The sequence below is a fragment of the Parabacteroides sp. B2-S-102 genome (genome assembly GCF_023656665.1).
Classification (GTDB): Bacteria; Bacteroidota; Bacteroidia; order Bacteroidales; family Tannerellaceae; genus Parabacteroides; species Parabacteroides distasonis.
The window spans coordinates 1-115,343 of sequence record NZ_JAMOKM010000012.1 but is presented as its reverse complement, the minus strand read 5'-3'; the positions used below and the strand labels follow the sequence as shown (position 1 = coordinate 115,343).

Genomic DNA, 115,343 nt, shown 5'->3' with positions numbered 1-115,343 from the left:
GGTGTCCCTGTAATGGCTTTTCGGCTGCCTTCCGTCCGAAGTACTTGCGGATGTCAAGCTCGCCGCCGTAGATACGCCAGTAGCGGTGACGGGTGTCGTTCTTCCACCAGGCGTACATCCAGTTCCCACTGATACTCCACCCCTGGCCGAGGTAGAACTCCAATCCCACGTTCGGAACGAGGGCCACGTCGTAGAGCAGGTTCGTCTTTACCGCCATGAAGAACGGTTTCTTTTCCGTTTCTTCCTTGTCCGCGTTGTCCTGCGGAATCGTATCGTCCTCCTTATTATAAAGTGTGGCTGTCGTATCGATCTCCTTCTCGGTGGTGTCCGCCGTGTCATCGGGGTTCATTACGTTGTCGGATGCCGGTTTCAATTCGGCCTGTGCCGGCTCGGGGTCCATCACCCGCTTGATTCGTTCCACCTCGCATACTACCAACGCTCCGCTGCGTAAGCTATCAAAGAGGTTCTCCTTCATGTATTGCCATGCGCGTCCGCCGGCAAGGTTCATTAGCTGACGTTTGCGACCGTCCACCACCTTGCCCTCGCGTACCACCCACTCGGGTGTGTCACGGATGATGGCGATTGCCTTGTCGCGCCAAGGGGCATCGGTACGTCCAAGCTTTTCAGCCAATTCGCTCCAGCCCTCTCCTTGCGGCTGGAGTGTGAAGATGCTGTCGGGCAGAGAGAGGTTGTCTTTTAAATAATCCCGCAAATTCTCGCCACGTTTCCGGGCGAGTTCCTTGTTGTACTTCGTGTTACCGTCGGGAGAGGCGGACGCCTGAATGAGGATACGCCTGAGCACTACAGCAGGGTCGGCTCCCAGAGAACGGATGCTGTCGCCCAGTGCCGCAAGGTGCCGGTCGTTGTCCATGTAGGGAAGCTCCAGCCGTGCGTTTGCCGTGCGGTAGTAGATCGTGGTGCGGAGGCTGTCCGACACGATACCCGCTTGCGCCTTTCCGGCGAGCAGTGCCGCCAGCAGCAGGGACGGAATGATTTTTTTTCTCATATCGTATTTTTTAATTTATTAATTCTCATGTGTCATCGCCCGGTATTTTTCGGCTGATTTATTATCTTATTGGTTTGCAGGGTTTTACCCCCCCACCGAAAATTCTTCCGTGGCGGCGTGGTCTTCGAGCGAAACGCTTGACAGCCGCGACCGAAGCTCGTCGAGCATATCCCGGAACACTCCGCAAACCCGACAGCTGTCTGTCTCGCACGAGCACTGGACGCAGGGGAGAACCGTGCGACAGCAGTCCATGCGGAAGTTGCCTTCCAACGCACGCACCACCTCCAACATCGTCACCTCCTCCGGTGCACGGCTGAGCATGAAGCCCGGTCTTGTTCCTCCGCATTGTGAGCGCAGGATGCCTGCCATCACCAACCGTCGCAACGCCGGCGAGAGGGCACGCACGTTCATGTGGTAACGCGCCGCTATCTCGGGGGCATTGAGCCAAACATTGTTGTGCCAGCCCCATACAAGGTAACGGCAGGCGATTAGCCCGTATCGTGTGGGGTTACTCAGCATGACCCGCCCCTTTCCTTCGTCATTTGTTTCATTTTATCGTCTCCTTATGTTTTCTTGCCTATTTGCCGTACATTTGCGAATAGTACGGCAAATACAACGGTTCACTGTATTTGGATGGGAAAAAGAAACAGGATTTGCTTTCCTGTCTATTTTTTTTCGCTTTTCCATACATCTTGGTGGCACTTTAATGAGCGTCCCTTTCTTAGCAAGAAAGAGACATTACGGGAAATAAACTTATATAATTCTGTGATACAGGCGGTTGAAAATGTGTTTCACATCGCATGGAAAGAATAGAGGGCGGAAAGGCAGGAAGAAATATCAGGTGAAACAGAGAAAAAAGCGGAAGAAAATTTGCTGCAAATGTATGAAATATATACCTTTGCAGCGAAAAATATTACGGTGTTCACGTGACACGAAACGAATGTCTCTTTCTTGCTAAGAAAGGGACATTTTTCGTTTTCGGGAGTTTGGGAAACATGGGGATGTGTGTTCCCGTTTTCCATCGGTTGCGATACAGGGGATTCGGATTTTCGATGGCAACCGGACGGGATGTCCCTTTCCTTTCTTTTATGTTTGGGCTTCCGTAGCATACGGTCGTACATGCCGTCCACAGCAGTATCAACCTTCCGGCTACTGATACGGGAAAGGTAGATCTGCGTGGTACGTATCGAGGTGTGCCCCATGCACTGGCTGATCAGTTCCACAGGCTGGCTGTCTTCCAACATCAATGTTGCCCACGTGTGGCGCAGCACGTAGGTTGTAAGAGGTACGGAGAGTCCCACTTTCCGCCCTATCATACGGGCTGTACGATTGATTCGCCGCAAAGCGGATTCTTCCGGCAGCTCCTTTCCGGGACATCCTTTCCTTGCCTCGTGCAGGAAAGGGAAAACGAAAGGCGAATCTTCCCGATGGTACCGTTTCATGATTTCTTCCAGTTCCGGCACTACCTCCACATCAATGGGCACGCCTGTCTTGCTGCGCAGGTAACGGATGTGCCGGTCCGTCACCATCCGGTGGGTCAACCCGTACACATCCTTGAATACCATTCCACGGGCGTAGAAGATGAACAATAACACATCCAACGCCTCACGCTGGTTCTCCGGCAGTGTCTGCCGCAAGCTGGGCGAGAGCAGACGCTGTACTTCTTCTTTCCGGAGCGCACGTTTGGCAGGAAAGCTGCCGCCGGTGTGATGTCCGCTGAAAGGTTTCCCGTCCGTGCCCTCGGAAGAAAGTGCCAGCGCATGGCCGTACACAGCCCGGAACGTGCGAAGATAAAAGTCTACGGTCTGAGGCTTGTCGCCATGGTGGCTTTCCAGCCATGTGGTGAATCTGTCCGTCCAACCTCTTGTGATGTCTTCTACCGTCAGATGTTCCCATCCATCACCCACAAATTCCTTTACCTTATTTATACTACTATGGTAGTTCTCTAATGTTTGCATGCTACGTTGTCCTTTCAACGCATCCAGTGTCCGCTCCAACAATGGAGAAAGCAACCTTTTCTTTTTCCTATCCATCATTATTCCTTGTTTTTAGTTTACTACTGTATTATAATGGTAAAGAAGGAAAAGGATTTTGGATAATTGGGATATTTAACATTTAACAGTATGGACATGCTGATAGCCGCATCCATGATTTTACACTCATGTGATGCAATTGGGAGGAGGCAAGTCATTTAAAGGAAATTAACGGTTTCCTATCAGGATAGTAAAATCACGATCCTGACAGCAAAAGAACAAACTAATATATTTATTTGAATAACCCGTAATGACAAATCAAGCGACTTCGGAGCTTAGGAAGCGGACGGTTTAGCGGCTTAATTGCCGTTAAACCGTCCGGTTTTCGTTTAACGAAAACACAACTTGCTGTCCGCAGGAGCGGACCACGTTTTGAATATCACGCTATATCCTGATAATGCTATAAAGCCTTTTGTCAGGGGCAAAACACATATGTTTTTTGCCAGTTTTTCCGTATTTTCGGTCTTTTGAAGACAAATACTTCATATCGGCTATATGGTTATTTGCGATAGTACTATAACCATATAGCCATATAAGAAAGAACCGGAGGTGAAATATCATTGATTGGCAGTATAATTCACCTATTTTTGGGAAATGTCTTCCCCATAGTCTTTAATTCGCTATATCACTATCGGCGTAGCTTCGCCTATCCCAATATCACGTCCTATGTGGCTCGCCATATCATGATATATTACAATCCGGCTAACCCGTTATACCGCTATCAGCATAACCCGGTCTATCCATATTCCGATATCATGTCCTATGCGACTCGTCATATCATGATATATCACTATTCGGTTAACCCGTTATACCGCTATCAGCATAGCCCCATCTATTCCTATTCCGATATCACGCCCTATGCGGCTTATCATATCATGATATACTCCTATCCGGCTGTTACGATATATTGTCGCCTTTTGTCATCCTGAACTTGCGGCTGATAAGATTCAGAAACCTCAAATAAGGACTTTTAGCCTAAGATAAAGTAAGCTAATAGCATGATAATAAGGCTCTTATAATTACGACTTCTCCTATAAAAGCATTACCTTAGTAGTGTAATAATAAAGGAGTTAACAAGTTATGAACGAGCAAATTAGAAGCATTTTAGCACAAGAGACAACGAAGACAAGCAAGATCCAGCAGCTATTTCTTCTGGGGGTTCCCCGTGCGGAAATCGCGAGGATGGTGACCAACGGCAATTACGGTTTTGTAGTGAACGCCCTGCGCCGGATGAGGGAACGTGAGGAGGGTCTGAATATCCATCCGGCGACAGCCGCACTGGATTACACTTTCAACCGCAAGTTTGGTATTGAGATCGAGGCTTACAACTGCTCCCGTGAACGGCTTGCACGCGAGCTCAGGGAGGCCGGTATCGAGGTTACGGTGGAAAGCTACAACCATACCACCCGTCCGCATTGGAAACTCGTGACGGACAGCAGTATAAGCGGTAACAACACCTTCGAGCTGGTCAGTCCGATCCTGGTCGGCGAAGCCGGCCTGCGGGAACTGGAGAAGATCTGCTGGGTGCTCGACCTGTGTGACGTGAAGGTGAACGAGAGCTGCGGGCTTCACGTACATATCGATGCCGCCGGTTTCAGCATGGAAACCTGGCGTAACCTGGCCTTGAGCTACAAGCACCTGGAACCGGTCATCGACAGGTTCATGCCGGCATCCCGCAGGGACAACTATTATTGCCGTGGATTGGGCCATGTCTCTGACGGGATGATACGTTCCGCCCGGACGGTGGACGAGCTGAAAGGAAGGATCGGCGACCGTTACCATAAGGTGAACCTCGAGGCCTACTCACGGCATAAGACGGTCGAGTTCCGCCAGCATTCGGGAACGACCAACTTCACAAAAATACGTAACTGGGTGCTGTTTCTCCACAAATTGGTTACCTTTGCCACAAGGGGACAGGTACCCGCAGCCACCGCACTTCAGGACATCCCCTTCCTTGACAGTGAACAGAAACTATATTATAAATTAAGAACGAAAAAACTATCGGCATGAACAAGCATATGTATATTTTGGCGGATGGCGGCAGGATTGTCGCCTCCGACCCTTCCGAGTTTGTACGTATCCTGCGTGAGGGCAGCTGGTTTGACAGCGAGTGCACCGACGAGGAGTACATGGTAAATTTCTCCGGGCGGTACAGGGAACTGCACGGGGTGACGGTGAGGACCGACACGCCAGAGCATTTCATGGACGACCTGAAAAAGTACGGTTACATCACGGGTTGAGAAGCCCGCTCCTTTATTATTGCGATCCCCGTCGGCCTTGAAGTGTGCCGGCGGGGATTTTTCTTTTTTCACGGTACCGGATGTCCGCCGTATCCTGTTTTCCCCAAGGGAGGCTGGCTCCACGACTCCCTTCGGGAAAGCCTTTTTTCTTTTCACCGCCCCTTCCGCCATGACAAAAACTGACTATCCATGACAATACATGACAGGGTATTTGAGGTCATTCCGCTTGTTATTTCCTTTGTGGCATGAAACGGCAGGAATCCCCTGCAAGTATAAACCATCAGAATAAAAAGACAATGGAAAAAGAACCTTTATTTATCGCATTCGCCAGCCAGAAAGGAGGAGTGGGCAAGACCGCCTTCACCGTACTCACGGCCGGTATCCTGCATTACCAGCGGGGATACAATGTAGCCGTGGTGGACTGCGATGCCCCCCAGCACAGCATCACCCAGATGAGAAGCCGTGACATGGAACGTATCGGGGAGAACGATTCCCTGAAAGTGGCCCTTTACCGCCAACATGAACAGCTCCGGAAACTTGCTTATCCGATTATAGAGAGCGATCCGGAAAATGCGGTGGCTGACTTCAACCGCTACCGGGAAGAACGTGGCATGGAGTTTGACATCGTGCTGTTCGACCTTCCCGGCACGCTCCGCAGTATAGGCGTAATTCAGACCGTGGCCTCCATGCACCACATTTTCATTCCTTTAAAGGCGGACAATATCGTGATGCAGAGTTCCTTACAGTTCGCCGCCGTAGTCGAAGAAGAACTGGTTGCCCGCCGGAATTGTGATTTGAGAGGAATCCACCTGTTTTGGAACATGATCGACAAACGTGAGCGCAAAGAAACCTATGAATCATGGAACAAGGTCATGCGGGCCTCGAAGCTGCACCTGCTGGAAACATGCATCCCGGACACCAAGCGTTATAACAAGGAGCTGAGTGCCCTGCAAGGGAGTGTCTTCCGTTCTACCTTGCTGCCGGCCGACAACCGCCAGATAAAAGGATCAGGGCTTGTAGAGCTTGTAGACGAGATATGCGGTATCACCGGGCTGGGCAAGTATTCACCCTCACCAGACGCATAGTATGGAAAGTTCCGGAAGAAAAAAGATCAATCCCCGGCAGATTGACGAGAAGGCTATCCTGGAGAAGGTGGCTGCCTTGGGTGCGCAAGGGATATACAGCTCCAGCTCGTCCAAAGCAATGCCGGTCCGTAAGGAAGATGACATCCCTCTTCCGGAAGCCGGGGGAATATCTGAGGAACAGGACATCGGGGAATATATCAATTCCCACCTGAATGATTTCTCTTCCCCCGGACGTAATCCCCTGCATATCGATAAGGAAGCATACAGGCTCCTTTCCGACCTGGTCTGGATCGTCCGTCGCAAGGACTTTACAATAGCGGGAGTTGCCAGCCGGATCATCATAGACCATTTCAAGGAAAAAGCCGGCCTGATTGAGAAGATAAAGGAATTCTATAAAAAGCAATTATATTAAAATAATGGATATGAAAATGAAAGAAAACATCAGATCCACAAGGGAAAAAACTGGAAATGCAAATGCGGTTTCCTGCACCGTAACAATGAAACCGGTCCGTAAAGAGCATCCCGAAGAGATGGCGGAAGAAAGTCTGACGCGGCTCATTGAATCCTACCGACGCGCTTCCTATCCGTCAGAGACCACTATCCTGGATATCGACGAGGTAGTTTATGAACGTATGACCGGGCTTGTGCAGGCAATCGGACGCGAGGATGTCACGACAGGCAGCTTTGTCAGCCGGGTGATATTCGAGCACCTGGAAAGACATGCCGACTTGATCCGGAAGATAGAGGAACAGGATCCGAAACGACAATAACAACGGTATGGAGTACGCATTCATTCTTCTGTTCCTGTATGCTTCCTACCTAAGCATAGAGAAGTATGTCCACACGGGCAGCATCCTTAAATGGAGGGGAAACCGGCGTTCTGCCTCCAGTTTCCCGATAAAGGAAAAACCGGCGGAAGCACAGGAAGAAGCGTCTAAGGAAGCTGTCATCGGCAGGAGCCGGTACCGGTTATGGCAATCCCCGCCTATGGACGAGGAATACGCGATGAGCGAAAAGCGGACGGATACGGACACGAAAGAGAAAATGGTACCTGTGCCCGAATTTCCCAATCCTTTCGGAAGACCGGAGGACGGGGAAGTGCCGGAACGCTACGAGATCACCGGTTATGTGGAACGCCCCGATCCGCATCGCGCCAGAGGCGTGACCTTTGACGACATGGACCTGCTCTCCAGGTTCATGACCACGGACCGCCTTTCAGAACAGGAACAATCCCATGCCCGCCAGACATTGGAACGGCTGGAGGGGACCAACGTGGAACGACTTCTGCAGACCGGCATCCTAGGCAGCGACGAGACATTGAAACGGTACATAAGACTGTACGTGGACAGTGGCAGGGAGCCGCCCCTGCTAGCGGGAAAGGACAGGGAAAGCATAATCAGGGATTTCGATATCATGGATTTCATACCCCGATAACCAATAATATAATGTATGGAGAAGTATCATGATTCAAGCTGATCCGCTTTGCGGACATTTTCCCAAGAAAACAAAAGCCGCCGGGCGGCACGGTCCAATTTTAAAGAAGGAGGTAACGATGACCGGATATTACGATTCGGGATGATCCGGCGGACATCCCGTCCTGAAGAGAGCAACACGAGTAGCAAACAATTAAAGAAGGAGGCAACGATGTACAGTTATCATGATTCCGGCTGATGCCGACAGTAAACATACGGTTACAAGAACGGTCCGCGGATATCCGGATCCGCAGCCCGTTAAAAGAAAAATTTGACATAATAGAATACAGGCATGAAAGAATATCATGACTCGGGATGATCCTTACGGACATCCCGTCCCGAAGAGAGAGCGATACGAGTAGCAAACAATTAAAGAAGGAGGTAACGATGTACGGTTATCATGATTCCAGCTGATGCCGGCAGTAAACATGCGGTTACAAGAACGGTCCGCGGGCATCCGGGTCCGCAGACCGTAAAAAAGGAAATCCGACATAATATATAGGTATGAAAGTGTATCATGACTCGGGATGATCCTTGCGAACATCCCGTCCCGAAGAGAGAGCGACACGAGTAGCAAACAATTAACACAAGGAGGTAACGATGTACGGTTATTATGATTCCGGTTGATGCCGGCAGTAAACATGTGGTTGCAAGGACAAGCCGCGGGCCGGATGCCCGCGGCCTGTCAAAAAAGAAAGTCTGACAAACATTTATTATAAATTGGTATAAGAACAATGAGACATTCAAGAACCCATTCATTTTTACGATTCTCCCCTATGGGCAAAGTGACGGACGTATTGGTATCCCTTATCGGGCGCATACCGGCCAGAACAGCCTTCCTGCTGGCATGACTGGCCACATGAGCAGCCCCCGCGTTCGCCGCCGGTGACGGGTCCGCCGGGCTGGTACAGGCCACGCAGATGGTGAACAGCTATTTTGACCCCGCCGTGAAACTGATTTATGCGGCCGGCGCGCTCTGCGGGCTGATCGGGGCCATCCGCGTGTATTCCAAGTTCTCGTCGGGCGATCCGGATACGGGCAAGACCGCCGGAAGCTGGTTCGGGGCCTGCGTGTTCCTGATCGTGGCGGCCACGGTGCTGAGGTCGTTCTTCCTGTAACCCCCATGCCATATGGAATACAAGCTGAACAAGGGCGTCGGGCAGGACGTGGAGTTCTGCGGCCTGAAGGCGCAGTACCTCTACCTCTTTGCCGGCGGCCTGCTCGCCGTCTTCCTCGTGTTCGTCATCCTCTACATGGCGGGCGTGAACCGCTGGTTCTGCATCGCTCTCTGCGTCGTATCGGCCACGGGAATCACCCTGGGCGTGTTCCGCCTGAACAGGAAATACGGCCCCCACGGGCTGATGAAGCTGGCGGCGGCAGGTTACCGTCCCTACTACATCATCAACAGAAAACGTATCACCTCACTTTTTAAACGAAGAAAATATGCGAAACATACTCAAAGCGTCCACCCTGGAAAGTAAGTTTCCCCTTCTCGCCGTCGAGGACGGGTGCATCCTCTCCAAGGACGCGGACGTGACCGTCGGCTTCAAGGTCCGCCTGCCGGAGATCTTCACCCTCACCTCCGACGATTACGAGGCCATGCACGGCGCATGAGGGAAGGCCATTAGGGTATTGCCCTGCCATACCATCGTCCACCGTCAGGACTGGTTCCTTGAGGAGGGCTACAGGGCACGCACCGACAGGGAGGAGCTGGGATTCCTTGACCGCAGCTTCGAGCTCCATTTCAACGAGCGGCCCTTCCTGAACCACTTCTCGTACCTGTTCATCACCCGTACCACGAAGGGGCGCATGCGGCAGCAGAGCAACTTCTCCGTCCTCTGCAGGGGGCATATCCTCCCCAGGGAGGTCCGCGACAAGGACGGCGTCCTCCGCTTCCTGGAAGCCGTGGAGCAGTTCGAGCGCATCATCCGCGACTCCGGGCTGGTCCGTCTGGAACGGCTCACGACGGAGGAGATCACCGGAAAGGGAAAGGAGGCCGGCCTGGTGGAGAAATACTTCTCCCTCTCGCAGGAGGACACCACCACGCTGGAGGACATCCGGCTCGGGGGCGCGGAAATGCGCGTCGGCGACAAACGGCTCTCGGTGCATACGCTTTCCGACGCGGATGACTTGCCCGCCGCGGTGCGGACGGACGGGCGGTTCGAGAAGTATTCCACCGACCGCAGCGACTGCCGCCTCTCCTTTGCCGCCCCCGTGGGGCTGATGCTGCCCCATAACCATATCTGCAACCTGTACGTGTTCATAGATGATCCGGCAGAGACCCTCCGGAATTTTGAGAAAGCGGCCAGGAATATGCGCTCCCTCTCGCGCTACAGCCGCGCCAACGAGATCAACCGGCAGTGGACGGAGGAGTACCTGAACGAGGCGCATTCCTTCGGGCTGGTCCCCGTGCGTTGCCATTGCAACGTCATGGCCTGGTCGGAGGACAGGGAGAGGCTGAGGAACATCCGGAACGACACCGGCTCGGCCCTGGCACAGATGGGCTGCAAGCCCCGGCACAATACCGTGGACGCGCCGACCCTTTACTGGGCGGGTATCCCCGGCGGGGAGGGCGATTTTCCCGCCGAGGAGTCTTTCCATACGTTCATCGAACAGGCGGCCTGCCTCTTCATCGGGGAGACGAACTACGCCTCCTCCCTCTCGCCCTTCGGCATCAAGATGGCGGACCGGCTCAGTGGCAGGCCCATCCATCTGGATATCTCGGACGAACCGATGAGACGGGGCATCACGACAAACCGCAACAAATTTATTCTGGGGCCTTCGGGCAGCGGCAAGTCCTTCTTTACCAACCATCTCGTGCGCAACTATTACGAGCAGGGTGCACACATCCTGCTGGTGGATACGGGAAACAGCTACAAGGGGCTGTGCCGGCTCATCCATGAGCGCACCCGCGGGGAGGACGGGATCTACATAACATATGAGGAGGACCGCCCGATCACCTTCAATCCCTTCTACAGCGAGGACCGGCAGTTTGACGTGGAAAAGAGGGAGAGCATCAAGACGCTGATCCTGACGCTTTGGAAGCGGGAGGACGAGGTGCCGAAACGCTCCGAGGAGGTCGCCCTCTCCGGCGCAGTGAACGCCTATATCCGCAGGATTACGGACAACCCGGAACTCCGGCCGGACTTCAACGGGTTCTACGAGTTTGTCCGTGACGACTACCGCCGGATGATGGAGAAAAAGAGGGTGCGCGAGAAGGACTTCGACATCGACGGGTTCCTGAACGTGCTGGAGCCGTTCTACAAGGGAGGGGACTATGACTTCCTCCTGAACTCGGACAAGGAGATCGACCTGACCCACAAGCGGTTCATCGTCTTCGAGCTGGACAACATATCATCGAACAAGGTGCTGCTTCCGGTGGTGACGCTCATCATCATGGAGACGTTCATTTCCAAGATGCGCCGCCTGAAAGGCATCCGGAAGATGATACTGATCGAAGAATGTTGGAAAGCCCTGATGTCGGCCAATATGAGTGCCTATGTCTTGTACCTTTTCAAGACGGTCAGGAAGTATTTCGGTGAGGCGGTGGTGGTGACGCAGGAGGTGGACGACATCATCTCGTCCCCGATCGTGAAGGAGGCCATCATCAACAACTCGGACTGTAAGATCCTGCTGGACCAGAGGAAGTACCTTAACAAGTTCGAACGGATACAGACCCTTTTGGGGCTGACCGACAAGGAATGCTCGCAGATCCTCTCCATCAACCGTGCCAACGACCCCTCACGCCGGTACAAGGAGGTATGAATAGGACTGGGAGGCGTGCAGTCGGCTGTCTATGCCACGGAGACCTCCACGGCCGAGTACCTTACCTACACGACGGAGGAGGGCGAGAAGCTGGAAGTGGAACGGATGGCGGCAAAGACCGGCAGCATGGAACAGGCCATACGGGTACTGGCCGCCGAAAAGAACAGCGGCAGGAGATAATCTTTGTAAAACATTTAAAAGAACGATTCAATGAGACGAAAAATTTTCAGCGCATTGTGCGCCTTTTTACTTACCGTACCGGCCATGCACGCGCAATGGGTGGTGACCGACCCGGGCAATCTGGCGCAGGGCATCGTGAACAGCGTCAACGAGATGGTGGAGACCTCCGAGACGGCGCAGAACGCCATGTCCACCTTCAAGGAGGCCTCGAAGATCTATGAGCAAAGCCGGAAATACTACGACATGCTCAAGAGCGTGAACTCGCTGGTGAGCGGGAGCCTGAAGGTCAAGGAGTCCGTGCTGATGCTCTCGGAAATCTCGGAGAGCTATGTGACGAACTACGGGAAGATGCTCACCGACGGGAACTACACGCAGCGGGAGCTGGAGGCCATCGCCTTCGGCTACAACAACATCATGAAGAAAAGCAGCGCGTCCGTGGCCGGGCTGAAGGACATCATCAACCCCACCGGCATGTCCATGACCGACAAGGAACGGCTGGACCTCATAGAAAGGGTGTACCGCGAGATGAGACATTACAGGACGCTGGTGAACTACTATACCCGAAAGAACCTGCGCGTCTCCTACCTGCGGGCCAGGGAGAAGGGCGAGACCGAGCAGGTCCTGAAACTTTACGGGGAGAACGAACGCTATTGGTAAACCTTTAAAAAGATACAGACTATATGGTATTACTATCCCTATCTTTCGACAGCCTGCACGGTATCCTGCGCCGGCTGTATGACGAGATGACCGAACTCTGCCAGCCGATGATGACGCTGGCCACGGCCATCGCCGCCCTGGGCGCGCTCTTCTACATAGCCTACCGCGTGTGGCAGTCCCTCTCGCGTGCCGAACCGGTGGACGTGTTCGGCATGCTGCGCCCCTTCTGCCTGGGCATCTGCATCCTGTTCTTCGACGTGATAGTACTGGGAAGCCTGAACGGTATCCTGAGCCCCGTCGTGCAGGGAACGGGTGCCATGCTCCACGACCAGACCTTCGACGTGAGGAAGTTCCAGGAGGAAAAGGACAGGCTGCTTTCCGAGATGCCCCTGAAGGTGGCCGTGACCGGGGAGTTCAACCCCACGGACGAGGAGCTGGAGAAGGAGATTGCCGACATGGGCTGGAACGGGGAGGACTACGCGGTGATGCAGCGGATGTCCCACACCTGTTACTCCTTCTCCCTGCAAAGCATCGTGCAGACCATCATGCGCAAGGTGATGGAGTTCCTTTTCCGCGCCGCCTCGCTGGTGGTGGACACGATCCGTACCTTCTTTCTCATCGTCCTCTCCGTGCTGGGGCCTATAGCCTTCGCGATCTCGGTCTTCGACGGTTTCCAGGGCACGCTCGTGCAGTGGCTGGCCCGTTATATCAGCGTATACCTCTGGCTGCCCATCTCCGACCTGCTCGGGGTGATGCTCGCCAAGATACAGACGCTGGTGCTGCAAAGCGAGATGGAAATGATACAGGATCCCCTGAGCGTCTTCTCCCCGGACGGATCGACGGCCATCTATCTGGTGTTCATGCTCATCGGGCTGGTGGGATACTTCTGTGTCCCTACCGTGGCGAACTGGGTGGTACAGGCCGGCGGCATGGGGGCGTACAACCGGAACATGAACAACACGGCAAGCAAGGCCGCCAACGTGGGCGGGGCCGTAGCCGGGGCATCCACGGGCAACGTGGCCGGAGTGCTGCTGAAGAAGTAAGGACGAACCGGGTAATAACATTCATTCATTTCAAGACATGGAATTCAAGAGCTTAAAAAACATCGAGTCCTCGTTCAGGCAGATCCGCCTGTTCAGCCTCGTGTTCCTTGCCGCCTGCACCCTCCTGACCGTTTTCTCCGTCTGGAAGTCCTACCGGTTCGCCGAGGAGCAGCGGGAGAAGATCTACGTGCTGGACGAGGGAAAGTCGCTCATCATGGCCCTCTCGCAGGACGCCGCGCGCAACCGCCCGGTGGAAGCGAGGGAGCACGTGCGCCGCCTGCACGAGCTGTTCTTCACGCTGGCCCCCGACAAGGCGGCCATCGAGTCGAATATAAACCGGGCGATGTACCTGGCCGACAAGAGCCTGTACGGGTATTACCGGGACTGGAACGAGAAAGGTTTCTACAACCGGCTCATCAGCGGGAACGTCAACCAGACGGTGGTGGTGGACAGCATGAGCTGCGATTTCGACAGCTATCCCTACCGCGTCACCACCTATGCCCGGCAGATGATCATCCGGGGGAGCAACATCACCGAACGCTCCCTGGTGACACGCTGCCGCCTGCAGAGCACGGTCCGCTCGGACAACAACCCGCAAGGGTTCCTTGCGGAGCATTTCGAGATTCTGGAAAACAGGGACCTGCGTACCGTGGAAAGGTAACGGTGTCCCGCAGTAATCAATCATTCAATAATATCTGGAAAATGGATATAAAATCAACGGCAAGGGAAAGGCTGAAGGCATATCTGGACGGCCTTTCCGAGAAACAGAGACGGGGCATCCTCGTGGCGATGCTGGCCTTCACCTGCATCGCATCGGGTATCGTCCTGCTGCGCGCCGCCGGCCGGCTGACACCGGCAAGGGAGCGCATGGAGCTTCCCTTCGGGGAAGGCAGCCTCACGGATACCCTGCGCAGGCTGCCCGATCCCCTGAAAGGACAAGTAACAAGTATTTACCGGACCATTAAACAACCCCAGCAGAATGGAAAACAGGAAGAGTAACATGGAAGAAGGACACGTGCCCGCCGGGGAAGCCCCGGAAGGCACACGGCCGGCGGAAGCCGGGGATATCCCCTCCAAAGGGACAAAACCGGAAAAGCGGCTTAGCGGGGAGGAAATCCTGCGCCGCAGGAAATACATCGTCATACCGGTCTTCGTGCTGGTATTCCTGGCTGTCCTCTACTGGATATTCGCCCCTTCCGGTGACAACGGGGAAACGGTGGCGGGCGGTTCCGGATTCAACGTGAACGTACCGGACCCGGCAGCGGTCCAACTGGAAGGGAATAAAACGGACGTTTATGAAAGACAGCAGGTCCGGCGTGAGAAAGACAGACGGATGCAGTCGCTCTCCGACCTTGCCGGAAGGTTGTTGGAAGGTAAGGGGCAAACGGACAGCGTCACCGCTCCAAACGGCAGCATACGGCAGTCGGCGGACACTTACGAGAAGATCACGGAGCAGCTGGAAAGTTTCTACGAGACACCGCAGGAAACGGCCGGCGGCCTGGAACAGAAGGTGGATGAGCTGAACCGCCGGCTGGAAGAGGCAGAAGCGGAAAACCGGCGAGCGGAATCCCGCGAGCGGATGATGGAACAGTCCTACCGGATGGCCGCCAGGTACCTGACCCCCAACCCGGAAGGCTCGCCCGGCGAGGCGAAGGAGGAAGAAAAGCCGGAGCCTGTCCCCGTCAGCCGGGCGGAGAGCGGAACGACCTCCGCCCTGGAGCAGCCGCTGACGGATTCCGCGTTTGTCGCCTCACTGGCCGTGGAGAGGAACTACGGTTTCAACACGGCGGTGGGCAGCAGCTACCGGATGGGGATGAACACCATCCCGGCCTGCATCTCCGAGAATCAGACCCTCGAGCAGGGAGGACGGGTGAAGCTGCGCCTGCTCGAGCCCCTGCAGGCCGGAAGTGTCACTGTGCCGGCCAACAGCCTGGTGACCGGTACGGCCGACATCCGGGGGGAACGTCTGGACATCCTGGTAAGCAGCATCGAATATGCCGGGAATATCATCCCGGTAGAACTGGCCACATATGACATTGACGGGCAGCGGGGCATCTTCGTGCCGGGATCGGAAAGCCGGACGGCCGCCAAGGAAGTATTGGGGGACGTGAGCCAGAGCATGGGAGGCAGCATCTCCTTCGCCGGTTCCGCCGGGCAGCAGGTGGCGATGGACCTCACGCGGGGTGTCCTGCAAGGCGGGACACGGTTCATCTCGCAGCGGGTCAAGGCGGTCAAGGTAAAGCTGAAGGCCGGGTACAAGGTGTTACTGGTCACAAAAAAGCAATAACAAGGTTTAACTGTAATTTTTAAGCAATCATTCAAGATGAGAACATTCATTCTTTTAATCATGGCTGCGCTGGCGGGGATGACCTGCCGGGCGCAGGAGCGCAAGCCGGAGGGCGGAGTCAGGATCCTGACCGCCGGCCAGCACATCACGCCCTACAGGATCGGCGTGCCCTTCAGCAAGACGGTTCATATCCTTTTCCCCTCGGAGGTCCGCTATGTCGACCTGGGCAGCACGGACATCATCGCGGGCAAGGCGGACGGCGTGGAGAACGTGGTGCGCGTAAAGGCGGCCGTCCGGGATTTCCCCGGCGAGACGAACTTCTCGGTCATCACGGGCGACGGATCGTTCTATTCGTTCCTCGTCTCCTACGAGGAGGAGCCGGAAGCGTTGAACATCAATATGGACAGCCGGTTTCCGACAGAATCCTCCACTGAGGGAAGCGCCGTCCGTGTGACCGAGCTCGGCGAGGAGGACCCTTCGGTCATCGCCAGCCTGATGTACACCGTACACCGTCTGGACCGCAGGGACGTGAAGCATATCGGTTGCCACCAGTTCGGGATGCAGGCCCTGCTCAAGGGCATCTATGTGCATAAGGACCTGCTGTTCCTCCACATCTCATTGGCCAACTCCTCGCATGTGCCCTTCGACATTGACTTCGTGCGCTTCAAGGTGGTGGACAAGAAAGTGGCCAAGCGAACGGCACAGCAGGAGACCTACATCGAGCCGGTGCGCGCGCTCAACGAGCTGAGGCGCATAGAGGGCAAGGGGAAAGGACGCATCGTCTATGCTTTCCACAAGGTGGTCATCCCCGATGACAAGCTCATCGAGGTGGAGATTTACGAAAAAGGCGGCGGACGCCACCAGCGGTTCCATATCGAGAACAGTGACCTGGTGGACGCCGGACTGGTGGACGAACTGATAAAGGAGTAATTCTATGAGGAAATATCTGTTTATAATAATGATGTGCGCCTTCCTGTCCTCTTTGGCGGGCAAGGTTTCCGCCCAACGCTACCTGCCCGGGCAGACGGGGCTTGAACTGAGGCTGGGCGGCGTGGATGACTTCGGAAGGAACGTAAGGCACCTGAGGGGGAATTTCCAAATCGGGATGGCCCTGAGCCGTTACAACCGCAACCGCTCGCGCTGGGTATTCGGGGCGGATTATGTGAAGAAGCATTACGCCTATAAGAAAATAGCGGTTCCCAAGGAGCAGTTCACCGCGGAGGCGGGCTGTCTCTTCCCGTTCCTCTCGGACAGGGGCAGGAACGTGTTCCTGTCCGCCGGCCTGTCCGCGCTGGCCGGTTATGAGAGGGTAAACCGGAACGGCAGGCTCCTTTATGACGGGGCGACCCTGCTGCACAAGGGTGCCTTCATCTACGGTTTCGCCCCGGCATTCGAGATGGAGGCGTACCTTACGGACCGCTGGGCTTTTCTTTTCAATGTCCGGCAGCGTGTCTTCTTCGGCTCGTCCGTAGGGCACTTCCATACGGTAGTGGCCGTCGGGCTGAAATATATCATCGATTAATCTTTTAAGAACTGGAAACAATGAAATTAGGAACATTCATCATGGGATGCGCGCTGGCCCTGCTGGCGTGCACCCTTGCCGGCTGCGACGACCGTCTGGAGGTGCGGCAGGCATACGACTTCTCGCTCTCTTCCTGGTACCTGCAGGAAGGCATCGCGCCCGACGAGACGGTGGAGATCCGTCTGACGCTTAACCGCGAGGGGGATTACCGCGAGGCCCGTTACCGCGTCGGATACATACAGCTGGAGGGTGACGGCGAGGTGTTCGCCGCGGACGGAACCAGACTGGTGAACCGCGAGCTGACGGACCTCTCCGGCATCGCGGGGCTGGACACGACGGACATCCTCCGTCAGGTATTCACCCTCTTTTACCGGAACACGGGTGGGGACAATCCCGGGATCCGCTTCGTGGCGGTGGACAACTTCGGCGTGGAACGGACACTGGACATCCCGTTCTCCATCGAGGATAAAGATATGACCGACATCGTTAAAAATAAGGAACCATATGTTGATTAGGAGAGTTTGGCAAATGCCCAACAGTCGTACATTCAGTATCAAGCCTATTCGGGAACTCATTCAAAAATACGCGAACGGCTATACCATAGATCCGTTTGCGGCCGGGAACAGGCTTGCGAACGTAACGAATGATATTGATCCCCAGTATGATACTGATTTTCATATGGATGCCACGGATTTCCTGAATTTATTTAAACCGGATAGTGTGGATACGGTTCTATATGATCCTCCTTATTCTCCACGGCAAGTTGCGGAATGTTATAAAGCGTTAGGGATCACGGTCAATATGCAAACCACCCAGGCTTCATACTGAAGCAGGCAGAAAGAGGCCATCGGCCGAATTGTAAAAAAAGGAGGCATTGTAATCACCTGCGGATGGAACTCTGGTGGAATAGGCAAGAAATACGGTTTTGAAATCATAGAGATTCTATTGGTCGCCCACGGCGGGTGGCATAATGATACGATCGTGACAGTGGAAAAAAAAGTATTATAGAATATGACGGAACAGGAAAAATACGGCATGGAGCAGCTTGCCGAGTATCTGGACATGCGGATACGGAACGAGGAAAAAAATATAAAGGAGAACCGGGATAAACTGGACCGGGATTATCTTTATCATTTTGCGTGGAACGGGGAGGAGCTGTTCAAGTCCCATTTCATGGTAAAGCAATACGGGGAACTCCGGCAGGTAATCAGGGTGGCGGAAGCTCCCGGGGAGGTGCATGGATATATACAGCATAAACGGGAGGAATGCCTGAAGGAGCTGGTCAGCGGGAGTATCCGCAGGCGTAGCACGGACGATATTTTCAATCTGGCACATACCTACCGGCTGGAATGTATGCAGGGACTGGTCAAGGATTATGCTGGCTTCGAACGGCTTCTGTCCATGAAGGCTCCCCAGAAGGAGATAAGAACGAAGAAGGCCCCTGAAAGAAAGAGGCCGGACGGATTAAAGATGTAACGTATATGAGGCAGGAAAACTGGAGCGTCCGCAAACTACGGAAATTGCTGGACAACAAGATCGCAGCCGTCGAGAATGTCATGCGCGAGGGGTTGGAGTCCGCCTCTACGGACTACTGCCGTTTCTTTGAGTGGAAAGCCGCGTACCTGTACAAGGGGGAGCTACTGCGCGGGCATTACCGCCTGTTACGTAATAAAGTCAGCAGGACGGATGACGTGGAGGATCTGAAGAGGTATTTCGGGGATATCGCCATGTACCACAGGGAAAGGCTGACGGGCGGAACGCCGGCGGGAAGCGGCACCCACCCGATGGCGGACACCTGCCGCGCGCTGTCGCTGGAATGCTCGCGGCAGGTGCTGAAAGATTGCATGGAGTTCTCGCGTATCCTTTCCCTCGGACAGCCGGAAGAGGACATGAAAAAGGAAAACAGACAACCCGTAAAACATAGGACGAACGGATTAAAACGATAAGGTATGGAAAGACAGAACCCAGGCATGGTCCGGTTTATGGACCGGCTGAATGAGAAAATGGAACTCCTGGACGAAAAGATCCAGAACAAGGCGGCAAAAGCCGGTGAGGATTACCTCTCCTTTTTCGAGTCACACGCGGAAGAGGCGTACAAGGAGTATTACCTGTACAAATGTTTCAGGGACTTGAGAAAGAAGGCAAGGGAATCGGGCAGTCCGGAAAAAGTGTTGGAGTATCTGAAAAAGAGGCAGAATGTCTGCCTGGACACGTTGCTCAGGCAGGACATCGCCGCCCGCAGTACAAGCCCGATGGCGAACATGGCGCACACGCTGCGGCTCGAATGCGTCCAGCAGCTCGTGGAGGATTACGGGCATTTCATCCGGATACTTGCCGACACGCTACGGCAGCAGGAGACGCGGCGGGATACCCGGACACTCAGGGAAAAGGAAAACCGGAGGGGGCCAAAACTATAGCCTTCCCGTTCCCGGATGAGTACGGGAATAAAGAAAAATAAAGTTAAGTTATGGATAATGAGAGTTGTATCATTATGAAAGGTCAGGATGGCCGCTTTACTTTGTAAAATAAAAACAATTGGACATGAGGATTGTGGAGCATAGCGTAAGACGTTGGGAGTCTTACCCGGAAGCAGACACGGAAACCTGCCTGTGGGAAGCCTGCGTGGAGCACGAAGGCGAATATTACGAGGTGCAAGTGGAAGCAAGGGAGGTCGGCGGTGACAAGATGTATTATATGGGGTATATCAGGAATACCCAATGTATAAAAGCGCATTTCAGTGACGGCTGGCTGGGCTTCGGCTTTTCCGATATACGTGGCACGTGCAAGTATATCCTGAAGTCAATGCGGAAAGTGATCCGGGGGGATTACAGCTCCATCAGGGGAGCGGGCCATTCGGTAGACATGCCTTGATAAATAAACCAGGTCCGGGACGGAGATTTCAAGGGCTGTTCTCCCAAATAACGGGGAACAGCCCTTTTTTTGTTGCCGCCAGCGGCGAAAGGTTAAAAGAGAGACAGGCTGCTGAAGAGGCAGTGGATGAACAGACGGCCCTTCTCGGTCCACACCGTATGCATGGCCGTACCGGTTTCCCCGCAGCGGCTCTGCCAGCTGTGCGTATGGGTCCGTGTGTATCCTTCCTTCTGATAACGTGCGGTAAGCAGCCAGGTTCCGCCAAGGCGGAACTGGATACCGAGAGCCTTCAGCCTCCGGTTCAGCTCCCTGCCGCTCATGCCCAACTCCTTGGCGATCTGCGTGACCGTGTAAGTGCTTGGAGAGTGGAGCACCTCGTCGAAATAACGTACTTTCGGGGCCTGCAGGCTCAATTTAAGGGCGTTCAGCGCGTTTTCCTTTTCCAGTCCGGATATGTACCGGTCACGCTCTCTCAGCTTGGCCTCCGCCAGTTGCAGGGTCCGCGAGAGCAGTTCCGCGTCCGTTTCCCCCTCTTTTTCCAGCAGGTAGCCGCCCTCCTTGAGCGTGCGGGGGACCAGCTCGTCGAAGATCCAGCTTTCGAACCTCTCGGCCGAGGGCAGGCGGCTACAGGCCATCAGGCGGTACAGGTTCCCCTCGTCGATGAACTTCACTTTCTGTCGGCCGCCTGCCGTCAGGAGGTCGTGGACGCATACCCCCTTCGGCCTGCAATGCCGGTTGACGGCATCCTTGGGATTGGCGTATCCCAATGCCGAGGCCACGTCCCTGGCGCAAAACCAGACCCTGCCTCCGGCTTCCACGGTCCGGACCTTGCCGAACTCGGGATGTTCTGTTATGACTAACGTGCGCATGTCGTTTACTGTTTATAGGTTGATTCTATCGCTTTGAATATCTCATGGATTACCTGGGGGACGATGGCGTTCCCGTATCCCTTGACGGACTGCTGCCGCCAGGAAGAAAAGGTAATACCGTCCAGCTCGTGGGGAACCCCATCATCTCGGCCACAAACAGGGGATTGAGTTGGAAACTCCTCCCAGTTTGGGCAAAGGAATCGGGAAGGCCGCCCTGCCGCGGGTTCTTCCCCTTCCTCCCAATGTGCTCCAAGGTCGGGAGCAGCCCGTGGAAGTCAAGGAAGTCCGTCAGGCCGTTGGGATTCTTCTCCCCGTCTTCCGTCTCGTGCATGGAGGTGCGCCCCTGACGTTTCCAACGTTCCACCCGTTGCCAGTGGTGTATCTCCGTTGCTGTCGGGGTGGGCAGCAGCATCTCGCGGATGATCTCCGGCAGGCCCTTCTGTTGGCTTCCGGGTCCCCTTACCTTGAAGTCCGAGGCTATCGGCGTGGGCAACAAACCAGACACGGTCCCTTCTGTGCGGGGCACCGACGGCACAAGCCGGAATAAGCAGCGGCTGGACGGTATATCCTTCACGCTCAAGATCACGGCAGATGGTCTCGACGACGTATTCCTCCCGCTTACGGTATACAGGCTGATCCTCTCCGAACAGAGAGGGCTGACATCCCACGTGAGCCGCCTTGCCGGGCTGTACCACCTGGAGGATGCCACCAACGTTCTCACCAACAATCCAACCGGGCCGGATCTCGTGAATGGCACGGAGCATGTGAGGCCAGAGGTAACGGCTGTCTTCCGCACCCTTTCGCCGGCCGGCAACGGAAAAGGGCTGGCATGGAAAACCTCCCGTGAGGATGTCGATCCGTCCCCTTCATCCCCGAAAATCCGTAGTTGTAATATCCGTATAACTTTTTGCATGGCTGAACCAGTAATTTAAAATTCGGTTACAAAACTCATCTATCTCACAGTGGAAGGCGTTGCGCCATCCCATTCATTCGGCGGCAAGATCTGCCGCACCAAACCCGCTGAAAAGCGAGGCGTGTACCAGCTGTCTCATATTTATTATCTGATTGAAGGTTCCGTTTCTTTTTTTTCTTTCTCCGCCACTTCCAGAATGAAGGCTTTCTCGTCTATCTTCCGGTAGACACCCCCCATCTCAAGCATGTTCTTGAGCCGGAGGATGTCGGTGATTTCATAGACTGTCATGCCGTTCCGGTGGACGAAGCGGATGTAGCCTTTCTGTCTTTGTCTTTCCACTTCCTCACGGCTTATCTGCAGCAGTTCGCAGATTTCTTCCAATGTGAAGGTCAGCTGCACTTCCTTCGTCGCGCAGGCATAGGCCAGGATACTCAGCATCTGCAGGCATTTGCGATGCGCCTTGACAAGAGACGCAAACTTGTTGCGCTCGATCATGATGACTTTACTTTGATTTTCCATCTTCTATGATTTTTTTACGGGTTTGTTATTTCTGATGTCCGGACTTTCGTCCCTGTATTCCTCACGGAGGAACCGGTATACATCGGAAGCCCAGAAGTATATCTTGCCGCTCAGCTTGAAATAAGGCAGCTTGCCCGAGTTACGCCAGCGGATGAGGGTCCGGTCACAGACTTTCAGCTGCAGGCGCATGTCACGGCTGTCCAGCATCTGTTTGCCATTAAAGCTGGTCATGGCATCCAGTGCCGTTTCCAGCCGGGTGATGAGCTCCCGCTGCTCGGAGAAGCTCTTCTGGATTAATGCTTTCAGCATTTCGATGTCTTCATTTCCTGCTTCCATCTTTTGTTCTTTTTCGTTCGTCATTTATCCTTCTTTCTGCCGCAAAGTTTGGGAAAAAGGAAATGTAAAAATAGGGCTGACGGATACCGCCAGCCCTATTTTTTATCTGTAATACACTTATTATCAATACCTATTTCTTTTATTTTTTTTGTTTGCCCGAATAAAATGCGGCAGGATTGGAAGTTGTCTTTAGATTTTAAAAAGTATCGATATGCCTTCGAATTTCCAATAAAAAAAGGACCAGCAAATAATGCCGGCCCTTAATTAAAAGTTTTCGATTGATTTGTTGCACCCGAAAATATTGACTATCTTTGTGATAGAGATATTTGAAATTATGCAGAGAAACGCAATATGCAGCAAGACTTTTGCTACTAATGTGTTACCTGTTACCTTTGAAATTAGCCCTTACTTTTTGATTTTCAAAAAGATAAAATCAATCACTTAGATTTCATCAAAGAATCCATGTAGAATGTAGAATGATATTCCCGGCATACAGAAGACATTTCCGTACAAGTAGGAACACTGTAATGATCATTGTCGCAATGAGTGATCAATACCGCATCCAAATGGGGAACATCTTTAGGGGCGATCGGCATATTTATTAACAAAGGCATATCAAATCCCTTCAACATTGGATCGACCATCAAACACGTACCACGGCTATTAATCAGAAAGCCAGCGTTCCCCAACCAGCGTATAACCGTATGCCCGGTTGACTCAAAAGCCTCTTTGCCGAAAGGTTGTGATGCAGGAGGGATGGCTTGACCCTTTTCATTATAAGAAAACTGAGCCTTTATGTTTAAGACAATCCCCCCTAAAATTAAAATAGCTAAGATACTTGCTCTCATAGTATATTGAATTTAGAGTTTTAAATTTCTATGACAAAATTACCTAGATTCAACATAAAACGATGTGCATATATTACAGATGTTTGTAACGCTATTACGGTTTCCTACCAAAGAAATCATGTTTAGACCTATTCCTTTGATCATAGATATCGATATTTATTCTTATTTTTGTCCATCTAAAACTAATAGAAATAAATATGAGACGGATTCTTACGATGTTGTTTGTTTCGGTATTTATGCTTTCGCTATGCCCGCTGCATGCGCAAGAGACTGAGACATTGGTGCTGATTGATACGGATATGGGTAAGATTAAGGTGAAACTGTTCAACGACACGCCGTTGCACAGGGATAATTTTATCAAGAACGTAAAAGAACACCGTTACGATGGATTATTGTTCCATCGGGTTATCAAGCAATTCATGATACAAGGAGGCGATATCAACTCGAAAGACGCTCCCTTGGACGCACATCTGGGCGACGGAGATCTAGATTACACCATCCCCGCCGAGTTCGTGTATCCGAAATATTTCCATAAGCGGGGAATGCTCTGTGCCGCACGTACCCCGGATGAGGAGAATCCCGAGAAGGCCTCATCAGCGACTCAATTCTATATCGTGACCGGAAAGTTCTTTACGGAGATGGAGCTAGATAAGATGACCAAGGAGAAAGGCATCGAGTTTACGCCGGAGCAAAAAGAAGCCTATATGCTGGAAGGCGGAACGCCTCATCTGGACGGCAACTATACGGTGTTCGGAGAGGTTATACAGGGTATGAAAGTCGTGGATAAGATACAGTTCGTCGAGACGAACGCCGAAGACAGGCCCACGAAGAACATAAAGATCAAGTCAATGAAACTCATAGAAAAATAAGTAAAATGGAAAATCAAGCAACTGAGACAAGGGTGCTTATGCACACCAACAAAGGAGATATAAAGCTGAAATTATATAACGACACGCCATTACATCGTGATAACTTTATCAAGTTGGTAAAAGAAGGGCAATATAACGGCTTGCTGTTCCACCGTGTGATCAAGGATTTCATGATACAAGGAGGTGACGTAACTTCCAAGGATGCCCCAATGAACAAGCAACTGGGAGCGGGTGATCTGGGCTATACCGTTCCCGCCGAATTCCGTTACCCGAAATATTTCCATAAGAAAGGAGCCCTTTGCGCCGCACGTACCGGAGACGAAGTGAACCCGGAAAAGGCCTCTTCCGCCTCCCAATTCTATATCGTAACGGGGAAAAAGTATTCGGAACAAGAGTTGAACCAGATGGAAAAGCAACTGGAAGGCCGTCTGAAACAAGAGATATTCGCCCGCCTGCAAAACGAGAACAAGCCTAAGATCATGGAATTCTATCGCAGTGGTAACAAGGAAGAACTGGCGATCCTTCGTGATACCTTGATCGGCAAGACCGAGCTGGAGGCCGAGAAGCGGAAAGACGAGGTAAAGTTAAACCCGGAACTCCGTGAGGCTTACAAGAATGTAGGTGGCGTACCGTTCCTCGACAATCAATACACGGTTTACGGCGAAGTGGTAGAAGGCATGGATGTCGTAGACGCCATACAGTCCTCCAAGACCAACAAGCAAGATCGTCCGACCGAGAATATCGTCATTAACTCCGTAGAGATCTTATAATGCGGTTATCGGCTTCATAAACCGACGAAGGGGCTTATCGCGAATATCAGTAATAAAAGAGCTATCTTGAGAAAGATCATACATATCGATATGGATGCCTTTTATGCCTCGGTGGAACAACGAGACAATCCGGAGTTGCGAGGAAAACCCCTAGCGGTCGGGCATGCGGAGCAGAGAGGCGTAGTAGCCGCCGCTAGCTACGAGGCCCGGAAATATGGGGTACGTTCCGCCATGGCGTCTCAAAAAGCCAAACGTTTATGCCCGGACCTGATATTCGTACACGGAAGGATGGATGTATATAAATCCGTCTCACGCCAGATCCACGAGATCTTCCACGATTATACGGATATCATAGAACCCCTTTCCTTGGATGAAGCCTTCTTGGATGTCACGGATAATAAACAAGGCATCTCTCTCGCTGTAGATATCGCCAAGGAGATCAAGAAACGGATCTGGGAAAACTTGAACCTGATAGCGTCAGCGGGAGTCTCCTACAACAAATTTCTAGCGAAAATAGCCTCGGATTATCGAAAACCCAATGGATTATGTACCATTCACCCAAGCCAAGCCCTCGATTTCATAGCCCGTCTTCCCATTGAGTCCTTTTGGGGAGTAGGCCCCGTAACAGCCCGGAAAATGCATACACTCGGTATCCACAACGGGCTGCAATTACGGGAATGTTCGGGGGAGATGCTTACCCGCCAGTTCGGAAAGGCGGGAATACTTTATTATGAGTTTGCCAGAGGTATAGACAACCGTCCCGTAGAAGCGGTACGAATCCGGAAGTCGGTAGGTTGCGAGCATACGCTAGAAAAAGATATCTCCCGCAAATCCTCTGTTATCATCGAGCTTTATCACGTAGCGACCGAACTTATCGGCAGGCTGGAACGTTCCGGATTCAAGGGAAACACACTGACCTTAAAGGTCAAGTTCCATGATTTCAACCAAATCACGAGAAGCCTCAGCCGTCCGGAAGAGTTAACAACCTTAGATAAGATCCTTCCCTTGGCCAAGGAATTACTGAAAGAAGTGGAATATACCGAGCATCCCATCCGACTGATCGGCCTATCCGTATCTAATCCCGTAAAAGAGGAGCCTCATACGAAAGACCGTTGGGAACAATTAAGTTTTGAGTTCAGCGACTGGAAATAATACTTGCCCTAGAAGGATAGCTTCATCATAAAACGTATACCCTTTGTCTGGATGCCCGGATGATCCTTATAGGTCAGACGCCATACATAATCCAAACGCAAGAACTTAAAGATATTCTCGATACCGACACCCGCCTCCATATAAGGAGTAGACGGGTCCATCAGGTAAGAGCCCTGCGGGAATAAGAACAAGCCCTCATTCTGCTCACTGATATACGGATTATTCTTATCCGTCAAGTGTCCGAACATACCCCGGAAAGAAAAGACCTCTCTCCATTTTAACTTCTTGATAAGCGGGATACGGTTCAACAAGGCTCCGTTCATGAAATAAGTAATATCCCACGAAGCGTACTCATCGTTGATGAACTCCATCGCATTCATATTCGTATAAGATTCCGGTTGCACCAAATACGACAAGTTTGCGTTTGGCAAGATCAACAAAGGATAAGGGGCTTTTGTCCAAACTTTACCTGCTTTAGCGAGAATATCCACATAACCGAAAGCAGAGAACCAGAAGCGTTTCTGGATACCGATCTCCGTCTTCTGATAATCATACGAACTACCTAATACATCTTGGAAAGCCATCGTATGGTTCAAGGTGAATACCGGTGCGTCAAGCGTAATCGGATAACGGTAATTACGAGTCTGGTAGAATTTCTCATTCGGGGCAAAACGGAACTTAAACTCCACTTCCGACATCCGGTAGGAATCGGTAGCCGTGATCTGGCCATCCGGACCGATACGGTCGAACGCGGCGTAACCGGTTGAGTATTCCTTAAAATTCCGAAGTACCGCCCCATAAGCCCAGCCGTTATAATGTTCACGGTAATAGGTCAGTTCCATATTCCTTAAATAGGTGGCACGTGTATCCTTCTGCCGCTTCAAGGCTAAGAACATATTATCCTTGTTGGTATACATATACTGCTGACCTAACTGGTTGATATCATATAGGTACTCGAAGCGAATAGAATGCACGGGAAATTCTTTCCGATAATCCTTCTTATCGATAAAAGAATATTCTACGATACCATCATATTTCAACTTGCGGTCTTTCGATCCATAAGCCAAATAACCATCCAAGAAAAGACGTTTACTGAACGCCGTTGTCGTGGTTCCACCGACACGGAAGCGGGCCCCCTCAATCGCGTTACCACTGATATAGGTGTTCATCGGGCCAAACTCGAACTTGCTCTTCGCCGGAATCTTATTCGTCGCGATATAACCGGAGGTAAGGATCGAAACAACCTTCTCCGTCACATAGAAAATAGGAACGGAACGAAGTTTCGCCATTAGCAACTCCACGTTATTCTGCTTGCGAGTTCCCGCCTCAGTAGGACGATTCTCCTCCCAGAAATCCGCCGAACGGCGATAAGCTTCCATCGGTATAATAATAGGTGCGCTCTCCTCGAATACTTTAGGATCATCGGGTCCCTCAAACGCTTGATTCGAATAGATATTCAAACGGCGGGCATACATTCCTTTCGATTTCTCCGTCAATTTGAAGTCCACGTTGATATCATCTTTCGTAATGATACGAGTCCCATCCGGGGCACGGTCGAAAGTCTGCTCGATCGTCATTCCACCGACAAAATTCAAGTTGATCTTCTTCGGGACATTCAACTTAACCTTCTGCACGAAATAAGTAGAATCCAACGTGATAAAAAGATGTCCCGTAAAGCCGAACGTCTCCGGAGTAAACGGAGCGAAACCCAAATCCACACACTTCTGTCCGGCGACCTCCACCGTGTCTAGCAAATAATATTTATAGAAGTTAGGTCCCATCGTAGACATAGGGCTTACGAAACGGTTCAAGAACAAAGGAATATCATTCTGGAAGATATTCACTTCCCGGAATACCTCATTCAAGAACTGTTGCATACCGTCTCGTGAGAAGACCTCATCCACACCAGCCGCTTTCGTAGCCTGAACGACCCTCTTTTCCGTCTTCGGGTCTTTACGATAATAAACGGTCTGGATTTTCTCACGTTCGGATACCGGCAAGATCGTCTTTCCCACCTCCAACGTATCGATAAACTCAGTCAAGAAGTCAAACTTTCCCGCCTTTCCATCCTTTTTCGGTTTCGGTTGGTAATCGTTCATAGCGAAGACCATCTTCTCGTATTGATCATACCGAAAATAATCATGATTACGAGGATCGTTGCTCTCCCGACGTGCGATAGCGTTTTTGATAAAGGTAACCGCAGGATTATCCTTCTTCCGATATCTTTCCTTTCCCGGCTTGATGATCACCTCCGACAAATTAATACTTGTCGGAGCTAGCTGAATCTTCAAATGTTCCGCTTTACCCGGAACGAATTTCAATTCTTTCTCCGTATAACCCAAATAAGAGACCTGTAAAGTACGTACCTTAGATGAAGAGGAAAGCGTAAAAGCCCCATCCAGATCTGTCGTAGCACCTATCGTAGTTCCCTTCAAAATCACAGCCACATAAGGCAAAGGTTCTCCCGTAATGGAATCAGTCACGATTCCTTTTATCATGTAGTTCTGGCTCTTCGCTACCCAAGCGAACGCCAATAAAAGCCATATAAAAACAATTCTCTTCCCCATCAGATCTGACACCTCATTAAACTCCGCAAAAGTACAACAGGATCATTTATATAAATGTTCCAAAACACATGCAATATATTCCAATTAGCAACAAAACAGGCAAAAATACACACGTATATACGCAACGCCCCTCAGCAGTATAGGCATAGGCCTGTATCTATACCAGCGTAAGCCAACACCTATACTGGCGTGTGCCCTCGCCTATACCGGCGTGGCACGAACCTACGAACGACTAATCTGAAGCCCCTTATTCGACAAGCTCATCTCCACGAACCGGGCGTTCGAATTGGGTGGAGAAAGAGTCAATATCTTTCGGATTTGCAGGGCCGCACCCGGGTCTTTCGCTACGATATATAAGTAACCACCACCGCCTGCTCCCGGAAGTTTATATCCCAAGGCATAAGCCTGTATCTTGGAGATAATAGCTTCCACCGCCGCCGGATTCGTTCCGGAATCGAGTGCCTTATTTTGCTCCCAAGTCTTTCCGACCAATTTACCATAAGTCACGAAGTCTCCGCATTGGATCGCCTCGTACATATCGAGCGCATGGGCTTTCATCTCGGACAAAAGACCTAAATGCGCCTCGCTATTCAAGAACATACCCCGTACGATTTCCGACAAAATATCTTTCGCCGTACGAGTAATTCCCGTATAATAAAGAAGATGACAAGGCCGGTATTCCGGATCAGTAAACAAATATTCCGGCAGCCAACGTACCAAAGGATTCTGATTAAAACCCTCGTTCGTTTGCAAGAGTTTCAAACCGTGCAATACACCACCGTATTGATCTTGCCATCCCCCGCCGGTAGTCAGCAATTGTTCTAAAATCAAGGTGCGGTTTCCGATCTCATTCTTATCCCAAGCCAAGCCACAAAAATCAGAGATAGCGCCCAGCACGGTAGCCGCGAGGATCGAGCTAGTGCCTAAACCGGAACCCGCCGGTATCGCCGCCAACAAGGTAATCTCCAGCCCGCTACCAAAAGCTTCCAGCTGGACATCCAAAGAAGCATAAGCCTCCGCCGAGAATTCCGGGACAAATCCCGCTAAGGCCAAAGCCGCTTTCGGGATGGAAAACGGCGATCCTACCTTATTATAATCACGAAGCTCATCCCATGAAGAGATAACCTCCATCGCTCCCAGATCGATCGAGCGAAGGATAATCTTATGGGTATCGGAAGGCTTGATATAGACTTGTAGTGGTGGTTGCCCGTTTAACTCGATCGCCACGTTCACCACGTTTCCACCCGCATATAAGCAATAGGGCGGCGTATCTGTCCACCCACCTGCCAAATCGATACGTACCGGACTACGTCCCCATACGATCTGGTCCCGATAGACATTCAAACACGGCTGCTGCTTACTTCCGAGGACGGAACCGACCAGCCCCTCCCGCAACAAAGCGAAAGCCTTTTGCTCCTCCTCCTTATACGCTACCCCCGAGATCTTCATCACCTGAGAACGGAACATATGATTATGTATCCTTTTCATCAACGGATTATCCTCGGGAAGGGCTTTCGGTAAGACAATCTTGTCTTTGGCGAAGCTTTCCGCCGCATCCGAAAGATCCAATTGATAGAATACACTTTTCTCATGATTAGCGGCCAATAATGACCAGTCTTTTTTACGGAAAACTTCTCGCTGAGCTACTAAACGGCGTAAATTCGCTTGATCGGACAAATCATTCGCCGATAATTTTCGGGCGGAAAGCCAAATATGCTTTCCCTCTTCCCTATCCGGCTCCGTAATCATCCAGCGCAGCACTTTTCCCAGCTCATCCACGGTTTGGCAAACAGGGAACAAAGGTGCGTTTTGTATATCCTCATTCCCTCCCAAGGTGATACCTCGCTCCATCGCCCAAGTCAAGATAGGTTTCCCCATAAACAAGGTAGACACATCAGACAAGGCCCCTTTAAACAAGTCATTAAAACCATAGGGCCTTGCCGCCCAATTGGTTTCCCCTACCGGGACAACATCTACACAGATACCTTCCGGCAGGGATAAGTTCCAATTATTCTCCGGAACACCCGTTATAATTTGCTGCCCACGTAACGTCCAATTCTCACCGATATAACTATTCTCTATCCATAATTCCGAATTCTCAGCGGTCAATTTCTGGTGTAACACCGCATTCTGCACAAACATGGCGGGATGTGGTTTCACCTTACGCTGCATGATCGCACGTTGATCCCTAACTAAGTTCTGTACCGCCAATGTAGAGGAAATCAACTCACGGCTAGTTCCATAATGATAGAACTCTCCACCCGGAAGCGGCAGAATCGCTACTGAAAGCTGATTCAACTCCGAGTCCGTGATACGTGGATTCTTCCCCAAGGCCAACCCGAATTCAGCATATAAATCATACGCCTTCATCGCCTTGCCATCCTCGGTATAGGAATGTTTCATTAATAACCGCACCGCCTTGTCGCTTAGCAGCCAGATACCGATATCCATCAAGAATAAATGACTACCCGCCAATTCCCCCAAAGTTTCCAACGAAGGCTTCTGTAGCATGAAGTCCAGAGTGTCCGGAGACTTACGGCTCGATACAAAAACCCCGTGATTCTTGGCCAACGAAGGCTCGACCCATAAACCGTAACAAACCACATCTACCTCAGGAATCTCCTGCAAAGGCTGGTTAGCACGGATATATACGTCACCGCTAGCGATCAAGGTATGAAGCGATTCCGGCGCCTTTTTCATGATCCGTTCATAAAGAGGTAATTGCAAAGACAATAAGTTCTGGGATAACCTCTGCCCTCTTGCCCAGCGAAACACAGGGATCGGAGTCAATATTTTCCCGGATGGCGCATATCCGGGCAAACGGCGGCTTTGCCCTCCGGCATGCAACAAGATACGCTTCTCCTGTCCCAACCACTCCTCCACGGATACATCAGGGGCCTCTTTTCGCCGGGAGGCTTCCAACAACCAAGTCGTTCCTCCCCCGGATCCCAAGCGGGCACCTACCGGATCCGAGGTGCAAAACCATTCCTCTGTACTTACATGCTCTATCGCATGGAAACAATCAACCAAATTTGGAGGTAAAGACAATAACTTTTTCATACCCATGATCATTCTAAGACTCCTTCTTATTTTTCGAAAGCAAAAGTAACTTAAATTTTCTATACGGATATCCATTAACCCTTTTTATTACAATTTGTATGGAGTTCAAACCCACTCAACTTCTTTAACACACCCATAAAAAAGTTTGTTTTTACTAAAACACACTATCAATCAATCCGTTTCCAGTATCTTGGTTGTTGTTTAATTAAATATAGGACATATGGTATACGGTTATGTAAGAGTCAGTACAGACAAACAAACTACTGAAAACCAGCGATTCGAGATTGAGAAATTCACAAAATCGAGGAACATGAGAATCGACAGGTGGGTAGATGAGACGATCAGCGGGACAAAAGTAATCGCCGATCGCCAACTTGGTAAATTATTAAAGCAAATACGTAAAGGCGACATCCTGATCACGACGGAACTGTCACGTCTCGGACGTAATCTTATGCAAGTTATGAGCTTCCTTCATCAATGTATGGAAAGAGACATCATTGTATTTACGGTAAAGGAAGGTTACGAACTCGGAAATAACATTAACAGTAAAATCTTGGCATTCGCATTTAGCCTAAGCGCCGAAATTGAACGCAACCTGATTTCGCAACGAACGAAAGAAGCGTTGGCTCGGAAAAAAGTGCAAGGTGCCAAACTGGGCCGTCCAAAAGGAGAGCGACCGGAAGCCTGTAAGCTAAAAGGTAAGGAAGAGATGATCTTGCAGTATATTAAAGAACATAAGACTAAAGTATATATCAGCAAGAAACTGGGAGTAAACCGGCAAACCTTGAGGGAATTTCTCAAGACTCATCCGGAAATTCCACGGAAATGGAAAAGAATACAGAAGGATTAACAACTCAAGCAATAATTAACGTATGTTAAATTAGTTTAGTTTAGCAGACTTATCGCTCGTTTATTTGTTTATTCCCATTAACTTGCGGAGGAATAAGATAGAAATATACTTGAAATATCCTAAAAAACATTTCATCCTTTATTCCTCTATCATTCATAAAACGCCGCAAGGTTAACATGTATTCAAGACATCAAACATTTGTTTAATCTTTTAATATAAATCTTATGGAAAAAACATTGGTTATTTTAAAGCCTTGTACCGTTCAGCGAGGGCTGATCGGTGAAATCGTAAACCGTTTCGAGAAGAAGGGACTCCGTCTGGCCGGCATGAAGATGGTTTGGCTAACTGACGAGATCTTGAGTGAGCACTACGCCCACCTGAAAGAAAAGCCTTTCTTCCAACGTATCAAGGACGCAATGAGTGTATGCCCGGTAATTGTATGTTGCTGGGAAGGGGTAGATGCCATACATGTAGTAAGAACCTTGGCCGGCGCTACCAATGGTAGAAACGCCGCTCCCGGTACGATACGGGGAGATTATAGTATGAGCGTACAAGAGAATATCGTACACGCATCAGACTCACCGGAGACAGCCGAGATCGAATTGAAACGCTTCTTCAAGGATGACGAGATATTCGATTATGAGCTGAAAAACCTATTGAGTCTTTACGCCAATGACGAGTTTTAAATAAAAAAGAATAGCCGGAAACGAGAGAAATCATTCTCACCTTTCCGGCTCTCATATTTAGAAACCAACATCCTATTCTCCCGAACTGAATGAACAACCTAATTACTAATCTAAAAATCTAATACCATGAAAAACACACTACTATATCTATAACAGGGCATCCCTGCAAAATGTTTAAGGGATTTCATCCTGAAATTAGAAAGCCGATAAAAAACGTTTGTACACCTCCAGTTGCCTTTCAAAACAGAAAGTCGTCTGGGATAATCTTAAGCAGTTCGCTTTTAGCTGTCGATACTCCTCATCCGGCAAGTGGCTCATGGCTTGTATATTTTTAGAAAGTCGCTCATAATCTCCGGGGGCCGAGACAAGGCCCAACTGATTCTCCTTTACAATCTCCTCGCCCTCGCCGCCTCCGCAAAACAAGATAGGAACGCCTAACGGTAGCAAATCAAATAATTTAGAAGGTACCGCCCCCCTTATACGAACCGTCAAGGGGATAATGGAGGCATGGTAACGTGTAAGCTCCTCACGCATCCGTTCCTTGGGCAAAGAGCCATGATAAAAGACACCTCTATCATGTGTTCTCACATAATCCTCTATCTCCAAGGCTTGATTGCCCCCTCCAAATAAATGAAGCTCCGCTCCCATCCCTTTAAAATCGACACACTCTATCAACTCCAATATATTCTGCGCCACGCCCAGTAAACCGGCATAGACGATCCTGAAAGGCTTTCGAGAAGAAGGGGGTTGATTCGGTAAAACAAAACGATGCTGCAAATTCCGATACAAGAACGAGGCCTTGCCCGGCTCATACCGTTTTATATAATCCACGATCTCCTTACTCTGCCCTTGACAGGCCGTGGCCTTACGATAAAGGAACCGCTCGATACGCCCCATCACCCTATGATAAACGCCACCCTCTTTCATGGCCCCCAGCTCCACGGCCGACAATGGCCAAAGGTCTGAGACGTTCAGTACCACCTTTTTCCGGTAGCAACAACGAAAAAGCAACATGGCCGAGGCCGCCGCCAAAACAGGAGGGGGCTGGATGATCACCTTATCATAAGATTTTATATGCTTACGCTTGAGAGCGAAACACCAAAGGGTCGTGGCGAAAGAGCACATACTGGCAAGACGGACCAACGGCCTCCTCGAGATCGAGGCATACGTCCAGTACCTGAAGACCGTTATCCCGTTTACATCCTCTGTCTTGGAAAAAGCCCCCCTATATCCATCAAAGATACGTCCCTTGGGATAATTGGGTAAGCAAGTCAACACATCCACCTTTATCCCTAAGCCGGACAGTCCCTCCGCCATGTTCGTAATGCGTGAGGGTGCCGCACCGATCTCCGGAAGATAAGAGGGAGAAACGATCAAGACCCTCATTCCTTCCGGTTCAAAAATTCCACGATCCTTCCACAAGCCAATCCATCGCCATAGGGATTGACCGCCTTGCTCATCGCATCGTAATAAGCCGTATCATCAAGCAACGCCGAGACCTCGCTCACGATCTTGTCATAGTCCGTACCGACCAGTTTCACCGTACCTGCCGCGAGAGCCTCCGGACGCTCGGTCGTATCACGCATCACCAACACGGGTTTGCCCAAGCCGGGGGCCTCCTCTTGGATACCGCCGCTATCGGTCAGCACTATCGTAGATTTCTCCATCAGATAAACAAATGACAGATATTCCAATGGCTCAATGAAGAACATATTCTCCAAATGAGAAAGATCCTCACCGAATACCTCATGAATCGGCTTGCGCACATTGGGATTCAAGTGCATAGGATAGACAAAATCCACCTCCGGATACTTCCGGGTCAAGTCCTTGATAGCGGTACACATATGGATGAATCCATCACCAAAGTTCTCCCGGCGATGACCCGTGATCAACACCAGTCTCTTACCCTCAACCAGACGGTTCACATCATACCCGGAGCGTAAAAGCACGCCTTCCAGCTCCTTGTCCAACTCAGCGTCCGTCTTTATCTTACGCACCACTCGCCGTAAGGCGTCTATCACCGTATTGCCGGTAACCAAGATTGAGTCCGGACTCACGTCCTCTCGCATCAAGTTTTGCTTGCTCAACCGCGTGGGTGCGAAATTATACGTGGCGATACGCCCCGTAATCTGCCGGTTCATCTCCTCCGGCCATGGGCTATAGATGTTGTGGGTACGAAGGCCGGCCTCTATATGACCTACAGGTATCTGTTGGTAGAAAGCGGCCAAGGCGGCCGCCGTGCTCGTGGTGGTATCCCCATGCACCAGCACGACATCGGGTGTCGCCTCACGCAACACGTCACGCATACCGGTAAGGACACGGGCGGTCACGTCATATAAGTCCTGACCCTGCCTCATGATATTCAAATCATAATCCGGCGTGATCTCGAACAATTTTAACACTTGATCCAACATCTCCCGATGCTGTCCGGTAACGCACACGATGGTCTCGAACGACTCCGGATGTTTCTGGAACTCCTTCACCAGCGGAGCCATCTTGATCGCCTCGGGACGGGTCCCGAAGACTAACATTATTTTCCTCATTACAGCGTATTCTTCTATTTAGCGAACGATTATTTCTTGAATGTCCCGCAAAAGTCCAGCACCTCCACGTCATCCCGATAATTCAACCCCGCAAACTCCCTATGATTCACCAAGAAAACCACGATGTCGGCTTTCTCATAGGCCTCCTTATAAGGGGTCAACTTAAACAGCTTATGCTCCGAAACGTTCGGCTCCACCACCATGATGTCAGCGTTGTTGCACGATTGCAACACCTTCGTCGTTATTCCCTTGGCCGGAGACTCGCGCAAGTCATCGATATCAGGCTTGAAAGCCAAGCCCATCATTGCCACCGCCGGCTTACGCCCATGCTTCAGCTCAAACCGTAGCATGGCGTTCCTCACTTTCTCAGCGCACCAAAAAGCCTTGTAATTATTCGTCTCACGGGCCGTCGAGATCATACGGCTCTCCATCGGAAACTCCGCCGTGATGAAATAAGGGTCCACCGCTATGCAATGACCACCAACACCGCAACCCGGCTGTAAGATATTCACACGGGGATGCCTGTTCGCCAAATCGATCAGCTCCCACACATTAATTCCCGCTTTATCGCAGATAAACGACAGCTCATTGGCGAAAGCGATCTGCACGTCCCGGCTTGAGTTCTCGGTCAATTTACACATCTCGGCCGTCTTGCTATTCGTTGGGTGAAGCGTACCCTTCACGAACTGGCCGTAGAACTCCATCGCCTTACGGGTAGAGGCCTCGTCCATGCCGCCGATGACCCGGTCGTTATGCACCAACTCATGGATCACGTTACCCGGAAGCACCCGCTCCGGGCAATAAGCGATATAGATCTTGCCCTCCAGTTCCGGCCGCTCCGAGAAAATCAACCTAGCCATCCGTTCGGTCGTTCCCACTGGCGAGGTAGACTCGATCACGTACAAATCCCCCTCCTTCAACAAAGGAAGCACCATACGGGTAGCCGACTCAACGAACGATACGTCCGGCTCATGATCCCCCTTGAAAGGAGTGGGTACCACCATGAAATAAGCGTCGCTCACCCGAGGCTCGGTGTACGCCTTGAAATGTCCGGAGGCCAGTACCTCCCGCAACATCTCCTCCATACCCGGCTCGATGATATGCAATTTCCCCTGGTTGGTAACCTCCACCACTTGAGCGTTAATATCCACGCCGGCGATCTCCACCCCGTGCTTTGCGGCAATAATAGCCGTGGGCAGGCCAATATAGCCCAACCCCATGAAACATGCTTTCATAAGAAATATGTGTTATTTTTTAAGTAAGATATTAGGCAGATCAAGAATGGTCCAATAACGATCAACCGATTGTATAAGAAAGTCTCTTCACAAAATGAATACGAATTGTCTTAGATAGGTGAAAACGGTTATACGTAAATGACACTTGGTCATCTACAATCTCGACAGAGGATGCGCCGGCCACTCTTATCGCCGCGATACTCGTCACTATCTCATTTCGTGAACAAGATATGATCTCCACATCCGGAGCCAGATGGATCAAGCTTACGGCTTTCACGGCTGTTGAGACAGAATCCTCTATCCTAAAACGATCCTTATCAATCGTAAATTTTCGCAGATGCCTACCCAATGAGCCAAAACCATCATGCCAAGCCTCTACCTCATTCGGAGAATCTTTAAGAAGCGTCACCCTTGCCCGCCTCCCCACACGAAAGCCTCCCCATACCTCGCTAGAGTTCTTATCCCCTAGCACCACCGTATTATGGGCCGCCGTGCCACGCTCGTATTGCCTACGGGCTGTCTTTTCATACGTAGAAATTCCGGTATCCATAACGAAAGGCTTACCCCCTATCCGCAACTCATAATTGAACGTATCCGCATGCGAATGGCCGGGTTGGTAAGAGGCCCTTATGTCTCCAACATCCACGATAGCCTCCCAATGGCCCGCCATCAATTTTCGATAGCCACACGCTCCCATCGGAAGCTTTTCCCAGTCCATATCCAATCGCTTAGCGTATGCAAACAATTGAGTCGGAGAAGGCGCGATTCCCTCAGCGGAATCATTCAGGAGAGGTATCGTATTATCTTTATAAACGACAGAGGCTAAATGTCCCAACATACCACCGGCTTTTTCTCGTAAGCGTTCATTCAAACCTTCCTGCCCTATAAACCGCAAATTATTTACAGAGACATTATAGCAATCCAGCAATCGATCCAATAATATACAATGATACATCGGTGATTGCTCGTAATGAGCGCCATCCGGAAGGAGTTGCTCTTCCAGTTCCCGCAACAATAAGCCTTTCGCCTTTTGATAGATCGGCTCATCCTTAAAATAAAGCCCGGCCCATAACAAGGAGAAAGCGTCTTCCAATAAGTGATTCCCTAAAAGATGATATTCCAGATTATCCAGTAAAATCTGATATTGGGCATACAAGGAGGAATCCCATTTTCGTTTATTCTCAGCCAGAATATAAGGATGATATTTCGACAGGAACTTGATCCAATTGATGCCTCGTAAAGCGATCGGATAAGGTTCCAGACCATTCCTATTCCCCTCTATTTCATCGACAAACTTATCGATCCAGCAAACGGCCTGTTCGAAAGATATAGTTTCTTGATGAAGGTAGTCCATATAATTTAGATTATAGGACCATAACTTACCAAAGCTCTCATCGTTCCATCCTAGAAAAGCGGATTCCGTACCCAAGAAAGAGAAATGCCCCGTAACACTATCCAAGTCCGTATATTTCGAGATGAAAAGTTTAAAAGACAAAGGATGTCCCACTCTCGGTAATGACAATACATACCGAAAGCTCCTGTATTTCCTAATATATGCCCGTAGCCTATACCAGACTTGATAACGAACTTGGCGAGATCTCAAGTTACGAAGAGTAGAAATATATAATTTTAGAGATTCACCCAACATCTCTCTTTCAAGCTCGTAATGCAAGCGAAAGTAGCTTTCGTCGTATTCAATATACTCTCAAATGGAATCAATGGCTCACCGCCCTCCCGGATACGTTCATTCAACAACGTAAATTGACGTTTTTGCCCTTTATCCATACCGGCCTTCATCGATGAGAAACCCTTAAAACCATACCCGGTCAATTTACGCCAGTTATCCAAGACCAAGACCCTCTCCTGAGAGAAAACCTCCACACGTTCCTTGGCGTACGATTTCGAGCCGTTCGCAAAGTAATTGATCACGGCGTTCGTCCCATTCGCGTAACGAAGCAATATGCTGGCATTATCCGTATTCTCCTCCGGATTTTCGCCTAACGCATTCATGCAGACCGCCACGACCTCCGAGCCCGCCAAGAAGGAACATAGATCGATAAAATGGCAAGCCTCTCCAATGATCCGCCCTCCACCTATCTCAAGATCATGCACCCACACTTCCCGCGGGATAAATCCGGCGTTCATCGTCGCCACTATATTTTTAGGTCCGTCACCTAGCAATCGCCTCATCTTCTCGGCGAACGGAGAGAAACGCCGGTTAAAACCAACCGTCAAGGTCGTGCCCTCAGGAGCCCCTTGATAAGCCCGTATGATATCATCCAATTCCGTCTCATTCAAGCATAACGGTTTCTCCACGAATACGCTTTTCCCATTCCGTAAAGCCTCTATCACCATCCGGGCATGCAGGTTATGGCGTGTCGTGACCATCACCAAATCCACCTCCGGATCTTTCAATATATTTTGATAGTCCGACGTGGCGTTCTCCGCCCCCGCCTTCCTCGCCAATATCTTGGCGGACAATCCTTGGGCGCTCGCTATATACTTGATTCTAGCATGGGCCTTAGCCAAGCAAGGTATGATCATGGCGGAGGTATAATTACCCGCCCCAATAATCCCGATCTTGCCATTTCCACTCACAAAGGCATTACTGCCGATAGAGACAACTGACTCCATCTTCGAATCAGCGGGAAAACGTAATATGGAAGCGATCGATCCTTTCTTACGCATATCGCCGTAAATCTCCTCATAATCGGCCAAGTCCACCTCTTCCGTTATCAACGACTTGACATCCAACGATCCGGAAGAGATCGCGTGGAGTATCGTCTCAAAATTACGCTTTTCCGTCCAGCGGACATAAGCCAACGGATAATCGTGCCCCTTGTTCTCATATTCCTCGTCATAACGTCCGGCCCCATACGAGCAAGATACCTGAAAACTCAACTCCTTCTTATAGAAGTCATCCCTTCGCATATTCAATCCGACAACACCCACCAAAACGATCCGTCCCCTCTTACGGGACATCTCACTCGCTTGATGGATCACCTCATGGCTTTGCGTGGAGGCCGTGATCAAGACACCATCCGCACCGATACCACCCGTATAATCCTCCACGAACCTTACCGGATCCGTACCTTTGCCCGGATTAACGGCCACGATTCCCTTCGAGGCGGCCATATCCACCTTCTGCTGGTCAAAATCCACCCCGATAACCTTACAGCCGTTCGCTCTCAACAACTGCGCCGCCACCAAACCGATCAATCCCAGACCGACCACCACGACCGTCTCGCCCAACTGAGGATTCAATAAGCGGATTCCTTGCAAGCCAATCGAGCCAATCACCGTAAAGGCCGCCTCCTCATCCGTTATATCATCCGGCACCTTCGCCACCAAGTTCTTCGGCACGCAAACAAACTCCGCATGGTTCCCGTTCGAGACCACCCGATCGTCCACCTTGAACTCCGCGACACCTTTCCCTACAGCTACCACACGGCCCACATTGCAATATCCCAAAGGCAAAGGCTGCCCTAGCTTATTGAACACGGCCTCCAGTGTCGGTTGCAAACCATCCGTCTTTATCTTGTCCAAAACTTGCTTCACCTTATCCGGTTGTTGCCGTGCCTTATCAATCAGGTTCGCCTTTCCGAACTCCACGAGCATACGCTCCGTTCCCAAGGATACTAAAGAACGAGACGTTTTAACTAGAACATAACCTGCTCTTACTTGAGGAACTGGTACTTCTTCAAGCACAGTTCGCCCTGATTTTATATCTTGAATAATCTGTTTCATAATTATTCTTTATACTTTTTCACAACATTCATTATATCTTTTTCTCTTCTTGCCATTGAAAATAATGTTTCAATCCTACTATGAGCCGCAATACTAATACTCTCTAAATCATTATTCCAATAATCCTCTATAACATTAGCAATAGTTTCCGGTAATGTATTCCTTATTATTATTCCTGCATTTCCAACAACATTTAGAACTTCTCCAACATCTGTTGTTACGACTACAGTCCCACAACTCATAGCTTCCGCAATAGCTAACCCAAACCCTTCATATCGTGAAGGTTGTAAATAGAAACGACAGCTTTTCAAATAACACAATTTTTCCTTCTCTGAGATTTCACCTAAAATACTAATATAAGCATTTAAACCTTTCTCTGATATATATTTCTTCACTTCATCAAAAGCATCTCCTTTATGTCCTGCAATATTAAGATGCATATCTAACTTATCTTTCAATAATTCAACCGAATCTATAATCTCATACAAACATTTTCGTTTCACATTTTCTTTTCCTGTCCAACAAATAGTAAACAATTCATTTCCTCTATTGCAATACATTCCCCTTGAATACTTTACAGTATCTATACAATGTGGAGAATATACTATATTTTTAAGATTCCAATCTTTATAAATTTGTTCATACTCATTTCTTGAGACTAGAATATTTTCATTTGCATATTTAATAGAAAATTTAATCAATAACCTTTCTAATAACGGTCTTCTATAGTAATCCGAAGCAACCATTGGACACTTATAATTAAAAGTTCCTGTTATTACAACTTTTTTCCTCAACAGCTTTGAAACAAATACAGGAAAAAAGGCATATGTCCACCACCAAACAAAAATTACATCTGCACTCCAATCTATTTCGCTATATTTAGTAGCTATCGTCAAACTGGGATCTATTTTTTTTAAGATTTTAATATCCTGATTATAGAATTCGACTATAAATAGCTTACTCTTATCTGATATCTTACAAAAGAAACATATTTTCATAATTCCGTTCTAATAAATTCAAATCATCACTTATTTGTTAATATTCAATTTAGATAACACCTCTTTTTAAAGACACTTTTACGTTAGTACTAAATTAAGTAACACCCTTTTTAAAGAGCACTTTACTATGCCCTAAACTAAATTCTATTAAAAATCAATTATAATTTTAATATTAGCAGGTATCCAATATAATTTTATCGATAATAAAATTCTGACTTCTCATGCAATTTTTAAAGTTTTTCTCAAAAACATACGCCAATAAAATTTCATGCATAATTGCCTTATAATTTCACAATAACCATTATACTATAATAAATTTAATACTCCAACATTACTTCCATATTGATTTAGTTTATTAGTTCATTTATTACAAAATTTTCTATATCTATATCCAAATCAGAAAGAGAACGAGCATTGCGATAAGTATCTAGAGCACCATCACACAATTTCCGATGGTAATCTGTATCTACACACAGTTTCAAAATGGCTTTTTTTAGATCCAATATGCTTTTATTCCTCACTAATATGCCATTCCTATCATTTTTTACTGTAAAAGGTATAGCTGAATTATCAAACGCTATAACCGGTAGTCCGTAAGACATAGCCTCAATTAATACCATACCATAACCTTCCAGTAAAGATGGAAATACAAAACAATATGCTCGAGAATAATATGACCTCAATTCTTCATCTGATATACGCCCTACAAAAGTTACAATATCCTCCAGCCCATATAAGTGAACCAAAGACAACAGACATTTATAGTATTTTTTTTGAGAAAGATCCCCCACAATATCCAAATGAATACCAGATCTTTCCTTTTCAGACATCTGTCCTATTGCCTCCAGTAAATATAAAAGTCCTTTCCGTTGATATACAGTACCTACAAATAATAACTGTTTCAACACATAGCAAGAACATGTTGGAACATCTTTCTTGAATGCCTTTTCGAGAAAAACAGTACGACTATCTGGTCTCATCTGCTTTATCAAGGAATGCGTATATGGATTGGGAGTTATAATAGCGAAAGACACACCCAATCCCAGCCATTCCAACATGTACTGTAATTGTCTTTTTATTCCAGACATTTCTTGGTACCGAAAATGATGATGAATAACATAGACTTTCAACTTAGGATAAAATATTCTGAAAAAATAAAGCAGCCAAATAGATTGAGCAAACCAACCGCTATTTAAGAATACAGCATCGTATGAACCGATTCTCCTACACGACCAGAGTATGTATGCAGGCAACAACCACTTATTAATGCGTCTAGTATGATCCTTTGTAAAAAAGGACATATCTATCTGTCCTGAAAAAAGTATTCTTTTAAAAAGATAAGAATCATATAACTCTCCTCCTGTCGTAGGATATAGATAATTCCCCGATGGATATAACACAAGTACTTTCTTTTTCTTTTTCTTTTTCATTTCCATATTATTATGTTTGATATAGACAATGTAAACCATATTATCAGCAGGGTATATATAGTATTAGAAAGAGCTGAAATATCTCCACTTGTAGCAAACTCTATTGTTAAAATATAAGCAATTCCAGAAGCATTTGGAAATCCTATCCTCTTTGTTAGATTAAATATTATAATAAGAAGAAAAGTCATCAGAAACAGGTTAAAAAGAAATATGTAAGGAGATTTAACATATGACATTATTAAAACCCCTATGACACCAGGCATAGTTGAACTGTTTTCTAATTTTGAATGCTTTATTTGCTCTTCCACATAGAATCCAGTACTCTTAAACTCAGGTCTGTATCCCCAATAATGTAATGTATCATAAAAGTAAAAAAAATCGGGGATTAATTCCAAATCATAAACATTTTGTGACGAGTTCTGTAAAATATAGGCACTGTTGGAAAAACTACTTATTCGTCCACATAATTTCCCAACCATTATATCCATGTTTGAAGTTTCACTCATCCCTCCTTGTCCCCTTAATTGTGCACGAACATTATAAGCGGAAGAGACAACAATCGGAACCAAATAGAGTATCGCTAATACAAACAAGAAATTTCGCTTCACAAAAGATTTCACCTTCTTGCCTTGCCTAAACAATAAGATGAGTAATAGAATAAAGAACCCTCCTAAAGAATGAGCAAGAATCGTGTGAATAGAAAACAAAAGAACAGTTACAGCAAGATTTTTACGGCTATTGGAAATCAGCAAATAAGCAATAACCCATGGACGTACCATCAACTTGAAGAAAGCCGAACGGATATAAGAAAAAAATCCGCCGTCTATTTCTATCGAAGTTCCCATTTGGCCATATCCAGTAAAGAGTAGACCTATATGAACCAACAATAAAAGCCATGTAATATTGCGAATTATCGCAACCTTGAACTTATCGGGTACATTTTCTGTCTCTTTAGACCTATACCGTTTATACAATCCATATATACCTATATAAGGAATGATAGTCAATACAGCTATAACCAACAAAGCAGGTAACGGAAATAACACATCACGTTGTATGAAATCCCCGTTATACACTCCCAATATAATGGTATACAAACAACTGCCAATTATTGCCAACATATATGGCAGTAAAACCAGCTTTGCACCATATGTATCTATTCTTGAGACATCAGACATAAAACTAATAAAATTGCTAACTGTTTATGATAAGATTCAACAATAGTTAACGACAAAAAGTATAAAAAAAATGTGCAATATAAGGTGATATATAGAATGCTATCCAAAAAAGAGTCTTCCTCTTAAAAGAGAAGTTTTGATGAAGAATAGCTTTTCTCACACCTTCAAAATCTTTTTTAAATGTTACGATGTATGGGTTTTCTCCTGCAGATGTTAGGATAACACATGCTTGCCTATATCGTAAAGCAGGATAAATTTCTTTAAATTGATTCTCTGATAATTTGCAACGAAGTAAATCGCAGAGTTTTTCACATTGCTCTACCAAAATTTTCACAGGACGACGTGTTAACGAGCTGTAATTTACATTTTGGACATAATGATAAAATGCTTTTGGTACATATGCCATCTTTATAGGATGTGCCAACAGGCATACACTGACATAAGTATCTTCTCCATATGACAACCCTTCCGGAAAATTCACATCATATTTGCTGTAACAAGCTCGTTTAACGAGCTTGTTACAGCAGCTGCCATGCAGCTGCTGGAACACATCTTTTAGCATCACACAATGCTCTAATATAAATAACCGTTGCTTCACGTAAGTAGATTTCTTGGAAGTATCCCGCCATACATCACAAATTATCATATCTGCATTTTCTTCTTTTGCCTTTCCGTATAGTTCCTCCAGCATATTCGGTTCCACCCAGTCATCTGGGTCAGCGTGTATCACGTACTCGCCTCTTGCATTGTTCATTCCACACTGTCGAGCGGACGCTACTCCACCATTCTCTTTATGGAATACACGGACACGATTGTCCTTCCGGGCATACTCGTCGCAAATTTCTCCGGAACGATCGGGACTCCCATCATCTACCAGCAATATTTCATAGTCTTGAAAAGTCTGTGCTAGCAGGCTGTCTACACAACGCCGCAAGCAGGATTCCGCTTTGTAAACAGCAACAATAATAGAAATTACAGGTGTCATTTGTTATATTTATTAAACATTTTTTACTTTGAATATTATAAACCATACAGCCTATCTTAGCTAACTTTTTAATGTATCATACAACCTATATATCACTATACTATTTTCTCCCATTCATCATACTTTGAATTCTTCGAATAAAGCGATTCAAACCAAGTCCTAAAAAATAAAACATAGATAAAAGAATGAGTGTATACAAAATCGTAATAAACACTCCATATACAAAAGAAGATAAAGCACTTTCAAATGAGTGCATTGGGACAAATTTCAATACAAAATAAATAAGTATTATACTAACAATTGCAACACTTAAATGCTTAACGTACATAATTATATACAATTTCAATCGTTGTTTCAAAGCTTTTCGAAACAAATAATAAGGTTTCCAACAAAAAACAACAAGAAATAAACTTATCAACACACCCAACAATACACCATTTAACCCCCAAAAATATCCTAATAACACAGACAAACAGATATTGATAGAAGCCTCCGTAACTGGAGCAAAAATATCACCAAACAAACCATAAGCATTGATATAAGCATCCACGGTCGTACGGTTTAATTGAATAAACAAAGTAACAGTCATCAATAGCAATGTCATGGTATCCATCACATATTCATTACCCACCCAAAGTATTATAAATAAAGGAGTCAACATAAACACTCCAAAACACATTATACAAGTGAATAGAAAACGAACTGAGAATAATTCCTCAAACACCGACATAATCTGTTTACGATTTCCCTCTGCCACTAAATTCCCAATTCCTGCGTTCATGCTATTAAAAATGGCAGTCATCAAAGTTTGAATCCCAAGGATAACCAACATGTAATTGCCATATAACGCCACTACAGTTAGTGTAGTGTAGGCGTAAATAATGATCGGGCTAGTTTGTGTCAAAGCAAAGCTACCGATCTTATGAAAAAACAATTGCTTAACTTTCTTAATAATAGCTGGATACTTTCTCGATAATTCCCGACCTCGTCCTAATTTAGTTTCTAGAAATGGATAAGTCTGCCGGACCATTCTATTTAACACCAACGAAGCTACGATCGCAAACACAATCTCCAATACCAACCACCATACATAACCGTCTCTCAAATATCGAATCGCCAATATCTGACAAAGGGTTTTAATCAACATCGAGGCCTTATAGCTATACTGGATCTTATACTCTTTCTGGTCAGCGGATAAAACGATCTGCTTATAATTAACAAAATAACTCAGCAATGCACTAACTAGCAGCACTCCGAAAGAAGCATACGCATACCATAAGGGTAACGGCATCTTAGCGAAGATCCAAGGGAAAAACGCCATCAACACGAGACTTCCCACTATCACGATCCATGCGATACGCCGATACAACCAGCCTTGCAAGGAAACAATCTCATTGATAGCAACCGTATCCTTCTCTAATAAAGGCTTATATAATGTACAAGCAATGGCTGATCCTATTCCTAATTCCGCAAGGTTCAAGAACTGAAGCAAATTGGTAGCCGTAGTATTCAGTCCCAAGATCTCTGCCCCAAGATAATCCAAGAATACCTTACGGGAGAAAAATTGAAGAACCAGATTAATAAAATAAAAAGCCAAGGCTACCAAACTATTTTTTATACTTTTCGAAGTTCGTGAGTCTGTTACCATTGCTACAAAGAATTGTGTTTAATACAAAAATTGCTCTCCATGATAAAGAGCATACGCACGTAGAGGAACAGCGTATTCTTAGCTATCCGCTTATTATTCTCTGATTTACTAGGAATAAAGACAAGTACACAAACCACTCCCATCCCGCCGGTAAACCAGTAGGGCAAAAAACGAGTGTCTTGATTTAAAATGAGTTTAAACTATATTTATCGTGATAAGTCACCGAGACAAATCCCTCAGCATAACACAAATAGTGGAGTACAAATCCGGAACCTCCTTTTGAAGACTATAAAGTATCACGCTTGCGTCAATATCAAAATAATGATGGACAATGATATCTCTCATCCCTTTAATATCCTTCCAGTTTACAGCCGGATATTTAAGAAGTAATTCCTTATTCGTTATTTTGTCTAGATTTTTGATTGCCTCACCTACAGCGACAAGTTTCATACAAACACTATCCAATAGAATCATACCAGACTCATTCATATAAAAATCATCAACCTTATGAATATGCGAAGTTCTTGCCATTATCATTGAAAGAGTATCCTTTATCTGCGACAAGGTATCCAAGGCCAACTCCGTATCAAACATAGATTCCCTCCCTCTCGATTCGTTTACGAAGCAACTGATTCATCCGGTCTCTAAGACGGATGATATCCACCGGGCTTCCCAACAATTCTTCCAATTCATTTTTCAAATGGGAGAGAGAGAAAAGCCCTTGCGCCTCACCCTCGTAATAAATGTCCACATCACTGCTTTCCGTCTGTTGATCACGAGCTACAGAGCCAAAGATACCCATTTTCAAGATTCCGTACTTTTTGCCTTTACGAACCTTGAAGTCTCTTAATAACGCTAGGATCTCTTGTCTCGACTTCATAAGAAAATAGAATATTGACAAAGAAACAAATAAATATCCAATTATGCAATCATTCATAAACCAAAACACCTACCCTTCCCCCAGCACATACTTCACGATCGCCCGCCGGATATTGCGCAAGCTCTTGCCTTGCTTGAAGGGGAGCAGGGGGATGATGGCGTTGATGAATTCCTTGCTCTTGATAAGTTTGGCCGGTTCCACGCAGTCGCAAAAGACCTCGTTGAAAAGGTCGGTCAGCACCGTTTGGCAGAGGGTGGCCACATCCGGGCATTGGGCGATTCGCTTCACGAAGTCGTGACGCACCTCCTCGTCTTGGATATAGGAGGCTAATAAATCACACGGCTCCGGATCCGGCCTCACGTCTTTTTCCGAAACGACCTCCGGCTTTTCTCCCGGGTCCAAGCAAATATATTGAATGGCAAACATGGCATTGGGCAGCACCTGTATGTTCTCGCCATGGATGTGCAGCACACACGGGCTCGCTTTCTCTTCACTCATATCTTCTTCTTTTTCCTGTCACCGAATTACTTTTATGCGCAAATAACTTACCGATAGGTGCAAATAACTTACCGGACCGTTTTTTCTCACTCTTTTACCTTTCCTTTACCAGCCTAAACTTTAAATCAAACGAGTTAATGAAAGAATGTATCATGTCCTTTTTCAACGCCCCCATCTCCAATCAAGTGCCGAGCGGCGTGACCAGTGTCAAACAGTTGCATACCTATATCACCTCCAACGAGTGGCTGAAAGAACGAACGCTCAGCGTACAGGACGCTTTGAGCGACGAGAAACGGTTCCGCAAACTGAAGCAAAACTTACTGCCATACGTCACACCGGCCGGGGTCTTCTCCTATCGCAAGGAAGACCGCCTGTTATTCCTTTCCGGAGAGTTTGTCATCGATATCGACCATCTCCCCTCGCCGGAGGAAACCCTCCACTGGCGAGACACCTTGTTCGCCGATAATAAACTGAGACCGGACCTAGCTTTCGTCAGCCCAAGCACCACAGGCGTGAAACTGCTCGTCCCCTACCGGCTCTCACCCAAGGCTTCCATAGAGGAATCTTTTGATAAGGCACGGCTATCGGCATGGGAATACCTGAAATGGAAATACGGATTGAATGCGGATGCCTCAAACGCCGATCTCTCACGGGCGTGTTTCCTCTGCCATGATCCCTCCGCTAAGCTGCGGGAGAGTTGATAGTTGACAAGTGACTGTTGACAGTTTAAATCATAAATTATAACTTATAAATCAAATGAACCCATTATCAGATTTAGAGCGGCTTGTCGCCGCCATCGAACACCAAGGGGCGAACATCGCTCCCACTTACCAAGAGTATATGCCGATCGCCTTCGCCACCGCCAACGATTGCGGGGAAGCGGGAAGGACGTTCTTTCATCGCATCTGCCGCCTGTCCGAGAAATACGTCTACGAAGAAGCGGACAAGCTATACGACCACGCCCTCAAAGCGGGCAACGGGCGCAACGGATTAGGCTCCGTCTTCCACTGGGCCGAGATTGCCGGCGTAAAAACGGACAAGCAACTGGCCGACACCTTCCGCCAATACCCGAGGGAGAACAAGAATCCTTCAAACCTTCAAGCCCCTCTCACACCCACACACGCACATACGTACGCACGTGAGGACTTGCCACCCGCTTTCCCGAATTATCCGTGGCCCCCGTTCATCAAGCAGATGATCGATTGCGGGAACTCCATCGCCCAGCGTGACATACTCCTGCTGGGAGTATTCACCGTACTCGGGGGCACCTTGAACAAGCGGGTACGGGTGTTATACGGACAAAAATACATGTATCCATGCCTACAAACCTTCATCGTAGCGCCTCCCGCCTCCGGAAAAGGAGCCTTGACATGGGTCAGGCGCCTAGCTGAACCTATTCACGAGGAGATGATGGCCCGCTACAAAGACAGCCTAAAGAATTATCGGGAGGAAAAGAACCGATGGGACTCACTCGGCAAGAAACGCTCCGAGACGCCCGAGCCGGAACAACCGCCCCTCAAGATGTTCCTCATAGCCGGCGATAACTCGGGTACCGGTATCTTAGAGAACCTCATAGAGGCCGACGGCGTGGGGCTGATCTGCGAGACCGAGGCTGATACCGTGAGTACCGCCATCGGAGCGGATCACGGCCATTGGAGCGATACCTTGCGTAAATGCCACGACCATGAGCGACTGGCCTTCAACCGGCGTACTAATCATGAGTACCGGGAATGCGATGAGTCTTATCTCAGCGTATTGCTAAGTGGAACCCCGGCGCAAGTAAAGCCGCTAATCCCCTCGGCGGAGAACGGCCTGTTCTCTCGCCAGTTATTCTATTTCATGCCACCTATCGATGAGTGGATGGACCAATTCGATTCGGAAAGCGAGGATTACGGCCTACGCTTCGCCACATGGGGAACACAATGGAAACAGGTACTGGACCTGATCAACGGATCGGTCCAAACGATCCAGCTAAGGCTATCCGAGAAACAGAAAGAGCTGTTCAACCAACGGTTCGCCCAGTTATTCTCCCACGCCGGTTACGCCTATGGAGGTTCCATGCGAAGCGCCGTCGCCCGTATCGCCATCAATACCTGCCGGATCCTGAGTATAGTAGCCCTGTTGAGAGCCTTGGAGAAATTCCTCCCTCCCCAACAAAAAATTTTCAATTCTCAATTTTCCATTTTCAATTCCCCCGGTCTCTCCCCCGCCCCGGAGATACCCATCGAGAATATCAAGGATGGTATCGTCCCCAAGCTGGACCTGCGGGTCACCGACGAGGATTTCCAAGCCGTACTCACGCTCATAGAGCCTCTTTACCGCCATTCGAGCTACGTGCTGGGCTTCCTGCCTACCTCCGAGGCCATCCCTGTCCAGACCTCTCCTGAACAGGCTTTATTCAATGCCTTCCCAATGATGTTCTGCCGTCGGCAGGCCGTGGAGGAGGCAGCGAAGAACGGCATACCCGAGAAAACACTCGACTCCTCCCTCAAACGGATGCTGGAGAAGGGAACACTGATCAAGACCGCACGGGGCGAGTACGCTTTCTCCTCGCACGTGTGTGTGCGTGAGGGACGCCCGAAGGAATGAAGGAATGAAGGAAATGCCACTACTGTCATTGCCCGTAAGCACTACCGTCGCAGCCCTACGCCAGTACTGGCGTTGTCTGATGCCAGTACCGGCATCGCCGCTCGCCTATACCGACGGGTGGCGGTGTCTCCTCTCAAGGACGACCCAAGTAACGGAAGATCAGCTCCACTTGCAGGGAGGTGAAGACCCGTTGCCTCGAGCGGTAGCCCGTATCACCAAGCTCCCGGGTCAGACGATCGTTATACCGCATCCATTCCGCCAGCCGGTTCAGGGCCGAGACGGGGCTGATCTCGGGGGCGTAGGCCATGGCCAGCTCCCGCTTGGAATAGGGCCGCACGGGCCACTCGTCGATTTGTGTATATCCTGTTCGCATATCGTTCGCATTTTTAAGATTTATCTTATTGGTATAAAGATACTTAAAACATACGACACGAACAACTATACGGATGTTTATTTTTCAGCATATCTCCTCTTTTATCTCCCTTATTCATCCACTGTCAGCGGTATTCATTTCAGAGGAAACCGAATGTCGTACATTCGTTATCGAAAACAAATCGATTTCATTTTCAATTTTCAATTATCAATTTTTAATTATCAAATCTATGGCTTTAAATTACAGCGTGTCCCTTCGGACCAACCCTATCAAGAAAGACGAGCCGGCGAAAGCGTACGCCACGGCACAGATCAATGGTGAGCTATCGCTCAAGCAGCTGAGCCGCCGGGTATCCATGCAAACCACCGTCAGCCGGGCGGATGTGGTGGCGGTATTGATCTCCACTGTCGAGAACCTGCTCGATGCCCTCCAAGAGGGGAAACAGGTGGATTTCGGCGAACTGGGTAAATTCCGGCTCCATATCCTCAACGAGGGTGCGGAGAGTCTTGAGAAATTCACATCTACAAACATCACCGGGGTTAGTATCCAGTATATACCGGGCGAGGACTTGAAGAATGTCTTCGCCGGGCTGGAGTTCCAACCTGTGGCTACTCGCAAGGCTCAGCAAGCGGTGCTCCGTGCGGAGAAGGCTGGGGAGACTACCGTGGATATCTCGAAGAAGCCGGCTGCTGGGGGTGGGGATTCGGAGTCGCCTGATGAGATCTAACGTGTCACTTTTGGCTTGACCCAAATCGGTATGTCACTTTTGGCTTGACCCAAAAGTAACCAAAAGGTCAAGGCTGACGCTGACGGGCTACTTCGAGACCTACGCTCGCTGTCGCATCCCAACTCGCTTCGCTCAGACAGGGATGCTCCTCACGCTCGCTACGGTCTCTTCGCTTGACGCCCGTCCGCTGAGGCCGTCCAAAGGAAAGCGAAGCTTTCCTCTTATATCAGCCGGGATATCATTATTCAATTCATTATTCATTATTCACTATTAATTATTAATTATCATGAAAAAGTCCGTATGGAGTACTATTATCAAAGTGATCATCGCCGTAGCTACCGCCATCGCGGGAGCACTTGGCATCCAATCCTGTATTCTCTAATTTTCAATTTTCAATTATCAATCTTCAATTATCATGGGTAAGGCTTATTGTTTCTACCAGAATTACAGGGAGGTTCGCCTCCTTGTAATTCATTGCTCGGCTACACGATATGACAGGGATTTTCCTGTGGAGGCGCTCCGTTCATCGCACAAGGCACGGGGATTCGCCGATATCGGCTATCATTTCTATATCACACGGGACGGGGAGCTACATCGTTGCCGACCGGTCAACCAGATCGGGGCGCACGCAGCCGGATGGAACGACAAAAGTATCGGTATATGTTACGAGGGAGGACTCGACGAACAAGGCCGTCCGGCCGATACCCGGACCTACGCCCAGCGCTGTACCTTGATGGATCTGCTACGGCAATTACGAAGGGATTACCCGGAGGCACGCATCCTAGGACATTACCAACTTAGCCCCTATATCCGTAAGGCTTGCCCCTGCTTTGACGCAAGGGAGGAATACGGGGAGATCTAGCATTAGAATTTCTTACCGAACGCTATATTCAAGAAGGTCTTCACCAATATCTTGAAATCGAACAGCCAAGAGCGATGTTCCAGATAGAACAGGTCGTAACGCAAGCGGCGGAGCATCTTATCGACCGTGTCCGTATACCCATTGTAGAGCGTGGCGTAAGAGGTCACGCCCGGACGGATCTGGTAGAGGTAACGATAACGAGGATCACGCTCCATGATCTGGTCGATGTAGAACTTACGCTCGGGACGGGGACCGATAAAGGACATGTCGCCCACGAAGACATTCCATAACTGGGGCAGCTCGTCCAAGTGATGTACCCGGAGGAATTTTCCGACACGGGTTATCCGGGGATCTGCCCCACCCTTGTAAAGGGCCGGACCGAATTTCTCAGCGTCCAGACGCATACTACGGAACTTATAGATGTTGAACGGGCGACCGAAACGACCGATACGCTCTTGCCTAAAGATCGCCGGGCCTCCATCCTCCCGTTTTACGGCGATATAACAAAGTAAAAACAGCGGGGAGAATACGATCAAGGCCAAAAACGCCAGCGCACAATCCCCTATACGTTTTACATTACGTTGGAACATACCCATCCCATCCGGGATGAATCGCTCCGGTTCCGCTCCCTCACTTTTTCCGAATGGTGTAGTTTTCTCTTTTTCCATACTTACCATAATCCACTTTTCTTTCTGACATCAGGATCTTTTACACCTCCTGACCTTAAAAAAACTCATACGCTCTCACTCAATAAAGGCAATCCCTCCACCTCGCCGGCGTGCCATTCACGGTAGTCCGCCAAGGGAAACCCGGGGACGGTCAATAGCTTGTAATCCGACCCGTCTCTTCTCAAGATATGCTTGCGAGTATATGAACGGAGCGAGCGATCCGTTACAGACACCATCACGATCGGGAACGGGTAGGCGAACAGGCGCAGCGGCGTGGTCTCGCTATCCGAGAACGCACGATGCAGTTGGTAGGCGGAACGCTCGAACGCTACCCAGTAGGGACCCGTGCAATACAGGTGTATTGAGTTTCGGTTCACACGCTCACGATCCATGATCTCTGTCAAATGCTCACGCAACAAGTTCATTAACCGGATACCCGAAGGAAGAGAAGACATTTCTTTTTGAATCTTGATTTCTGAATCTTGAATCTTGAATTATTTAATTCATTATTCCTTATTCACTATTCATTATGTTTCAGCCACCGGTCGTAATCACGTAAACGACGTATCAACACGGTCTTACTCTTCTTGGGCGAGGCCTCCTCCATCCAAGGGTCAACCAGCTCGTGCGCCATGCACTGGTAGAGGCTGCTGTCCGTACAGCCGTACAGCGTGACCAGCAACAAGGCACGGGATTGCCCCGCTTTTATCACCGGGAGCATGCTGCGCATCGTGGAGCGCAAACGATCGAACTCATCCGACTCGCCCAAAAGCAGATAGGCAGGAAGGAGCAAAGAGTAAAGCTTGCAACGGATCACATCGGTCTCAGCACGGAGAGAGGCGTAGCCACGCAGGACCTCACGGGCCAGACAGGCATCCTCATCCACTACCACGCCGGAGGCATGGTAACGGCCCAAGGCATCGTGCAAGCCCTCCGACAGACGGTCGTTGTCCAAATGGGTATACACGTGCTTGCCCCCCGTGTTCAGCTCGATCAGCTCGTACTCCCCAGCTCTCACCTCGAACAAGGGGACCCACAGACAGTCGAGGATACGCACCATCACGTCCTTATGCCCACCGCCCGGCTGCACCACCACCTCCGCCTCCATGTCGGTAAAAGGGCCGGAGGTGATACGCACACGGTCGCCTTTCAACAAGCGGCCGCTATCTGGCACGTATACGGGAAGCTCGTTGGAGTAAGAAGCCGCGACCCAACGCAAGGTATCCATCTCACGATCCGAGAGGTAGGGGAAATAAGACCGCCCACCGGAGGAAACCCGGGGGAGGAAATTATACAGGGGAAGCGTACGCTTCAGGCGGAAGATCTCGTCCTCCGAGGCGTGGACGAACACGTAGTTGTACAACAGGGGTTGCCTCGTGTTGACCATCTTGCCGCCCACCTTCCTCGCCTCGACATACGAGGGGGAGAAATACTCGAACAAGGCCTCCCCACGACGCTCACGGCGGGAAAGCTCAGCGTCCAGCCCCTTCGAGGGGCTGATCCTGTCACGCCCGCCACCAGCGGTAGGGAGCGTGAGCACGTACCAGCGGACGGCCTCTTGGTCACGTCGCTTCAGAACATGCGCCATGAACCTATCCGAGCACTTGCCTGTCAATATATCCATCTCTATGATTATCTTTTCTAGTGGTTATTTCGTGGCCCGAAAACAGACCCCACGGCAATTCAGAGCCCTACCAAGAATCTTTTACATCATCTTGATAAACAGCGCTTTATATTTTTAAATATGGCATTACTGAAAATTACCATCTCTTGAAATCTTAGGCTACTTGGGGAGTAGCCTAAAAGGTGCGAGAACGGTTATCACCCGGTTGTAGAGACGGGGCGTGCCCCGTCTCCCACTGTCTGATAGTATCTTTAAGTTACCATTTGGAGGGGATGAGACGGGGTACGCCACGTCTCTACAGGAATGTATGTTCGATTTTTTAGAAGGGACGTGATGATGTAGGAAATACGAGATCATTTCGTCTCTATTGCCATGTCTATACACTAGGAATAAGAACGAAGATTTAAGGAGAATCAAGGCCGGAGCACAAACTAAAACTAATGATTGCTTGTTATTTGCTATTTTTTGCTACATTTGCACCGTGAAATGAACGCTACTCCCCAAGTAGCCTCAACCCACCTCTGGCATATAATTATATACATTCTCAAAGCAAGACTTATTTACCACCGTCATTTTCTCCAACGAGAAACTTCTTAGATAAATCTGGGTTGTCTTGATGGATTTATGCCCCAATAACTCGCTGATCATCTCAATGGGGACATTTTGCTCCTTCAATGCCATGGCAAAAGAATGACGGATCGTGTAGGAAGTCACATCCGAGGCTATTCCGGCAACCTCCTTCAACGTCTTCAAGTTCCGGTTAAACCGGGACAAGGCCGCATTGTACTCGAGATATTCCTCATGGCCGTTCTTCGTCCCACTTAAAAAGGGAAATAAATAACCGGAGCCTCCACCCCTCTCACCTGCCAGCTCCTTATACATAGCCTCCGCCGTATCCAAGACCTCCAACCGCATAGAGGTCCCGGTCTTCTGGCGATTGTAATCCAATATGCCGTTCTTGATATTACCCCTATTCAAATGGGCGAAATCAACGAACGACATCCCCCCATATTGAAACATCAAGCAAAGCGTCAGCTGTGTCTTCCTCAACTTCTCTCCTTTTACCGGGACAGTCATCAGGCGATTCAAATCACCCAGAGGCAAGGATTTCTTGCGCTGGCTTTCCACACCCGTAAAAACCCCCTTGAATAAAGAGGGGATAAACGCCGCCTCGCCATTCTCCACCGCCTTGTTATAGATACAACGCAAACGGCGGATATACGTGGAGACCGTATTACGCATGCAGCCTTTCTCCAACAAATAAGCCTCGTACCGGCGAAGAGTATCCTTATTTATATATGTATATGGGATACGATCCGTCCCGCTATACCGTATAAAAGAGTTCATCGCATCCTGATAACTTTTCGCCGAGGAATACCGTCCTTCCTTTTGTAACAGACTTATATACTCTCGCATCCCTTCCACCAAATCTTTCTCATCCATATCTCTCTATTTTAAATTCCAACTGAAAACAAACACGCGAAATTAGACATCCTGACAAATTATATCTTTTGCGGCAAGTTGTTTTATTGACGAATAGCCACTATATTTGTACGTTGTTTTAAACAGAGTACAGACTAAATTAAAAAGTAAAGCATATGCACAATTGGTTTGAATGTAAGGTCTCTTACGAGAAAATGCTGGAAAATGGCATGCAGAAAAAAGTAACCGAGCCTTACTTGGTAGACGCCCTGTCTTTTACGGAAGCGGAAGCTCGCATCATCGAGGAGATCCGCCCCTTCATCACGGGTGAATTTACGGTAACAGACATCAAACGAGCTCGTTTATCCGAATTATTCTTCAACGAGAATGGTGATCGGTTCTATAAGATCAAGGTTTATTTTATCACGTTGGACGAGAAGAGCGGAGCGGAAAAGAAAACCGCCGCACAAATGCTTGCCCAAGCCACTACGCTGAAAGAGGCCATCGCCGTATTGGAAGATGGAATGAAGGGTACATTGGCGGATTATACCATCGCCTCGGTAACGGAAACCCAGTTGATGGATGTATTCCCATTCGACGCAAACAGTATTCCCGGCGAGAAGAAAAGTGGCGAGGAACTGATAGCGGAGCAAAAACAACAAGCTGAACAAAGAGGATAAAAACATGAGTATCGCTCAAAACATAGTACAACTGAAAACGTCGCTCCCGCAAGGGGTGACGTTGGTTGCCGTCTCTAAGTTTCACCCGGTGGAGGCTCTATGGGAGGCTTACAACGCCGGACAGCGGGTGTTTGGCGAAAGCAGGGCACAGGAACTGAGCGCCAAGCAAAAAGTACTACCTGAGGATATCGAATGGCATTTTATCGGCCCGTTACAAAGCAATAAGGTAAAAGATATCGCTCCTTTTATTCATTTGATCCATAGCATAGATTCCTTGAAGCTTTTGGCTGAGGTGAATAAACAAGCGAAAAAACACAACCGCACAATCCGGGTATTATTGGAGATCCATGTGGCGCAAGAGGAATCCAAGCACGGACTCAGTCCTGAGGAATGCAAGGAGTTGTTGCGTGACGAGTCCTTGGCCGAATTCCAGCATATTCGTATTTGCGGATTGATGGGTATGGCTACCAATACCGATGATACGGGGTTGATACGGGAAGAATTCCGCAAGATCCATGATTTATTTATCGAACTGAAAGAGACGCTCTGTAAAGATAATGTCGATTTCAAGGAGATATCCATGGGGATGAGCCACGATTACCCGATCGCTATCCAAGAAGGAAGCACCTTGATACGGGTGGGTACCAGTATCTTTGGTGAACGGGAATATTAAAGTAATTATTAAATCTAAATATAGGCAACATGATTGACATTAAAACCCAATACGCGGGGTTAACACTTCGCAATCCGATTATCGTCGGGAGCTCCGGACTCACCAATAAGGCGGAACGTAACAGGGATTTTGAGAAAGCAGGCGCTGGAGCTATCGTATTGAAATCTCTTTTCGAAGAGCAGATCGAGATGCAGAGCGAGGCTTTGATGCAAGACTCCGATTACCCCGAAGCGGCGGATTATATCCGTGGTTATGTAAAAGCGAATCAAGTAAATGATTATCTGGAACTGATCAAGAAGAGCAAGGAATTATGTACGATCCCCATTATCGCCAGCATCAATTGCTATAAGGCGGACGCTTGGATCGACTTTGCCCGCCAAATTGAGTTAGCGGGAGCGGACGCTTTGGAATTGAACGTGTTCTTCATGGAAACCGAGCTGACCGAAGATTTCGAGAGTATCCGGGATACGTATGTCAGTATCATCCGCAAGGTAAAAGAGACCGTATCGATTCCGGTTATCATGAAGATCGGAAAGAATTACAGCAATATTCCTTCACTGGTTAATTTGTTGAAAGTAAACGGTGCTGATGGTGTCGTGCTATTCAACCGTTTCTACCAGCCGGATATCGACATCAATAATATGCAGATCGTTTCGGGTAATGTATTTAGCAATCATTCCGATTTGAGTGACACGATTCGCTGGACGGCTATCGTATCCGGAAAGATCCCGGGAATCAGTATCGCTTCCTCTACCGGTGTGCATGATTGGGAAGATGTCGTTAAATGTCTATTGGCCGGCGCTTCCGCCGTACAGATGTGTAGCGCTGTCTATACACATGGAGCGGAAATCATCTCCCAAGTATTGACTTGCGTGGAAGAGTGGATGCATCAGGCACATTACCAATCCCTTTCCCAATTCCAAGGCAAATTGAATTACGCCAATATCCCGAACCCGGCGATGTATGAGCGTTCACAATTCATGAAATATTTCTCCAACAGAGATTAAAAGAAATACCTAGTAGTAGAGACGGGGCGTGCCCCGTCTCATCACCGTCTGAATAGTATCTTTAAGTTACCATTTAGCTGGGATGAGACGGGGCACGCCCTGTCTCTACTATAGGGTAATATACAATAGTCTTAATTATTTTCCACTAGAAAGTATTTTTATTAGAAAATAGTTATATCTTTGCATCATCAAACAAGTTATAAAGAAATATGGAACCAATTTGCGCCATAAAGGATATCTATAAGATACTGTACCAGTTCGAGAAAAATTTCTCGGAAGTACATGCTATCACCATCAACGAGGCCATGTTGCTTTGTTGCTTAAAGGATAATGAGGCAAAGTCGGCGGGAATGATTTGCGATTATATCGGTCTTTCAAACTCCCGGGTCTCAAAGGTGATCACCTCTGTCGAGAACAAGGGGTTTATCCGCAGGAACATCAATAAAGAGGATAAGCGGCAAATGTTTTTCTCGCTCACCCCAAAAGGGAAAGAGAAAATACAACAGATGATGCAGGCCGAGCTAAACATGGACAGCCTGTTCAATCAACTCAAAGAATACATACAAAAGGGATGAATCCCTTTTTTTAACTAATTATTGTCTACTAACAAATATGTATAATACAAATTAAATAAAAATAGATATGAAGTATTTGATTATTGGAGGTGTAGCCGGTGGAGCTACCGTAGCAGCCCGGCTGCGTAGAATGGACGAGAAAGCGGAAATCATCCTTTTCGAACGTGGAAAATATGTTTCTTACGCAAACTGTGGATTACCTTATTATATAGGAGACACGATCAACGACCGGAATAAATTATTCGTACAAACCGTGAAAGGCTTCACGGATCGATTCCGCATCGATATACGTACGGAGCAGGAAGTGACCCGAATCCTTCCCGAATCCAAGCAAGTGGAGGTAAAGAAACTCGGCACAGGAGAAACCTACACGGAGACTTACGATAAACTAGTGCTCTCTCCCGGTGCGGAGCCTTTGCGTCCACGCATCGAAGGAATCGAGAGTAAAAAGATATTCACGTTACGTAACGTGCCGGATACGGACACGATCAAGAATTACGTGAACACAGAAAAGCCCCGTACCGCCGTTGTTGTAGGGGGTGGTTTCATCGGCTTGGAGATGGCGGAGAATTTGCATGAGCTGGGTATCCACGTCACTGTCGTGGAAATGGCTAACCAAGTGATGGCACCCCTCGACTATTCCATGGCCGCTATCGTACATCAGCAATTGATCGGCAAGCAGGTAGGCTTGATGCTGGAAGATGGCGTATCTCGTTTCGAGGAGACTTCCGGAGGCGTGACCGTTCATTTGAAAAGTGGGAAGCAGATCCCGGCGGATATGGTTTTATTGAGTATCGGTGTCCGTCCGGAAACCCGATTGGCCAAAGAAGCGGGACTTACGATCGGAGCACTCGGCGGTATCGCTGTCAATGAATATATGCAGACCTCGAACCCGGATATTTATGCGTTGGGAGATGCCGTGGAAGTACGCCACCTCGTGACAGGCAAACCAGCCTTGATCCCATTGGCGGGTCCGGCGAATAAGCAAGGACGTATCGTAGCCGATAATATCGTATCCGGCAATAAGGAAACTTATGACGGGACGATGGGAACCTCTATCGCCAAGGTATTCGACTTGACGGTCGCCACGGCGGGAGCTAACGCTAAGCTGTTGAAACGGGAAGGAATCGCTTATCAATCCTCCTATACGCATGGAGCCTCGCATGCGGGATATTACCCGGGAGCCGTGCCTTTATCGATCAAGATATTGTTCGCACCGGAAGACGGACGACTGTTAGGGGCGCAAGTCGTAGGTTTCGGAGGCGTAGACAAACGGATCGAGATGTTAGCGCAAGTGATCCAGCGGAAAGGTACGGTCTATGACCTGACTGAGTTAGAACATGCGTATGCTCCTCCTTATTCAGCCGCTAAAGATCCTGTAAATATGGCCGGTTTCGTAGCGGAGAACCTGCTTACGGGAAAAGCGAAAGCGATCCAGTGGAGAGAAATCCAGAACTTATCGCCAGATACCGTACGTATCGATGTCCGTACCCGTGACGAGTACAGCTTAGGGACAATCCCCGGCTTCATCAATATCCCGGTTGATGAGTTAAGAGAACATTTGGCGGAACTGCCCAAGGATAAACCGATCGTAGTGACTTGCGCCGTTGGATTAAGGGGCTATTTGGCTTATCGCATCCTGACTCAAAATGGCTTCACGAATGTCCGGAACCTATCCGGTGGTTACAAGACTTGGAGTGTAGCGACAGCAAAGATCAAGAATGAGCCGGCCTGCGCACCTTGTTCGTCCGAAGCTGTTTCTGATAAGGCATCTGGTAAAAGTAGCTCTTGCAAATCGACTCCGGCAGCTACGGCGATTAAGGTAGACGCTTGCGGATTAATGTGTCCGGGACCGATCATGCAGTTGAAAAAGAACTATGAGAACTTGCGGGAAAATGAGTCATTGGAAATCACCGCAACAGATCAGGCTTTCGGAAAAGATGTCTCTTCATGGTGCAAGATAACCGGGGCAGAGTTAGTCTCTCTGGAAAATAAGGGAGGCACGATCGCCGCCACGGTACGAAAAAAAAAAGCTGAATGCAAAATAGCGACAGGTGGTAATAGTGCCGACAACAAGACATTGATCGTTTTCAGCGATGACCTCGATAAGGCGTTGGCCTCATTCGTCATAGCGAACGGGGCTGCCTCCACCGGAAAGAAGGTGACTATGTTCTTTACTTTCTGGGGACTTAACGTGATTAAGAAACGGGAAAAACCTGCCGTATCTAAAGATATCTTCGGCAAGATGTTTGGCTGGATGCTTCCGGCAAATAGCGAAAAGCTGAAACTATCTAAAATGAATATGGGTGGAGCCGGCAGTTGGATGATGCGCCTTATCATGAAGAAGAAACGGATCGACAGCTTGGAAAGCCTTATGGCACAAGCCGTAGAGAATGGTATCGAGATGATCGCCTGCACGATGAGTATGGACGTAATGGGCGTCAAAAAAGAAGAACTGATGGATAACGTTGTCCTAGGAGGCGTAGCCACCTATCTGGAACGTGCGGAAGATGCGAACGTAAACTTATTCATCTAAAAAATACGCCAATGTGCTCTCCTTTAAATCAGTATATATTTAGCGAAGAGTCACATTGGCGTATTTATATGTTATCTTCATCCTTCAAAATACAAACAGTTTAATCAAAGCAACCTATACAGATCGTAATACATCAGTCTCGTATGATCATTTACATCCTTTAAGGTTAAGTATTCAAAGCCGTTTTTCTCATAAAAAGTAAAGGCTGTTCGATAAGCGTCCACAGTGATAAAACGACATCCGGCTAATTGCTGGGTCAATGTGAGCCTTTTTATATAATCCAGTATCAAATGGCCTAACTGACGTTTTTGGCAACTAATGTTAACCCCTAGACGTCCAACTTTCAGTGACGGATAACTTTTAAAGTCCTTACCTTCCATAATGAGCCCTTTATTACTTTTAAATTCAATAAAAGAAGTCGTATTCCTAGTATCTTCCTTTGATATTTTATCAAAGAGCAAACTAAAATAAGCAACTACCTGCTCATTTTCTTTCAGTATATAAGTCAATGACATTCTGTGCATCATAGATTGATACGCATTATTAATCAAGAAATCATTTAAATCTTCATCGCCACAGTTAAAAGAGTGTAGATCTACCTGTTCAGAAAGGATTTGCAAGTTAAGATGTTTTGGTTGCATAGTAGTAAATTATTTAATCATGATTGAATTCATATACTCATAAGCTTTACGGATACGTTCTTTCTCTATTTCCGTTGCCTTATGCGTTTCATTATATTTCATTCGTTCATCAAAACGCTTAGCGTCATCACCGTATAAAACGGGAGTTTCTTTAATCGGTCGTGCCATAGCTTTATATGTTTTAGTCCTATAGCGGCAAAGATAGGTAATAACAATCAAATAAGCATCATATACTTACAATAACTTTCTTTGATTTTTAAACAAAGCCATGTTAAGATCAAAATCCTAACATGGCCTCACTCATTCTTATTTAATCATATCAAACCCAGTGTAAGGGATCAACGCTTTCGGGATGCGGATACCTTCGGGGGTTTGGTTGTTTTCCAATAAGGCGGCTACGATGCGGGGTAAAGCCAAGGCACTACCATTCAAGGTATGGCAAAGTTGCGTTTTCTTATTCTCGTCACGATAGCGGCATTTCAAGCGGTTGGCTTGATACGTATCGAAGTTGGACACGGAGCTAACTTCCAACCAGCGTTGTTGTGCCTCGGAATACACCTCGAAGTCAAAGCAAAGGGCAGCCGTGAAACTCATATCACCCCCACAAAGACGAAGGATGCGATACGGCAACTCCAACTTCTGAAGTAATCCCTCCACATGATTCAACATCTCTTGGTGAGATTGCTTAGAGTGCTCCGGTTTATCGATCCGAACCAACTCCACCTTAGAAAATTCGTGCAAACGATTCAAACCACGTACATCCTTGCCATAAGATCCGGCCTCACGACGGAAGCATTGTGTATAAGCGCAATTCTTGATCGGTAACTGCTTCTCATCCAGAATGACATCCCGGTAAATATTTGTCACGGGGACCTCCGCTGTCGGGATCAAATAGAGGTCGTCTACCTCGCAATGATACATCTGTCCCTCCTTATCCGGAAGCTGTCCCGTACCATAACCGGAAGCCGAGTTCACCACCGTAGGCGGCATGATCTCCAAGTAACCGGCATCACGAGCCTCATCCAAGAAGAAGTTGATCAACGCACGTTGCAAACGAGCGCCCAGTCCTTTATAGACCGGGAAACCTGCTCCCGTGATCTTAACACCCAGATCGAAATCAATCAAATCATATTTCTTCGCCAATTCCCAGTGCGGAAGAGCGTTCTTCGGAAGTTCCGTTTCCATACCTCCCATTTTCTCTACCACATTGTCCTCGGCGGAGGTACCCTCGGGCACTTCATCGTAAGGTACGTTCGGGATCGTATAAAGTAAGTTCTGCAGCTCCTCGGCAGCCTGATCCATCTCAGCCTGCAAAGCCTTGCTCACCTCCTTGATCTCAGAAACATGTTTCTTAGCGGCCTCCGCCTCTTCCTTCTTGCCCTCTTTCATTAATTGTCCGATCGACTTAGAGGTTGCGTTTACCTCCGCTAGGTTCTTATCTAATTGATTTTGTGCGATACGTCTTTTATCATTCAATTCCAACACTTTATCGATGCTTTCTTTCGCACCCTTAAAATGTTTCTTTTCCAGTCCACGGATTACGGCATCCGTGTTTTCAGTGATTAATTTGATTGTCAACATATTCTATTTATGTTTAATAGTTTTTCTAAGACGCGAATTTAGTAATTTTATTTTACCCGACCACCCGTTAACCAAGTTCTTGTATAATAAGGTTCGCTAAGGCTACTTACCATCACGCCGCTAGAAGTACTGGTATGGATGAAGCGCCCATTTTTCAAGTAAATCCCCACGTGATTCGGAACGCCACGCTTCCCGCCACGGCCCGTCTTGAAAAATACCAGATCTCCTTCCTGCAATTTGGCACGACTCACTTTCTTGCAATTATACTTCAGCATATCCGCCGAGGAACGAGCCAGCTGTTTTCCGTATACCTCCCGATAAACGATCGATACGAAACCGGAGCAATCCACGCCCCGTTTCGTGCTCCCTCCCAATTTATGACGTACACCTAACCAACGGGCCCCCTCGTTGTACAAGAATATATTATCTTCCGGTGTGATACGTACCCCATATAAGCGAGCCAACTCCTTCGGTCCCTTGAAATCGGCGGGCAAAGCTACTTTTTGTTGTTTTTTGCTACCGCACGAGGTCAGACATATAAGCAGGATAAAGATCCGGATAAACCCTAAAGGAATGCTATTCTTCATATCGTTTTCTCTTAATTAAGGCACGAATATACACATAAAGTTTAGAATGCCCATTATAAGGTTCCTACAATGGGCATTGTAAGGTCGTTAGAATGCCCATCGTAAGGAGCTTTGAATGGGCATCCAAGTTCAAGAAGGTTGAGCAGCTTTCAGATAAGCGTTGAACGCCTCTTTGTAGGCATCCGTCACGTGGATGATCTCCTTCCCGATATAAACGCAATTATTCCGGTCGACGGAACGGATCTTATCCAACGCCACGATATAAGAACGATGTACCCGCATAAAGCGACCGGTAGACAGCATCTCTTCCATGGCCTTCATCGTCACGTGGGTGATAAGCGGACGGACCTCCCCTTCCAGATAGATCATCACGTAATCCTTCAAACCCGTCACGTATAATATCCGGGAGATTTCCACCTGCCGCAACTGGCTATCCACCCGCACGAAAAGGCTGCCTCTCTCCTCCTTCACGCTACTCATCTCAAACCATTGGCGGGCCTTCTCCGCAGCTCCGAGAAACTTATGGTATCGGATGGGCTTCAGCAGGAAATCGAGGGCATTCACCTCATAGCTATCAAAGGCATACTCCTTAAAGGCGGTCGTGAAGATCACCCTCGTACCGGGGGGCACCATGCGGGAGAGGTTCAGCCCGTCCAGATCCGGCATCTGAATATCCAAGAAAAGCACGTCCACCGAAGACTCACGCAACGTGGAGAGTGCCAGTACCGGATCATTGAAGGAAGCCGCTAGCCTCAGATAAGGCGTACGGCTTACAAAGTCCTCCAGCATCTTCACCGCCAAGGGCTCATCGTCTACGATCATGCAAGTCAGTGTTTTCATAAGCAGTCTCGAAGTGTTATTTGAACAAAGTAACTATTTTCCCGGAGCTCCTGATCATATCGGTAACGACCGGGATAAGCCAGATCCAGCCTACGCCTCAGGTTTTCCAACCCGATCCCCGATCCGCTACGGTTCACATCCGGTTTCGGATGGTCGCTATTCTCGCAGGTAAAAACAAGGTTATCTCCTTCCGCCTTGAAACGAATACGTACGAACGACGACTTACGGCTATTCACGCCATGCTTGAATGCGTTCTCTATCAAAGAAATAAACAAGAGCGGAACGATCCTCATCGGTTTAATCGGAATCTGCAAATCTACTTCCACGGTAGCCAACTCATTGCAGCGTAATCTCATCAGCTCGATGTAATTATTCATGAACTCGATCTCGCCTTCCACCGGTACCAGCTCATGGTTCGACTCATAGAGCGTATACCGCAGCAAATCGCTCAATTGCCCGATACTTTCTTGCGCCGTATCTTGGTCTATCTGGACCAAGCTGGAAATATTATTCAAGGTATTAAAGAGAAAATGCGGATTCAACTGGTTCTTCAGCCAAGCCAGTTCCGCTTCGGCGTTTTTCTGCCGTTCCTCTTTCAAACGCATCTGCATATCGCCCCAGCGTACGATATAACGGAATCCCACGGCACATCCAATCACTAGCAAATGTAAAAAGAACGCTCCGAAAGCGACCATATACATTCCCGAACGCCATTCGTCCGGGAAATCCGCCTTAGGAGAAAATATCCATAGGTTAGCCCCCGTGATCAATAGCAAATTCATCAACCCAAAGAGCATCTTCCGATCCCGATAAAGCAAATAGGGAACCAATACATAGAAATTAGCGGTGAAAACAATAGCCAACGGAGTAATGAACCCCGTATTAATCTTCCACACCTCGAAAGCCGAACTCGGATTAAAGCGTATGAAAAAATCGATCGCAGGAGGAATCAGCCATAAGGTGATCCACAATAAAGCCTGTCCTCCCGCCAATATATAATCTTGCCTCGTGAGTTTCATAATACGTTTTTTATAAAAGTAAGCGAATCTAACGCCTGCGCCTATGAACGCAAGCGTTTATTCGACGAGTGGCAGGGTCGCTTTAGACGAAAAAGAATTATCGTTTCTGGATACGAGCCGCATAGCCTCCACCGGGAGCCATACGGATCCTTAATTTGCGATTCGCAGGGACTGGGATTACCTCTTTCTTATAATCACGGGCAGCACGATCGGCATTTATGCCATCCTTGAATAATTCCAAAATATAATCACCTTCGCCCAAGAAAGACAAGTCTAAATCCAGCTCCCTCGGCGTCCAGTTGGTCAATACCCCGATATACCAATCATTACCATGACGGCGGGCGATCGCTACATACTCGGAGACCTTTCCATCCAATGAGACCGTCTCATCCCAGATAGTGGGAATGTTAGAGATAAACTCCGTACATTCCTTTTCCCTCCTGTAATTAGACGGGGCATCGCACAACATATTGAAAGGAGACTCGAAGATCACGTAAGTAGCCAACTGGCGGCAACGGGTTCCTTGGCTCATCGGCTCCGAGTTTACCGGGCAATAATTACCTTTAACGGCGTTACGCATAGCGCCTTGCGTATAATCCATCGGGCCGGCGATCATACGGATGAATGGGATCGTGACATCGTACGTCACCATATCGTAAGACTCGGGAGACCATTTCAGTTGCTCCAAACCATTCACACCCTCATAGTTCAATACGTTCGGATAGGTCCGTTGAAGACCTGTCGGCTTGAATACGCCATGGAAATCCACTAGCATCTTATATTTAGCGCATACCTCGGAGGCCTCATAAACAAAGTTCACCATTTCCTGATCGTCACGATCCAAGAAATCCACCTTGAAGCCTTTCACGCCCATATCCGAATAATGCTTCACGACATTCTCCATATCACGGGCGAAAGCCCAATAACCCGCCCAAAGGATAATTCCGACATTCTTGGACTTACCGTAATCCACCAATTCTTGAAGATCGATCTCCGGTATTACTTGCATCATGTCCGCTTGCAGGTTCACGGCCCAGCCCTCATCCAAGATTACGTACTCGATGCCATGCTCGGCGGCGAAGTCGATATAATATTTATAGGTGGGATTATTGATTCCGGCACGGAAATCCACACCGTATAGATTCCAGTCGTTCCACCAATCCCAAGCCACCTTACCCGGCTTGATCCAAGAGATATCGTTTACCCGGGAGGGAGAAGCCAGGCGGTAGACCATATCGCAATCGGCCAACTCCTTATCATTCCGGGAGATTATAAACGCACGCCAAGGGAAAGAACGGGTTCCGGATGTTTTGGCGATATAGTTCTCACGCTCTTTCACCAACATCTGTAACTGATTATGGCCGCCTTGCTCCTTCACTTTCGGATAAGGCGCATGAACCGCTTTCAAGGAAGTTTTTCCCGTCTCGTTATTCAAGAACATCCCGGGAAAATCCTCTAGATCGGCTTCCGTGATACAGACCTTGCGACCGTCTCCCAGATCCACCAAAAGAGGCAGGATCTTCAGGCGTTTATCATTTAGGCTAGAGATCGTCTCGTTTACGTAGGGCTGCTCGAAGGAGTTGAAGAATTGCTCCTCGAACGTCGGCTTCGTACTATTCACGTAAGCGGTGAATGTCTTATAATCCGAAGGGAAGTTATAGACGGCCTCCTCGTCGGCGATAACGATCGGTTCCTTTCTTTTCGTCGTGAAACGGTAAGCGACTCCATCGTTATACACCCTAAAAACCAGCCCGTAGTTTCCCCGGAACGAGATTTGCATCTCATTATAGATATCCTTTACTACGTCCTTCTTATAGAACGGAGAGGGTATCTCCTTGTCTACCGAGGTCTTCGTCACTTTCAAGACTTTCGGGTTAGCGCCAAGTACCTCACCTCCTTGTAAAGTCATAGATACGGCAGAATTCATTACCTCCGAATGATCCTGTACGATAGAGAAAGCGACTTTATCAGCTACCGTAACCTCCACCTTTATATCCCGGTTTGGAGACTGGACTTGGTAATTCTTCTGGGCGATCGACGGGATAGCGCCCATTAAAAAGAGAAAAGCAAATAGAATGTTTTTACGCATGGTTTATTGATTTAAGTTTGTTTATGAATACAAATATATATTATCTTTGTCATATTCATAACAAAAAACAAATAATACCAGAATGATGAGACTTCACAAAATCCTCTTAACGCTCGTATGCCTCACGGCTCTATCCGCCCACGCACAATGGAAATGGCTCAACCCGCTCGAATGCGGATTCCCTGTCATACAAAACCAAGGATGGACCGAAGAGATCGGAGACAGCTACGTCCGGCTTCCCCAAAGAGCCGAAGGCAAGGTACGTAAACCCGTCTGGGATTTATCGCGCAACTCCGCCGGGTTGGCGATTCATTTTTTCAGCAACGCCCCTGAACTAAAAGTACGCTATCAAGTAAGCGGACCGCTGAATATGCCACATATGCCCACGACAGGCGTATCCGGCGTAGATCTATATAGTATCGATAGCGATGGCCAATGGAGATTTTATTTCGGCGGTTATCCTTCCGGAGATACGCTTCAATATCATTATACGAACATAGGCAAAGATCTGTATCATGACAGGGGCTATGAGTTCCGCCTCTACCTGCCTCCTTATAATACGATAAAGTGGTTGGAAATCGGCGTGCCCGAAAACGATGAGCTTACGTTTATCCCCGTATCGCCCGAGAAACCGATTCTTTTATACGGAACCTCGATCGCCCAAGGCGCATGCGCCTCCCGTCCGGGCATGACTTGGGGCACGATCTTGCAGCGTTCACTGGGATATCCGCTTATCAACCTAGGCTTCTCCGGTAACGGACGTTTAGAGAAAGAGGTATTGGATTTTATTTGTGAGATAGACGCACGCCTTTATATCCTTGACTGCCTGCCCAACCTCACGCCAAAGAGCAAAGATGAGATCACGCAACTCGTATCGGACGCAGTCAAGCAAATACGTGCCACCCACTCCTCTCCGATCTTATTGGTGGAGCATGCCGGATATAGCAACGCACTCGCCGACGATACGAAGCTACAAGATTATGTGCGCATGAACGAAGGAGCTAAAAAAGCATTCGAGGAATTGCAGGCACAAGGGATAAAAGATATCTACTACCTTACACGAGAAGAGCTGGGACTGCACCCGGACGCTTGGGTAGATTACGTCCATCCTTCCGACTGGGGCATGGAAACACAGGCGAACGCCGTAGAGCGGAAAGTACGGGAAATATTACGCATCCCCGAAGGTAATCTCTCCACTACACAGCCTGTCACCCAGCGCCGGGAACCCAATAATTACGAATGGCAAAAACGTCACCGGGATATTCTCTCGCTGAATCAAAGCAACCCGCCTCGACGGGTGATCCTAGGTAATTCCATCACGCATTTCTGGGGAGGAGAGCCCAAAGGACCGTCCGTGCGAGGTATGGAAACATGGGAGAAAATCATGCGTCCGGCAGGATTCCACAATCTCGGATATGGTTTCGACCGTATCGAGAACGTACTTTGGAGAGTCTATCATGGTGAATTGGATGGATACAAGGCTGAGGAAGTAGTATTGATGATCGGCACGAATAACATCGGAATCAACAATGACAACGAGATCGTGGAAGGCATTCGTTTCTTGCTTTCCGCCATCAAGCAACGGCAACCGGAGGCCAAGATCAAGGTAATCGGCATCTTGCCCCGCCGCAACCAAGAAGAACGGGTAAGGAATCTCAATCTCCGCATCCGTCAAATGGCCGAGACCGGATGGTACACGTTCAAGAACCCGGGTACGAAGTTGCTTCAGGAAGACGGCAAGATAAACGAATCCTTATTCTCAGACGGATTACACCCGAACGAGGAAGGCTATAAACAAATCGTGGACGAGATCGCCCATTAAGCGATAGTCCCTTTACTCACGAATCAATCCGAGCAACATACGCAACGCCGCCTCTGCCGACAAGCGAATGTTCTCCATACGAGGATTCTCCCCGAAATGATAGCACTCGGAGAGAATCCTCTCCTTATAAGCGGCGGCAATCCATACCGTTCCCACCGGTTTCGAGGGAGTCCCGCCTCCCGGCCCGGCGATCCCGGAGGTAGCGACGGCACAATCACATCCCAATACCCGCATAGTTCCACGGGCCATCTGCTCCACAACCGGCTGGCTTACGGCCCCGAAAGTGTTCAAGTCCGCCTCGGAGACACTGAGCACATGATGCTTCACCTCGTTGCAATAGGCTACCACGCCCCCGGTGAAGTATTCCGAGCTGCCCGCCATGGAGGTTATCATGCTGGCAATCTTTCCGCCTGTACAACTCTCTGCCGTACCCATCATCAGGTGTCCTGATTTGAGTGCGTCCGCAACTTCTAACTCTATTGGTAAATCATCTACTTCCATTGTTATAATGATACTAGGAGTTTCATTATGGGAAAACAATAGTTTCATTAGGAAGAAACTTTTGTTTTCCCTAGAAGAAACTTTTGTTTCTCTATAGTAAAACTATTTTCCTATAAGACAATCCTAGAAAAAGGAGCGGCATCCATCGGACAGAACTCCTTATCCATATACTTATAATATCCCGTGATAGCTACCATAGCGGCGTTATCCGTGGTGAACGAGAACTTCGGGATATGTACTTTCCAGCCATAACGTTTGGCGTGATCCAAGAATGCCTCACGCAAACCGGAATTGGCCGATACACCTCCGGCGACGGCTACTTCATTTATATGCAAATCCTTCGCCGCCTTACGCAATTTACTCATCAAGATATCGATTACCGTAGCTTGCAAGGAAGCGCATAGGTCTCGCTTGTTCTTCTCAATAAAATCCGGATCATCTTTCAAATGATCACGCAAGGTATATAAAAAGGAGGTCTTCAGGCCACTGAAGCTATAATCATATCCGGGGATATGCGGCTTGCTGAACGTAAAGGCATTCGAATTACCCTCGTTCGCCAAACGATTCACGACTGGGCCACCGGGATAACCCAGTCCCATCACCTTGGCGCATTTGTCGAAAGCCTCTCCCGCGGCGTCGTCGATCGTCTGGCCGATCACCTCCATATCATTATAAGCGTTCACCTTTATGATTTGCGAGTTACCGCCCGAAACCAACAAGCAAAGGAAAGGAAACGAGGGAGCATGGTCATCGTCCGGAGTCTCCTTGATAAAATGAGCCAACACGTGAGCCTGTAAGTGATTGACCTCGATCATCGGGATATCCAAGGAAGCGGCCAAACCCTTGGTGAACGAGGTCCCGACCAATAAAGAACCCATCAAACCCGGTCCACGAGTAAACGCCACGGCACTCAACTCGGACTTATCAATGCCGGCACGCTTGATGGCCTCGGCTACTACCGGAATAATATTCTGCTGATGGGCACGGGAAGCCAACTCGGGGACAACCCCGCCATAGGCCTCATGAACGGCTTGACTGGCTATTACGTTGGACAGCATCACGCCGTCACGGATCACCGAAGAGGAAGTGTCATCGCAAGAAGACTCGATTCCTAATATCGTTATACTCATATCTTCATTCTTTTTTCCGCGAATTAACGAAATCTATCGCGATATTGTTGTAGATTTGCGCTAAATAAATAGAAAAGATATCAGAGGACTTAAATACATAATCATTACCCTGCTTACATTATTCTGGATATTCTATGCGTTGCCGGGCATCTTACTGAGAATTCCTTATATTCAAAACAAAGTATCAGAAGTAGCCACGACCCAGTTATCCGGCCACCTCGGTGTGCCCGTAAAGATCGGTAACGTGGATATCGAATGGTTCAATCGCCTAGTACTGGAAGGGCTTTATCTGGAAGACCAAGACGGGAAAGTCATGTTCGAGGCGAACCATGTGGCGGCGGGATTCGAGATCATGCCGTTACTGGAAGGGAAGTTCGTCTTCACGACGGTACGTTTGTTCGGTTTCTCCTTCAACCTACGAAAACATACGCCCGAAAGCCCCTTGAACCTGCAATTCGTCATCGACGCTTTCGCCAGCAAGGATTCGATAAAGAAAGAGAAGAATATCGATCTCCGTTTCAACTCCATCATGATCCGAAGAGGTAATTTCAGCTATAACGTGGATAGCGAGAAAGAGACCCCGGGAAAGTTCAACGCCAAGCATATCGATATCAAGAACCTGAGTGCCAAGATATCCCTCAAGGCTTTTAACAAGGACAGCGTGAACGCCCATATCAAGAAGATGAGTTTCGATGAGGCATCCGGTTTCTCCTTGAATAAGTTATCGCTGAACGTGGTCGGGAACCGGGATAGCGCTTTCGTGCAGGACTTCGAGGTACGCTTGCCGCAGACAAACTTGAAGATCGGGCGTGCCCGGATCGATTTAAGCGAGATCGATAGCCTTCCCGCTCTCTTGAACAACGCTCCGATCGATTTGAATATAACACCTTCGCAAATCTGCCTGAAAGACTTATCCCCTTTCGTCCCGGCGTTCAAGAACTTCGCCGACACGATTGAGTTATCGGCCGAGGCAAACGGCTACATCAATAATTTTAACTTGAAGCGCCTCACCTTGAAGTATAGCGATAAGATGCTGTTTATCGGCCATATGGAACTGAAAAACATCACCTATCCTGAGGAAACGTATCTTTTAGGGAAGGTGAATAAGATGTATATCACGACAGACGGCATCTCCAGTCTGGCCAATAACTTCAATGAGCGTCCGAAGAGTCTCCCGGCCTCGGTCGTCAAATTGGGGACGATCAATTTCACGGGCGAGATATCAGGCTTTTTTGATAACCTAGTCGCTTTCGGAAAATTATCGTCTTCCATCGGCTCCATACAGACAGACTTGATATTCGGTAGCAACAAGGATAAGAATATAGCCGCTTACCTACGGGGACGCATCGCCTCCAGCAGCTTGCGGCTCCATGAGTTATTTGGTGAGAATAATCCTTTCGGGGAGGCTCGCTTCGACATCAATATCGATACCCGTAGACCTGTTGGCGGAAATTTCTCCGGAAATATCCAAGCACAAGTCAAGGAGTTCGATTATAAAGCTTATAAATACAAGGATATAAATCTTTCCGGTAATTTCAGGAAGAGTAGTTTCGATGGGACTATCCATGTAAACGATCCCAATGGCGAGTTACACGCCCAAGGCATCTTCCAGCACCAAGGGCAAAACTCCTTGTTTAATTTCACCGCCCGCCTCGATCATTTCCGGCCGGACCGATTGAACCTGACAGACAAATATGAGGCGCCGAATATCTCCTTGACTTTAAACGCGGATTTCACCGGAGATAATATCGATAATCTGGAAGGTAGCATCACGTTGGACAGTCTTTCTTTCGAGACCACTCCCAGCAGCTTCTTCCTTAAGAAATTCGAAGTAGTTGCCTCGGGGCATAGTCTCGACCGGCAATTAACCATAACGTCCGATATCTTGAATGGAGAGGTCACCGGGTCTTACTCATTCAACACGCTAATCCCCAGCCTTATGAATACGTTCAAGGGATATGTGCCAGCCTTGATCAACACGACCCAGAAAAAACAAATCGTGAAAGAGAATAACTTCGCCCTCCTATTAACGATCGAGAATACGGAAGCGCTTTCTACGACATTAAAACTACCGTTCACGATGGTGCAACCCGGACGGATCACGGGACATTATAATAATATTTATAATAAGTTCCGTATCGAGGCGTGGCTTCCGAAGTTCAATCTCGGGAAATCCATGTTCGAATCCGGCTACTTGGTTTGCGACAATCCGAACGATAAGGTAAACCTACAATTAAAAACGATTAATTATAACGACAAGGGACTGCGTAACTACCTTGATATCAAAGCAGACGCTAAAGATAATCTGGTGAACACCCTGATTGGCTGGGCGAATAATAAAGAGCGGTTATTTAAGGCCGACATCTCCGCCTCTACCCTTTTTGTCGAAGAGGAAAGCGAGAAAGGGCCGGCCAAGTTACGTACGGAAGTCACGTTGAATAAAAGCCCCCTCATTATTAAAGACACGCTCTGGACCATCAATCCGGCGAATATAACGATTCGTGAGGGCAAGATCGGTATCGAGCATTTCCGGGTAGATCATGAGACCCAGTATTTATCTATGGAAGGGACGATCTCAAAAGATCCGGCAGATACTTTATTGGTAGACTTGAAGCAAATAGAGCTGAGTTATGTCTTCGACGTATTGAATATCCCAGTCTTGCAATTCGGAGGTGAGGCTACCGGTAAGTTCTACGTGAATGATTTATTCAATAGCCGTATGCTAAACACGGATCTGGAAGTAAAGAATTTCTCATTCAACCAAACCCCCTTGGGTCGCCTCAATCTCTTCAGCGAATGGGACGACGCACAGAAAGGTATCCTTATGCTGGGAAGCATCTACAAGAACGACAGCACTTGGACGGATGTAAACGGCTATGTATTCCCGGTCGGACCCAATGCGGGGCTATCCTTGTATTTCGATGCCAATGATATCAATCTAGCTTTCTTGCAGCCCTTTGTCGATACGGTCGTAAAGAACTTGCAAGGCCGGGGATTCGGAAGTATACATTTGCACGGCCCCTTTAAGGAGCTGAATGTCGAGGGAGATGCCTATGTCATGGATGGAGGGGTAGGCGTTGATTTCTTGGATACGTATTATACCTTCTCCGATTCCGTCCACCTTGACTCTACATCCGTCAATTTACGGAATATCACGGTCAAGGATCAATTCGGCAACCTAGGGAAAGTCAGCCTCAAGTTCAACCATTTGCATTTCCGGGATTATAGCTTCCTCGTAAACGTGCAAGGCAATAATATGTTGATGTATAACGCCAACCAGAAAAAGAATCCGCTGATTTACGGAACTGTATTCGCCAGTGGAACGGCGCAGATCAAGGGTAACGGTAAGTTGATCGACTTTGATATTAATATGAAAAGCGAACCTAAGACCGCTATTTATCTGGACTTCATGAATAAGAACTCGGCTACGGACTATGATTTTATCACGTTCGTCGATAAAAGCAAGTTGGCCGCTAACGTAGATTCCACGTCCACACACCCATTGAATATCGTACACGAGACAGACGAGGGAGCCGAGCTACGAATGAACTTCCTCCTTGATATCACACCCGATGCCGATATAGAGCTAATCATGGACCCGATAGCGGGAGACCGTATCAAAGGAAACGCCAGTGGAAGTTTACAAATACAATATGGAACAAGAAGTGATCTTCGTATGTATGGCGACGTGAATATCGTACAAGGAAACTATAATTTCAGCTTACAGCAAATCATCCATAAAGACTTTAAGATCAGAGACGGTAGCACGATCAATTTCCGTGGCGATCCCTTTAATGCCCATATGGATATCAATGCGATCTACAATCTGACCGCAAATATCGGAGACTTGGATCAGAGTCTCTTACAAGAAAGTTCTCGAACAAACATACCCGTCAATTGCGTCTTAAACCTTAAAGGCGCATTGCGCAGCCCGTCTATTTCCTTCGACTTAGAATTTCCGAACTCTAACGAGGAATTAGAGCGTCAAGTCAAAGCGTTTATAGACACAGAGGATATGATGACTCGGCAAATTGTTTATTTGCTGGTGTTAAATAAATTCTACACACCAGAATATGCCCAAACGAGTTATAAGTCTAGCGAGTTAAACGCCGTGGCTTCATCCGCTATCTCAGCGCAATTATCCAATCTATTAGGTAGTTTCACGGATAAAGTACAAATAGGGACAAACATACGAGCGGGACAGGACGGTTTCAAGGAAGACACGGAATATGAGATGATATTATCCAGCCAGTTGCTAAACAACCGCTTATTGATCAATGGTAATTTCGGTATGAGAAATACGGTCACTACAGGCAAAAATAACACTTTTATCGGAGAGTTCGACCTAGAATATAAGTTGACCCCCTCCGGTGAGATCCGGCTAAAGGCTTATAACCATGCCAGAGATATGTATTTCGGCCTGAAGCAAGCATTAACCATACAAGGTGTAGGTATCATGTACCGGAAAGACTTCACGAACTTCTCTGAGATTTTCAGGAGAAGAAAGAGGCCTCTTTTACCCTTGATCCCCAAAGACTCTACGAATGTCCCTCCCGTAGTCAAAGACTCAACAAATCTTTCACTGCCGACTGATAAGAAGTAAGGGAAGTACTTTTCAATACTTTCTTGCGAAGCCTTTTATCGGCCTCCGGCAAAAGATAATCCCAGATTGTCTTCATTTTAGATAATACCTGATGCTCGCCACCTTCCAACCGGGCAGCATATTCATCCATCAACGACTCATGGAACATGACTAGTTTATCCCGCCTCTCATTCACGGTCAAGACCTGTCCGGACACAAACTCAGTGGCCAGCCAAGGAGAGGCCAATAACCCTCGTCCCAGCATGATCCCGGCAAGCCCCGGAAAACGCTCCTTTATTCCTCGGATATCTTCCAGCCCCACTAAATCTCCATTATAATATAAGGGAAGTTCACATTCATCATAAAAACGAGAGAATCCATCCCAATCGATAGCTCCTTTATATTGCTGTATCCCTAACCGGGGATGCAAGGTTATATGCTTCAAAGGTAACTTATTTAATAAGGAAAGAAGCACGAATGACTCGTCGGTACACTCCCACCCCAAACGCATTTTCACCGAAAAAGAAATATCCGGGAACTCCTCAATCGTACGTAATAAAGACTCGGCCTCTTCCTTGTACCGCAAAAGTCCCGAGCCTCTATGCGCACGGACCTGCATAGGGAAAGGGCATCCTAAATTAATATCCGCTTCCTTGTATCCATTCTCTTGGAATAAACGCACGATCGGCCGAAACTCGTCTGGTGTGGAAGCGATCAATTGCGGTACGACATGTACCTGCCTATTTCTATCGCAAGCGATATCCTTCAAGTCCTTATTCCGGAAACCACCTTTCTCTATCCTTACGAAAGGAGTATAATAGGTATCTACGCCCCCGAATACTCGGGTATGCGCCTCTCTATAAACCGAATCCGTATATCCTTGCAAAGGAGCGAAATGAATGACTGCCATATCAAGCGAAGATTTCCATGAAAATCGATCTCAATTGACTTTTTGCCAACTCAAAGTCTTGGGGTACCCCCAACTCCATAGCCAAGGAGGTAACGCCTTTATCCGTAAAACCACAAGGGTTGATCAATGAAAAGTAACTCAGATCCGTATTTATATTCAAAGCAAAGCCATGCATCGTAACGAACCGGCTGCTTTTCACGCCAATCGCACAGATCTTACGGGCACGCCCCGGTACTTCAGGGTCTAGCCATACACCCGTCGCCCCTTCCAAACGTTCCCCTTTCAAGTCGTAAAGCGATAGGAAACGGATGATCGTCTCTTCCAGCATATGGATGTATTGTTTCAATCCCAGATTCCAATATTCCAGATCAAATACCGGATAACCGGTAATCTGTCCCGGCCCGTGATACGTTATATCCCCCCCTCTGTTTATATGGTAAAACGAGACCCCTCGTTCCCGTAAAGTTTCCTCGGGAATAAGCAAATTAGAGTCCTTGCCACTTTTACCGATCGTCAAGACCGGTAAATGCTCACAAAAGAATAATTGATTATCCTCTTTCTTTCCCGTTGCCTTCGCATCCAATAAGACCTCGAAAGCAGCTGTCTGATATTCTAACGCATCGGCATAAGCGATTCGTCCCAAGTCATGATAACGGAAGCTCTCCATTTCTTTCTTTTTTTAACCTTTCCGGTACCGGGATCAACTTGCCCGGCACCATATCCCATTTCTACTTTTATCAGTTTTCCCATTAAGGAAATTATTTTCGCTTGTCGTTTCAGCATATAAGGTGACGGTTTAGCAGAATTAAACTTCCGGGGATTTGGAAGTGTGGCCGCTATCAAGGCTGCCTCGCTTTTGGTCAATTGGTAGGCATGCTTACCGAAATGAGCCTCCGCTACCGCCTCCGCACCATAGATGCCCTCCCCCATCTCTATCGAGTTCAGATAGACTTCCATAATACGTTCCTTTCCCCATATCCATTCGATCAAGAAGGTAAAATAGACCTCGATACCTTTCCGTAAATAACTTTTCCCCGGCCAAAGAAATACATTCTTAGCGGTCTGCTGGGAAATCGTGCTGGCACCTCTCACCCTTTTACCTTTCTCGGCCTCGGCCCGTGCCTTCTGGATTTGTTCCACATCAAAGCCATTATGCTCCATGAACAGGTTATCCTCCGACGCTATGACCGCTTGAACCAAAGGCTGGGCGATCTTGGATATAGGAACCCACGTATGATCGAGTTTCATTTTCTTCCCATCCTGATGCTGCTCATACATACGAATAAACATCAATGGCGTATAATATACGGGTACAAATTTATATACCACTACCGCCAATATACTGGATACAAACAGGAAGATCAACAGATTCCTGCACCAGATCCATATCCGTTTTACCAGAGGTGCTACCATATTCTTCTATTTGGAGAGACAAAGGTAAAGAATATTTCAGTTTCCGGCGGACTGAAACTCATAATTTACAGAAAAGGCACTATCTTTGGCTTTTGACAACTTTCCACCCTGTCATATGGTTATTTGATAAATAAATTAGTATGGAGAATCGTTTTTTAGGACTCATAGAGAATAGCATCAAGGAGCATTGGGATCTCCCGGCGTTCTCCGATTATAATGGACATACCTTCCATTATAAAGATGTAGCTCGTCGAATCGAGAAATTTCATATTATCCTAGAGCATGCCGGCATTAAAAAGGGGGATAAGGTGGCTTTAGTTGGACGGAACTCCTCCAACTGGGCGATCTGTTTCTTCGGGATCTTGGCTTATGGAGCCGTAGCCGTGCCTATCCTACATGAATTCAAACCGGATAATATACATCATATCGTAAATCATTCCGAGGCAAAGGCAGTCCTTGCCGCTTCCAGCAACTGGGAGAATATGAATGAACGCATGATGCCTGACGTGAAACTGTTCATGATGCTGGATAACTTCTCGATCATTCACAGTAAAAGCAAAGAAGTCCGGGTAGTAAGAGACCGGATCAATGAATATTTCGGTAAAAAGTACCCTCGTTCATTCACGTCGAACGATGTTCGGTATCACGTGGAAAAGCCGGAAGAATTAGCGGTACTTAATTATACTTCCGGAACCACCAGTTTCTCGAAAGGGGTTATGATCCCCTATCGGAGCTTATGGAGTAATACGCAATTCGCTTACGACAATTTACCGTTCATCCATCCGGGTGATAATATCGTATGTATGCTTCCGATGGCCCATATGTACGGATTGGCATTCGAGGTATTGAATTCCGTGAATAAAGGCTGCCATGTACACTTCCTCACACGTACCCCCAGCCCAAAAATCATAGCGGAAGCTTTTACGACGATCAAGCCGGCGCTGATCCTAGCCGTACCTCTGATTATCGAGAAAATCATCAAAAACAAGGTATTCCCTGAACTGGAGAAGCCTTTGATTAAATTGCTCTTGAAAGTCCCCTATATAGACCAGAAAGTACTGGATACCATTTCCGCCAAGTTAACGGCGTCTTTCGGAGGGAACTTCGGGGAGATCGTTATCGGAGGAGCCGCTATCAATAAAGAAGTGGAGACGTTCCTTCATTCCATCCATTTCCGATATACCGTAGGCTACGGGATGACCGAATGTGGCCCGCTAGTCTCCTATGCGCAATGGGATGAGTTTAAGCCCGGTTCCGTAGGACGTATCGTCGACCGTATGGAAGTCCGCATCGATTCAGAGGACCCGGAAAACAAGGTGGGAGAAATATTGGTGAAGGGTATGAACGTGATGCTCGGTTATTACAAGAATCCGGAGGCTACGAAAGCCGTTATGATGCCTGACGGATGGATGCGTACCGGCGATCTGGGAACCCTCGATAAAGATGGATTTTTATATATCCGCGGCCGTAGTAAAACCATGATTCTAGGCCCCAGCGGACAAAATATCTATCCGGAAGAGATCGAGGATCGCTTGAATAATATGCTATATGTAGCGGAATCGCTCATCATCTCCCAAGGAGGTAAACTAGTCGCCCTCATCTATCCCGATTGGGAGCAAGTAGATAAGGCAGGTATACAACATTCCGAAATCGAGAAGTTGATGCAGACCAACATTGACCAAGTAAACGAGGAGATGCCGAATTACAGTAAAATCACCTGTTTCAAGCTGTATCAAGAAGAATTCGAGAAAACACCCAAAAGAAGTATCAAGAGATATTTATACCAACCGGCCGAATAAAAAGAAAGCCGTCTTTTGTTAAAGACGGCTTCTTTTATATAAAGTAAATTTTATCCTTGACGAAAATCTTTTAAAACTTTTTGTAATTCTTGTCGAGCGAAAAAAATACGGCTCTTAACCGTCCCCAGAGGAACATCCAGTTTATCAGCGATCTCATTGTACTTATAGCCACTCAAAAACATAGAGAATGGAACCTTCAACTCATTGTTCAAACCGTTGATCGCTTTCGTGATCTCTTGAATTTGATAAACGCCATCCGGAGAGTCAAAACCTGAATCGTTCACGACATCCAAGTTATATAAGTCGACACCTTGATCTACGACAGTTTGCGTGCGAACGATCTTGTGATAATTGTTAATGAAAATGTTACGCATCACAGTCAAGACCCAGCCCTTAAAATTGATATTGTCTACAAATTTTTCTTGATTGTCTAAAACCTTCAGCGTTGTGTCCTGCATCAGATCTTGGGCATCATCCCTATTCGCTGTAAGCATAAGCGCAAAATTCATCATGTTTTCTTGCATGCTCAATAATTTTTTCTGAAATTGCAACGCATTCATATTTTTACTAGTTAAATAAAGTTTAATACTGTATAAGTATTATCCCTCAAACATTGAAGGATGCAACAAATATATAAATTAAAAATGGAGATATACAGTTCTTTGATAAATATTAATATTAAAAATCGTAACTTAATATTTTTGTTGTAAATCTTACTGAAAATGAGTATTATTTACAAGTTGCACAAGTTACAAAAATCAACATTTACAACAAGCCAGTTACAATTTTCAACCAAATATTAAAAACGAATATAATACAAACAAGATGAAACGTTTATTAACAATATTAACAGCTATAGTATTAATACTTGCAATCTCTCTTCAATCAGAGGCTAAAGAGAAGTCCTTAATATATACGATTGATATAAAAAAAGAGATCGATAACACCACGTGGATTTATCTCCATAACGGATTATCAGAGGCCAAGCAATTGAACGCCGATGCCATCTTATTGCATATGAACACATACGGCGGATTACTGGAATCTGCCGATTCTATGCGAACGGCTATTTTATATAGTCCCATACCGGTATATGTATTTATCGATAATAACGCAGCTTCAGCAGGTGCTTTAATTTCCATAGCATGCAAGAAAATCTATATGCGGAAAGGGGCGAATATAGGTGCGGCAACGGTTGTCAATCAAACGGGTGCGGCTCTACCTGATAAATATCAATCTTATATGCGTTCCATGATCCGTTCGACGGCTGAGGCACAAGGGAAAGATACGCTTATACAAAACGGCGACACGATCTATAAATGGAAAAGAGATCCTTTAATCGCCGAAGCGATGGTCGATGACAGAGTGATCGTCCCCAACCTCATCGATAGCGGTAAGGTATTGACACTTACCTCTCAAGAAGCACTCAAATGGGGTTATTGCGATGGCATCGCCGAGAGTCCGGATCAAGTAATCACAGAATATATCGGATGTAAGGACTATGAGATTAAAAGTTATGAACCCTCATGGTTCGATAATGTAAAAGGTTTCTTTATGAGTCCGGTAATACAGGGCTTATTAATCATTATTATCATCGGTGGTATTTACTTCGAGATGCAAACCCCGGGGCTTGGTTTTCCATCCGCCGCCGCGATAATAGCGGCTATCCTTTACTTCGCTCCTCTCTATATGGACGGGTTGGCTGAAAACTGGGAAATCCTGTTATTCATTCTCGGCGTTATATTAATAATGTTGGAGATATTCGTGATCCCGGGCTTTGGCATAGCGGGGATAAGTGGAATTATTCTCGTGGTCGGCGGACTTACGATGAGCTTACTGAACAATACTGTTTTTGATTTTCAAAACGTATCTGGAATGGATACGGGCAGAGCCGCCTTAACGGTTCTATTAGGTCTGGGTATCGGATTCACGTTAGTGATATGGTTATCCAACAAAATAGGACATAAAGGACCGCTAAAGAAAATGGCATTAAACGCTGATTTGGAAAAAGCGGTATCCAGCCCCAATTTGACACAACTGATCGGAAAAGAGGGCACGGCCGCTACCGTTTTACGTCCTTCGGGTAAAGTATCTATCGAGGGAGAGTTGTATGACGGCGTATCGGAGTCTGGCTTCATCGAGAAAGGGACTCCTATCAAAGTCGTCAGATTCGAGAGCGCGCAAGTCTATGTAATCAACCTATAAACGAGTCTATGCGATCCGTTTATAGGCAATACATTTATCGATCACGACATATTCCATCGCTCCCATAGCCATCAAATCACTTAGGATGTTACGGGCCGCATAATAATTGATATGGGCGATACGGCAAAATTGCTTTATGCTGATATAAGGATGCTCGTCGAGCCAAGAAAACAGGATCTCGACGGGCTTACTTATTTTCAGCAATGTACCTTCTTTGGTTTTCTGCTTCTTCCATGCTTGCATGAGGACTTCGTTCGCTAATATATTCTCGTCTGCAACCCGGATATAGGCCTTGTATTTATCGTCTTTATCCGGTGCCGTATGCGGTTTCTCATCGCTTGGGGCGATATAGACCTCCAATACGGTCTTCCCGTTGACATCCCAGCGCTTAGCTGTAAACGGCACCTCGGGATGCGTATACATTTTAGAAGCAGCCTCGATCATATAATATTCCTCCTCACTTCTCACACCGGAAATAGCGCCGTTATCCTTCACTCCAATCAGCAGCCGCCCGCCATCTGTATTCGCGAACGCACTCAATGTCCGGGCAATCTTCTTGCTGTCGCTCACCTCAAACTTGAAATCAAGTTGTTGATGTTCCCCTTGCTCTATAAGCGCTTCAATCGGATGTTTCTTCTTCATTTTGGCTTCTGTTTTGAGACACAAAATTAAAATAAATACCTAACTTTGGCAATCGAAAAAACAATAAACGATGTCTCAGATACCTGCGCTAATATCAGATCTTGCGGTCATACTCATATCCGCCGGGTTGGTTACCCTGTTATTCAAAAAGTTAAAGCAACCGGTCGTATTGGGGTATATCGTAGCCGGAATACTCGCCGGACCTTCCATCGAGCAAATACCGACAGTTACAGATGTGGAAAGTATCCGTATCTGGGCTGATATAGGCGTTATCTTCCTGTTATTCGCTTTGGGGCTCGATTTCAGTTTCAAGAAGTTGATGAAGGTGGGAGGAACCGCCGTCATTGGAGCCATAACCGTTGTTATAGGTATGATGACAGCGGGATATATCACGGGCTTATCACTGGGTTGGGGACATATGAACAGTCTTTTCCTCGGAGGTATGTTATCGATGTCTTCCACGACGATTATCTTCAAGGCATTCGACGACATGGGATTGCGTAACCAACGATTCGCCGGTGTCGTATTCGGTATCTTGGTGGTGGAGGATCTATTCGCCGTATTATTAATGGTATTACTTTCTACCGTAGCGGTAAGTAAACACGTGGAAGGCATGGAGATGCTGGATAGCGTGGTCAAATTAGGCATTTTCCTTTTATTCTGTTTCGTTGTCGGGATCTATTTGATCCCCTCTTTTCTGAAAAAGGCAAAAAGCTTCCTAAATGAGGAGACTCTGTTGATCGTGAGCATCGGGCTATGCCTTGGTATGGTTATGATCGCCACAAAAGCCGGATTCTCATCGGCTCTCGGAGCTTTTGTCATGGGTTCTATTTTGGCCGAGACCATTGACGCTGAACGGATCGAGCATTTGGTAAAACCCGTAAAAGACTTATTTGGAGCGATTTTCTTCGTGTCTGTAGGCATGTTAATCGATCCTCAGATGCTCTGGGAGTACAAAATCCCGATTTTCATTATCACGCTCGTAGTCATGGCCGGACAGATTTGTTTCGCCAGTTTCGGAGTATTACTGTCCGGACAACCGATAAAAATAGCCATCCAGTCTGGTTTCTCGTTAGCGCAGATCGGAGAATTCGCCTTCATCATCGCAGGTTTGGGACTATCATTAAACGTGACGGATCAATATCTGTATCCGATCGTTGTCGCCGTATCCGTGATCACGACATTCTTCACACCTTATATGATCCGGCTAGCGGAACCTACCTACAAATGGGCGGAGCGGATCATACCGGAGAATTGGAAACAGTTCTTGGAGCGATATTCATCCGGTTCCAATACGATCCGTCAAAAAAGCGCATGGAATAAGTTACTAAAAGCCTTGGTCCGCATCGTCGGTACTTATACCGCCGTCTGCCTAGTACTTATCTTTTTATGGCTACAAATCGTGACTCCGTTCATCTGTAAACATTTGCCCGGCATCCAAGGAAGTCTAATCTCCTTGATCTTAATCCTAGCTCTGATCTCCCCGATGTTGCGGGCGATCATGATGAAAAAGAATCATTCCGTGGAGTTCCAGCAATTATGGAACGATAATAAATATAACCGGGGTCCCCTAGTATCACTCGTGATCCTCAGAATCCTGCTCTGTATCGGTCTCGTCATGCTTCCTGTCGCACGGTTATTGAATGCTGCGCTAGGAATTATGCTGGCGGTCGCCTCCGCTGTTATCGTATTAATGATATTCTCCAAACGGCTAAAGAGGCAGTCGATCTTGATGGAACGGCATTTTTTCAGTAACCTTGTAGCGAGAGAAATGGAGCAAGAGCGAAAAGCCCCGATTAACCAGCGTTTCGCGAACCACTTATTAGAACGAGATCTCCATTTAGCAGATTTCGAGGTGAAGCAGAATTCCCCCAGTATGGGAAAAAGCCTGAAAGAATTAAACTTCAGGCAAAAGTGCAACGTAAATATCGTAACGATTATCCGGGGAGAGAAGCGAATCAACATACCGGGAGGAGACGAGCGGCTCTACCCGTTCGATAAACTGGTAGTAGTTGGCGCAGATGATGATCTGGAGCACTTTAGGAAATATCTGGAGGAACGCTACAAGAAATCATACGCCGAGCAATCGAACACAAGAAAGGAAGAGATGAATATGGAGCAAATCATTATCTCGGAAGGTTCCCGATTGATCGGCCGCTCCATCATAGAGTCCGGTATCCGTGATAAAGCCGCTTGCTTGGTAATCGGTATCGAACGTGGAAGTAGCTCGATCAAGAATCCGCCTCCTAGTACGGTTTTCGAGGAAGGAGATATCGTATGGATCGTAGGCGAACGGGATAAGTTGATCCAGTTAAGCGAAGGAAAAGTAGTAACCAGTTAACAAAATGATATAGAATGATGAAGTTTATAGGAATTATTCCGGCGAGATACGCCTCTACCCGTTTTCCGGGGAAGCCATTAGCGGATATGAACGGAAAGCCCATGATACAACGTGTATATGAGCAAGTAAAGGATGTCTTAGACTCCGTTTGCGTAGCTACCGACGATATCCGGATAGAGAATGCGGTTAAAGCCTTCGGCGGCCAAGTCGTCATGACCTCCGATCAACATCGTAGCGGTACGGATCGTTGCTACGAGGCTTATCAGAAAATAGGCGAAGGGTATGATGTGATTGTCAATATCCAAGGTGACGAGCCTTTTATCCATCCCGAGCAAATCCAGACGATCAAAACCTGCTTCGCCGACGCAAACACGCAAATAGCGACATTGGTAAAGCCTTTCCGTTCGGACGATGATTTCGAGAGTTCCCTATTCAATCCCAATTCCCCGAAAGTCGTACTCAACAAAAACAACGAGGCTATGTATTTCAGTCGATCTATTATTCCTTATATCCGGGGCAAGAAATATACGGAATGGTTGCCGAGTCATACCTTTTACAAACATATCGGGTTATATGCCTATCGTGCGCAAGTGCTGAAAGAAATCACCCAATTACCTCAATCCGCTTTAGAACTGGCGGAAAGCCTTGAGCAATTACGCTGGTTGGAAAACGGATATAAAATCAAGGTCGGCATCACAGAGCAAGAAACGATCGGTATAGATACACCGGAGGACATGGAGAAAGCCTTAGCCTTCCTTGCGAACCGCTGATCACTTACACTATTATTCAATGAATATAGTCAGAGTAGTACCAATAGGTGGAGGAATAACGTTCTCGTAATTCCTCCTTTGCTTTTCTACCCGATTTACAATGGATGTAATCTTGGTAATTCTCGATAACATCTTGAGGTATCTGATAACCGGCCACCTCCTCGTCCGAGCTTTTAGATAAGACTTGTACCAAAGCCTCCTCGTACAAACGGGGTACAACCTCAAATTTTCCTTTATAATAAGTATCGAACGTATTCTTAAAACTATTCAAATTCTCGTTCAGTAAATAATAGCACAACAAATAATCCAATGCCTGTTTATTTTCCGGATATTCCGCCACCAAACTTGACAGTACGCCCGGATAATCGGATATGGACATTAGTATGTCGTGCTCTCGCTCCTAATCACTTTTCCTCGGCAAACGTTTCTCCATCGACAAGGTCTCCTCACCCTTCAACTGTTCCTCCTTCGACCTTGCCCATGAGTGATAAAATAACGTCGCGTCCAATAGGTTCAGGTATTTTCTAGCCTCCTCAATATCCCCTCGCCGCATATCAATCTCCACCAGCCGCTTGATCTGCCGTACGCTTCTTTGTTTAGGGCTGAACAAGATTCCTTCGATCGCCCGGTGACGGGCCATATCCATATCTCCCAATTGATAATACACCTCATTACTGAAAAACACGGGAAGTATAGAAGACCTCAAATCGATCGGCAAGAACAAGGCGTCCGCCCCTCGTTGATAATGATCCATCAAATTCTGGGGCAACTCGTTCTTCTTGGAGAAAGCGATATTCCTATAATAACTTACCAAGATATCGGGAGAATCAAATCCGGCAGACAAATCCAAGACTCGCTCCCAATCACCCCTATAGATCGCTTGGTCTACTGCCAGAACCTTTTCCCGCTTCCGGTTCGTACCCGCTATAACAAATGAAAAGAATCCAAATACGACTAAAAAGGTTATAAGCAAGCTATGCCGGTTCAGACGTATCCTACGTATACCTTTAATCTCCAAAGCGAATATCTCTAGAATCAACGCTAAAGCGGGGAAATATACGCTCAAGCCATCCACATGGGAATATTTATAGGCCTCCTCAATGCTCAATCCATAAAAATGACGCATGAACAACGGATATAAATAACTCGATAACAAAAGAGAAAGCCAGAACCACCACCGTTTCCTATTCTTGGCTCCCTCATAGAATATCACCATCAAGGAGAAGACAAACAGCCGGCTACCGACCATGCTATAAATTATGGGAAGAAGTATAAAAGCCACCCAAACGGACGTTCTCTTATTCTTAATCCGGATGTATCCCAAGAAGAGCCATAGCACGAAAATCAACGTAAGCGTAGACGCTATACTATACGACAACCGGCAAATCAATCCCCACTCTAACGCTACCGGAAACAACGCATATATGGAGACCATATTACCATTCCCGAACTTGCGTAAAACCCGCATAGAGTAGTACCATAAGAGCAACAACACGCACGTCACGATTAACGGGCCTATCACAGTCAAATGGAAGAACTGTATCAAGAAATTCCCCACATAACAGCTCAACCAAGCCGGCTCATCCCAGAACGAAATAAAATAATCGGTGGTATACAAAAAAATCCTCATCTGCTCTTTGAAGAACAAATGGTTTGGGTAAATCCATTGAAAGAAAGCAAAGCATACTACGAAGAATATTCCCGCTATTACCCATTGAAGCGATCGTTCATTTTTTGTCATTGACAAAATCTCTTATTTATAACCTCCCTATTTCCTCAATATAGAAAAAATCAATTTCCTCATCAATCTTTTGAATACAAAACAATGCAAACAAACAAAAAGTTTTGAATAAATACAAATAAACAAATAGAATCATGATCAAGACGTCTTGTTTTTCAAGTAGACGAGCCAAGATATACAAAAAAGTCCCTTTATCTACCAATAAGCAGATAAAGGGACCTTTTTCAAGGACAACAATTACTATTATCCTATCGTTTTTTCTTAGCCTCTTGTTGTTTACGCAACGTCTCCTGCTGTGCTCGTTGAGCCTCTTCCAGACGTTTCATGAAACCGGATTTCTTCATCGGTTTCCGTTTGTTTGCCTCCAACTTAGCTAACAATTTATCCTCATTGATCGTATAGCGGAAGATCAATGTCTGCACGATTGTGATCAACGTAGAGATGAAATAGTAATACGTCAAACCGGAAGCATACTGGTTGAAGAACACCAAGAACATCAACGGCATCATGTACATCATGGCCTTCATGCCCGGCATCTGTTGCTGCCCGGTATTCGTCATCTCCATATTATACTTGGTATAAAAAATATTCGTGATCGTCATCAACAAACAGAACAAACTGATGTGATTTCCGAAATACGGAGTGATGATCGGAATATATTTATTCCAACTAAAGATAGCGTCGTAAGTAGACAAGTCGTGCGCCCAAAGGAAACTCTGGTGACGTAACTCGATCGCCGACGGGAAGAACATGAATAAAGCGATTAAGATCGGCATCTGCAACAACATCGGCAAGCAACCACTCATTGGGCTCGCCCCCGCACGGCTATATAGCTCCATCGTCGCTTTCTGCCGTTCCATAGCCTTATCCTGTCCGGGATACTTAGCGTTGATCTCCTCCACTTGCGGACGCAATACACGCATCTTGGCGGACGACATATAAGACTTATACGTCAACGGGAAAAGGATGATCTTCACGATGATAGTCATCAAAAGAATCAAGATACCATAATTATGGATAAACTTACCCAAGAAGTCGAACAAGGGGATCACGAAATATTGGTTCACCCAGCGGAAGATACCCCAGCCTAGCGGAACCAACTTCTCCAGATCCAGTTGCTGCTCGGCAGAGACTCCCTTATCGAAGGACTTCAACAAGGCGAACTTATTCGGTCCGAAATAAAAGGACAGGTTCGTGGCCTCCTTACCTTGCAAGTCGAAAGGTACGGAAGCGGTCGTCTTGAATTGTTTCAACACATCCCCCTCCGGAATCGCTTTCGAGTCTAAGGTAGTAGCCTCAAAGCCCTCTTGCGAGATCAATACGGTAGAGAAGAACATATCCTTATAACCGATCCATTTCAAGCGGTTCGGGATCTGCTTGCTGTCACTCTTCGACTCGCTCAGGTGTTCCACGTCGTCCGCCATGAACTTGTAGTTCAAGGTCACGTAGCGATCCTCAAACTTACGTCCTTTTTCCTGTTGGCGGATATCCTGCTCCCACAACAAATCCAAGGCATTCGTGCTCGGTGCCAAGACACCGTTCAATCCCGTACCCAGAATCTGGTATTGCACCATATAATCATCCGGTTTCAAGGTATAGGTAAAATCCAGATGACTACCCTCGCCGGTGTTCAAACGCATGATCACGGAATTCGGGTCATTACCTTTAACCGGGGTAAAATACAAATCGCTCGTATTCACGACACGGTTCGTTGCCGTGACCAACGTGAAATTAAAATTAGACTCTTTCTCGTCGAACAAAACGAGAGGCTCGTCATTATACGTATCATACTCCTTCAAGCGTGCGTAACAAATACGTCCGCCCTTATTGCTGATACGCAGCTCGACCACGTCATTTTGCAGGGTCGTGTAATCTTCCGTGCCCACCATAGCGTCGCCGAATACGCCGAAGCTCTGCTGCAAACGTTGCGCCCGTACCGAGTCCGGCAGGTTCTCCAACGAATCCTCCACTAAAGCACTCTTGTTCTCTTGTTTCTGCAACTCCAGTTGCTGAGCATACTCAATCTTCGCGATTGAATCTTGGTAACGGCGCTGTGCCTCCAACTGCTCAGGCGTTGGCCGGTTGAACCAGCTAAACGCGAATAATACGACACCGATCAGCAGAAAACCTATTAATGTGTTTTTATCCATTTATCACCAATTATTTTTTATTTTCGATAGCAGCTTTCACGAAGCTGAGGAAAAGAGGATTCGGATTCACCACGGTACTGTTGTACTCCGGATGATATTGAACGCCCACGAACCATTTCAAGGCGGGGATCTCTACCACCTCTACCAGATTTGTCTCCGGATTCTCACCCGTACACATCATACCGGCGGCCTCGTATTGCTTCTTATACTCGTTGTTGAACTCGAAACGATGGCGATGACGCTCTTGGATATGCTCCTTGCCGTATGCCTCCAATACCTTGGAGCCCTCTTTCAGCATACAGTCGTAAGCGCCCAAACGCATGGAACCTCCCATATTGGTAACGTTCTTCTGCTCCTCCATCAAGTCGATCACCTTATGTGCCGTATTCGGCTCCATCTCCGTAGAGTTGGCATCCGCCAAACCTAACACGTCACGCGCAAACTCGATCACCATGCACTGCATACCCAAGCAGATGCCCAAGCAAGGGACATCATGCTCACGAGCGTATTTGATAGCGGCAAACTTGCCCTCGATACCTCTCTGCCCGAATCCGGGGGCGATCAAGATACCATCCATATCCTTCAATTGCTCGGCGGCGTTCTCGTTATTTAATTTCTCCGAATGGAACAAATGCAAATCCAGTTTATGATGATTGTAAATAGCGGCTTGCAACAAAGACTCGTCGATCGACTTATAAGCGTCTTGCAATTCCACGTATTTACCAACCAAACCGATCTTCACCGTATCCGTAGCCGTGCTCTTCAAGGCAAGGAATTCCTTCCAAGGCTTCAACTCCGGAGTCGGGCCGACTTCCATACCGACCTTACGCAAGACCACCTCGTCCATCTTCTGGCGTTGCAATACCAAAGGAACCTCGTAGATCGTCGGTACGTCGATCGACTGGATCACGGAATCCTCGGCCACGTTACAGAACAACGCCACCTTACGTAACAAGTTCGCGTTCAGCTCATGCTCCGTACGTAAAACCAACACGTCTGGCTGGATGCCTAATTCCTGCAATTGCTTCACGGAATGTTGCGTAGGCTTCGTCTTATACTCTTTCGCCGCGGCGATATAAGGCACGTAAGTAAGATGTACGCAAAGGCAGTTCTTGCCCAGCTCCCATTTCAACTGGCGAACGCTCTCTATGAAAGGCAGAGACTCGATATCACCCACCGTACCACCGATCTCGGTGATCACGAAGTCAAATTTATACTTGCTACCCAATAATTTCACGTTACGCTTGATCTCATCCGTGATATGAGGCACCACCTGCACCGTCTTACCCAGATAATCCCCCTTACGCTCCTTGTTGATCACGCTTTGATAGATACGTCCGGTAGTGATATTATTCGCACGGGTAGTCTGGACATTCAAGAAACGCTCGTAATGGCCCAAGTCCAAGTCAGCCTCATGTCCATCGACGGTCACGTAACATTCCCCATGTTCATAAGGGTTCAACGTACCCGGGTCGATGTTGATGTAAGGATCAAATTTTTGGATAGTAACCTTGTAACCTCTTGCTTGAAGGAGCTTACCTAAAGAAGCGGAAATAATACCCTTACCTAAGGAAGAGACCACGCCGCCTGTAACGAAAATGTACTTTGTATCTGCCACGATAGTAATATTTTAGTTATCTTTTTAATTGCACACCTGCATTTCGAAACCGCAAAGTTAGCGATTTTCATCGAGACATGCCAAATTTAATGTTTTTATTTCTCGCTGAATATCTCCAGAACTGACCCGGGCTTCGGCAGGACTCTTCCGATTCCCGACCCGAAGCCCGGCACTAAAGACAGTACTTCTCATGGAATTACTTCGGTACTACGCAGGAAGTACTGAAGTACTTTGAGCGAAGTATTCCAGTACTTCCAGCGGAGTACTGAGGCAAGTCCGTATAAGCCTCGTTAGACACACCTGCTTTGCCTCAGTGATCGTAACTTTTGCCCAGATAAATATCAAATCGTATGTTATATATCATTCTTTTTAGCTAATTTTGCGACCACTACAACTAATAGATGTAAATAAGGTATTATGATGATGAAGAGGCATGGTGTGTATGCGCTATTATTACTTTCACTAATTGGAGGCTCGGCATACAGTCAAGAGAACCAGCTAGTTACCGGAACGATAGTTCAACGTCCCGCACAGCAAGTCGTATCGGATGATACGATTCCCGCGATCAATCTTAGCGAAGAGGAATTAGACAACATCGTAGACATTCGTAAGCAATTCGAGAAGCAAAACAAGACTTACTCGGAGCCCTTGGCCCCAAGCACGAATTTACTGCGTTTCTTGAAGAAAGACGAGCTGGAAATCTCGGACGAGGCGATGTATTGGGCCCGTCTGGTACGAGACGCCTCCACGATTTTCGATAATACGATGACCTTCCGGGATACCATGATCGTAAACCCTTTGTTCATGCCGATCGTTTTCCGGGGAGATTATTTACCCGAGAACTTGATATTCTACAACTTCGATTCGTTGAAGGAGAGGACTCCCTATGATAACCTATACCGGGCAGATTCCATTTTCAAAGATCTGGAACGAAACAAACAATTCGAGGAGATGGCTTACAAATATGTACAGAACAATTACCCGACTTATTTCCGCTACTCCGAGAGGGATCTGCCCAATGAGGTAATCAAACCTAAATTCATCAAGAAGAATATTTATGAGGACTTGCCGATCAAGGTGGAGGCTGATGCCAATTTTGAGGACGTAGACGCTCCCGCCCGCTTTATCCCGGAGCGGAGATACTGGATATCGGCCTTCGAGAGCGCCATCCAATTCTCCCAGAACTACGTTTCGGAGAACTGGTATAAAGGTGGAAGTAGCAACTTGAACCTGTTCACCAAGAACAATTTAAAATACGACTATAAGAAAGATAAGGTACAAGTAACGAACGAACTGGAATTCAAAGCCAGCGTATATACGGCACCGAAGGATACCTTAAGGAACTATAAGATCGGTGACGACGTATTCCGTATACACAGCAACGTCGGCTACCAAGCGTTCAACAAATGGTACTATACGTTCGACGCTGAGTTCAAGACCCAGTTCTTCACCAACTACCAAGAGAACGAGCGCATCAAACAGGCCGCATTCCTAGCCCCGTTCTCTATCAACTTCGGTCTCGGTATGAAATACGAGCTGGAAAAACAATTTACCGACAAGCATAAGAAGATTAAATTCAGCACCAACTTGGCGCCGATCTCCTATACATATATGTATACGACACAAGAGATCGATTATAGCCGTCACGGTTTCAAGAAAAACGAGGAAACCGGTGAGTTCAATAACAAGCTAAGCCAAATAGGTTCCACGATCCGCGCAGACCTCGCCTTCGATTTCAACCGTAACGTAAGCTGGCAATCCCGTCTTTATTTCTTTACCACTTACGGCGATCATACCATCGGGGAGTTCGAGAATACCTTGGTTCTGGCCATCAGCCGCTTTTTCTCCACACGTATCTATTTTCACCTTAGATACGACGATGGAGTGGAAAAAACAGAGGATAACAAGAGTTATTTCCAGCTTAATGAGTTGTTAAGTTTCGGTTTTAATTACAAATGGTAAGCTAGGATTTAAGATTTCGAATAATAAACTTTGTTAATCGTGACATAGTTTCTAAATTATACTTACTTTTGCCTTGATTTTGCAATGTCGAGATTACAAATATGAGCGAAAGTATAAATCATACAGGATTTGTAGAGAAGATCGATGGCGACACCGTCTTCGTCCGCATTACCCAACAATCCGCATGCTCGGGATGCCACGCACAGTCTATGTGCTCGGCATCCGAGAAAAAGGATAAGATCATTGAGGTACCCGATCGGTCGGGACGGTTTCACGTAAACGAGGTAGTGATAATATGCGGACAAAATTCCATGGGACTTCAGGCCGTATTGCTAGCATTTGTCATTCCTTTGGTGATAGTCGTGGGGGCCATCGTAATCGGGACGAATCTACAATGGGACGAGACCACGAGCGGGTTAACCGGTTTATCGCTTTTACTGCCTTATTACTGTATACTATACTTAATGCGTGACAAACTAAAAAGACGATTTATATTTACTTTGAAAAAACTTAATTGATAATATATCATGATTTTAATTGCCGTTATTTCATTAGGAGCAATCGGGGCGGTCGGAGCGGTTTTCCTCTACGCTGCTTCCAAGAAATTTGAAGTCTACGAAGATCCTCGCATCGCACAAGTACAGGAAGTCCTTCCCGGGGCGAACTGTGGAGGTTGCGGTTATCCGGGTTGCGCCGGATTCGCAGGCGCTTGCGTAAAAGCTGACTCATTAGACGGATTGCTCTGCCCCGTTGGTGGTGGCCCGGTCATGGCCAAGGTCGCTACAATACTGGGTAAAGAGGCGGGTACAGCCGAACCCATGGTAGCCGTTGTCCGTTGCAACGGAACTTGTCAGGCCCGCCCACGTACAAACTCTTATGATGGAACGAAAAGTTGCGCCATCGCCTCTACCCTTTACGGAGGCGAGACGAATTGTTCTTTCGGTTGCCTAGGTTATGGCGACTGCGTGAACGCCTGCGCTTTCGACGCCATCCACATCAACCCGGCTACGGGAATCGCCGAGGTAGACGAGGAAAAATGTACTTCCTGTGGTGCTTGTGTGAAGGCTTGCCCGAAGAATATCATCGAGCTAAGAAAGAAAGGACCTAAATCACGCCGGATTTACGTGTCTTGCGTAAATAAGGACAAGGGAGCCGCCGCTCGCAAGGCTTGTGCCAACGCTTGTATCGGCTGTGGCAAATGTGCCAAGGAATGTCCGTTCGAGGCAATCACCGTAACAAATAACGTAGCTTATATCGATTATACGAAGTGTCGTTTATGCCGCAAATGCGTGGCTGTATGTCCGACAGGAGCTATTCATGAGCTGAATTTCCCTCCTCGCAAGGAAGCCGCTCCCGCTCCGAAAGCGGAGACCGTGAAACCGGCGCCAAAGGCAGAGGCTACCGTGAAACCGGAAGCCACACCGAAAGCTACAAGTGAAGAAAAAACAAATCTAAATTAAAATCTAATAGTATGCTAAGGACATTTCGAATCGGAGGTATACATCCCCCCGAGAATAAACTGTCTGCCGGTAAGAAAATTACGGCTCTCGCTACGCCTAAACAGGTGATTATCCCCCTCAGCCAGCATATCGGTGCCCCAGCGCAGGCCGTGGTGAAGAAAGGGGATCTGGTAAAGGTGGGTACATTGCTAGCCAAGGCGGGTGGTTTCGTATCAGCGAACATCCACTCTTCCGTATCCGGCAAAGTGAACAAGATAGATAACGCTCTCGACGCTAGCGGATACAAACGTCCCGCTATCTATATAGATGTGGAAGGTGATGAATGGGAAGAGACGATCGACCGCAGCGAGACCTTAGTGAAGGAGTGCACGCTGTCTTCCAAGGAAATCGTGGATAAGATCGCCGCTTCCGGTATCGTCGGTCTGGGTGGAGCGACTTTCCCTACGCAGGTGAAATTGATGCCGCCTCCCGGAAACAAGGCAGAGATCGTAATCATCAACGCCGTGGAGTGTGAGCCTTATCTTACTTCCGACCATTCGTTGATGCTGGAGAAAGGCGAGCAAATCCTAGTCGGTGTCACGATCCTAATGAAAGCGGTCAACGTGAACAAGGCCGTGATCGGTATCGAGAATAACAAGCCGGACGCTATCGCCCATCTGCAAAAGTTGGCGGTAAATTATAAAGGTATAGAGATCATGCCGCTTAAGGTACAATATCCGCAAGGAGGCGAGAAACAATTGATCGACGCCGTTATTCGCCGTCAGGTAAAAAGTGGTGCGCTTCCTATCTCGGCGGGTGCCGTGGTACAGAACGTAGGAACTGCTTATGCCGTTTACGAGGCGGTACAAAAGAATAAACCGTTGTTCGAGCGTGTGGTGACGATCACGGGTAAGGCGGTAGCTAATCCTTCCAATTTCTTGGTTCGTATGGGAACACCGATCAGTTGCTTGATCGAGGCCGCAGGTGGCCTGCCCGAGAATACGGGTAAGATTATCGGTGGCGGACCGATGATGGGTAAAGCGTTGATCAGCGCCGAGGTGCCGGTTTGCAAAGGAAGCTCCGGTGTTTTATTACTGACAACGGAGGAATCTGTCCGCAAGCCGATCCGGGATTGCATCCGTTGCGCCAAATGCGTAGGTGTCTGCCCGATGGGATTGAACCCTACCCTATTGATGAACGCCACGGAATTCCAGAATTGGGAATTGGCGGAGAAGAACTATATCACCGACTGTATCGAGTGCGGGTCGTGTAGTTATACCTGTCCGGCCAACCGTCCGTTGCTGGATCAGATCCGGTTGGGTAAAGGAAAAGTTATGGGTATTATCCGGTCTAGAAAGTCATAAAACAAGAGCAACATGGAAAATAATTTATACGTATCGCCCTCGCCCCACATCCATGGAGGCGACAGCATAAGCAAAAATATGTATGGTGTACTGATTGCCCTTATCCCGGCTTTCTTGGTATCCCTTTATTTCTTCGGTCTGGGAGCGTTGATCGTTACGGTCGTATCGGTTCTGGCCTGTATGATATTCGAGTATTTGATCCAGCGATTCCTGATGAAAAAGGAACCGACCCTTTGCGATGGCTCCGCTATCCTGACGGGCGTATTGCTGGCCTTCAACCTACCTTCCAACCTTCCGGTCTGGATCATTATCATCGGAGCGTTGGCGGCGATCGGCATCGGCAAGATGTCTTTCGGTGGATTAGGTAATAATATTTTCAATCCGGCGTTGGTCGGACGTGTATTCTTATTGATCTCCTTCCCGGCGCAGATGACGACTTGGCCGGTGGTAGATGCCTTGAACGTTTTCCCGATGACTTATACGGACGCCCAGACCGGCGCGACGGTACTGTCGTTGATGAACGAGGGCGTGACCGAGCTTCCGTCTTACGGGAATATGCTTGTAGGGGCTATGGGAGGTAGTCTCGGTGAAGTGAGCGCCGTGGCCTTGATCCTCGGTCTTTTATTCATGCTATGGAAAAAGATCATCACTTGGCAGATCCCGGTATCCATCTTGGCTACCGTATTCGTATTCACGGGCATCATGCACTTGGTGAATCCGGTACAATACGCCAGCCCGTTCGTTCATTTATTATCCGGTGGTTTGTTATTAGGCTCCATCTTTATGGCGACCGACTACGTAACCTCGCCGATGAGCAAGAACGGAATGCTTGTCTACGGCGTGGGAATCGGAATCCTTACCACGGTGATCCGTTTGTTCGGGTCTTACCCGGAAGGTATGTCGTTCGCTATCCTGATCATGAACGCATTTACTCCGCTAATCAACAGCTATATCAAACCTAAACATTTCGGAGGAAAGTAAGCATGGCAAAATTAAAATCAACATTACCCAATATGCTCCTTTCACTAACAGGCATTTGCTTGGTAGCAGGGGCGATCCTAGCCGGAGTGAACCAGTTTACCGCCGGCCCTATAGCGGTAGCCAAAGCGACCGCCTTGGAGGAAGCGATTAAAGCCGTTGCTCCCGAGTTCGACAACAAACCGACTGAGGACGTCTATATGGCCGTCTCCTCCGATGGTGATTCCCTCAAGATTTATCCTGCCAAGAAAGGCGGACAAGTCGTTGGCGGAGCTGTAGAGAGTAATACGAAAAAAGGCTTTAGCGGTGAGATACGGGTTATCGTAGGTTTCGATATGGATGGCAAGATCTTGAACTATTCCGTATTGCAACACGCCGAGACTCCGGGCTTGGGAGCCAAGATGCAAGAATGGTTCCGTGCGGACAAGAACAAGCAAAGTGTCTTGGGACGTACGATTCCGGACGGAGGCTTAAAAGTAACAAAAGATGGTGGCGATGTGGACGCTATCACGGCAGCGACAATCTCCAGCCGTGCGTTCCTCGATGCCGTGAACCGTGCGTATAGCGCATTCGCTGGCGTAGACGGACTAACGGGTGCCACTTCAACTGATAACAAATAAAAAGGGAGGACAGAACAATGAGTAATCTAAAAATATTGATGAATGGTATCATCACGGAGAACCCGACATTTGTATTACTGTTAGGTATGTGTCCTACCTTGGGAACGACCTCTTCGGCCATCAACGGCATGAGTATGGGATTGGCTACGATGTTCGTATTGATTTGCTCGAATATCGTGATTTCCGCCTTGAAAAACGTAATCCCCGACTTGGTGCGTATCCCGGGATATATCGTTGTGATCGCGACGTTCGTGACCGTAGTGCAGATGTGCATGGAAGCGTTCGTCCCGGCTTTATACGCTAGCTTGGGATTATTTATCCCGTTGATCGTGGTAAACTGTATCGTACTAGGACGTGCCGAGGCTTTCGCTGCGAAGAACGGCGTAGTCCCATCCGCTTTCGACGGAATCGGTATCGGACTGGGCTTTACGATGGCTCTTACGCTGCTGGGCGCTTGCCGTGAGTTCTTGGGAACCGGTAAGTTATTCAACGTAACCTTGATGCCCGAGGAATATGGTTCGCTGATCTTCGTATTGGCTCCGGGAGCGTTTATCGCCTTGGGTTATCTGGTAGCAATAGTAAACAAACTGCGTAAAGCATAATAAACGGATCATATGGAATATATATTGATATTTATCGCCGCCGTATTCGTTAATAACGTTGTACTGGCACAGTTCTTGGGAATTTGTCCGTTCTTGGGGGTATCTAAGAAAGTGGAGACTGCCGCAGGCATGGGAGCCGCCGTTACGTTCGTGCTTACGATCGCCACGATTGTTACATTCCTCGTGCAAAAATACATATTGGACGCTTTCGGATTAGGGTTCATGCAGACGATCAGTTTCATCTTGATCATCGCCGCCTTGGTTCAGATGGTGGAAATCATATTGAAGAAGGTCTCTCCCGCCCTTTACCAGGCGTTGGGCGTATTCCTTCCGTTGATCACCACGAACTGCTGTATCTTGGGTGTGGCGATCCTTGTAATCCAAAAAGAGTATAATTTATTAGAATCTGTGGTATATGCTATCTCGACCGCTATTGGATTTGCGCTAGCTTTGATTATCTTCGCGGGTATTCGGGAGCAACTAGCCATGACGCATGTTCCGGAAGGCATGAAAGGCACTCCTATCGCCTTGATAACGGCCGGTTTGCTAGCTATGGCTTTTATGGGATTCTCGGGTATCGTATAACAAACTTATCTAAATGAACACTAGAATGAAAAAGAAGATTTTAGTAGCGGGCGGAACCGGTTATATCGGCTCACACACCACAGTAGAATTGCAGAACGCCGGATATGAGGTAGTCATTATCGACGATTTGTCAAACTCGAATATCGAGGTGCTCGATGGTATCGAGAAAATCACGGGCATCCGTCCGGAGTTTATCCAATTGGATCTAAAGGATAAGGAAGGTACTCGCAAGGCATTGGAAGCTCATCCGGGCATCAAAGGCATTATCTTGTTCGCCGCTAGCAAGGCGGTAGGAGAATCCGTACAGCAGCCTTTGAAGTATTATCGCAATAATATTGTCACTTTGGTGAACTTGTTGGAGATGATGCCTGAATTCAATATCGAAGGTATCGTATTCTCTTCCTCTTGTACGGTATACGGACAACCGGATCCGGAGAACTTGCCGGTAACCGAGAATGCCCCGATCAAACCCGCTATGTCTCCTTATGGAAACACGAAGCAGATCAACGAGGAGATTATCCGGGATACGATCCATGCGGGAGCGCCTTTCAAGAGTATCATCTTGCGCTACTTCAACCCGATAGGCGCTCACCCAAGCGCAGAGATCGGCGAGTTGCCAAATGGTGTTCCCCAGAACTTGATCCCGTACTTGACACAGACGGCTATGGGTATCCGCAAGGAATTAAGCGTATTCGGCGATGATTATGATACGGCAGACGGCTCTTGCATCCGTGACTATATCAATGTCGTAGACTTGGCGAAAGCGCATGTAATCGCTATGGACCGTATGCTTGAGAATAAGTCTGATGAGCATATCGAGATATTCAACCTAGGTACCGGCAATGGTGTTTCTGTCCTTGAACTGATCAATACCTTCGAGCAGACAACAGGCGTTAAGGTTCCGCACAAGATCGTGGGCCGTCGTGAAGGTGATATCGAGAAGGTATGGGCCAATCCGGAGCACGCGAATAAGGTATTAGGCTGGACCGCCAAGGAGACTTTAGCCGACACCCTGCAATCCGCATGGAACTGGCAGAAACGTTTGAGAGAACGTGGCATCCAGTAAATAACACAAAAAAGAGGCCGTATCTGATAGCGCTTAGCTAAGATATGGCCTTTTTTATATCCTTATATCTACAAGTATTTCTCTAAGATCTCAAGAACTTTCCCGAAATCGATCGGCTTAGCGATATGCTCATTCATTCCGGATTCTTTACACAACTTGATGTCTTCCGCAAATGCGTTCGCAGACATGGCTATTATCGGCATGGACTTGATATCCGGACGTTCTAATGCCCGAATATGGCGAGTAGAGTCGTACCCGTTCATGACCGGCATCTGGATATCCATAAATACCAAGTCATAATATCCCGGACTAGAGTTTTTTACCATATTCACCGCGACAAGGCCATTTTCCGCCTCCTCTACCACCGCACCGGTCTCTTCTAGTAACACAGTCGCTATTTCCCTATTCAAGCTATTATCTTCCACCAGCAAGATCCGCTTACCCTCAAAGTTACCGAAAGGATATTGAGGCTTCTCCGTCTCTTCCTCTTTTTCCTCTTGCTTGATAGCGAAACTTTTCATCAAATAAAATAACTTGGATTTCATCAACGGCTTACTTATGAATCCATCGACACCGGCTCGTTGGGCTATCTCCTCAAAATGCGGACAATCATAAGCGGAAAGAATAATGATCGGAATATCCCGGCCAACGACTTTTCGGATACGGGTAGCGGTCTCGATTCCATCCATTCCCGGCATTTTCAGATCAAGGATAACGGCAAAATAGTCATCATTAAGATGATGTGCCCTCTCTACTTTCCCGATAGCCTCCTCACCAGAAATGGCATATTCACCTTTCATACCGATCTCGTTAATCCTCATACATGCGTTCTCGCAACACACGATATCATCGTCTACCACGAGAACCGGTAAATCCCTTAAATGATCATCCTCAAAACACCCTTGATCCTGCAATTTCAACTGCATCGTAAATGTAAAAACAGAACCTTTGCCATATTCACTCTCCACCAGAATCTCACCATTCATCATATGAGCGATATTACGGCTTATCGCCATGCCTAAGCCGGTTCCTTGTATATTCCGCAAGGTTGCGTCTTCCGCACGTTCAAATGGTTCGAAAACCTTGTGTAAGAAATCCGGCTTTATCCCGATACCATTGTCTATAACCGTAACCTCAAATAAACCATAATTACCATTTTTAATTGGCTTTTCCCGTATCTCAAGTGTTATTTTCCCATAGTCCGGCGTATACTTTATGGCGTTTGACAGCAAATTCAACAATACTTGCTGAATCCGTTGCACATCGCCAATCAGCTTTTCATGTTTGATTTGAAACAAGTGAACCCGGAAATCCTGAAACTTCTGACTGACCGAAGTCTGAACCATAGTAATTACGCTTTGCAATAACTCGCCCATATCGAACTCCTCGTCTGTCAGCAAAATATGTCCGCTCTCTACCTTAGACATATCCAAGACCTCATTGATCAAGTTCAATAACAATTTGGAAGAAACCATAATCTTCTTCAAGCAATCCACTATACGCTCCCGATCGTCGATATGCATACTGGCGATAGTGGTCATACCGATAATGGCATTCATCGGAGTACGTATATCATGGCTCATACGGGATAAGAAATCCGATTTAGCCTGATTTGCCGATTTAGCCACTTGTAGGGCATCTTGAAGTAATTGCCTTTGCCGCTCTTCCTCACGAACCTCCATAATATCGGTCCGGGTCAAAAGAAGTATATTCCTCTCCTTATCGAAAAAGCTAAAACGCAACTTCTTATCCCTAAAAACGCCATTCTCCATCACCTGACAGAACAAGACATACTCACGGGAATTTTGTAAGATAGATAAGACATGATCTAGGGAAAGATTTCGGGTTAACTCATCTCGCTGATCCTCCGGCACATATTTGTGGTGGAACTCGGCTACCTCTTTTTCATAGTCATTACTCGCTATCGGGGGGACCGGCGTCCCACTTTCACGATTGGAAGTATACATGACATAGCTATTCGTATTTGCCTCTATATAAACGACATAATCATACTCAGTCTGAACGGCAGCCTCTACGATCTGTGCCTTGCGACAATGATTCACATAGCGGCTGAAAAGAATGACACGATCCGGAATTCCACTCTTATCTTTCAAGATACGAATAAAAGCCTCATGCCACTCAAAACCCAACAAATCATTACAGAAACGCATGTCGAACTTCTTATTTGCTACGCCGCTAGCCGCCATTTGCCGCAATGAATTCAAGGATAAGATCTCCTCCCATTTCCCTAAATCCGCAGGATATACATATTCTTGAATGTAAGTCTGGCAAAGTTCTGTATAATCCAAACATTCTCCTTCCCTTTCGGGAGTCATCGAATCTTTGACTATCTCAACCTTTTCATTACCTAATGTGACGATCCAAAGCGTATCGACTAGCTCGTTTACACCACAGAGTAGTTCTTCCAAATTTAAAGTAGTATTTGTCATTTTCAATGATATAGATTTAATTAAGAGGAATAGAGATCCTATGATTTTGAGAGTATTTCATCGAGCCTCCCTCTCCAATCCTCTCCATTCAAAGGCTGATAGGTATGGAACCCCAGTTCCTGCCCCACTACGATATTATTCTTACCATCATCTACAAATAATGTTTCCTCTGGTCTGATTCCTGAATCCAAGACCATGCGATCAAAAATTTCACGATCTGGCTTAGTGACACCGATTTCATAAGAGAGATACAATTTATCGAAATAATCATTTAATGGACGGCCCGCCGGCGTAAACTCTTTTGTCTGTGCCCATTCAAGCTGTATGATCGGATTTGTATTGCTCAATAAATAGACTTGATATTTCTCACGGAGTTTTAATATGTAGTCCAATTTATATTGGGGAACGCCACCAATGAAGCCAAACCAAGCCCAACAAATATCCTCATAAGAAAGGTCTTTACCCGTATGCTTCCGTAAATAGCGACAAAACTCCTCTACTCCGATCTTTCCGGTCTCCAGATCTTGAAAAACCCCTTTTTGTTCGTAAGGATCTATCAATCCATCGGCATCTTTGACCCCAATCTCTATTAAACGACGAACAGGTTCATCCCGGTCCAAATCTATGATAACGCCCCCAGATCGAATACTATATTTTTTATTTTACCCATTGCGATACTATTTAAGTCCTAAAGATACAATTTATTCCGTATATCTAGGTTACAAGGATAAAAAAGGGTATAATCTTCAACGATTATACCCCAATCCAAAGCTATATTTATGTATATAAGACTTAATCCAATTTATGGATCACCAAACCGGAGCGAAGCTTCGGTTCGAACCACGTCGTCTTCGGCGGCATAATATTACCCGTATCGGCGATATCCATCAATTGCTTCATCGTAACGGGATACAAAGCCAAGGCAACCTTCATCTCACCGCTATCCACACGGCGTTTCAATTCACCCAGGCCACGGATACCTCCCACGAAATCGATTCGCTTGTCCGAACGTAAATCCTTAATGCCTAAAATCTCATCCAGAATCAAGTTCGAAGAGATCGTGACATCCAATACGCCTATCGGGTCATTGTCATCGTACGTACCGGGCTTAGCGGTCAAAGAATACCATTTCCCTCCTAAATACAGGGAGAAATTGTGCAAGGCACCCGGTTTGTAAATAGCAGAGCCCTTCTCCTCTACCACGAAGTTTTTCGTTAATCTCTCAACGAATTGTTCCTCGGTCAAGCCGTTCAAGTCTTTTACCACACGGTTGTAATCGATAATGGTCAATTGGTTGGCCGGGAAGCAAACAGCCATGAAATAGTTATACTCCTCGTCTCCCTTATGATCCGGGTTTTGCTTGGCCTTCTCCGCTCCTACCAAAGCAGCGGCGGCGGAACGATGATGTCCGTCGGCAATATACAACGCAGGCATCTCCCCGAATAACTCCGTGATGCGGGCGATGTCCTTATCCTCATCGATAATCCAGAACGTATGGCCGAAACCGTCTAATTTCGCCACGAAATTATATTCAGGCTCACGAGCCGTATATTTCATTACGATAGCGTCTAACTCTGAGTTGTCGGGATAAGCGAAGAATACCGGCTCGATATTAGCGTTGTTGACACGTACGTGCTTCATGCGATCCTCCTCCTTGTCACGGCGGGTCAGCTCATGTTTCTTGATCGTGCCATTCATATAATCGGGAACATAAGCCCCGACTACCAACCCATATTGAGTCTTGCCATTCATGGTTTGGGCATAAACATAATAGCATTCTTTCTGATCCTGAACCAACCAACCTTTTTCCTGAAAATTATTGAAATTGGCGGCGGCCTTCAGGTAAACAGCCGGATCATGCTCATCCGTCCCTTCTGGGAAATCGATTTCCGGTTTAATGATATGGTAAAGGGATTTCTCGTTTCCTTCCGCTTCCGCACGAGCTTCTTGCGAGTTCAATACGTCATAGGGGCGGGAAGCCACCTCCTCTATAAATTCTTTTGGTGGACGAACTCCCTTGAAAGGTTTTATTTTTGCCATGGTAATTAAATCTAATTGGTTTATGTATCAATGTAGAGACGGGGCGTACCCGTCTCTACAACCGGATATTCTCATTTATTAACCCGATACTTTTCATTGCCATTCACCAAGAAATCAACGATCTGCTTGGCGGCGGCGATACCAGCGTTGATATTAGCCTCGGCGGTCTGGGCACCCATCTTTTTCGGGGTGCTGAAATAACGACCGGCATATTTTTCGGCCAATTCCGCATGGATAGCGGGCATAATATCTGTCAAGTACTTGAAATCCGGACGCTCTTCCAACATCTTAGCGAGGCCAGCCTCATCCATCACCTCCTTACGAGCCGTATTCACTACGATAGCTCCCTTCGGCATGGAATTCATCAACTCGAAATTGATAGAACCCTTCGTCTCGGCCGTAGCCGGGATATGCAAGGAAACGATCTGGCAAGCCTTGAACAAGTCCGCCGTAGAAGCTACAGCCTTCACACCATCGGCCTCAATCACGGAAGCCGGACAGAACGCGTCATAAGCGTAAACCTCCATACCGAAGCCTTTAGCGATACGAGCCACGTTACGGCCCACGTTTCCATAAGCCAAGATACCCAATTTCTTTCCTTTCAACTCTGTTCCGGAAGTTCCGTTATAGAAATTACGAACCCCGTACACCAACATACCGAATACCAATTCGGCGACAGCGTTAGAGTTTTGTCCCGGCGTATTCATCACGCATACCTTATGGGCAGTAGCCGCATCCAAGTCCACGTTATCATACCCCGCACCGGCACGAACCACGATCTTCAGGTTCTTAGCGGCATCCAATACCTCAGCGTCCACCTTATCGCTACGGATAATCACGGCATCGGCATCCTTAACCGCATCCAGCAATTGCGCCTTCTCTGTATATTTCTCCAAAAGAGCCAGTTCCATACCAGCGCCTTCCACTACCTCCCGGATACCTTTCACAGCGACAGCGGCGAAAGGTTTCTCTGTAGCAACTAATATCTTTGCCATGTCTGAATCCTCCTTGATTAATGTTGTTTCTCGAACTCTTTCATGCAAGCTACCAAAGCCTCCACGCTGCTCTTCGGCATCGCGTTATAAAGAGAGGCACGGAAACCACCTACAGAACGGTGTCCCTTGATACCTACCATACCAGCGGCAGTAGCATATTTACTGAACTCGTCCTCCAACTCCTTATACTCATCATTCATCACGAAACAAACATTCATGATCGAACGATCTTCCTCCGCTACCGTACCACGGAACAACTTATTACGATCGATCTCATCGTATAAGATCGCCGCATTCTCAAGATCCTTCTTCTCCATAGCGGCGATACCACCTTGTTCCTTATACCATTTCAAGGTCTGTAAAGCCGCGTAAATAGGCAATACAGGAGGTGTATTGAACATGGAATCCTTTTTAATATGGGTAGCGTAGTTCAACATGGTCGGGATCGGACGGTCTACATGTCCTAAAGCGTCCACACGAACGATAGCCAAAGTCACGCCGGCAGGAGCCAAGTTCTTTTGAGCACCCGCATAGATAATATCATATTTGGAAATATCGATCGGACGAGAGAAAATATCGGAAGACATATCGCAAACCAAACGTTGCTTCACATCCGGATCCTTACGCATCTCTGTTCCGTAAATCGTATTATTAGAAGTAAAATGGAAATAATCCGAGTCATCAGCGATCGCATAACCCTTCGGGATGTAAGTATAGTTCTTGTCTTTGGAAGAAGCGACAACATCTACCACCCCAAACAACTTAGCTTCCTTGATAGCGTTCGAAGCCCATGTGCCGGTATCCAAATAAGAGGCTTTCTTATTCAACAGATTGTAAGGAACCATACAGAACTGCATGCTGGCGCCACCGCCCATGAATACAACCTCATAGCCTGCCGGAACATCCAGTAATTCCTTGATCAACGCACGTGCCTCGTCGTTTACGGCTACAAACTCCTTACTTCTATGAGAGATCTCAAGAAGTGATAACCCCATACCCGCAAAATTTTCTACCGCAGCGGCTGTATTCTTAATTGTATACTCGCTCAAGATAGAAGGACCTGCATAAAAATTGTGCTTCTTCATACCAATGTCTTTTTAGAATGTTATTATAAATAAAGTAACTATTTTTTCAAAAACAGGCGGCTAATGTAACTATTTTTTCTCATTTGCCGACACTTTTCGAGCATTTTTTAATTTACAATCAGAATATGTCAATTAAAAACGATCTCCCCAAAGGCGCCTCATTTGCTCAATTAGTTTGTGCTCGGCCGGATTTTCCTGTCCTTTCCACAAACGTTCGCCCAAAATTTCCTTCGGAAGATACTCCTGCTTTACAAAATGATTTTCGTAGTCGTGCGCATATTTATATTCCTTGCCATACTCCAGTTCAGCCATTAATTTGGTAGGCGCGTTGCGTAGATGAAGCGGTACGGGTAAATTCCCAGTCCGGTTAACAAGTGCCAAAGCGTCGTTGATCGCCATATAGGCCGAATTACTTTTCGGGCTGCAAGCCAGATAAACGGTCGTCTCGGCCAGGATGATCCGGCCCTCCGGCCAGCCGATCTTCTTCAAGGCATCGAAACATGCGTTCGCCAGCAAAAGCGCATTCGGATTCGCCAATCCGATATCCTCAGAAGCGGAGATCACCAACCGCCGTGCGATAAACTCAGGGTCTTCTCCCCCAGCCACCATACGGGCGAGCCAGTAAATGGCGCCATCGGGATCGCTACCCCGGATCGACTTGATAAAAGCGGAGATTATATCGTAATGCATCTCCCCTCCCTTATCATACTCCGCAGGGTTCTCCTGCAACCTCTCCACTACCTTCTCATCCAGAATCTCAATATCGTCACTCTCCTCGGCAGACACCACCAGTTCCAGAATATTCAGCAACTTCCGGGCGTCTCCTCCCGAGTAACGTAACATGGCATCCGTTTCCGTCAGCCTTATGTTTTTATCCTTCAGAACGACATCCTCGGCGATCGCCTTATGCAATAGCGTAAGCAAGTCATTCTTGTCCAGCGATTTCAATACGTACACCTGACAACGGGATAACAAAGGACGGATTACCTCGAACGAGGGATTCTCCGTGGTTGCCCCAATCAGCGTCACCACGCCCGTCTCTACGGCGTTCAGCAATGAGTCTTGCTGCGACTTACTGAACCGGTGTATCTCATCAATAAACAATATCGGCGATACCGTATTGAAGAAGCGGTTGCTCTTGGCCTTCTCTATCACCTCCCGCACGTCCTTCACTCCCGAACTGATTGCGCTTAACGTATAAAAAGGCGCATCCAACTTATTCGCTATGATCTGCGCTAAGGTAGTCTTCCCTACTCCCGGCGGCCCCCACAATATAAAAGAGGGAACCCGTCCCGCATCAATCATCTTCCTCAACACGGCTCCCTGGCCTACCAGGTGCTTCTGTCCGATATAATCATCCAACGTCTTCGGACGTAATCTCTCTGCTAATGGTTGACTCATCATGGAAGCAAAAGTCGGACATTTTATTTACTTTTCAAAGGATAAGTCAAGAAATTTATCGTATAAAAAGAATGTTAAACAACAGGAAATAGTGACATAATGAAAGAGTAATCATCACAAACACACTTTTACCCATATAATATACTAACATTATGACAATAAAAATTTAACATTCCCTTAGTTCCCTATCCTTTTTATCCCGTACTTTTAGCGATATCTTCTTAACACATTATACCTTTTTTCTTGAAGCATTAAATATCTATCAGCTGGTGCATGATCGTCCAACAGTTGGTGCATGATCATGCAACGGCTGTTAGATGATCATGCACCAATTGTTAGATGATCTATACTTCCGTATAAAACCAATAAGCCTTCCAAGGAAATGGGATAAGGGAAGCTATCAAAACATGTAAGATATATAACAAAAAAAGATGCCCCTCCATAATCGGAGAGGCACCCTATACATTATATTATATATGTTAGATTAGCGAGTTCCGCCAGCCCACCATACAGGCTCTGAATATACGTATTGACCGTCGCCATAAGCGGCTTTTACTTCCGGATTTGATACCACGTCACTATTACCATAAGGCATACGAAGAGGGAATTTTTTCGTATTCGCCAATGTCACGAAATTCTCTCCTAATCCTTTCATTCTACGGATATCATTAAAAGTCTCGGTAGCCTCTCCCGATGCTCCCCACAAAGCCAGATATTTCTGGATCATGGTCTCTTTCAAAGGATTTACAGCAAACAGCGGTTTAACTTGGTTATCGAAATATGTATTGGCCGTCTCCTCTGTCATTTTTTCTGAATTCACGACCATTTTGCTACCCATATAAGTGATAGCAGAAGAGACACTTCTTTCAGCATTTGCGATTCCGGCAGCTACCGCCTCTTTCAACGCTTTCTCGGCGTCAGACGTACGGTTTAAGCGACATAACGCCTCAGCTTGCAAGAATTTCAACTCATGATAACTCATCAACATCGTAGGAGCCGTGTTTGAATATACAAAGGCGGAAACACCATATTTCTGCATATTCTGCTCAGGAGTACCATTCGGGGCCGGAACTAAGTTCTTATCAGCAGAGCCTGTAACCTGTACGCGTTTCTTGTCAGCCGTAGTAGGAGAAAGCATCACTCTTTCCAATCGAGGATCTTTACGCTCAATCAACTTGTCCGTCAAGCTCTGGCTATTGGCAAAACCAGCGCGAGAATCGAAGTAACCAAAGAATGGGTTGATATTATTCGCATCATAGACAGCGTATGCAGCCTCGTCATCCGCAGAAGTAAAAGATTTTGATACATAGTCCAAAACCTTATTCAAGTCAGCTTGCTTATCCGTGGAACGATTGATCAGACGCATCGTATAACGAGCCTTCAAACCATAAGCGAATTTAATCCATTTCTCGGCATCTCCATTATACAAATAATCATACGTACCAACCGGTGAACGATCAGACTGATTCAAATCCTCGATCGCCTTGTCCAAGGAGGCCATTATAGAGACATAAATCTCCTCTTGCTTATCTATTTTAGGATTCATATTCACCGGTGAGCCATTCTCATCCAATAAAGAAGCTTCACTATAAGGTGTATCTCCAAATATATCCGCCAATAGAGCGCCATTGTAAGCTTCCATGACCTCAGCGATACCTCTCGTCACTAAATTTCCCTCATCACGCTTACCTTCTTGACATTGACCGATAATAACACGAGCGTTCTTCAAGCTTGTATAAACATTTCCCCACGTATTCTCAAACGTAGAAGAGGCAGAAGGCTCATTCAAACGAATTTCCGCGTTATATAACTGGTTTTCGATACCCACTTCATATTCCACGTAGGAAGATGAATAGGTATTGAAGTCTCCGCTAACGTTGGAAAATGCAGTAGAAGTAATCAAGTCGGCCAAGATAAATTTGCCATCCACGCTATTTGTATGGCTCGTATCTTGGTTAATCCGATCCATTACATCCTCGGAACATCCAGCCAATGCCAAGGATACGGCCGACACAACAGCCAACCCTTTAAATGATTTTATTATTGTATTCATATATATCTGTCTTCTTTATAAATTAGAAATTTACGTTGACACCAAAACCGTAGCTAGATGTACCCGGTAAGGAGAAACGCTCGAAAGCGCCAGCCATATTGTTATTTCCTTGAGTAGCCTCTGGATCGAAGCCTTTTATCTCAGACCATACAATGATATTACGGGCGAAAACATTCACGTTTACATTCAAGTTATCTTTCTTATATACAGGATATGACAATGAAAGTTCACGCAATTTCAAGAACGAGTTGTCATAGACATAGGCTTCGTCAATGCCCCTCACGCTTTTGAAATACTCCTCTGCATCTGATCCTTTCACTCCACCCGTATAGGGAACATAGATAGGTTTACCATCCGCATCTACGCCCTTCTGTTCAACAGCAGCATAGTCAAAATGATATTTATCACTCTTACGAACCTCTCCAGATAACTTACTTGTACCGTAGAAGTTCGTCTCACCAGCCGTACCACTATACATTTGTCCACCTTGCTTCCAGTCAAATACAGCAGCCAAACGGAATTTATACAACTCGATATTCGTATTGAAACCCAAACGGAAATCAGGAGAAACCTTACCGATTACTTGGGTCTCACCAGCCTCTGGTATACCTTTTTCGTTTACTACAATTCGTCCTTCGCCATCACGTTTGTAACCAACACCATAGATTACCGGGAATTTATCGCCGATACCTGCACGTACTTGAGGAGTCACGAAACCACCCAACATAATGCTCTCTACGCCCGGAGCCAACTCGTCTACATAATTGTCGATCTTTGAGAAGTTAAAAGCGAAGTCCAGCTTGAAATTCTTCGTATCAACCGGAGAGATACCTAATGTAATCTCATGTACGTTTGAGTGCATCTTTCCACCATTCATCATCATACTGGAAGCACCTGTGGAGCCAGCCAAAGGCACCTCGAAGATTTGGTCTTTCACGTTCTGACGAGAATACGTATAATTCAATGAAACTAAACCATTCAAGAAAGTCAAGTCAGCACCAAGCTCATAAGACTTCGTGTTCTGAGGCTTCAAGTTCGGATCATAAACCACGAAATAAGGAATATACGCCATATTTCCATTAATCGGATACATAATAGGTGTTCCCTGGAAGAAACCACCACCATAACCTGGCGTATAATAATAAGACGGCACATATTCTCCTGCCATACCTACCTCTGCGTAAGAGCCACGGATCTTACCAAATGTCAAGATATCATTCTTCAAGGCTTCCACTTCCGTGAATACCCATCCAAGGGATACGGAAGGATAAAAGAACGAACGGTTATCTCTCGGCATAGAAGACACGATATCGTTACGTCCCGTAACATTCAAATAAAGCATATTCTTCCAAGCCAAAGATAAGCTAGCGAAGTTACCTACCGTACGTTTTCTCTTATACTCATGAGAGCTGTTGAATACAGAAGCGTTGTTCAAATGGTTCCAGCCCGGGAAGTTGAAGCTATATCCCACGGCTTGAGTATTACTGATTCGCTTATCTACAAGCTCATTACCCAACAAAGCATCGAATACGAAGTCCTCATTGATATTCCAGTTATACGTAAACGTCAACAATGAGTTCATCTCATTTACCGTAAAACCGTATTCGCTAGCATAACCATTCGCATAACCAGTTGTACCGTAGCCGTAAATATCAGAGTAATTGGTCGTATAAGCGTCATCACCAATTTGGTATTTCACATCCAATTTATGATTGTCCGTACCAAATTTAGTAGAATACTTCAAGAACGCATTCCCGAAGAAACGTTGAGATCTCTCCGTAAAGCTATTATTGTCGCACGCCCAGTTTCCATCATCGATCCAGTTCTCACGGAACGTATTCTGAGTATAAGGATCACCTTCGATATGGGAAGGTATGCCCGCCATAGTATAACTGATAGGAGCCGTATAAACCGTAGCGGTAACACCGTCATTAGCGGTTCCTTGCTTCTTGATCTTTGATGTCACGAAGTTTCCGTTAAAACCAGTCGTCCAGTTATCATGCAATTGCGCCTCACCCGACAGCTTCACGTTATAACGATCCATTCCCGTAGAACGAACGATACCATCAGAAGTCGTATTACCCAAAGAAAATGAATAGTTTCCTTTATCGAAAGATTGAGCTACATTTACAGAGTTACTCCAAGTAACGCCAGTCTGGAAGAAATCTTTCGCATTATTATAAGCTTGGGGAGTAGCCCATGGATCCAATCCTGCCGCAGCACGCTGAGGCACATAGTATTGTCCATTATGCAATCCACCTTCCGTATATTCATTTTGTACATTACCGCCATATACAGGATCATTCGCCAAGTCAGAGATAGACGGTCCCCAGCTAAATCCCGAATATGGGTTATAAGCACCTTCATTACCTTGTCCATATTCAGTTTGTAACTCAGGTAATGTAGAAACCTTATCAAACGCAAGATTCGTGTTGAATGAGATCTGAGGTTTTCCTTTACGAGCACCTTTTCCGCTCTTTGTAGTAATAACGATCACACCATTAGAAGCACGCATACCATACAACGCAGAAGCGGCTTGTCCTTTCAAGATGTTGATACTCTCGATATCGTTCGGATCTAAGTCTACGGCACGGTTCGCATAGTCAGCTCCACTAACACTACCATTATTCATAGTATCCGTATTAACATCCGCCGTAGAAGCGATCGGCATACCATCGATCACATACAAAGGAGAGTTATCCCCTGTAAATGAACGGGCTCCACGGATCATGATCTTGGAAGATGCGCCTGGCATACCCGATGAGGAAGCGATATCGATACCGGATACTTTACCTTGCAAAGCCCCAGACAAACTAGTGTTAGCACCTTGTGTTAACTCATCCGATTTTACATCTTGCACGGCATAACCTAAAGCTTTCTTTTCCTTTGAGATACCCATCGCTGTAACCACGACCTCATCCAAGTTTTGGGTATCAGACATCAATGTTACATTTACATTGGGAGACACAACTACCTCCTTGGATTTCATACCGATGTATGAAATAACTAATTGCTTACCATCACTAGGAACATCCAAAGTAAAATTACCGTCAAAATCCGTAACTGTTCCCACAGTCGTTCCTTTTACGATAATGGACGCACCGATCACCGGCTCACCATCTTCTCCGACTACCTTACCGGTAACCTTCGAGGTCTGTGCCGAAACTACTCCTACGCTCATCGCAAGAAATAGTAGCACAGAAGTCAACTTTTTCTTCATAGACACATTCTTTTTATTTAAACTAAACTAGAAATTCAATTAAGCTTTCGTGGACTATAGTTCATACAGAACTACCAATTTTCAATATTTTATTTAGTGTAGTCATATGAAAAAAAATTATCATATAAGTTTAGATCTATTAAAATTCTGTAATAAATATATTGGATTTGAGAGATATTGTTTATCAGCCATATTGGGAGGATAAGAAAAGCCAGCCGTTTTTCACAAATATCTACATAAAATAAAGTTGTAAATATTTTTAGTGATAAGCTATATGCTATAAAATATCCAGAATAAGTTGATATCAAGTCCAATATCATGCCTATAAAGAGTAAGCTCACTATTTGTTACGATAAAATTAAGATAAAAATAATTTTTTTATTTGTCAAAAAGAAACTATCGGCAGCGATAACTCATTGATTTGTGATACGATCATGTCACCTGAGTCGATTTAGACAGTGGTTATATTGCAAATTGACAGATTTAACAATTAAGAAAACAAAGGAAATATATCACAATAATAATAATTTGTTGTTTTTTTCAGGTATAATTTATAGTTTTGCAACCGTTTTTCATTTAATAGGTATGTCGTAAAACATAAAATGGAGTAGTTCTGTATGAACT

General features: G+C 47.1%; 103 protein-coding genes and 3 pseudogenes (1 of these 106 running past the window's edge). 52 read left to right on the top strand and 54 right to left on the bottom strand.

Annotation, left to right across the window (positions count from 1 at the left end):
• The 3 genes from NBH07_RS22645 to NBH07_RS15235 form a co-directional block, all read right to left on the bottom strand.
• Positions 1 to 553 carry the 5' portion of a DUF3575 domain-containing protein gene (locus tag NBH07_RS22645; protein WP_244051137.1) on the bottom strand. Its footprint begins 314 nt before the window's first position, so only the first 553 of its 867 coding nucleotides appear in the window; the start codon lies at positions 551 to 553; the stop codon falls past the left edge of the window.
• 537 nt (positions 554 to 1,090) lie between these two features.
• Positions 1,091 to 1,525 carry an RrF2 family transcriptional regulator gene (locus NBH07_RS22640; protein WP_350469273.1) on the bottom strand — a complete coding sequence of 145 codons (435 nt, stop codon included), beginning with the start codon at positions 1,523 to 1,525 and terminating at the stop codon, positions 1,091 to 1,093.
• Between the two features lie 272 nt (positions 1,526 to 1,797).
• Positions 1,798 to 3,042, bottom strand: a complete 1,245-nt coding sequence (locus NBH07_RS15235) for a tyrosine-type recombinase/integrase (protein ID WP_128133929.1) — start codon at positions 3,040 to 3,042, stop codon at positions 1,798 to 1,800.
• A 1,077-nt stretch (positions 3,043 to 4,119) separates the two neighbouring features.
• On the opposite strand from NBH07_RS15235, the gene NBH07_RS15230 reads away from it, so the two are divergent.
• The 22 genes and pseudogenes from NBH07_RS15230 to NBH07_RS15125 all read left to right on the top strand — a co-directional run bounded on the left by NBH07_RS15230 (position 4,120) and on the right by NBH07_RS15125 (position 20,161).
• Positions 4,120 to 5,049: an amidoligase family protein gene (locus tag NBH07_RS15230; RefSeq protein ID WP_075964287.1), complete on the top strand. Its 930-nt coding sequence runs from the start codon at positions 4,120 to 4,122 to the stop codon at positions 5,047 to 5,049.
• Entirely contained in the window at positions 5,046 to 5,279 is a 234-nt protein-coding gene (locus tag NBH07_RS15225; protein WP_075964286.1) for a hypothetical protein, read from the top strand. The genes NBH07_RS15230 and NBH07_RS15225 overlap by 4 nt, the downstream gene beginning before the upstream one ends.
• A gap of 296 nt (positions 5,280 to 5,575) precedes the next feature.
• Complete coding sequence (locus tag NBH07_RS15220; protein ID WP_044130069.1) at positions 5,576 to 6,364, top strand: ParA family protein; 789 nt, start codon at positions 5,576 to 5,578, stop codon at positions 6,362 to 6,364.
• 1 nt (position 6,365) lies between these two features.
• A complete protein-coding gene (locus tag NBH07_RS15215; RefSeq protein WP_044130067.1) occupies positions 6,366 to 6,776 on the top strand; it encodes a hypothetical protein in 411 nt (136 codons plus the stop codon).
• Between the two features lie 10 nt (positions 6,777 to 6,786).
• Complete coding sequence (locus NBH07_RS15210; RefSeq protein WP_244155016.1) at positions 6,787 to 7,134, top strand: DUF3408 domain-containing protein; 348 nt, start codon at positions 6,787 to 6,789, stop codon at positions 7,132 to 7,134.
• Between the two features lie 7 nt (positions 7,135 to 7,141).
• A complete protein-coding gene (locus tag NBH07_RS15205) occupies positions 7,142 to 7,798 on the top strand; it encodes a hypothetical protein (protein WP_258885245.1) in 657 nt (218 codons plus the stop codon).
• A gap of 904 nt (positions 7,799 to 8,702) precedes the next feature.
• Positions 8,703 to 8,954, top strand: a pseudogene (locus NBH07_RS15200) (DUF4134 domain-containing protein); the annotation flags it as partial.
• A 12-nt stretch (positions 8,955 to 8,966) separates the two neighbouring features.
• Entirely contained in the window at positions 8,967 to 9,317 is a 351-nt protein-coding gene (locus NBH07_RS15195) for a DUF4133 domain-containing protein (RefSeq protein WP_075964283.1), read from the top strand.
• Positions 9,280 to 11,781 (top strand): annotated as a pseudogene (locus NBH07_RS15190) (TraG family conjugative transposon ATPase). The gene NBH07_RS15195 and the pseudogene NBH07_RS15190 overlap by 38 nt, the downstream one beginning before the upstream one ends.
• Positions 11,782 to 11,811: 30 nt before the next feature.
• Positions 11,812 to 12,438 (top strand): DUF4141 domain-containing protein, encoded by a 627-nt coding sequence (locus NBH07_RS15185; RefSeq protein ID WP_075964281.1) that lies wholly within the window; start codon positions 11,812 to 11,814, stop codon positions 12,436 to 12,438.
• A 23-nt stretch (positions 12,439 to 12,461) separates the two neighbouring features.
• On the top strand, positions 12,462 to 13,481 hold the full coding sequence (gene traJ, locus NBH07_RS15180; RefSeq protein ID WP_075964280.1) for a conjugative transposon protein TraJ: 1,020 nt from the start codon (positions 12,462 to 12,464) through the stop codon (positions 13,479 to 13,481).
• Positions 13,482 to 13,518: 37 nt separating this feature from the next.
• Positions 13,519 to 14,142 (top strand): conjugative transposon protein TraK, encoded by a 624-nt coding sequence (gene traK / locus NBH07_RS15175; RefSeq protein ID WP_075964279.1) that lies wholly within the window; start codon positions 13,519 to 13,521, stop codon positions 14,140 to 14,142.
• A gap of 2 nt (positions 14,143 to 14,144) precedes the next feature.
• On the top strand, positions 14,145 to 14,480 hold the full coding sequence (locus NBH07_RS15170) for a hypothetical protein (protein WP_244155015.1): 336 nt from the start codon (positions 14,145 to 14,147) through the stop codon (positions 14,478 to 14,480).
• Positions 14,461 to 15,768, top strand: a complete 1,308-nt coding sequence (gene traM, locus NBH07_RS15165; protein ID WP_244155014.1) for a conjugative transposon protein TraM — start codon at positions 14,461 to 14,463, stop codon at positions 15,766 to 15,768. Before NBH07_RS15170 ends, traM begins: the two co-directional genes overlap by 20 nt.
• A 36-nt stretch (positions 15,769 to 15,804) precedes the next feature.
• Positions 15,805 to 16,698: a conjugative transposon protein TraN gene (gene traN / locus NBH07_RS15160; RefSeq protein WP_075964278.1), complete on the top strand. Its 894-nt coding sequence runs from the start codon at positions 15,805 to 15,807 to the stop codon at positions 16,696 to 16,698.
• A 4-nt stretch (positions 16,699 to 16,702) separates the two neighbouring features.
• On the top strand, positions 16,703 to 17,290 hold the full coding sequence (locus tag NBH07_RS15155; RefSeq protein ID WP_075964277.1) for a conjugal transfer protein TraO: 588 nt from the start codon (positions 16,703 to 16,705) through the stop codon (positions 17,288 to 17,290).
• A 20-nt stretch (positions 17,291 to 17,310) separates the two neighbouring features.
• Complete coding sequence (locus tag NBH07_RS15150; protein ID WP_075964276.1) at positions 17,311 to 17,805, top strand: TraQ conjugal transfer family protein; 495 nt, start codon at positions 17,311 to 17,313, stop codon at positions 17,803 to 17,805.
• A complete protein-coding gene (locus NBH07_RS15145) occupies positions 17,795 to 18,118 on the top strand; it encodes a hypothetical protein (RefSeq protein WP_199676325.1) in 324 nt (107 codons plus the stop codon). Before NBH07_RS15150 ends, NBH07_RS15145 begins: the two co-directional genes overlap by 11 nt.
• Before the next feature lie 183 nt (positions 18,119 to 18,301).
• Positions 18,302 to 18,766, top strand: a complete 465-nt coding sequence (locus NBH07_RS15140; protein ID WP_075964275.1) for a hypothetical protein — start codon at positions 18,302 to 18,304, stop codon at positions 18,764 to 18,766.
• Positions 18,767 to 18,858: 92 nt separating this feature from the next.
• Positions 18,859 to 19,236 (top strand): hypothetical protein, encoded by a 378-nt coding sequence (locus NBH07_RS15135; protein ID WP_250833532.1) that lies wholly within the window; start codon positions 18,859 to 18,861, stop codon positions 19,234 to 19,236.
• Between the two features lie 3 nt (positions 19,237 to 19,239).
• On the top strand, positions 19,240 to 19,707 hold the full coding sequence (locus NBH07_RS15130; RefSeq protein ID WP_075964273.1) for a hypothetical protein: 468 nt from the start codon (positions 19,240 to 19,242) through the stop codon (positions 19,705 to 19,707).
• Positions 19,708 to 19,831: 124 nt separating this feature from the next.
• Positions 19,832 to 20,161 (top strand): hypothetical protein, encoded by a 330-nt coding sequence (locus tag NBH07_RS15125; protein WP_075964267.1) that lies wholly within the window; start codon positions 19,832 to 19,834, stop codon positions 20,159 to 20,161.
• A 92-nt stretch (positions 20,162 to 20,253) separates the two neighbouring features.
• Here the strand turns inward: NBH07_RS15125 and NBH07_RS15120 are convergent, their stop codons facing one another.
• The 5 genes from NBH07_RS15120 to NBH07_RS15100 all read right to left on the bottom strand — a co-directional run bounded on the left by NBH07_RS15120 (position 20,254) and on the right by NBH07_RS15100 (position 23,646).
• Positions 20,254 to 21,030: a phage antirepressor gene (locus NBH07_RS15120; protein ID WP_075964266.1), complete on the bottom strand. Its 777-nt coding sequence runs from the start codon at positions 21,028 to 21,030 to the stop codon at positions 20,254 to 20,256.
• A gap of 275 nt (positions 21,031 to 21,305) precedes the next feature.
• On the bottom strand, positions 21,306 to 21,881 hold the full coding sequence (locus tag NBH07_RS15115) for a DNA cytosine methyltransferase (RefSeq protein WP_241902980.1): 576 nt from the start codon (positions 21,879 to 21,881) through the stop codon (positions 21,306 to 21,308).
• A 206-nt stretch (positions 21,882 to 22,087) separates the two neighbouring features.
• On the bottom strand, positions 22,088 to 22,462 hold the full coding sequence (locus tag NBH07_RS15110; protein WP_008766487.1) for a helix-turn-helix domain-containing protein: 375 nt from the start codon (positions 22,460 to 22,462) through the stop codon (positions 22,088 to 22,090).
• Between the two features lie 3 nt (positions 22,463 to 22,465).
• Positions 22,466 to 22,798, bottom strand: coding sequence for a helix-turn-helix domain-containing protein (locus NBH07_RS15105; RefSeq protein ID WP_075965337.1), 333 nt, complete (start codon positions 22,796 to 22,798; stop codon positions 22,466 to 22,468).
• A 437-nt stretch (positions 22,799 to 23,235) separates the two neighbouring features.
• The gene (locus NBH07_RS15100; RefSeq protein ID WP_250833531.1) at positions 23,236 to 23,646 is read right to left on the bottom strand and encodes an MBL fold metallo-hydrolase; all 411 of its coding nucleotides are present in this window, start codon (positions 23,644 to 23,646) and stop codon (positions 23,236 to 23,238) included.
• Between the two features lie 197 nt (positions 23,647 to 23,843).
• Between NBH07_RS15100 and NBH07_RS15095 the strand changes: the two genes are divergently transcribed.
• From NBH07_RS15095 to dinB, 3 genes are all read left to right on the top strand, one after another.
• Positions 23,844 to 24,515, top strand: a complete 672-nt coding sequence (locus NBH07_RS15095; RefSeq protein ID WP_005855801.1) for a peptidylprolyl isomerase — start codon at positions 23,844 to 23,846, stop codon at positions 24,513 to 24,515.
• A gap of 5 nt (positions 24,516 to 24,520) precedes the next feature.
• A complete protein-coding gene (locus NBH07_RS15090) occupies positions 24,521 to 25,285 on the top strand; it encodes a peptidylprolyl isomerase (RefSeq protein ID WP_005855798.1) in 765 nt (254 codons plus the stop codon).
• A gap of 66 nt (positions 25,286 to 25,351) precedes the next feature.
• Positions 25,352 to 26,437 (top strand): DNA polymerase IV, encoded by a 1,086-nt coding sequence (dinB, locus tag NBH07_RS15085; protein ID WP_009017772.1) that lies wholly within the window; start codon positions 25,352 to 25,354, stop codon positions 26,435 to 26,437.
• Between the two features lie 8 nt (positions 26,438 to 26,445).
• Here dinB and NBH07_RS15080 read toward each other — a convergent pair whose 3' ends face one another.
• Positions 26,446 to 29,004: a DUF5686 and carboxypeptidase-like regulatory domain-containing protein gene (locus NBH07_RS15080; RefSeq protein WP_005855793.1), complete on the bottom strand. Its 2,559-nt coding sequence runs from the start codon at positions 29,002 to 29,004 to the stop codon at positions 26,446 to 26,448.
• A 222-nt stretch (positions 29,005 to 29,226) separates the two neighbouring features.
• Positions 29,227 to 32,139, bottom strand: a complete 2,913-nt coding sequence (locus tag NBH07_RS15075) for a bifunctional fucokinase/fucose-1-phosphate guanylyltransferase (RefSeq protein ID WP_005855791.1) — start codon at positions 32,137 to 32,139, stop codon at positions 29,227 to 29,229.
• A 145-nt stretch (positions 32,140 to 32,284) separates the two neighbouring features.
• Here NBH07_RS15075 and NBH07_RS15070 point away from each other — a divergent pair, with 145 nt between their 5' ends.
• A complete protein-coding gene (locus tag NBH07_RS15070) occupies positions 32,285 to 32,914 on the top strand; it encodes a master DNA invertase Mpi family serine-type recombinase (protein ID WP_005855789.1) in 630 nt (209 codons plus the stop codon).
• A 224-nt stretch (positions 32,915 to 33,138) separates the two neighbouring features.
• Entirely contained in the window at positions 33,139 to 33,600 is a 462-nt protein-coding gene (ndk, locus tag NBH07_RS15065) for a nucleoside-diphosphate kinase (RefSeq protein WP_005855787.1), read from the top strand.
• A 195-nt stretch (positions 33,601 to 33,795) separates the two neighbouring features.
• Here the strand turns inward: ndk and NBH07_RS15060 are convergent, their stop codons facing one another.
• From NBH07_RS15060 to NBH07_RS15000, 13 genes are all read right to left on the bottom strand, one after another.
• Positions 33,796 to 34,986 carry a glycosyltransferase family 4 protein gene (locus tag NBH07_RS15060; protein ID WP_009017770.1) on the bottom strand — a complete coding sequence of 397 codons (1,191 nt, stop codon included), beginning with the start codon at positions 34,984 to 34,986 and terminating at the stop codon, positions 33,796 to 33,798.
• Complete coding sequence (wecB, locus tag NBH07_RS15055) at positions 34,983 to 36,143, bottom strand: non-hydrolyzing UDP-N-acetylglucosamine 2-epimerase (RefSeq protein WP_036628675.1); 1,161 nt, start codon at positions 36,141 to 36,143, stop codon at positions 34,983 to 34,985. The genes NBH07_RS15060 and wecB overlap by 4 nt, the downstream gene beginning before the upstream one ends.
• Positions 36,144 to 36,172: 29 nt before the next feature.
• A complete protein-coding gene (gene wecC / locus NBH07_RS15050) occupies positions 36,173 to 37,378 on the bottom strand; it encodes a UDP-N-acetyl-D-mannosamine dehydrogenase (RefSeq protein ID WP_204147689.1) in 1,206 nt (401 codons plus the stop codon).
• A gap of 61 nt (positions 37,379 to 37,439) precedes the next feature.
• Positions 37,440 to 39,026 carry an alginate lyase family protein gene (locus NBH07_RS15045; protein ID WP_009017767.1) on the bottom strand — a complete coding sequence of 529 codons (1,587 nt, stop codon included), beginning with the start codon at positions 39,024 to 39,026 and terminating at the stop codon, positions 37,440 to 37,442.
• Entirely contained in the window at positions 39,008 to 41,125 is a 2,118-nt protein-coding gene (locus tag NBH07_RS15040; RefSeq protein ID WP_009017766.1) for a bi-domain-containing oxidoreductase, read from the bottom strand. The genes NBH07_RS15045 and NBH07_RS15040 overlap by 19 nt, the downstream gene beginning before the upstream one ends.
• A 2-nt stretch (positions 41,126 to 41,127) precedes the next feature.
• Positions 41,128 to 42,021 (bottom strand): glycosyltransferase family 4 protein, encoded by an 894-nt coding sequence (locus NBH07_RS15035; protein ID WP_232284111.1) that lies wholly within the window; start codon positions 42,019 to 42,021, stop codon positions 41,128 to 41,130.
• Between the two features lie 449 nt (positions 42,022 to 42,470).
• On the bottom strand, positions 42,471 to 43,553 hold the full coding sequence (locus NBH07_RS15030) for a glycosyltransferase family 4 protein (RefSeq protein WP_039848709.1): 1,083 nt from the start codon (positions 43,551 to 43,553) through the stop codon (positions 42,471 to 42,473).
• The gene (gene wzy, locus NBH07_RS15025) at positions 43,550 to 44,731 is read right to left on the bottom strand and encodes an oligosaccharide repeat unit polymerase (RefSeq protein ID WP_005855761.1); all 1,182 of its coding nucleotides are present in this window, start codon (positions 44,729 to 44,731) and stop codon (positions 43,550 to 43,552) included. Before wzy ends, NBH07_RS15030 begins: the two co-directional genes overlap by 4 nt.
• A gap of 46 nt (positions 44,732 to 44,777) precedes the next feature.
• The gene (locus tag NBH07_RS15020) at positions 44,778 to 45,716 is read right to left on the bottom strand and encodes a glycosyltransferase family 2 protein (protein ID WP_008780270.1); all 939 of its coding nucleotides are present in this window, start codon (positions 45,714 to 45,716) and stop codon (positions 44,778 to 44,780) included.
• Between the two features lie 100 nt (positions 45,717 to 45,816).
• Positions 45,817 to 47,364: a lipopolysaccharide biosynthesis protein gene (locus NBH07_RS15015; RefSeq protein ID WP_009017762.1), complete on the bottom strand. Its 1,548-nt coding sequence runs from the start codon at positions 47,362 to 47,364 to the stop codon at positions 45,817 to 45,819.
• Between the two features lie 219 nt (positions 47,365 to 47,583).
• Positions 47,584 to 47,958 (bottom strand): HepT-like ribonuclease domain-containing protein, encoded by a 375-nt coding sequence (locus tag NBH07_RS15010; RefSeq protein ID WP_005855755.1) that lies wholly within the window; start codon positions 47,956 to 47,958, stop codon positions 47,584 to 47,586.
• Positions 47,951 to 48,244 carry a nucleotidyltransferase family protein gene (locus NBH07_RS15005; RefSeq protein ID WP_005855753.1) on the bottom strand — a complete coding sequence of 98 codons (294 nt, stop codon included), beginning with the start codon at positions 48,242 to 48,244 and terminating at the stop codon, positions 47,951 to 47,953. The genes NBH07_RS15010 and NBH07_RS15005 overlap by 8 nt, the downstream gene beginning before the upstream one ends.
• Before the next feature lie 69 nt (positions 48,245 to 48,313).
• Positions 48,314 to 48,742 carry a hypothetical protein gene (locus tag NBH07_RS15000; RefSeq protein WP_005855752.1) on the bottom strand — a complete coding sequence of 143 codons (429 nt, stop codon included), beginning with the start codon at positions 48,740 to 48,742 and terminating at the stop codon, positions 48,314 to 48,316.
• Positions 48,743 to 48,879: 137 nt separating this feature from the next.
• Here NBH07_RS15000 and NBH07_RS14995 point away from each other — a divergent pair, with 137 nt between their 5' ends.
• Positions 48,880 to 49,443, top strand: a complete 564-nt coding sequence (locus NBH07_RS14995) for a BT4734/BF3469 family protein (protein WP_005855750.1) — start codon at positions 48,880 to 48,882, stop codon at positions 49,441 to 49,443.
• A gap of 55 nt (positions 49,444 to 49,498) precedes the next feature.
• Positions 49,499 to 51,331: a DUF3987 domain-containing protein gene (locus NBH07_RS14990; protein ID WP_009017760.1), complete on the top strand. Its 1,833-nt coding sequence runs from the start codon at positions 49,499 to 49,501 to the stop codon at positions 51,329 to 51,331.
• 133 nt (positions 51,332 to 51,464) lie between these two features.
• On the opposite strand, the gene NBH07_RS14985 is transcribed toward NBH07_RS14990, so the two are convergent.
• Positions 51,465 to 51,704 (bottom strand): DUF4248 domain-containing protein, encoded by a 240-nt coding sequence (locus NBH07_RS14985; protein WP_009017759.1) that lies wholly within the window; start codon positions 51,702 to 51,704, stop codon positions 51,465 to 51,467.
• 229 nt (positions 51,705 to 51,933) lie between these two features.
• Between NBH07_RS14985 and NBH07_RS14980 the strand changes: the two genes are divergently transcribed.
• Positions 51,934 to 52,431, top strand: coding sequence for an HU family DNA-binding protein (locus NBH07_RS14980; RefSeq protein ID WP_005855743.1), 498 nt, complete (start codon positions 51,934 to 51,936; stop codon positions 52,429 to 52,431).
• 132 nt (positions 52,432 to 52,563) lie between these two features.
• On the opposite strand, the gene NBH07_RS22490 is transcribed toward NBH07_RS14980, so the two are convergent.
• The gene (locus tag NBH07_RS22490) at positions 52,564 to 52,692 is read right to left on the bottom strand and encodes a hypothetical protein (RefSeq protein ID WP_258882104.1); all 129 of its coding nucleotides are present in this window, start codon (positions 52,690 to 52,692) and stop codon (positions 52,564 to 52,566) included.
• A 25-nt stretch (positions 52,693 to 52,717) separates the two neighbouring features.
• Between NBH07_RS22490 and NBH07_RS22635 the strand changes: the two genes are divergently transcribed.
• Together NBH07_RS22635 and NBH07_RS14970 are read left to right on the top strand one after the other, a co-directional pair.
• Entirely contained in the window at positions 52,718 to 52,813 is a 96-nt protein-coding gene (locus tag NBH07_RS22635) for a smalltalk protein (RefSeq protein WP_005855736.1), read from the top strand.
• Positions 52,814 to 52,846: 33 nt separating this feature from the next.
• Positions 52,847 to 53,293: an N-acetylmuramoyl-L-alanine amidase gene (locus NBH07_RS14970; protein WP_008778242.1), complete on the top strand. Its 447-nt coding sequence runs from the start codon at positions 52,847 to 52,849 to the stop codon at positions 53,291 to 53,293.
• Positions 53,294 to 53,295: 2 nt separating this feature from the next.
• On the opposite strand, the gene NBH07_RS14965 is transcribed toward NBH07_RS14970, so the two are convergent.
• The 4 genes from NBH07_RS14965 to NBH07_RS14950 all read right to left on the bottom strand — a co-directional run bounded on the left by NBH07_RS14965 (position 53,296) and on the right by NBH07_RS14950 (position 57,028).
• Complete coding sequence (locus tag NBH07_RS14965; protein ID WP_156682583.1) at positions 53,296 to 53,961, bottom strand: sugar transferase; 666 nt, start codon at positions 53,959 to 53,961, stop codon at positions 53,296 to 53,298.
• Positions 53,962 to 54,026: 65 nt separating this feature from the next.
• Complete coding sequence (locus NBH07_RS14960; protein WP_009017757.1) at positions 54,027 to 54,416, bottom strand: hypothetical protein; 390 nt, start codon at positions 54,414 to 54,416, stop codon at positions 54,027 to 54,029.
• 65 nt (positions 54,417 to 54,481) lie between these two features.
• Positions 54,482 to 55,585, bottom strand: a complete 1,104-nt coding sequence (gene nusG / locus NBH07_RS14955; protein WP_036630274.1) for a transcription termination/antitermination protein NusG — start codon at positions 55,583 to 55,585, stop codon at positions 54,482 to 54,484.
• A gap of 510 nt (positions 55,586 to 56,095) precedes the next feature.
• On the bottom strand, positions 56,096 to 57,028 hold the full coding sequence (locus NBH07_RS14950; protein WP_009276318.1) for a tyrosine-type recombinase/integrase: 933 nt from the start codon (positions 57,026 to 57,028) through the stop codon (positions 56,096 to 56,098).
• A 155-nt stretch (positions 57,029 to 57,183) separates the two neighbouring features.
• Between NBH07_RS14950 and NBH07_RS14945 the strand changes: the two genes are divergently transcribed.
• The 5 genes from NBH07_RS14945 (at position 57,184) to NBH07_RS14925 (ending at position 62,478) form a co-directional block, all read left to right on the top strand.
• Entirely contained in the window at positions 57,184 to 57,687 is a 504-nt protein-coding gene (locus tag NBH07_RS14945) for a DUF4494 domain-containing protein (RefSeq protein ID WP_005855722.1), read from the top strand.
• Between the two features lie 4 nt (positions 57,688 to 57,691).
• The gene (locus tag NBH07_RS14940) at positions 57,692 to 58,360 is read left to right on the top strand and encodes a YggS family pyridoxal phosphate-dependent enzyme (RefSeq protein WP_009017753.1); all 669 of its coding nucleotides are present in this window, start codon (positions 57,692 to 57,694) and stop codon (positions 58,358 to 58,360) included.
• Between the two features lie 29 nt (positions 58,361 to 58,389).
• Positions 58,390 to 59,367: a dihydroorotate dehydrogenase-like protein gene (locus NBH07_RS14935; RefSeq protein WP_005855718.1), complete on the top strand. Its 978-nt coding sequence runs from the start codon at positions 58,390 to 58,392 to the stop codon at positions 59,365 to 59,367.
• A gap of 209 nt (positions 59,368 to 59,576) precedes the next feature.
• Positions 59,577 to 59,942, top strand: a complete 366-nt coding sequence (locus tag NBH07_RS14930) for a MarR family winged helix-turn-helix transcriptional regulator (protein ID WP_005855716.1) — start codon at positions 59,577 to 59,579, stop codon at positions 59,940 to 59,942.
• 67 nt (positions 59,943 to 60,009) lie between these two features.
• Positions 60,010 to 62,478: an FAD-dependent oxidoreductase gene (locus tag NBH07_RS14925; protein ID WP_009017752.1), complete on the top strand. Its 2,469-nt coding sequence runs from the start codon at positions 60,010 to 60,012 to the stop codon at positions 62,476 to 62,478.
• 104 nt (positions 62,479 to 62,582) lie between these two features.
• Here the strand turns inward: NBH07_RS14925 and NBH07_RS14920 are convergent, their stop codons facing one another.
• The 7 genes from NBH07_RS14920 to NBH07_RS14890 all read right to left on the bottom strand — a co-directional run bounded on the left by NBH07_RS14920 (position 62,583) and on the right by NBH07_RS14890 (position 69,235).
• The gene (locus NBH07_RS14920; RefSeq protein ID WP_009017751.1) at positions 62,583 to 63,119 is read right to left on the bottom strand and encodes a GNAT family N-acetyltransferase; all 537 of its coding nucleotides are present in this window, start codon (positions 63,117 to 63,119) and stop codon (positions 62,583 to 62,585) included.
• Between the two features lie 9 nt (positions 63,120 to 63,128).
• Positions 63,129 to 63,287 (bottom strand): hypothetical protein, encoded by a 159-nt coding sequence (locus NBH07_RS14915; protein ID WP_009276315.1) that lies wholly within the window; start codon positions 63,285 to 63,287, stop codon positions 63,129 to 63,131.
• Between the two features lie 138 nt (positions 63,288 to 63,425).
• On the bottom strand, positions 63,426 to 64,700 hold the full coding sequence (gene serS / locus NBH07_RS14910; protein WP_009017749.1) for a serine--tRNA ligase: 1,275 nt from the start codon (positions 64,698 to 64,700) through the stop codon (positions 63,426 to 63,428).
• Between the two features lie 47 nt (positions 64,701 to 64,747).
• Positions 64,748 to 65,287, bottom strand: a complete 540-nt coding sequence (locus NBH07_RS14905) for an NlpC/P60 family protein (protein WP_005865414.1) — start codon at positions 65,285 to 65,287, stop codon at positions 64,748 to 64,750.
• Between the two features lie 129 nt (positions 65,288 to 65,416).
• The gene (locus NBH07_RS14900; RefSeq protein ID WP_039848678.1) at positions 65,417 to 66,127 is read right to left on the bottom strand and encodes a LytR/AlgR family response regulator transcription factor; all 711 of its coding nucleotides are present in this window, start codon (positions 66,125 to 66,127) and stop codon (positions 65,417 to 65,419) included.
• Positions 66,124 to 67,146: a sensor histidine kinase gene (locus tag NBH07_RS14895; protein WP_009017747.1), complete on the bottom strand. Its 1,023-nt coding sequence runs from the start codon at positions 67,144 to 67,146 to the stop codon at positions 66,124 to 66,126. The genes NBH07_RS14900 and NBH07_RS14895 overlap by 4 nt, the downstream gene beginning before the upstream one ends.
• 97 nt (positions 67,147 to 67,243) lie before the next feature.
• Positions 67,244 to 69,235: a retaining alpha-galactosidase gene (locus tag NBH07_RS14890; protein WP_009017746.1), complete on the bottom strand. Its 1,992-nt coding sequence runs from the start codon at positions 69,233 to 69,235 to the stop codon at positions 67,244 to 67,246.
• An 82-nt stretch (positions 69,236 to 69,317) separates the two neighbouring features.
• Between NBH07_RS14890 and NBH07_RS14885 the strand changes: the two genes are divergently transcribed.
• Positions 69,318 to 71,057 carry an SGNH/GDSL hydrolase family protein gene (locus NBH07_RS14885; RefSeq protein WP_009017745.1) on the top strand — a complete coding sequence of 580 codons (1,740 nt, stop codon included), beginning with the start codon at positions 69,318 to 69,320 and terminating at the stop codon, positions 71,055 to 71,057.
• A gap of 12 nt (positions 71,058 to 71,069) precedes the next feature.
• Here the strand turns inward: NBH07_RS14885 and NBH07_RS14880 are convergent, their stop codons facing one another.
• The gene (locus tag NBH07_RS14880; protein WP_250833530.1) at positions 71,070 to 71,606 is read right to left on the bottom strand and encodes a CinA family protein; all 537 of its coding nucleotides are present in this window, start codon (positions 71,604 to 71,606) and stop codon (positions 71,070 to 71,072) included.
• Between the two features lie 62 nt (positions 71,607 to 71,668).
• The gene (tsaD, locus tag NBH07_RS14875) at positions 71,669 to 72,688 is read right to left on the bottom strand and encodes a tRNA (adenosine(37)-N6)-threonylcarbamoyltransferase complex transferase subunit TsaD (RefSeq protein WP_009017744.1); all 1,020 of its coding nucleotides are present in this window, start codon (positions 72,686 to 72,688) and stop codon (positions 71,669 to 71,671) included.
• 139 nt (positions 72,689 to 72,827) lie between these two features.
• Here tsaD and NBH07_RS14870 point away from each other — a divergent pair, with 139 nt between their 5' ends.
• Positions 72,828 to 77,291 carry a translocation/assembly module TamB domain-containing protein gene (locus NBH07_RS14870; RefSeq protein WP_156682584.1) on the top strand — a complete coding sequence of 1,488 codons (4,464 nt, stop codon included), beginning with the start codon at positions 72,828 to 72,830 and terminating at the stop codon, positions 77,289 to 77,291.
• Here NBH07_RS14870 and NBH07_RS14865 read toward each other — a convergent pair.
• The 3 genes from NBH07_RS14865 to mtgA are packed head-to-tail and all read right to left on the bottom strand — an operon-like array spanning position 77,248 to position 79,593.
• Positions 77,248 to 78,180, bottom strand: a complete 933-nt coding sequence (locus NBH07_RS14865) for a tRNA-dihydrouridine synthase family protein (protein WP_008780951.1) — start codon at positions 78,178 to 78,180, stop codon at positions 77,248 to 77,250. The genes NBH07_RS14870 and NBH07_RS14865 overlap by 44 nt on opposite strands.
• Position 78,181: 1 nt before the next feature.
• On the bottom strand, positions 78,182 to 78,847 hold the full coding sequence (lipB, locus tag NBH07_RS14860) for a lipoyl(octanoyl) transferase LipB (RefSeq protein WP_005855691.1): 666 nt from the start codon (positions 78,845 to 78,847) through the stop codon (positions 78,182 to 78,184).
• Positions 78,793 to 79,593: a monofunctional biosynthetic peptidoglycan transglycosylase gene (gene mtgA / locus NBH07_RS14855; RefSeq protein ID WP_005865395.1), complete on the bottom strand. Its 801-nt coding sequence runs from the start codon at positions 79,591 to 79,593 to the stop codon at positions 78,793 to 78,795. The genes lipB and mtgA overlap by 55 nt, the downstream gene beginning before the upstream one ends.
• 140 nt (positions 79,594 to 79,733) lie before the next feature.
• On the opposite strand from mtgA, the gene NBH07_RS14850 reads away from it, so the two are divergent.
• The gene (locus tag NBH07_RS14850) at positions 79,734 to 81,392 is read left to right on the top strand and encodes an AMP-binding protein (RefSeq protein ID WP_005855687.1); all 1,659 of its coding nucleotides are present in this window, start codon (positions 79,734 to 79,736) and stop codon (positions 81,390 to 81,392) included.
• A 50-nt stretch (positions 81,393 to 81,442) separates the two neighbouring features.
• On the opposite strand, the gene NBH07_RS14845 is transcribed toward NBH07_RS14850, so the two are convergent.
• On the bottom strand, positions 81,443 to 81,952 hold the full coding sequence (locus tag NBH07_RS14845; protein WP_156682585.1) for an RNA polymerase sigma factor: 510 nt from the start codon (positions 81,950 to 81,952) through the stop codon (positions 81,443 to 81,445).
• 265 nt (positions 81,953 to 82,217) lie between these two features.
• Here NBH07_RS14845 and NBH07_RS14840 point away from each other — a divergent pair, with 265 nt between their 5' ends.
• Positions 82,218 to 83,597 carry an NfeD family protein gene (locus NBH07_RS14840; RefSeq protein WP_009017742.1) on the top strand — a complete coding sequence of 460 codons (1,380 nt, stop codon included), beginning with the start codon at positions 82,218 to 82,220 and terminating at the stop codon, positions 83,595 to 83,597.
• A 6-nt stretch (positions 83,598 to 83,603) separates the two neighbouring features.
• On the opposite strand, the gene NBH07_RS14835 is transcribed toward NBH07_RS14840, so the two are convergent.
• Complete coding sequence (locus tag NBH07_RS14835) at positions 83,604 to 84,239, bottom strand: AlbA family DNA-binding domain-containing protein (protein WP_005855682.1); 636 nt, start codon at positions 84,237 to 84,239, stop codon at positions 83,604 to 83,606.
• A 70-nt stretch (positions 84,240 to 84,309) separates the two neighbouring features.
• On the opposite strand from NBH07_RS14835, the gene NBH07_RS14830 reads away from it, so the two are divergent.
• Positions 84,310 to 86,580, top strand: coding sequence for a monovalent cation:proton antiporter family protein (locus tag NBH07_RS14830; RefSeq protein WP_005855680.1), 2,271 nt, complete (start codon positions 84,310 to 84,312; stop codon positions 86,578 to 86,580).
• 17 nt (positions 86,581 to 86,597) lie between these two features.
• A complete protein-coding gene (gene kdsB / locus NBH07_RS14825; RefSeq protein WP_005855678.1) occupies positions 86,598 to 87,350 on the top strand; it encodes a 3-deoxy-manno-octulosonate cytidylyltransferase in 753 nt (250 codons plus the stop codon).
• Between the two features lie 16 nt (positions 87,351 to 87,366).
• Here kdsB and NBH07_RS14820 read toward each other — a convergent pair.
• The 3 genes and pseudogenes from NBH07_RS14820 to pyrG form a co-directional block, all read right to left on the bottom strand.
• Positions 87,367 to 89,091 (bottom strand): annotated as a pseudogene (locus NBH07_RS14820) (DUF6057 family protein).
• 248 nt (positions 89,092 to 89,339) lie between these two features.
• Positions 89,340 to 91,241 (bottom strand): membrane protein insertase YidC, encoded by a 1,902-nt coding sequence (gene yidC, locus NBH07_RS14815; protein ID WP_005855674.1) that lies wholly within the window; start codon positions 91,239 to 91,241, stop codon positions 89,340 to 89,342.
• Positions 91,242 to 91,251: 10 nt separating this feature from the next.
• Positions 91,252 to 92,859, bottom strand: a complete 1,608-nt coding sequence (gene pyrG / locus NBH07_RS14810) for a CTP synthase (RefSeq protein WP_005855672.1) — start codon at positions 92,857 to 92,859, stop codon at positions 91,252 to 91,254.
• 417 nt (positions 92,860 to 93,276) lie between these two features.
• Between pyrG and NBH07_RS14805 the strand changes: the two genes are divergently transcribed.
• The 9 genes from NBH07_RS14805 to galE all read left to right on the top strand — a co-directional run bounded on the left by NBH07_RS14805 (position 93,277) and on the right by galE (position 101,475).
• The gene (locus NBH07_RS14805) at positions 93,277 to 94,821 is read left to right on the top strand and encodes a DUF3078 domain-containing protein (RefSeq protein WP_250833529.1); all 1,545 of its coding nucleotides are present in this window, start codon (positions 93,277 to 93,279) and stop codon (positions 94,819 to 94,821) included.
• A 101-nt stretch (positions 94,822 to 94,922) separates the two neighbouring features.
• A complete protein-coding gene (locus NBH07_RS14800; protein WP_005855668.1) occupies positions 94,923 to 95,339 on the top strand; it encodes a SoxR reducing system RseC family protein in 417 nt (138 codons plus the stop codon).
• 9 nt (positions 95,340 to 95,348) lie between these two features.
• On the top strand, positions 95,349 to 96,281 hold the full coding sequence (locus tag NBH07_RS14795; protein WP_005855666.1) for a Fe-S cluster domain-containing protein: 933 nt from the start codon (positions 95,349 to 95,351) through the stop codon (positions 96,279 to 96,281).
• A gap of 11 nt (positions 96,282 to 96,292) precedes the next feature.
• On the top strand, positions 96,293 to 97,624 hold the full coding sequence (rsxC, locus tag NBH07_RS14790; protein ID WP_005855665.1) for an electron transport complex subunit RsxC: 1,332 nt from the start codon (positions 96,293 to 96,295) through the stop codon (positions 97,622 to 97,624).
• 12 nt (positions 97,625 to 97,636) lie between these two features.
• Positions 97,637 to 98,605: an RnfABCDGE type electron transport complex subunit D gene (locus NBH07_RS14785; protein ID WP_005855664.1), complete on the top strand. Its 969-nt coding sequence runs from the start codon at positions 97,637 to 97,639 to the stop codon at positions 98,603 to 98,605.
• A gap of 2 nt (positions 98,606 to 98,607) precedes the next feature.
• Positions 98,608 to 99,222: an RnfABCDGE type electron transport complex subunit G gene (locus NBH07_RS14780; RefSeq protein WP_008771710.1), complete on the top strand. Its 615-nt coding sequence runs from the start codon at positions 98,608 to 98,610 to the stop codon at positions 99,220 to 99,222.
• Between the two features lie 17 nt (positions 99,223 to 99,239).
• Positions 99,240 to 99,824 (top strand): RnfABCDGE type electron transport complex subunit E, encoded by a 585-nt coding sequence (locus NBH07_RS14775; protein ID WP_005855661.1) that lies wholly within the window; start codon positions 99,240 to 99,242, stop codon positions 99,822 to 99,824.
• Between the two features lie 12 nt (positions 99,825 to 99,836).
• Positions 99,837 to 100,409: an electron transport complex subunit RsxA gene (gene rsxA / locus NBH07_RS14770; RefSeq protein WP_005855659.1), complete on the top strand. Its 573-nt coding sequence runs from the start codon at positions 99,837 to 99,839 to the stop codon at positions 100,407 to 100,409.
• 25 nt (positions 100,410 to 100,434) lie between these two features.
• Positions 100,435 to 101,475 (top strand): UDP-glucose 4-epimerase GalE, encoded by a 1,041-nt coding sequence (galE, locus tag NBH07_RS14765; RefSeq protein ID WP_005855657.1) that lies wholly within the window; start codon positions 100,435 to 100,437, stop codon positions 101,473 to 101,475.
• 68 nt (positions 101,476 to 101,543) lie between these two features.
• Here galE and NBH07_RS14760 read toward each other — a convergent pair whose 3' ends face one another.
• The 8 genes from NBH07_RS14760 to NBH07_RS14725 form a co-directional block, all read right to left on the bottom strand.
• Positions 101,544 to 103,925, bottom strand: coding sequence for a hybrid sensor histidine kinase/response regulator (locus NBH07_RS14760; RefSeq protein WP_022193141.1), 2,382 nt, complete (start codon positions 103,923 to 103,925; stop codon positions 101,544 to 101,546).
• 38 nt (positions 103,926 to 103,963) lie between these two features.
• The gene (locus NBH07_RS14755; RefSeq protein ID WP_005855653.1) at positions 103,964 to 104,545 is read right to left on the bottom strand and encodes an HAD family hydrolase; all 582 of its coding nucleotides are present in this window, start codon (positions 104,543 to 104,545) and stop codon (positions 103,964 to 103,966) included.
• Positions 104,546 to 104,717: 172 nt separating this feature from the next.
• Positions 104,718 to 105,965 (bottom strand): DUF1015 domain-containing protein, encoded by a 1,248-nt coding sequence (locus NBH07_RS14750; RefSeq protein ID WP_005855651.1) that lies wholly within the window; start codon positions 105,963 to 105,965, stop codon positions 104,718 to 104,720.
• Between the two features lie 71 nt (positions 105,966 to 106,036).
• On the bottom strand, positions 106,037 to 106,960 hold the full coding sequence (locus NBH07_RS14745) for an NAD(P)-dependent oxidoreductase (RefSeq protein WP_005855649.1): 924 nt from the start codon (positions 106,958 to 106,960) through the stop codon (positions 106,037 to 106,039).
• 17 nt (positions 106,961 to 106,977) lie between these two features.
• Complete coding sequence (serC, locus tag NBH07_RS14740; RefSeq protein WP_156682588.1) at positions 106,978 to 108,045, bottom strand: 3-phosphoserine/phosphohydroxythreonine transaminase; 1,068 nt, start codon at positions 108,043 to 108,045, stop codon at positions 106,978 to 106,980.
• Positions 108,046 to 108,177: 132 nt separating this feature from the next.
• Positions 108,178 to 109,449, bottom strand: coding sequence for a replication-associated recombination protein A (locus tag NBH07_RS14735; protein WP_156682589.1), 1,272 nt, complete (start codon positions 109,447 to 109,449; stop codon positions 108,178 to 108,180).
• Between the two features lie 481 nt (positions 109,450 to 109,930).
• Positions 109,931 to 111,499, bottom strand: coding sequence for a SusD/RagB family nutrient-binding outer membrane lipoprotein (locus tag NBH07_RS14730; protein WP_156682590.1), 1,569 nt, complete (start codon positions 111,497 to 111,499; stop codon positions 109,931 to 109,933).
• Between the two features lie 22 nt (positions 111,500 to 111,521).
• Positions 111,522 to 114,719: a SusC/RagA family TonB-linked outer membrane protein gene (locus tag NBH07_RS14725; RefSeq protein WP_011966035.1), complete on the bottom strand. Its 3,198-nt coding sequence runs from the start codon at positions 114,717 to 114,719 to the stop codon at positions 111,522 to 111,524.
• Positions 114,720 to 115,343 lie beyond the last annotated feature (624 nt).

Coding starts and splice junctions, on each gene's coding strand:
- NBH07_RS22640 (WP_350469273.1), bottom strand. CDS start 1,525: ATGCTGAGTAACCCCACACGATACGGGCTAATCGCCTGCCGTTACCTT.
- NBH07_RS15235 (WP_128133929.1), bottom strand. CDS start 3,042: ATGATGGATAGGAAAAAGAAAAGGTTGCTTTCTCCATTGTTGGAGCGG.
- NBH07_RS15230 (WP_075964287.1), top strand. CDS start 4,120: ATGAACGAGCAAATTAGAAGCATTTTAGCACAAGAGACAACGAAGACA.
- NBH07_RS15225 (WP_075964286.1), top strand. CDS start 5,046: ATGAACAAGCATATGTATATTTTGGCGGATGGCGGCAGGATTGTCGCC.
- NBH07_RS15220 (WP_044130069.1), top strand. CDS start 5,576: ATGGAAAAAGAACCTTTATTTATCGCATTCGCCAGCCAGAAAGGAGGA.
- NBH07_RS15215 (WP_044130067.1), top strand. CDS start 6,366: ATGGAAAGTTCCGGAAGAAAAAAGATCAATCCCCGGCAGATTGACGAG.
- NBH07_RS15210 (WP_244155016.1), top strand. CDS start 6,787: ATGAAAATGAAAGAAAACATCAGATCCACAAGGGAAAAAACTGGAAAT.
- NBH07_RS15205 (WP_258885245.1), top strand. CDS start 7,142: ATGGAGTACGCATTCATTCTTCTGTTCCTGTATGCTTCCTACCTAAGC.
- NBH07_RS15195 (WP_075964283.1), top strand. CDS start 8,967: ATGGAATACAAGCTGAACAAGGGCGTCGGGCAGGACGTGGAGTTCTGC.
- NBH07_RS15185 (WP_075964281.1), top strand. CDS start 11,812: ATGAGACGAAAAATTTTCAGCGCATTGTGCGCCTTTTTACTTACCGTA.
- traJ (WP_075964280.1), top strand. CDS start 12,462: ATGGTATTACTATCCCTATCTTTCGACAGCCTGCACGGTATCCTGCGC.
- traK (WP_075964279.1), top strand. CDS start 13,519: ATGGAATTCAAGAGCTTAAAAAACATCGAGTCCTCGTTCAGGCAGATC.
- traM (WP_244155014.1), top strand. CDS start 14,461: ATGGAAAACAGGAAGAGTAACATGGAAGAAGGACACGTGCCCGCCGGG.
- traN (WP_075964278.1), top strand. CDS start 15,805: ATGAGAACATTCATTCTTTTAATCATGGCTGCGCTGGCGGGGATGACC.
- NBH07_RS15155 (WP_075964277.1), top strand. CDS start 16,703: ATGAGGAAATATCTGTTTATAATAATGATGTGCGCCTTCCTGTCCTCT.
- NBH07_RS15150 (WP_075964276.1), top strand. CDS start 17,311: ATGAAATTAGGAACATTCATCATGGGATGCGCGCTGGCCCTGCTGGCG.
- NBH07_RS15145 (WP_199676325.1), top strand. CDS start 17,795: ATGTTGATTAGGAGAGTTTGGCAAATGCCCAACAGTCGTACATTCAGT.
- NBH07_RS15140 (WP_075964275.1), top strand. CDS start 18,302: ATGACGGAACAGGAAAAATACGGCATGGAGCAGCTTGCCGAGTATCTG.
- NBH07_RS15130 (WP_075964273.1), top strand. CDS start 19,240: ATGGAAAGACAGAACCCAGGCATGGTCCGGTTTATGGACCGGCTGAAT.
- NBH07_RS15125 (WP_075964267.1), top strand. CDS start 19,832: ATGAGGATTGTGGAGCATAGCGTAAGACGTTGGGAGTCTTACCCGGAA.
- NBH07_RS15120 (WP_075964266.1), bottom strand. CDS start 21,030: ATGCGCACGTTAGTCATAACAGAACATCCCGAGTTCGGCAAGGTCCGG.
- NBH07_RS15110 (WP_008766487.1), bottom strand. CDS start 22,462: ATGGAAAATCAAAGTAAAGTCATCATGATCGAGCGCAACAAGTTTGCG.
- NBH07_RS15105 (WP_075965337.1), bottom strand. CDS start 22,798: ATGGAAGCAGGAAATGAAGACATCGAAATGCTGAAAGCATTAATCCAG.
- NBH07_RS15100 (WP_250833531.1), bottom strand. CDS start 23,646: ATGAGAGCAAGTATCTTAGCTATTTTAATTTTAGGGGGGATTGTCTTA.
- NBH07_RS15095 (WP_005855801.1), top strand. CDS start 23,844: ATGAGACGGATTCTTACGATGTTGTTTGTTTCGGTATTTATGCTTTCG.
- NBH07_RS15090 (WP_005855798.1), top strand. CDS start 24,521: ATGGAAAATCAAGCAACTGAGACAAGGGTGCTTATGCACACCAACAAA.
- NBH07_RS15080 (WP_005855793.1), bottom strand. CDS start 29,004: ATGGGGAAGAGAATTGTTTTTATATGGCTTTTATTGGCGTTCGCTTGG.
- NBH07_RS15075 (WP_005855791.1), bottom strand. CDS start 32,139: ATGGATATCCGTATAGAAAATTTAAGTTACTTTTGCTTTCGAAAAATA.
- NBH07_RS15070 (WP_005855789.1), top strand. CDS start 32,285: ATGGTATACGGTTATGTAAGAGTCAGTACAGACAAACAAACTACTGAA.
- ndk (WP_005855787.1), top strand. CDS start 33,139: ATGGAAAAAACATTGGTTATTTTAAAGCCTTGTACCGTTCAGCGAGGG.
- NBH07_RS15060 (WP_009017770.1), bottom strand. CDS start 34,986: ATGAGGGTCTTGATCGTTTCTCCCTCTTATCTTCCGGAGATCGGTGCG.
- wecB (WP_036628675.1), bottom strand. CDS start 36,143: ATGAGGAAAATAATGTTAGTCTTCGGGACCCGTCCCGAGGCGATCAAG.
- wecC (WP_204147689.1), bottom strand. CDS start 37,378: ATGAAAGCATGTTTCATGGGGTTGGGCTATATTGGCCTGCCCACGGCT.
- NBH07_RS15045 (WP_009017767.1), bottom strand. CDS start 39,026: ATGTTGGGTGAATCTCTAAAATTATATATTTCTACTCTTCGTAACTTG.
- NBH07_RS15040 (WP_009017766.1), bottom strand. CDS start 41,125: ATGAAACAGATTATTCAAGATATAAAATCAGGGCGAACTGTGCTTGAA.
- NBH07_RS15030 (WP_039848709.1), bottom strand. CDS start 43,553: ATGAAAAAGAAAAAGAAAAAGAAAGTACTTGTGTTATATCCATCGGGG.
- wzy (WP_005855761.1), bottom strand. CDS start 44,731: ATGTCTGATGTCTCAAGAATAGATACATATGGTGCAAAGCTGGTTTTA.
- NBH07_RS15020 (WP_008780270.1), bottom strand. CDS start 45,716: ATGACACCTGTAATTTCTATTATTGTTGCTGTTTACAAAGCGGAATCC.
- NBH07_RS15015 (WP_009017762.1), bottom strand. CDS start 47,364: ATGGTAACAGACTCACGAACTTCGAAAAGTATAAAAAATAGTTTGGTA.
- NBH07_RS15010 (WP_005855755.1), bottom strand. CDS start 47,958: ATGTTTGATACGGAGTTGGCCTTGGATACCTTGTCGCAGATAAAGGAT.
- NBH07_RS15005 (WP_005855753.1), bottom strand. CDS start 48,244: ATGAAGTCGAGACAAGAGATCCTAGCGTTATTAAGAGACTTCAAGGTT.
- NBH07_RS15000 (WP_005855752.1), bottom strand. CDS start 48,742: ATGAGTGAAGAGAAAGCGAGCCCGTGTGTGCTGCACATCCATGGCGAG.
- NBH07_RS14995 (WP_005855750.1), top strand. CDS start 48,880: ATGAAAGAATGTATCATGTCCTTTTTCAACGCCCCCATCTCCAATCAA.
- NBH07_RS14990 (WP_009017760.1), top strand. CDS start 49,499: ATGAACCCATTATCAGATTTAGAGCGGCTTGTCGCCGCCATCGAACAC.
- NBH07_RS14985 (WP_009017759.1), bottom strand. CDS start 51,704: ATGCGAACAGGATATACACAAATCGACGAGTGGCCCGTGCGGCCCTAT.
- NBH07_RS14980 (WP_005855743.1), top strand. CDS start 51,934: ATGGCTTTAAATTACAGCGTGTCCCTTCGGACCAACCCTATCAAGAAA.
- NBH07_RS22490 (WP_258882104.1), bottom strand. CDS start 52,692: ATGAATAATGAATTGAATAATGATATCCCGGCTGATATAAGAGGAAAG.
- NBH07_RS22635 (WP_005855736.1), top strand. CDS start 52,718: ATGAAAAAGTCCGTATGGAGTACTATTATCAAAGTGATCATCGCCGTA.
- NBH07_RS14970 (WP_008778242.1), top strand. CDS start 52,847: ATGGGTAAGGCTTATTGTTTCTACCAGAATTACAGGGAGGTTCGCCTC.
- NBH07_RS14965 (WP_156682583.1), bottom strand. CDS start 53,961: ATGGAAAAAGAGAAAACTACACCATTCGGAAAAAGTGAGGGAGCGGAA.
- NBH07_RS14960 (WP_009017757.1), bottom strand. CDS start 54,416: ATGTCTTCTCTTCCTTCGGGTATCCGGTTAATGAACTTGTTGCGTGAG.
- nusG (WP_036630274.1), bottom strand. CDS start 55,585: ATGGATATATTGACAGGCAAGTGCTCGGATAGGTTCATGGCGCATGTT.
- NBH07_RS14950 (WP_009276318.1), bottom strand. CDS start 57,028: ATGGATGAGAAAGATTTGGTGGAAGGGATGCGAGAGTATATAAGTCTG.
- NBH07_RS14945 (WP_005855722.1), top strand. CDS start 57,184: ATGCACAATTGGTTTGAATGTAAGGTCTCTTACGAGAAAATGCTGGAA.
- NBH07_RS14940 (WP_009017753.1), top strand. CDS start 57,692: ATGAGTATCGCTCAAAACATAGTACAACTGAAAACGTCGCTCCCGCAA.
- NBH07_RS14935 (WP_005855718.1), top strand. CDS start 58,390: ATGATTGACATTAAAACCCAATACGCGGGGTTAACACTTCGCAATCCG.
- NBH07_RS14930 (WP_005855716.1), top strand. CDS start 59,577: ATGGAACCAATTTGCGCCATAAAGGATATCTATAAGATACTGTACCAG.
- NBH07_RS14925 (WP_009017752.1), top strand. CDS start 60,010: ATGAAGTATTTGATTATTGGAGGTGTAGCCGGTGGAGCTACCGTAGCA.
- NBH07_RS14920 (WP_009017751.1), bottom strand. CDS start 63,119: ATGCAACCAAAACATCTTAACTTGCAAATCCTTTCTGAACAGGTAGAT.
- NBH07_RS14915 (WP_009276315.1), bottom strand. CDS start 63,287: ATGGCACGACCGATTAAAGAAACTCCCGTTTTATACGGTGATGACGCT.
- serS (WP_009017749.1), bottom strand. CDS start 64,700: ATGTTGACAATCAAATTAATCACTGAAAACACGGATGCCGTAATCCGT.
- NBH07_RS14905 (WP_005865414.1), bottom strand. CDS start 65,287: ATGAAGAATAGCATTCCTTTAGGGTTTATCCGGATCTTTATCCTGCTT.
- NBH07_RS14900 (WP_039848678.1), bottom strand. CDS start 66,127: ATGAAAACACTGACTTGCATGATCGTAGACGATGAGCCCTTGGCGGTG.
- NBH07_RS14895 (WP_009017747.1), bottom strand. CDS start 67,146: ATGAAACTCACGAGGCAAGATTATATATTGGCGGGAGGACAGGCTTTA.
- NBH07_RS14890 (WP_009017746.1), bottom strand. CDS start 69,235: ATGCGTAAAAACATTCTATTTGCTTTTCTCTTTTTAATGGGCGCTATC.
- NBH07_RS14885 (WP_009017745.1), top strand. CDS start 69,318: ATGATGAGACTTCACAAAATCCTCTTAACGCTCGTATGCCTCACGGCT.
- NBH07_RS14880 (WP_250833530.1), bottom strand. CDS start 71,606: ATGAAACTATTGTTTTCCCATAATGAAACTCCTAGTATCATTATAACA.
- tsaD (WP_009017744.1), bottom strand. CDS start 72,688: ATGAGTATAACGATATTAGGAATCGAGTCTTCTTGCGATGACACTTCC.
- NBH07_RS14865 (WP_008780951.1), bottom strand. CDS start 78,180: ATGGCAGTCATTCATTTCGCTCCTTTGCAAGGATATACGGATTCGGTT.
- lipB (WP_005855691.1), bottom strand. CDS start 78,847: ATGGAGAGCTTCCGTTATCATGACTTGGGACGAATCGCTTATGCCGAT.
- mtgA (WP_005865395.1), bottom strand. CDS start 79,593: ATGGTAGCACCTCTGGTAAAACGGATATGGATCTGGTGCAGGAATCTG.
- NBH07_RS14850 (WP_005855687.1), top strand. CDS start 79,734: ATGGAGAATCGTTTTTTAGGACTCATAGAGAATAGCATCAAGGAGCAT.
- NBH07_RS14845 (WP_156682585.1), bottom strand. CDS start 81,952: ATGAATGCGTTGCAATTTCAGAAAAAATTATTGAGCATGCAAGAAAAC.
- NBH07_RS14840 (WP_009017742.1), top strand. CDS start 82,218: ATGAAACGTTTATTAACAATATTAACAGCTATAGTATTAATACTTGCA.
- NBH07_RS14835 (WP_005855682.1), bottom strand. CDS start 84,239: ATGAAGAAGAAACATCCGATTGAAGCGCTTATAGAGCAAGGGGAACAT.
- NBH07_RS14830 (WP_005855680.1), top strand. CDS start 84,310: ATGTCTCAGATACCTGCGCTAATATCAGATCTTGCGGTCATACTCATA.
- kdsB (WP_005855678.1), top strand. CDS start 86,598: ATGAAGTTTATAGGAATTATTCCGGCGAGATACGCCTCTACCCGTTTT.
- yidC (WP_005855674.1), bottom strand. CDS start 91,241: ATGGATAAAAACACATTAATAGGTTTTCTGCTGATCGGTGTCGTATTA.
- NBH07_RS14805 (WP_250833529.1), top strand. CDS start 93,277: ATGATGATGAAGAGGCATGGTGTGTATGCGCTATTATTACTTTCACTA.
- NBH07_RS14800 (WP_005855668.1), top strand. CDS start 94,923: ATGAGCGAAAGTATAAATCATACAGGATTTGTAGAGAAGATCGATGGC.
- NBH07_RS14795 (WP_005855666.1), top strand. CDS start 95,349: ATGATTTTAATTGCCGTTATTTCATTAGGAGCAATCGGGGCGGTCGGA.
- rsxC (WP_005855665.1), top strand. CDS start 96,293: ATGCTAAGGACATTTCGAATCGGAGGTATACATCCCCCCGAGAATAAA.
- NBH07_RS14785 (WP_005855664.1), top strand. CDS start 97,637: ATGGAAAATAATTTATACGTATCGCCCTCGCCCCACATCCATGGAGGC.
- NBH07_RS14780 (WP_008771710.1), top strand. CDS start 98,608: ATGGCAAAATTAAAATCAACATTACCCAATATGCTCCTTTCACTAACA.
- NBH07_RS14775 (WP_005855661.1), top strand. CDS start 99,240: ATGAGTAATCTAAAAATATTGATGAATGGTATCATCACGGAGAACCCG.
- rsxA (WP_005855659.1), top strand. CDS start 99,837: ATGGAATATATATTGATATTTATCGCCGCCGTATTCGTTAATAACGTT.
- galE (WP_005855657.1), top strand. CDS start 100,435: ATGAAAAAGAAGATTTTAGTAGCGGGCGGAACCGGTTATATCGGCTCA.
- NBH07_RS14760 (WP_022193141.1), bottom strand. CDS start 103,925: ATGACAAATACTACTTTAAATTTGGAAGAACTACTCTGTGGTGTAAAC.
- NBH07_RS14750 (WP_005855651.1), bottom strand. CDS start 105,965: ATGGCAAAAATAAAACCTTTCAAGGGAGTTCGTCCACCAAAAGAATTT.
- NBH07_RS14745 (WP_005855649.1), bottom strand. CDS start 106,960: ATGGCAAAGATATTAGTTGCTACAGAGAAACCTTTCGCCGCTGTCGCT.
- serC (WP_156682588.1), bottom strand. CDS start 108,045: ATGAAGAAGCACAATTTTTATGCAGGTCCTTCTATCTTGAGCGAGTAT.
- NBH07_RS14735 (WP_156682589.1), bottom strand. CDS start 109,449: ATGATGAGTCAACCATTAGCAGAGAGATTACGTCCGAAGACGTTGGAT.
- NBH07_RS14730 (WP_156682590.1), bottom strand. CDS start 111,499: ATGAATACAATAATAAAATCATTTAAAGGGTTGGCTGTTGTGTCGGCC.
- NBH07_RS14725 (WP_011966035.1), bottom strand. CDS start 114,719: ATGAAGAAAAAGTTGACTTCTGTGCTACTATTTCTTGCGATGAGCGTA.